Consider the following 115,343-nt stretch of genomic DNA (forward strand, 5'->3'; position numbering starts at 1 on the left):
GTAAAGAGTGCATTAGAACAAAAAAAATTATTTATGGAAATTGGTAAAAGGTATGATTTTGTATGGAATAATATTTCGAGTGCAAGTGATATTTTAATTTATTCACTTGCAAAAAAGTACACTGATGCAAAAATAATTAGTCATAGTCATGGTGTAAATTTCGAATCGAATAATAATTTAAAAAGGATAATTCATCTTATTTTACACAAATTTAATACTAAAAGTTTAATAGCTAATACAGATTATTATTTTGCCTGTTCAAAATTGGCAGGAAAATGGTTGTTTCCAACTTGTTCTGAAGATCAAATTGTTGAAATTAAAAATGGTATATGTGTAGATAATTTTAAATTTGATGTTTCTACTAGGAGTTTGGTACGTAAGAATCTAGGGATCAGTGATAAATTTGTTTTAGGGAATATAGGAAGATTAAGCAAGGTGAAAAACCAGGTTTTTTTAATTGAACTTATGGAGCAGTTAGTCAAGGAAAATAAGGATGTAATGTTATTGCTTATTGGTAGTGGAGAAGATTATCGATTACTAAATAGTATGGTTATTAAAAAAAATTTGGAACAATATGTACGATTTTTAGGCTTGAGAAATGATGTAAATGAAATTTTGCAAGCGGTTGATGTTTTTTTATTACCCTCATTATTTGAAGGATTCCCTCTATCGTTAGTTGAAGCACAAGCTACAGGTTTAAACTGTATAATATCTGATACTATAACTTTAGATGTAGACTTAACAAATTTAGTTGAATTTAAAAAAGTTGAATCTAATCTAAACGAATGGAAACACTGTATTACTACTTTAAAAATGGATCAGTACAGAAGTAAATATGCAAATAAAGTAAAGTACTGTGGATATGATATAAAGGATACTGTTACTTTTATAGAACGATATTTAACGGAAAAGTAATATAAGGATTTACGAATATCATTCAATTAAAGAAATTTTAACGTTAAAAATAATCGGAAAATTAATAATATTGTGATTTATTAATAAAAATGAAAAGGTATAGGTTTAGGTGTAATTAATAACAATTTAATCAATAGGGAGAATCAAATAAATGGAGAACATTTTAGTCAGTATTAGCTGTATTACGTATAATCATGAAAAATATATAGCAGATGCAATTGACAGTTTTTTAATGCAAGTAACAAATTTTAATTATGAAATTTTAATTCATGATGATGCTTCTACTGATAGGACGGCAGAAATAATTAAAGAATATGAGAAGAAGTATCCCGATATAATTAAGCCAATTTATCAGATCGAAAATCTATATTCAAAAGGGATCTCAGTTATTCCATTTAATATAAATAGGGCAAAAGGGAAATATTATGCACTCTGTGAAGGTGACGATTTTTGGACAGATCCATATAAACTACAAAAGCAAGTAGACTATATGGAAAATCATCCTGAATGTAGCCTATGTGTTCATGGTGGTTATGTTGTTTCTGCATCAGATAAAAAGGTCCAATATACTAACCGCCCTAATAAAGGAAATAAAATTTTTAATGTTGATGAAATAATTGCAGGTGGCGGTGGGCTTTTTCCAACGAATTCTATGTTTTATCCAACGGATTTTGCACGAAATAGGCCTTCATTTTTATTAAATGCACCTGTCGGTGACTATCCTTTGGCTATAAATTTATCATTGTTGGGTACTGTATTCTACAACGATGAATTAATGTCAGCCTATCGAGTTGGAGATGAAGATTCTTGGACTGCTAGAAATTTATCAACTCCTGAAAAAGAGAAAAAGCACATCGATGAAATTGCAAATACGTTAGATGAAATAAACCAATATACAGATTATAAATATGAAGAAACTATTAATTGGACTAAGAATTATAATCGGTTCTATCTTTTATTAAAGCATCGAAAGTTTAAAGAAGCTAAAAAGGGAGAATTTAAAGACATATACTTAGAATTAGGATTTCGAAGAAAGATAATTGTTTTTTTTGATCAATATTTCCCTAACATATTAAAATCACTTAAATCAGCAAAAAGGCAGTTGATTAGATGAATGTTGAAATAACAAAAACTAAAGTAATTTCTTCACTCTTGTGGAAACTGTTGGAGCGTGGAGGAACACAAGGTATTCAATTCATTGTTACGCTAATTTTAGCTCGTCTTTTATTGCCAGAAGATTTTGGGTTAATAGTGCTTATAACTATTTTTATTTCAATAGCAGGAATTTTTGTGCAAAGTGGATTTAACACCGCACTAATTCAAAAGAAAGACGCAGATGAAGTTGATTTTTCATCTATCTTTTATTTGAGCTTAATTGTTGCATGCGTTCTATATTTAATTCTTTTTATTACAGCTCCTTTCATCGCTTCTTTCTTTGAAAAGCCAGATTTTTCATCTGTACTTAGAGTTTTATCATTCTCTTTATTTTTAGGGGCATTCAACTCAATCCAGGTAGCAATTATCGAACGAAATTTGCAATTTAAAAAACTATTCTTTAGTAGCTTTGGTGCTATTGTTGCTTCTGGAATAGTTGGGATTGTCATGGCATACGCTCATTTGGGAGTATGGGCTTTGGTTGGGCAACAATTAACGAATCAGTTGATCGTTTTGATTATTTTATGGTTTACATTAAAATGGAGACCCAGATTAGTATTTTCAATTAAAAGAATTAAAAATTTATTCGCTTTTAGCTGGAAGTTGTTAGCAGCGGCTTTATTAGATTCATTATATTTTAACTTATGTAATCTTATAGTTGGAAAGTTGTTTAGCCCCACTATGCTTGGTTTTTACAATAGAGGAGAACAATTTCCAAATCTTATTGTTACTAACATAGATGGATCAATCCATTCGGTTATGTTTCCTACTTTATCATCATACCAAGATAATGTGCAGAGGATTAAAGAAATTATACGCAGATCAATTATGACAAGTTCATTCTTAATATTTCCTACTATGGTTGGACTTGCTATTATTGCAGATCCATTAGTAAGGCTTTTATTAACTGAAAAGTGGTTACCTGCAGTCCCATTTTTGCAAATATATTGTGCTATTTATGCATTATGGCCTATCCACACTACCAATTTACAAGTAATAAATGCTTTAGGGCGAAGTGATTTATTTTTTAAAATCGAAATTGTAAAGAAAGTACTTAGCCTAATTATTTTAGCGATAAGTATCCCATTTGGTATATTTGGAATAGTTTGGGGAGGAGTTGTAAGTGGAATATTTTCAACTTTTATTAACACCTATCCTAATATAAAGCTTATTAACTATGGCTATAAAGAACAATGGAGAGATATAATGCCATCGCTTTTTTTATCACTTGTGATGGGAACGGTTATATACACTATTAATTGGTTTGAAATTCCAGCTTTATTAAAGATTATTATTCAAGTAATTGTAGGAATTATATTGTATCTATTATTAGCCAAGGTACTAAAAATGGAATGTTTTACTTATCTATTATCTACTTTGAATGAAATGTTAAGAAGTAAAAAGAAAACAAAAATAATAAATAAAGAGGTGCAAAAAATGAAAAGACTGTTAGTATTGAATGGAAACTATACCCAAATTCCAGCTATTAAAAAATCAAGAGAAATGGGGCATTATGTAATCACTTGTGACAATTTAGAAGAAAACCCAGGTCATAAATATGCACATGAATACCACAATGTTAGCTATACCGATAGAGAAGGTGTATTAGATTTAGCAAAATCTTTAAAAATAGATGGTATCGTTTGTTTTGCAACTGATGCAGCAGCTCCGACAGTTGCTTATGTTGCCGAAAAACTAGGTCTTCCATCAAATCCATTTAAATCTGTTGATATTATTACGAATAAGGATAAATTTCGATTGTTTTTGGAAGAAAATAATTTTAGCGTTCCGAAAGCTGGAGGGTATAACACTTTTGAAGAAGCTAAAAATGATTTTCATAACTTTAAAATGCCAGTAATGATAAAACCTGTTGATTCTTCAGCAAGTAGAGGAGTTTCAAAAATAGATTCAATTGACCTTCTTCAAGAAAAGGTGGAAAATGCTTTAAGCTTTTCATTAGTCAAACGTTTTATTATTGAAGAATATATAGAAAAGCAGGGTTATCAGGTAGAAGGAGATGTATTTTCTGTGAATGGTAAATTAGTATTTCACTGTTTTGCTAATGGACATTTCATAGCAAAATATTTAAATCCAGTTAATTCATTTGCAGCGACTGGACCGAGTTGGCCTTCGACCATGCCTGAACATATTCAGAATAAAATTCATGAAGAAATTCAAAGACTGTTAAATTTATTAGATATGAAAACGGGGCCCTGTAACTTTGATATTCAAATCGACGCTCATGAAAATGTTTATTTTTTAGATATGGGCGCACGAAATGGTGGGCACTTAATTCCATACGTTACAAAATATGCAACAGATGTTGACATGATTGAGTATACAATAAAGGCAGCATTGGGCGAAGAGTGTAGTGATTTAACTATGGTTGAACCAAATGGATATTGGTCTGCCTACTTAATTAATAGTCAGAAAAGTGGGGAATTTAAAGAGGTTAAAATTGATGATCAATTTATAAAAAGTAATATTGTTGAATATGACTTAAAAGTAAAAGCGGGTGATTCAATTTCTGCGTATATTGGTTCTAATGCAATACTTGGGACAATGATATTAAAATTTTCATCAATGGATGAGATGTTAGATAAGATGGATAACATAACTAATTGGGTAAAAGTGATAGTTGAAGATTCATTAGTGACAAACAGTTGAAGATTTTATATTGAGAAGATATTTAATGAATTTATTAGATGAAATTTGTAGTTATATTTAAATTAGCATACAAAATAAAGAGCTACATCGTTCAAAAAAATGTAATAAGGGGAAATTACCATGAAAAAACTTTTAATGTTAGGCGGCTCACACTTCCAAGTCCCTTCAATAAAAACAGCAAAAGAAATGGGACATTATGTTATCACTTGTGATTATTTAGAAGATAACCCTGGACATAAATATGCCCACGAATACTACAATGTTAGTACTACTGATAAAGAATCTGTCTTAACTTTGGCGAAATCATTAAAAGTGGATGGAATTGTTTGCTATGCATCCGATCCCGCTGCTCCTACAGCAGCTTATGTTGCTGAGAAGTTAGGATTACCCACAAACCCGTATGAGTCTGTTGAAATACTAAATAATAAAGATTTATATAGAGATTTTTTAGCTAAAAATGGGTTTAATGTTCCAAAAGCAAAAGGATATCAATCAATTGAAGAAGCAAAAGTTGACTTTCATCAATTTAAAATGCCAGTTATGATAAAACCGGTTGATTCATCAGGAAGTAAAGGTGTTTCTAAAATAGATTCTATCAATTTACTTCAGGAAAAAGTTGAATATGCATTGAGCTTTTCAAGATCAAAGAGATTTATTATAGAAGAATTTGTCGAGAAATTCGGTTATCAAATTGCAGGTGATGGTTTTTCTGTAAATGGTAGACTTGTATTTAGATGTTTTGCAAATCAACACTTTGATACGGATTCAAAACATCCATTTGTTCCTATCGGAAATAGTTGGCCATATTTTATGCCTGAACATGTTCACGAAAAAATTCAAAATGAAATTCAAAGAGCCCTTCAATTGTTAAATATGAAAACGGGAGCATATAATTTTGATATTCGAATTGATGATAAAGAAAAAGTCTATTTGATGGAGATTGCTCCACGGAACGGTGGGAATTTGATTCCTCAGGTAACAAAATACGCAACTGATGTTGATATGGTTGAATATACAATTAAAGCAGCCTTAGGAGAAGATTGTAGTGATTTGAAATTAATCAAACCTGATGGATATTGGGCTTGTTACGTAATTCATAGTCAAAAAAGCGGCATATTTAAAGAAATTATTATCGACAATGATATTCAAGAAAATAATATAGTAGAGTACGAACTTTTTATAAAATCAGGAGAAAAAATTACTGGATTTACAGGCTCTAATGAGACGCTGGGAATGATGATTTTAAAATTTTCTTCATTGAATGAAATGCTAGAAAAAATGGACAATATGGCAAATTGGGTCAATCTTGTTGTTGATAACAATGAATTGTTGAATACTAATTAATCTAAATTATCTATCATTGATATCATGATGTTTAATGAACCAGAGAAAATTAAAGAAATGCTGAATCAATATGAGTTACTTGAAAATAAAATATTAAAAGAAGAGTTCTCATAATCAACCTCAAATCATACTATATTGATAAATCAATAAATCTATCAAAAGTACTATCAATATAGAATGTGAGGTAAAAACTATAATGCCCAAACCAATCCAAGTAACAAAATCCTCAATCCCTCCATACGAACAATTTATTGAAGAAATTAAAGATCTATGGGAGAGCCATTGGCTAACGAATATGGGAATCAAACACCAAAAGTTAGAACATGAACTAGCATACTATTTAGATACGCCAAATATCTCCCTTTTTTCAAATGGACATCTTGCTTTAGAGAGTTCACTTTCCGCATTCAATTTAAGCGGAGAAGTGATAACCACACCTTTCACCTTTGCCTCGACAACTCAGGCTATTGTTCGAAATGGCCTAGAGCCCGTTTTTTGTGATATTACCCCCGACGACTACACTATCCAAATTGATCAACTTGAAAGTTTGATTACAGATAAAACCACTGCAATTGTCCCAGTTCATGTATATGGGAATATTTGTGATGTGAAAGAAATTGAAAGAATCGCAAAAAAGTATAATCTAAAAGTCATCTATGATGCAGCACATGCTTTCGGGATTACAGTTAATGGAGAGAGTATTGCAAATTTTGGTGATGCCTCTATGTTTAGCTTTCATGCGACGAAAGTGTTTAACACCATTGAAGGCGGCGCATTGACTTTTAAAGACCCACAACTTAAATCAGTATTAAATGCATATAAAAACTTTGGAATGACAGGACCAGAGTCTGTCGAGTATGTTGGTGGAAATGCGAAAATGAATGAATTCCAAGCTGCGATGGGACTTTGCAATCTTCGAAATGTTGATGAAGAGATTGAAAAAAGACAATTAGTTTTTGAAAGATATATTGAGCAGTTGAGTGAAATCAAGGGTATTAAACTGCCATTTATTCAACAAGGAGTAAAAAGTAATTATGCTTATTTCCCAGTTGTTTTTGATCAACATAAATTTACTAGAGATGAAGTGTGTGAACTGTTAAAGGAACAAAATATATTTGCTAGAAAATATTTTTATCCACTAACAAATAGTTTTAAATGTTTTGGAGATAGATTTAATCCGGATGATACACCGATGGCGAAATATATCGCTGACCGAGTACTAACCTTACCTCTTTATGCAGATCTAGCATTAGAAGATGTTGATCAAATTTGTAGAATCATAAAAGGGGGAAGTATTCGATGAAAGGGATTATTTTAGCTGGGGGATCAGGAACAAGGCTTTATCCATTGACCAAAGCGGTATCGAAACAAATGCTGCCCGTGTATGATAAACCGATGATTTATTACCCATTATCTGTCTTAATGCTTGCAGGTATTAAGGAGATTCTTATTATCTCTACGCCAAGAGATATTATTAGTTTTCAGGAGCTGCTAGGGGATGGTAGCAACCTTGGAATCAAACTTGAGTATGCAATTCAAGCGGAACCAAATGGATTATCTGAAGCATTTATTATTGGGGAAGAGTTTATTGGAAATTCATCAGTAGCCTTAGTATTGGGGGATAATATTTTTTACGGCTCTAATTTTGGTCAGAGATTACAAGAAGCGGCTGCCTTAACAAGTGGTGGCATTATTTTTGGCTGTTATGTAAAAGATCCACGTGCATACGGAGTAATTGAAGTAGATGAAAATCGAAATGCTATTTCAATAGAAGAAAAGCCTGAGTTTCCAAAGTCTTCATATGCTGTACCAGGATTATACTTCTTTGATAACGATGTAATAGAAATCGCCAAAAATGTTCAACCTTCTGAACGTGGCGAAAAAGAAATCACCTCAATTATCGAATATTACATGAAAAGACAAAAGCTAAAAGTAGAAATTATGGGAAGAGGCTTAGCGTGGTTGGACACTGGCACTCATGATTCATTGCAACAGGCTTCGAATTTCGTTGAGGCTATCCAAAAACGGCAAGGCATGTACATTGCATGTATTGAAGAAATTGCTTTTAGAAGAGGGTATATTACGCAAGCACAATTATTAAGTCTCGCTGAACCTCTCATGAAAACGGAATACGGTCAATATTTAGTAGATATTGCACATCAGCCATTAGAAAAAATATTAATATAGAGAATTGTTGGGATGAGGTGAGATTGTATGAATCGAATAAAAGTACTTGTTACAGGCGGGGCAGGGTTTATTGGCGGGAATTTTGTGCAATATATGGTAAATAAATACCCTCAATATGATATCTACAATTTAGATGTATTGACTTATGCAGGTGATTTAACGAAACATCGTTTTATTGAAAAAATGAATAATTATCATTTTGTGAAAGCAGATATTGCCGATAGAGATACAATCATCCCTTTATTTGAAAAAGAAAACTTTGATTATGTAATTCATTTTGCTGCGGAAAGTCATGTGGATCGTTCGATTACAGATCCGGGTATCTTCGTTCGTACGAATGTAGTGGGAACACAAGTATTACTAGATGCCGCGAAGCTAATTGGCGTATCAAAATTTGTTCACGTTTCAACTGACGAAGTGTATGGTGAGTTAGATATTGACCCAACTACATTTTTTACAGAAGAAACTCCTCTTCAACCTAATAGTCCTTATAGTGCAAGTAAAGCATCATCAGATCTGTTAGTCCGTGCTTACCATGAAACATTTGGTTTACCAATTAATATTACCCGTTGTTCTAATAACTATGGCCCTTATCATTTTCCAGAGAAGTTAATTCCTTTAACAATTTCTCGTGTTTTAAACAATCAAAATATTCCTATATATGGAAGTGGTAATAATATCCGTGATTGGTTGCATGTGTTTGATCACTGTGCGGCAATTGATTTAGTATTACACGAAGGTGTAGATGGTGAAGTTTATAACGTAGGTGGTCACAATGAACGGACAAATCTTGAAGTGGTGAAAACGATTATACATGCACTAGGAAAATCAGAAGACCTTATTGAATTTGTACCAGATCGTTTAGGGCACGATCAACGCTATGCGATTGACCCTTCAAAATTAAAAGACCTGGGATGGACCCCAACTTACACGTTTGAAACAGGAATTACACAAACGATTCAATGGTATCTTGACCATAAAGAATGGTGGACCCAACTTTTGAATGGAAATCATCAAAATAATGATGCTAAACAGTACAATACACAACTATCTTGGGAATTATAGATGCTGCTATCTTTGATTTTACAGTAGGGAGCATGAATTGCCCTCTTTTTTATTGATTACGAACTAATGTTCCTATATAATATATTGTATATTACAAATGATTTTTTGAAAGGCGAAGTGTAATGTAAGGAACACATTCATATTAGTAGAAATAGGAGATTTATAAGCATGACAGGAAATACTCACATCATAGGCGGCATTGCAGCAGGTCTTGCTTTAGTACAGGTTTCAAATTACGATTCATTAGTTGTAGTCGGTGCAAGTATTGCTGGCTCATTACTTCCGGATATTTGCCACGGTGGTAGTAAAATTGGCAGGACATTTCCCTTTATATCAAAGATCGTTAACACGTTATTTGGACATCGATCATTTACACATAGTTTGCTATTTTTGTTCCTCATGGCAATGTTTATGAATAAATATATTTCAAATGAATCGATTACAGCTGGTTTATTAACAGGAATGGTGAGCCATTACATCCTCGATATGGCCACAAAAAAAGGGATTAAATTATTGTTTCCACTAGATATCAATGTGCGTTTTCCAATTACCACGCGAACAGGTAGTAAAGTAGAAAATGTTGTAACTGCTGTATTAACAGTTCTTTGCATATATTTAGGTTTCGAAACGATTAGTCATTCGTTCATTTTGAAATAGGATCAATTCCCTTATGTCACATTCGACGTAAGGGAATTTTTTTATTCGATTTAATATTTAAAAGGATGCAAATTTAAAAATACCACCATTTCTTGTATGATAAAAATGAGGAGTGAAAATTATGCAATTTCATACAACAAAATCATTTATATTAGCATCTGCATCACCACGTCGAAAAGAAATTTTTGCACGACTAAACATACCCTTTGATATCGTTACATCTGATGTAGAAGAAACAAGTGTACAAGCTACTGAAGTATCAGAATATGTCAAAGGAGTGGCGTTACTAAAAGCTCGCGATGTTGCAAAAAAAACGTCAGGTAAAGTAGTGATTGGGGCAGATACAATCGTTGCAAAAGACGATCAATTGCTACACAAGCCAACAAGTCATGAAGAAGCAATGTCTCATCTTCGAACATTAAGTGACTCAGCACACGACGTATTAACAGCAGTTGCGATTATTAAAGAAAACGGAGAGGAAACAACTTTTGTAGAAAATACGAAGGTCTTCTTTAAAAATGTATCTGATGAACTTTTAGAATCCTATGTTGCAACTGGGGACCCATTTGATAAAGCGGGTGGCTACGGTATTCAAACAGATGGAGTCTTCTTAGTAGAACGAATTGAAGGGGATTATTTAAATGTTGTTGGGCTACCCTTAGCTACTTTATGTGAGCAACTTGTTTCATTGAAACTTATATCTCTTTAGGGGATTATAATCAGTAGATGGATTTTATAAATTATAGATTTTATTAAAGCTTATTCAAGAAAGGGAGCTATTCAATTTGTTATAAGCTCCCTATTCATTGGTTTATGATTTTTAGTAACAATTGAAGATTGAAAATTGAAATTATTTCTCGGGAAATCATTTAATTCCTATGAAACGCAAAATGTTGCTAAAAATGTCGAAGACGATAATAAGTTGTCACGGAATATTTAAAAACTAATAGAAATCTCAAAATTTTATTGATTTTTCATGCTCTTTTCTTGGAAGAAAATTTAAAATAAATAATGTATTTTACATTATTTTTCGATTTTACCGGCTTTTTTTCCATACCAAAACCTTTTCGGTCGCTCTAACGGTGTAATATTAATAATGAAATAGCTGATGATTAGTAAGAGGATGACAAAAGCATAAAGTAGCATGCTCTTTGCATCAGTATGATCAATGATCACAAGGCGAATCATCGCGGTAATGCCGATATAGATGAAATATCGAAGTGGGAAATGATAATCCTCTTTGAAGTACTTGACAATCATTGTAATGAATTCGAAGTAGAGGAAGAAGATTAAAATATTCGCTAAGAAAACTTCATGTTCTCGAGCCGTCTGATGTTGACTAAATAGTATATCAAAGAAAACGATGAGTTCCTTAACCATGAGAAAAGATAAAAAAAGAGCAAGGGTTATTAAACAAATATTGAGAAACCATTGCAGTATTCTCGGAACTATATGCTGCAATTCAATTAAAATTTGCTTGCTTCTTACCATCCGCATCCCCCAATTCAATTTTTCTATATATAAATTATACAAGTTTCCTATTTAGGAAATACAAATTTAATATATTTTTTATAAAAATTTGTAAATTGAATCAATTTCATTTTGCAAAATACTCGACTACTATTTAAGAAGAGAACAATTGCGATTGTTAAATAGGATAATTCAAGTTCAAAGCCAACAGTACTTTCGTTACCAATAAATCAAACAGCTAATTTTACCTTTACAATAGCAACTGTCATATCATTGAAAAACAAACATGATAATAGATGTGTAGCCAACCCAGCAACTAAAGCAATACCACCCATTACTTCAAGCAAACACACAACGTATGCGAAAATTTCAGGATGGCCAATACTTGAAAACCAACTTGCAAGCGATTCAATCCCATTGTTTAATTTATCAAATCCGTGAATTGAAAAACTAAAGGTATTATCAATAGTATGGATACATCACTAAAAAGCCCATCTGAGACGATTGTCACAGATGGGCTAATGTTTACAAAATTCAATGATAATATCTTAGAACTTATAATTGTCTTTCCCAGAATCGTCCTTTTGCAATTCCTTCAATAAATGGGGCGATAATTGAGCTTGTTAAGTCGTACACACCAGCTGCATTTAATTTGACACGGCTGTATTCTATTGGTTTAGGATGGCTTACGGCTAATGCAATCGGTTTGTAATGCTTAAATTCAGTTTCTATAAATTCTAGAATAGGTGTTGAAATTTCTGTTTCACTACTTATTAATAATACCGCATCAAAAAGGCTAGAATCTGTAGTTTCAAAAGTATCTGTAACTTTTCCGACAGAATTTAACTCATGAATTTTTTTATCGATGATACTATAGTTTACTTTATGTTCTAATAATTTCATTATCCATTTTCTTAGTTGGTTCTCATCAGGTTTACCGTTCAATAAAATAGCCACTTTCTTTGTATCTGCTTTGAAAATTGTATTGCCCATGCTTAGTGCTGGAGATTTTTTAGTTGATGTCACTTCATGATTTTCATCAGGTAATGGGACGCCAATTTTGTCAACTACTTCTTGCGTAATTTGTCGATCAATATGATTCAAAATTGCAACGGCATTGATTTTCACCATTTCTGATTTGCATTTTCCAATTTCAAAGCTCAGTGCGTTTTTTAGATGTTGTTGTTCATAAATAGCAAAAGAATTATAAAATAATTTCGCTTGCGAGAAGAAATCACGGAAACTGTCACTACGCCCTCTAATTTTACGCCCATCTACTTTCTCTTGATAATGCTCATATCCACCTTGATCAGCTGAAACTGGAGCTGGCTGATTGTAATTTAGAGCATTTCGATGATAACTTGTTTGACCTTTATGAATGACCATTTGGTGTATCCCATCACGTTGATTGTTGGTGAAGGGGCAGACAGGTCGGTTGATTGGAATCTGGTGGAAATTGGGACCTCCAAGACGTGAAAGTTGAGTATCTGTATAAGAAAATAAGCGCCCTTGTAAAAGCGGGTCATTTGAGAAATCAATTCCTGGAACTACATGACCTGGATGAAAAGCGACTTGCTCCGTTTCTGCGAAGAAATTATCAACATTTCGATTTAAAGTCAATTTCCCAACTATTTTTACAGGAACATCTTCTTCTGGCCATATTTTCGTTGGATCTAAAATATCAAAGTCAAATTGATGTTCATTTTCTTCCGGGATGATTTGTAAACCCAACTCCCATTCTGGATATTCACCTTGGTCAATGGCATCATACAAATCTTGACGATGGAAATCGGGATTTTTCCCTGATATTCTTTGTGCCTCATCCCAAACTAAAGAATGTAACCCCAGTTTAGGCTTCCAGTGGAATTTCACGAAATGTGCTTTACCTTCAGCGTTTATAAGACGGAAAGAATGTACACCAAAACCTTCCATCATTCGGAAGCTTCGAGGAATAGCACGATCGCTCATGAGCCACATTACCATATGGGCAGTTTCAGGGTTTTGTCCAACGAAGTCCCAAAAAGTATCGTGAGCACTTGCACCCTGAGGTATATCGGTATCTGGTTCTGGTTTAACCGCATGAACAAAATCAGGGAATTTTATTGCATCTTGAATAAAGAATATGGGTATATTATTTCCGACTAAATCAAAATTGCCTTCATCTGTATAAAATTTTGTTGCAAACCCACGTACATCTCGAACTGTATCAGCTGATCCTTTCGATCCTTGAACGGTAGAGAAACGTACAAATACAGGTGTAATTTTTGATGTATCTGTTAGAAAATCGGCTTTGGTATATTCTATTAAGGATTCATAAAGCTGAAATATACCATGAGCGCCAACACCGCGAGCGTGAACAATTCGTTCTGGGATACGCTCATGATCAAAATGGGTCATTTTTTCACGAAAATGAAAATCCTCCATTAGAGTTGGTCCACGAAAACCAGCTTTTAAAGAAAACTCATCCTCCGTTATTTTTAAACCTTGATTTGTAGTTAAATCAGCCTCATTTTCGTTATTGATTGTAAACTTTTTTAATTGTTCATCCTTTTTATTAGCCATATGGTTACCTCCAAATTGATTGACATAGTTTATTGTTTGCTTTTTTACATGTAATAAAACATTTTGGTATTTGTAAATTATGTGTCAAAAAAGAGTCCACACAGATTCAATTGGATTTGAATAGAATGTCTAAGTGAAAATATTTAATGGATAGGTGTGAAATAAGTTTGTGATGAAAAAATGGATTGTTGTCATATTTTTAATATGTTCAATAGGATTGTCAGGTTGTCTTGAAACATCGGTACATGAGGAACAGGGAGATAAGAAGGTATCAGAGATTGATCAACAAATTGAAGCTAATGCAAAAGATCGCAAAAATAAGAAGACTGTAGAAACAAAACCAACTGTAATTAATATTGTTGATCCAAATACTTCCGAAGTTATTAAAACTTTTTCTCCAAAAGAGCTATGGTTCGAAACAAATTATGAAGAATATGAAAATAAAGTAAAGGAAATTGCAAAAGAATTAGCAAGTGGGACGGAAACGACTCCTGGTTATGACCAAAGGATGAAGCTTGATAAAATAGGGGAAAATGGAGATATTTTGAAAGGTAATCCCTTAGTTGTTCTAAAAGAAAGTGAACTTGTAGATAAAATATTGAAGACTTCCATTATTGGTGGAGTCGTTGAATTACCATTATATATTACCAATAGTAATTATAATGCTGATGAAATATCAACATTTGGAGAAATGACGGTTGCTTCCTATACCACCTATTTTGATTCATCTAAAGAAAATAGAAATAAAAATATAGAACTATCTGCAAAAGCTTTAAATAATGTCATTGTTGGGATAGGAGATTATTTTTCATTTAATACGATTGTTGGACCGAGGGAGAAAGAGAATGGATACCAACCTGCCCCTGAAATCATCAATAAGAAGCTTGTGATGGGAATTGGCGGAGGCGTTTGTCAAACATCTTCAACACTTTTTAATGCAGTTGACCAAATACAGGTAAAATATTTAGAAAAACATCATCATTCAATCAATGTAGGCTACGTACCAAAAGGAAGGGATGCCACTGTTTCATATGGTACATTAGATTTTAGATTTCAAAATATGAGCGATGCTCCATTATTAATCAAAACATTTTATGGTAAGAGTTCGTTAACGGTTGAAGTAAGAACTTCAAAAACGAATGCAGAGAAATTATTATTGAATAAATAAATTGATTTACTTTAGGTAGCGAAACCCATCCAAGAAGATACATGGATGGGTTTTCTTTATTTGAAACAATTTTCTATACCTTTGCATTCCCTAAAGCTTGATCTAAATAGGCGATAATTTCTTCTTTACAACCAGCAACTGATTGGGCACGTACTTCATCTTTTTCGATCTTCCTTTGTGCTTTTTGGACAACTTCGTTTAATTGAGAGTGTGGAATGACGACAACACCATCAGCATCCCCAATAATAAAATCATCAGGTTGGACACTGATACCACCTACAGCGATAGGGACTTGAATGACACCGCCACCAAATTTATTACCAGCAGCTACTGTGGTACCTAAACTAAAAACAGGGAAGTCAAGGTCGCGAATCGCCTGAATATCTCGGATCACTCCATCAACGACAAGCCCTTGTATTTCCATTCCTTTCATCAAAGAAACAATGAAATCTCCAGCTACTGCACGATTAGTATCTCCTTTTGCGTCTACCACTAATATAGCACCAGGCTTAGCAATACGAATTGCTTCAAAAAGAGCAGCATTCTCGCCGATTGGTAAACGCACTGTAACAGCTCGACCTGCTATATGATAGTGATCTTTTATAGGTTTAATCGCTGCATTTATATTAGTTGTACCAGCAAGTGCATCAGAAACAGCTGTTGTAGGTAAAGTATGTAGTAATTCCTCAATATTGGACATGTCAAAACCTCCTATGAAATATTGTATTTATTTTATATGAGGAGAGCAATTGATGACAATACCTTCCAGATGGAAGTAGGGATTTTAAAGATGGAAAGCGCTTTTTACTGGATGAATATAGTGACCCCAAAAGGGAAAAAACAATAAAGAGCAACAAAACAAGACATGGAAAAAAACGCCGTCAAAGAGGCAATAAATGAATCCAAAACAAATCAATTTACATCGTATGCGATATAGATTAAACTAAGTATATCGTATACGATGTAATTGAAGGGGATAATCGATGAGAAAAGGATTTAATTTAGAAAATCAACTTTGTTTTGAGGTATACAAAGCATCGAACCAATTTACTAAATTGTACCGTCAAGTATTAGACGAATTTGAATTAACTTATCCGCAATACTTAGTGCTATTAGCATTATGGGAACAAGATCAACTTTTAGTGAAAGAACTTAGTGAGAAAGTAACTTTAGGTATTGGAACGTTGAATCCTATAGTAAACAAGCTAGTAAATAAAGGCTGGATTACAAAGGAAAGTTCTACTGAAGATAAGCGAGCTGTGATTGTGTCATTGACTGAAAAAGCGAAAAAAGACGAGCAAGTTATCACGAATAAGATTCTCCAAAAAGTATCTCAATGTGATTCATTAGTAGAACTTGATAGTGAGCTGAAATCAAGATTACACGAGTTAAATAAGTTGTTAGAACAATTAAATGAGATGGAGTGATTCAGATGAGTATTTATGATATCAATGTGAAACTAGAAGACGGAACAGAATATAGTCTAGATTGTTATAAAGGAAAAGTCTTGCTAATTGTTAATACAGCAACAAAATGTGGTTTTACACCACAATTCGAAGACCTTGAAGGATTATATAAAAAATATAAACAAGATGATTTTGTTGTGTTAGGTTTTCCATCTAATCAATTCCATCAAGAAGTGGATTCCGCTACAGCAGCTGCTGAACAATGTCGATTAACATATGGTGTTACTTTCCCCATGCATGAAATTGTTAATGTAAATGGAAAGGATGCACATCAATTATTCAAATACTTAACATCACAATCAAAAGGCTTTTTAGGAAATAGTATCAAATGGAACTTCACTAAATTTTTGGTGGACCAAAATGGAGAAGTAGTTAAACGTTTCGGTTCAAAAGATAAACCAAGTAGTTTTGAAGGAGAAATTCAAAAGCTACTAAAATAGAAAGAAAGTTTACAATTGAATAAATTTCATAATGCAAAATTCACATAAAATCTACGAATATTGAAAGGTATAAAATTTTTGTTTATTGTATCCCTGTAGGTACGTAGTAGAGGCCACTGAAAAAGTCAACGCATAAATTATAATAATAAAATTTTGTGATGCAAATTTTTTAAAGTGGAATCTAAGAATATTCCTGCGGGAAAGTGAGGCAGGCGAGACACAGCACGAAGTGAAGCTAGAACACTGAAAAAGTAAAAATCCCTTGATTTTTATGATGGAAATCTAGTGTAACCATCTTAGTTGAAGTGGAATTAGCGGTGAGTCCTCGAAAATAACATTCGCATTTTCTTCGTGCGATGTTCATTCAGTGAAGTTCATTCAATGTCCTGTGGGAAAACGAGCTAGACGAGACCCCACAGCGAAAATTCTTTTTTGCGTTGAAGCAAAAAGAATTTTCTGCGACGAAGCTAGCGAAGCGATGCAGGAGCACAATGTTTTCACAAGAGAGGAGGCTCGTCAGTTCGCCCACGGAAAGCGGAGCTAATTCCACTTCATGTTATAGTAGATTTGTACTATGAAATTTAATGTGTTGAAAAGTTCGTATTTTACAACCAAAAATGGACTTATGAAATTGGCTCAGATAAGTTTTCAAAATGATTTATAGGGTACACTTTCTAAAAGTTATAGTTGTAGTGGCTTACGAATTGTAATTTTTTTCAGTACATAAAATTTCTCGAACCACTTTTCGTTCAATTCCATATGTATATATGGAGGAGGGATAAGGAATGGTTTCTACAGAGACATTAATTATTCAAGGGCATTCGTTCACAGCGGTTTCTGTTTTTTTGCCTAAGACGACATTGCTAACAATCTCAAATGACAAGGGCTATATAATGTGCGGGGCGTTAGATGTGAGACTTTTGAACACTCGATTAGTAGATCGCAAAATCATTGCTGGCCGGGCAGTTGGTGTAAAAACAATTGATGATTTGTTACATGCACCGTTAGAATCAGTAACGTATGAAGCAGAAGAACTTGGAATTACAGAGGGAATGATTGGCGAAGAAGCTTTGTTGAAAATGATTTAAACAATACTTAAGCTAAGTGGAAGTAAGGAAATGAGTATTAAACATAAAAGATTCAATATAGAAGAGGTGCATTCGATTAAGAAAGCACCTCTTCTTTTTTAGGGTAGTAAATGTCCAGACAGCTGGATGTATTCTATAAACTTTTTAACTAAGCCATGTTGGGGGTTTTTTTCTGTGAAGATACACCCAAATGAAAGGTCTGGAACAAAATGAGTGTCTGCCAATGAGATGGGAATAATTCGTCCAGTTTCAACGTAGGGATCATCATCTAAAAGGTAGCTAGATAACAAGCCAATAGCTAATCCTTCAGCAATAGTTTTCTTAATGACTTCTGAATTAGAAGTATGGAAAAGTACGTTTATCGTTTCGTTATTTTCTGATAAAGAGTATATAAAATCTTCCCAAAATTGACTTGTATACAAAACGATTGGATAGTCATATAGATCCTGCAATGATAATAGTTGTTTGAATGCTAGGGGAGAATCTTTCGGCACAATTACTTTAAAATCTGCAGTGTATTCAAGTTTTTTAAATAATAACTGCTCAGAAAGTGTCTTCTCAAAAGATTTTTTTATGGATGTAAATCCCAAATCCAAAGTATGCTGTTTAATGTTTTCAAGAATCCTTTTGCTCTCCATCTCAATAACAGTGACTTTTATTTGAGGAAAGTCTTTTTTAAATAGAGAAAGTATTTTAGGTAAATAGTTCATTAAACTTGGTATTGCTGCAATTTTGAGCTCGCCTTTAAAAGAAGAGGTGATGGTTTGTGCATCTTCTTTAATTTTTTCAATGTTTTCAGCGATTTTTAGAGCTTTATGAATAATGTTTTTTGCTTCTTCAGTAGGTGTTGTTCCAAAGCGAGATCTTTTGAATAATCGAATACCTAATTCTTTTTCTAACAATGCAATAGACTGGCTTATGGCAGACTGAGAGACATGAAGATTCTGTGCAGCTATTGAAATTGATTTTGTATGGATGATTTCTTTAATGTACTCCATTTGTTCTAGGTTCATAAGGAATCCTCCTTTTTACCATTAACAATACTTATATTAACATTAAAAATTATAATTTTACATTATTATTAATTATATTCATACTGAGATATATGTTATTAATGAGGTGATGAAATTGAATAGCGTAAAAAAAGAAAGAGATACATATCTTTTTATTATATTAGCCATATTTTTGGGGAATTTTTTAGCCTTTATTAATTCAGGTACTGTCAATGTGGCGATACCATCTATTATGAGGGAGCTACATTCGAATTTAAATTCAGTCCAATGGATTGTGACTGGGTTTATGCTTGCGATTGGCACCATTGCTCCAGTTGTTGGGTATTTGGGTAATAAATTTGGATATAAACAGTTATATGTATTTGCTCTTATCGGTTTAACCGTATCTTCTGCGTTATGTGGTTTAGCAGAGAATATTGTCACATTAATTATTTTTCGGATTTTACAAGGGATTTGTTCTGGTTTGATTCAAATATCGACAATGACGATTATTTATCAGTCTGTAAAAAAAGAAAAACAAGCGATGGCAATAAGTTTATGGACGATCTCGATCATGGTTGCTCCTGCAATTGGTCCAACTTTAGGGGGATTATTGACAAATGCATTCGGGTGGAAGGCGTTATTTTTCTCGTGTGTACCAGTAGGGATCATTGCAACACTTTGTGCAATTTTCTTTATTCCTTCAAGTAAAAAAGGAAGTACAGTATCACTAGATATTGTAGGGTTAATAACAGTTGTGATAGGAAATGTTTCATTATTAATGTATTTCACAAAGGGATCAGAATTAGGCTGGTTTTCTGTTTCTGCGATAGCATTATTACTCGTAGGCATAATGGGCATCGTTATTTTCATATGGAGAGAATTAACGGCGAAAGAACCTTTGCTGAATATAAGTGTTTTAAAATATCCCAAATTTATGATAGGAACTCTTTTAAATTGCCTTATTTCTATTGGGCTTTACTCAAGTGTCTATCTCATTCCATTGTTTATGGAAGAAGCACTAGGAGCTTCTTCATTTATGAGTGGGTTAGTCATGCTACCAGGGGCACTGAGTATGATAGTGGTAACCATGATTATAGGAAAATTAAATAATAAATTTGACCTTGCGTGGTTTGTCATTGTAGGAGCAATCTTATTAAGTATTGCAACTTGGGAATTTAGCCAGTTGAATATGAATTCGTCAGTACTTTCTATCATTTTAATTATGATTGTACGGTATGTAGGGGTAGGGTTTGCAACCTCTCCTATCACAAATATATCAATGAGTGTTATTCCGCCTGAACAAATAGGGCACGCTACATCCATTGCAAATTGGCTTCGTCAAGCGGTGGCAGCATTATCAATTGCTGTTTTTAGTAGTATTTTGGCTGTTAGAACGCAAACACATATTTCTGAATTGAAAGGTGAAAAAATAGGGGAAGCATTGAAGCAAGGGGCTTTTCTTCTTGCATCTAATGACACATTTTTTGTAGCATTCGTTATTCTTGTGTTATCTATTCCACTTTCATTTTTAATGTTGAATCGGAAGCAATCAATAGAACATAAGACGAATCCCTAGAAATAGTTGTTAGTTTCAAAATTAAAAAGTGCAGACTTTATGTACTGTTAATGTACAAAGTCTTGCACTTTTTTGATGCCTGTAACCACAGATGGTTGCCAGGAATATATTCAGTTCCAGTCATTTTTTTCGCTTTCAATTTGATCTAACTTTTTATTAAAAGTTAAACATAACCATTTCAAATTAGAAATTACTTAAAATGAACCGGTGACAGTCACTTCTTTCAATTTTTCATTTAACAATTTGGCTTGAGCTATTGCTTGTTTATCTTGAGAAATATCTCCTGGGCGATGGCCTTCTCCAATAATATATGCAGGAAAATTCATATTTAAGAAATCAAATGTATATTTGAACTGCTGTATGAGTGGAAGTCCTTTGATATAGGGATCATCACCACCAACTGTTACGACGATGGCGTTTTTCGCTTTCAATTGCTCTCTTAATTGTGGATACCGTTCATCTCGAATTGCTTGGCTTATTCTGTCAACCATATTTTTCATTAAACCAGACATTGTATACCAGTACACAGGTGTTGAAAAAATGAGCAAATCACTTTCCAATAGGGCTTCAATGATTTGATCATAATCATCACCAACAGGTCGGAAACCATTTACATCATGTCGTAGATCGTGAATCGGTTTAATGTTTAAATCTCTTAAATAAATTTTATTGTGCTGTATATCCTTTGTGACAATATCCGTTAAAATTTCAGTATTTCCACTTTCTCTCGAACTACCTATAAACGTTGTGATTTTCATTTAGTACATCTCCTCCTATATCTCAGTATATAAAAAGTGTGAATGAATATTCGTTGACAAGAAAGTTGAATTTTTAAAAACTGTAATTAACCGAATCAATTTCATAATTCAATGCTTAACCTAAAAACGCGAACATATACTTTTGACTGAACTTTGTTTTACTTTATATTCTATCGAGTATTTTAATGTAGTGAAAGGCGGCGACTCCAGCGGAAAAGCAAGCCAATCAAGACCCCGCACGAACGTAGTGCTACTAAGTCGAAGTGTGCTACGCGATGCAGACTTCACAGGAGGAGGCTTGCATCTGCCTTTACAATTTCGATGCAGGAAAACATCTGATGCTTGCCCGCGGAAAGCGTCCGTCTGTAGCGGGAATGAAGAGCTTATCATTTATTCAAATCATGCAAATAAGTATCGCATATTTTAGAAAGTTGAATCAATTTTAGATAATCAGTAAATTGATTTTCCTTTTTGTTCTGATTAAATGTGCGCAAATTTGCACATTCTGACATAAAGGAGTGTTGTCAGATGAAAAAAATCATTTTAATAGTAGCGACATTATGTTTAGTAGCTGGTTGCTCGTCATCAAAAGAGAAAGAAGTAATGGCGCCAGTAAATGGTGAAAAGAGTACAAGTGCTACTGCTAAATTTATAAATTCTGATGGAAAAGATATAGGTACAGCTAATATGTCCGAAGATGAGAATGGGGTGAAAATTAGTTTGAAATTACACGACTTATCCCCTGGTGAGCATGGTATTCATATTCATGAAGTAGGAATATGTGAAAAACCAAAATTTGAAACAGCAGGTGCTCATTATAATCCAACACATAAGGAGCATGGCTACTATAATCCTAAGGGCTATCATTTAGGTGATTTGCCGAATTTACAAGTGGAAAAGGATGGCACGGTAGATGTGGAATTTACAACGAAAGCTTTTTCTTTAAAAACGGGAGTAGCTAATTCACTTTTTGATTCAAATGGAAGTGCCTTTATCGTTCATGCAGACAAAGATGATTATAAAACAGATCCAAGTGGAAATTCAGGAGGAAGAATTGCTTGTGGTGTGATTGAAAAATAATCACGTGATAGAAAATATCGAGATCAATAAGGTGTAATGCAGATTTAAACTGTATTACACCTTATTTTTTTATTTGTGAGGGGGATGCAGCAGGCACATGTTGAAACAATCTTTTTCGTATTATAGCTTTTCTAATTCGCTTCCAAGAAGTTTAGCTAGCTCAAGCATACCAAATTGTTGCGTCTTTGCTTCAGCATCACTATTGTAGTTCGTATTTGTATTCACGTCATACGTATAAGCTGTTCCATTTTCATCTACGATAAATTCAATACCTGCAACGTCAATACTGCTTGCAGCTAGGAATTTTACATATTTATCGATAAGATCTTTACGAGAATTTTCAACGATTTCAAATTTTGCTCTCATTTGTGGTTGTTCACCTGCAGGGCAGAATAGGTCACCAATTTGACAAGCATCTGCGGGGCATAGTTCAAAGCCTTCAGAAGTATCAACGCGTACAGAATAAATATTTTTACCACCGACAAACTCAACACGTGTGATAAAAGATTCAGGAGATTTAACATATTGTTGAATTAAAGTAATGCCATCAACTGGTTCTTCATAGTTTGGACCGTTTACATATTCCGCTAATGCTTCAAGTGAGTAAAATAATTGCACCCCAAGACCTTTACCAGCACGATTATGCTTAGTGATAAATGGTGTCATATTCAATGATTTAGCAGCTTCCAAAATGTTTTCTTTACCAACGGCTGCAACCGTTTTTGGTGTTTGAATGCCAAATCGTTCTAGTTGTGTATATTGTTTTACTTTGCTTAATTCTAAGCGCAGCGCATTACTACCGTTTATCACTTTACGTCCGTGAAATTCCAACCAATCAATAACTGCGCCAGTAAGCTCAGGAGCATAACGATGATCACGTGTATGAGATGAAGCACTCATTCGATTGTAGAAAATACCTTCTGGTGGTACTTCTGTAAGGTTAACTATACCCTTATCTAAATGCCAGCTCTCGTAGGGTAAATTAAGTTCTTCAAGACGTTTCACAAGGTGATTTGTCCATTCATTATTTTCATGTAAAATATAGATTTTCTTCGCCATCTGAATACTTCCTTTAACATGTTTTTTATTATTATAACAGGTTTGAGAATTAAAACACTAAAAACCTATTGATTAACTAAGAATATTTTTTGTATATAATCATATTTGCTTTTTACATATTTTTTCAAGTAGGATGGAATGAGAGTGGTAAAGAAGTTGGAGGGATAATCTGATGGGTAAATTGAAATTTGAAATTAAGGAAGAAATTAAAGCTCGGCCAGAAAAAGTTTGGACCGAATTAACAAATAATGATGAAATCAAAAAATGGTTTCCTGAAATGAGCTATCATGAGGATGGGTCCTTTGGCTATTACCGATGGTTCGATGGAAATATGGACATGAAGTTAAATGTTTTTCGAAAGGAAAACAATAAATTGATCGGTTTTGAATGGGCGGGGAATACCGTCGATTTTCAATTGATTGAGAAGGATGATTTTACGGAACTAGTGTTCTTTGAAACGCTAAATGAAATTGTCAAACATACACCAAAGGATTTAGCTGGCTGGTATGTTTGTATTGAAAAAATTCGCCATCTTGCTGAAGAAACAGGTGAAATAGTAGATGAAGAACTGTGGAAAAATAAATATGAAGAGTATAGAAAAGTATTTGAGATGCAATAGGTGGGAAATGGAAAATATTAATAAATAGCAGAAACGATTCCCTAAATAGGAATCGTTTTAATTTGCATTGACCAACACAGACTCAATTATATGAAGGGAATCCCAATCGCCAGAAGAAAACGTAGTAATCGGATATTTTCTTGGAAAGAGTTGCTGTTGAATTTCTTTATTCGAATAGCCCTCACTATGAAGTTTTAATACCTGATGCTGAATATCCTCTAAATATTCCTTCTTTTGAATGAGCATTTTACGACCATTTTGTACTAAACCTGCATGCTGGCAAAAGACATCTTCAAAATCATAGGTTAATACACGTTCCAATGAACGGATAATTGTAGGAATACTTTCATCTTGCATAATAACTTTTGTTTTAGGAGTGACATACAAATCACCTGTGAAAAGTTGACCAGTTTGACGATTTAAAAAGGCAAGATGATCTTTAGAATGTCCTGGAGTTGCAATAATATCCCACGTAGCACTTCTTGATTTCATAGTATCTGAAAAAGGTAGGGCTTTAAATGCTTTTCGTCTACCCCAAAAAAGCTGACGATATAAAGGATAGTCGGGTTTACCTTTGGCTTCCTCTATAGATATTTTATTGATAAAAACGGGAACGTTGCGAGTTTCCATTATAAAAGCTGCACCGCCAGTATGATCTTCATGATGATGGGTAATCCATGCTTGATCATAATCTTGTTCGAGTAAAAAGGATGCAAATTGTTTATGTAAACTTTTCCCACCCGTATCAATAAGTACCCCATCAGTTACATAGCAAAACACATTCAAAGTTACCCCTTGAAATGACAAAGTACCATTAATACTTTGAACACCATTTAGCTCTTCTGTAACTACTGTTTTCTTTAAAATCATCATCATCTTCTCCTTTATGTTATTAAGATTTTACAAAAATTTACGTGGTAAGTAAATTATTTCAAACGTAAATATTTTTGAATATGAGCTTCAAATTTGACATATATACAATATAAGTAATTCTATTGCCGGAAAAATGGAAGTCTTCAGCTATTTATTGTTATAGTTTCGGTTATATGATAATTTGAAAATGTAAATGATACCACAAATTGGAAACTAAGTGAAGGAAGATGGAAAATGGTATTTCATCAAGGAACGAAAACAAGTGATTGCTAGAGACGGCTTTATGACTGGGGAGTCGTGTTGTATGAAGATCTATATCAATCAATTAGAGTTAACCTAGATCACCTTCAAAATATTTTCTATGAAAGGAAAAATAGAATGAACGAACTTTATTCACAAATTATTGAATGTCTCAAAAGTGCACTAGCGAGCTCTTGGTCATCAGCATCAAGTTCAAAATGGTATAGTGATAATCCTTCAAAAGGACAATGTGGAGTTACTGCATTAGTAGTGAATGATTTTTTAGGTGGAGAAATTTTTAAAACTAGGTTATCCGAAGGTTGGCACTTTTACAATATGATTGAACATAAACGGTATGATATTACCATGTCACAATTTAGAGAATCCATTCTATATGAAGATATTGCTTCCAACCGAAGAGAAGCACTTATGGACTGTAATGAGAAACAGTATATGTACTTAAAGAAAAAAGTGTTGGAAAATTATCGCAATTACTAAAAAGCTTTAATTTCTTGCTCTTAAAATCTGATAAAGGAAGATAAAGGATGAACTATAATATAGAAGTTTCTTTGAAAAAGAATAATGAATTTTCATCTTATCTAGAAAAGATGATAAGAGAGTTTAATAATAAACATTCAATTCATCATAAAGAGGTAAGAAAAAAAGAATCCGTACAACCAATAAATATCATTGTTTCAGATGAACGAAAAGAGTGGGTTGGTGGGGTAAATGCCGATGTATATTGGGACTGGGTGGAAATCAACAATTTTTGGTTTCAAGAAGAATTTAGGGGAAAGGGTCTAGGCGGACTAATACTTGAAAAAACGGAACAAATCGCTAAAGAGAAAGGTGCAAAAAAGGCGTTATTAACTACATTTGAGTTTCAAGCGCGTTCTTTTTATGAATTAAAAGGATATAAAGTAGTTGGTGAAATCAAAGATTATCCACCAGGAAGCAGTTATTATACAATGGTTAAAAACTTAGTTTGAGAAAGCTTTTGTTCAAATTCTAAAATAAAATAACAAAAAGGGGCTGAACCATTTAATGGCCAGCCCCTTCGTTATATAATTATTTAGAGGGAACATAGTTAATAATTTTATAGGTAGAAACTCAAAAAATATTAAAAGCTTCTTACAATGAATCAATATTCTTAATGCTATTCACTAGAGTAGTCACAACTTTATCAATATCTTCCTGAGAAATATTTAAAGGTGGAGAAAGTGCCAAAACATTGTTAAATCCAGCTACTGTTGCACCATTTTTTCCAATTATGACGCCATTTTTTTTGCACTCTGCAATAACGGCATTTACTTTCTCTGCAGCGAGTGGCTGTTTCGTTGCTTTGTCTGCTACAAGTTCAATGCCGATTAATAGCCCTTTGCCTCGAATATTTCCTACATTTGGATGTTCGTCAAGCTTTTCGTGGAGTGTTGCAAGCACTTCGGCACCTTTTATTGCAGAGCGTTCAAATAGACCCTCACGTTCGAAAATTTCAATGTTTTTAAGTGCTACTGCACACGAAACAGGGGAACCACCGAAAGTATTGACATGACGGAAATAGTCATATGCTTCGGTACCTGTAAATGCTTCGAAAATTTCACGTTTTACAGCAGTTGCAGAAAGCGGTAAATAAGCACTTGTTAGGCCTTTAGCCATCGTTACTATATCAGGTTGAACATCATAATTCATATATCCGAATGGTTTTCCTGTACGTCCAAATCCACAAATCACTTCATCAACAATCATTAATGCACCGTGTTTTTTACATACAGCTTGAATCCCTTTTAAATAATTATCTGGTGGCATAATAACACCACCACCTGTAATAATAGGTTCCAAAATCATTGCAGCAATTGTACCACTGTACTCCCATGTCATGGTTTGATCCACAGCCTGAACACTTGCTAATTGTTCCGGTGGAAGTGAAGCATCTTCTGGTTGACGATACATATCAGGTGGAGCAACATGGATAAAGCCAGGTGCAAGAGGTTCGTATTTATATTTGCGTTCTGCTTGACCTGTAGCAGATAATGAACCTAATGAGCTGCCATGGTAGGCACGATAGCGCGAAATAATTTTATAGCGCGAACTTTCACCTTTTTGTTGGTGATATTGACGTGCGATTTTAAATGCAGTTTCATTTGCTTCAGAACCACTATTTGAGAAGAATACGACATAGCCACCTCCAAGCATATCGTTGATTTTCTCTGCTAGTTCTACTGCAGGGACATGCCCTTGTGAAAGAGGGGAATATGGATTTCTTACCATTTGATCATAAGCAGCTTTAGCGATTTCTTCACGGCCATATCCAGCATTGACACACCATAAACCTGCCATAGCATCAATATATTGATTGCCATCAGTATCGACAACAGTTGCACCGAACGAATCTTTGACAACATAGGTTGCTTGAGGGTTGTATGGCTTCATAGAATGCCATACATATTGCTCATCTTTTTCTAAAATATCGTTATTCGTATTTGTTTTTACCACAAGACTTCACTCCTTTAGTTATTGAATTCAACTTACTTATTTGTTTTCAGTTCATCATTACTAGGGAAGGCAAATGAAGTAGTCGTGTCTTCTGATTCATCTGGCCATCTTTCTGAAATGGTTTTTGCTTTTGTAAAGAAACGAGCTTGATCTGGACCAAACATATGACCTTCACCAAATTTGGAACGTTTCCAGCCACCAAAATTGTGATAGCCAACTGGAATTGGAATTGGTACATTGATACCAACCATCCCAACTTCGATTTCTTCTTGGAATTTACGAGCTGCAGGGCCACTGTTTGTGAAAATTGTTACACCGTTACCTAGTTCGTGATCATTAATAAGGTCAATTGCTTGTTGCAATGTTTCAACTCCGACAACGATACGAGCAGGTCCAAACACTTCTTCTTTATAAATCGTCATTTCTGGTTTTACATCATGAAGTAAAGTTGGTCCTAAGTAGAAACCGTTGGATGTTTCGCAAATACTTGGTGTACGGCCATCAACCGCTATACAAGCACCTTCTTCTAGAGCCAGGTCGATATGTTTGATAATGTTATCTTTCGATTGTTTTGTTATGACTGGTCCAAAGTCAACTGCAGGATCTGTATAAGGTCCAACTTTTAAGTTCGCGATTTTTTCTTTTAAGATTTCGATGAATTTTTTTTCAGTTTCAGCACCTACTGCAATTGCTCCTGAAATCGCCATACAGCGTTGAGAAGCTGCACCATAAGCGGCTCCAAGGAACGCATTAGCCGTTTGTTCAAGGTTGGCATCTGGCATAACGATCATGAAGTTTTTACCGCCGCCAAATGCAGCTACACGTTTATTGTTTTTTGTACCTGTTTGGTAAATATATTCGGCAACAGGGGTAGAGCCAACAAATGAAATGGCTTGAATCGTTTTGTTTTCTAAAAGCTCATTTACTGCATCTTTATCGCCGTTAATAACAGTCCAAATACCAGCTGGTAGTCCTGCTTCTTTCCATAAATTACTTATAAATAGAGCAGAGATTGGTACACGTTCAGAAGGTTTTAATATCACTGCATTTCCAACTGCCACTGCCATACTTGTAATTGCAAGTGGTACCATAACAGGGAAGTTAAATGGTGCAATACAAGCTACAACGCCTAGTGGTGATTTTGTAGAAAAGGCGTTAATATTCCCACCAACGTTTACGGAATACTCTCCTTTTAACATTTGAGGAGCAGCAATTGCCATATCGACTGATTCGATGCCACGGACAATCTCACCTTTTGCATCTTCTATTGTTTTTCCGCTCTCTTCACAAATCACATCAATTAGCTCCTCTTGACGTTCAACTAATAACTGACGGAAACGGTGTACGATTTCAACACGTTTGCCGATAGAAGTGTTTTTCCAACCAGGAAAAGCTTTCTTTGCAAGTTCGATCGCATTTTGAACTTCTGCTTTTGAAGCTAGTGGAACTTGGGCAATGATTTCACCTGTTGATGGATTATAGACATCTGAATAACGAGCACTTGTGCCAATTACCTCTTCACCATTAATAAAATGAGCTAATGTTTTTACTTTTTGTTCAACTGTCATAATAAAAGCACCTCTTCCTATTAGTTTGATTCATTTATCTAGGTTTTCATTTTTGAAATATTGTTCGATTTAAGTCTAACAATTTTCCTATGATATACGAATAGACAAAACGTTAAATAAAAGTTTATGAAGTTTTACTAATCGTAAAAAGTGCTAAGATGATATAAACTAGAAAAAAATGCATTTAATAAGAATAATAGCGAATTAACTAGATGGGTAGTGAAGAATACGTTTTAAGGGCGATTGGGGGATTACAAGTGATTCAATATACATTGCAAGTAAAAGATGCGATGGAAAGTCAACAATTTAAAAGTGCAGAAGTGGTTGCAGGGGAAAATGGACTACAAAAGATGTTCAAATGGGTTCATGTAGTCGAGATTGTCCAAATTGAAAACTTATTAGCTGGTCATGAACTGATCTTAACGACTGGGATTAGCTTAAAAGAAAGTAATCAGCAATTTTTAGTTTTTGTAAAATCATTAATTGATTCCAATTGTGCTGGCCTATGTATTGAATACGGAAGTTACATTCGATCAATCCCTAAAGAAGTTATTGCGTTAGCAAATACACATGACTTTCCAATTATTGTTTTTCATGAAGTCGTATCATTCGTCAGTATCACACAAGATTTACATAGTGTAATCATGAATCAACAGTATTTAATGATTTCTACGCTTGAAGCTTATTCTCAACAACTGAATAAAGGTGCTTTAAGCGATCAAAACATCGATGGAATTTTAAAAAATATGCACAATCATTTAAACAGTCAAATTATGCTCGATATTCAGGGAAGAGAGACGATTTTTTATCCTAATATGACACATAAAAAACGTCAAGATTTTCTAAAACGGCTTGAAAATGAGGATGAAAAAAATCTAAAGAAAAGACAACCAATTTTTATTCTTGATCAGCATTATGCAGATATGACGATCTTTAAAGAAAATGGTGTATTTACAGAATTTGAGATGTTAATTTTTGATCGTACTGCAACAGCACTTGCACAAATTTTGATGCGTGCGTTCTATATTGAGGAAAAACGTGATATTGAAGATGCACAGACATTATCGTATTGGATTGACGATAAGCTTAAAAAAGAAGAAATATATAAATATGTCCTTTCACACCATTCTAATTATGAGAATAATGGTGGGACAGTGTTTATATTATCTTCACCTCAAGGAATCCATAAATCACATGAAGATATCGTGTATAGCAAACTTTACTATCGAAATTTATTTGAACGAAATGGATTTGTGCCATTCTTATTTGAACGTAAAAGCTACATTGTTTTTATTTTATTAAATAAGCAGGGCTCACAAACAACGAGAGTTTATTTAAATAAAATTATCAAGGCATTAAAGGATTCTGAATTTTACGTAAAGCAACAGAAAAAGGGCTATCAATTTGCAGTTGGCAAAATTGTTTCTTGCATATCAGAAATCTCAAAGAGCTATCAAACCGCATTAGATACACTTTATATTTGTCGTAAAGTAAAGACGAACTCTTATTTTTATGATGATTTACACCTTTTTCATTTAATTTACAAATTGCAAATGCAAGTGAATTTAAAAGAGGTCGTCAATGATTATTTACAGCCAATTATCGATTACGACAAACAACATAACGGACGATTAATGGAAACATTAGAAGTTTATCTACAAACAAATGGTTCCAAGCAAGAAACAGCAAATCAGCTCTTCATCGTTCGCCAAACACTGTATCACCGCTTGAAAAAGCTTGAAACATTACTAGGTAAAGAGTTTATGTCCGGTCATAATCGTATTACACTTGAATTTATGCTTCTAGCAAATACATTAATTGAAGGTTCAGATGAAAAAAATAGATAAAGTGAGACTTCACTTCAGAGAAAGGCGCTGAAAACAACCGGTTTTAAAAGGGGGAGGTTTTTTAAAATCAAAATCCGGCATTATTAGTTCAATGTTGAACAAATAATGCCGAATTTCTTAGTTTATTTTTCCTCTTTTTCAAACAGCAATTTTCAAAATTCGTTTAAGATTGACGGCAAATATCGTTATGCGCCTTGAATTTCCATGCTGTGTAATCTCATTGAGGCCATAATCTAGACAGTATGTTGTTTTAAGTTCTTCTAGGATAAGTGAAAAGTCGAAGAAGTTCATTGATTTGGTGAAGCATGTTGTCTTTCGGCACAATTATAGCGTTCTTTGCCTAAAAGGGCTTAAGTTTAGGGATTCTTGATTTGAAATTGTAGTTAGTTCCTTTTATTACAAAGGAAATGCATCCTGTTTTTAGAGCTTTTTCAAGATTTTTCAATTTGTCACGTGAGTTGATTGGAGTGGAGAGCGGCGACTCCAATGGGAAAAGCGAGAAAGTCGAGCCCCCAGGAGCAGAGCGATAGGGCGCTGAAAAAGTAAAAATAGATGTAAATTTATAATAAAAATCTTGTAAAGCTATTTTCGTTGAAGTGGAATTAGCGGAGACTCCTGTGGGAAAACGAGCTAGACGAGACCCCGGAACGCAGCGAGGAGGCTCGTCAGTTCGCCCACGGAAAGCGGAGCTAATTCCACTTCATTCAATAGCAGATATATACTATAAATATTTGTATTACTACACTTTTTCAGTGGCCTCGCCCGCGGAAAGCGTTCGCTCGGAACGGAAATCAACGGATTCTTAGGAAGAAGCAAGTTCTTGCTAATACATGCTAATCAGACTTTTTCAGTACATTCCTTCAGTGGTGGTCATAATACAAGTTACTATTGGAAAATCATATATTCATAAATTGCCTCATACTATTTTAATGCTCGAATAGATTGACATATTATAAGTTACCAAATTATACTTAATCTAAATTTTCTAAAAATTCTTTCATCTTTGTGATTTAAAGCTTATTAGGGAATAAACCAATTGAGGGGGATATCTCATGTATACGTGTAACAAGAGTAGACTTGAAGAAACGCTTAATGAGTTTAGTTCGTTTGGTAAGACACCAAATAATGGTGTAACACGGCTTTGTTTCTCACAAGAAGATGTACAGGCAAGAAACTATTTTCGCAAGTGCTGTGAAGAATTAGGGTTAGATGTTGCTTGGGACGATATGGGGAATATGTATGCAAAACTTGAGGGTAAAAAGGACATGCCTCCAATCGTTATTGGTTCACATCTAGACTCAGTAGAAAAAGGCGGACGGTTTGATGGAGTTTTAGGTGTTTTAACAGGACTTGAAGTCGTTAAAACATTAATTGATCACAAACAAGAGCTGGATGCACCAATTGTTGTCATGAACTTTACGAATGAAGAAGGGGCAAGATTCGACCCTGCGATGATGAGTTCAGGCGTTTTAGCAAATAAGTTTGAAAAGGAAAAAATGCTACGCTCAACGGACAAAAATGGTGTGATATTCAAAGATGCACTCAAAGCGAGTGGCTATGTTGGCGATGAGTCGAATAGATTAAAGAAAGCGCTTGCATATTTAGAGTTGCATATCGAACAAGGTCCAGTGCTTGAAAGTGAAGAGCTTGAAATCGGTGTTGTTGAAGGCGTTCTAGGTATGGTGTGTTATGAAATAACAATCACTGGTGAGTCAAATCATGCAGGTACTACACCAATGAAATTACGAAAAGACCCATTCTTATTAGCGACAGATTTGATCACAGAAATGCGTAAACAATTAAGTGATATTGATGATGAACTAGTCTTTACAATAGGGCGAGTCAACGTAACGCCAAATATTCATACAGTCATTCCAAATAAAGTTGTTTTTACTTTAGAAGCGCGTCATCAAGATCCTAGAAAGATAAAGGAAGTTGAAGAGGTTATTTTCGGATTACCAGAAGAAGAAAATGGCTGTCGAGTTTCCTTTGAGAAATTATGGAGTCGAGATACTGTAGAATTTGATGAATCCATTTGTGCCCATGTTCAAAATGCATGTGAGGAATATAGCTACTCGTTCAAACGTATGTATAGTGGAGCAGGACATGATGCGCAATTTATGGCAAGTTATATTCCTTCTGCTATGATTTTCGTACCAAGTGTGAATGGGAAAAGTCACTGTGAGGAAGAGTTAACAAGCTTCGAAGATTGTGCTAAAGGAGCAAATGTTTTACTGCGTACGGTACTTGCTTTACAACAAAAAATTTCAAAACAAGAATTGAAAACATTGTAAGGGAGCTAACAGTATGAAAAAAATTATTACAGGTGGAACAATTGTAACAGCAGCAGATCAGTATGTAGCAGATTTATTAATCGAGGACGGCAAAATTACAGAAATTGGACAAGGTATTAAATCAGAAGGTGCAGAAATCATCAATGCGACTGGAAAATACGTTTTCCCAGGTGGAATTGATCCGCATACACACTTAGACATGCCTTTTAATAACACTGTAACTGATGATGATTGGGAATCTGGTACTATTGCGGCTGCATTCGGTGGAACTACTACAATACTAGATTTTTGCCTAACTACTGGTGAAGCTAGATTACTAGATGCAGTCGATAAGTGGCATAGCAAAGCGAAGGATAAGGCTGTCATTGACTATGGTTTCCATTTAATGATTGCTGATCTAACAGAAGATACATTAAATCAGCTTCCAGAGGCATTAGAGGTTGCTGGTATTAATTCTGTAAAAGTATTTTTGGCTTATGCAAAGGAATTCCAAGCTACTGACCGTACATTATTCCAAGCGTTTAAAGTAGGGAAAGAAAAAGATGCCATTGTGATGGTGCACTGTGAAAATGGTTCTGTCATCGACGAATTAGTGGAAGAAGCAAAATCATTGGGACACACAGAACCAATTTATCATGCACTTACTCGTCCGCCTCAATTGGAAGGCGAAGCCACAAAACGTGCGATTGAATTAGCGAATCTTGCGGGTGCTAAGTTATATGTTGTACATGTAACCTGTAAAGAAGCAGTAGATGAAATCATTCGTGCACGTGAGAAGGGCTACCAAGTATATGGCGAGACATGCCCTCCTTATTTAGTGCTTGATCAAACAGCATTAGAAAAACCAAACTTTGAGGGAGCAAAATATGTTTGGTCACCACCACTACGTCCAAAAGAACACCAAGAAGTTCTTTGGAATGCATTAAAGGCAAAACAATTACAAACAATTGGATCTGATCAATGCTCATTCAGCTTTAACGGTAAAAAGCAACTCGGCAAGGATGATTTCTCTAAAATTCCAAACGGTGGTCCGTTCATCGAAGATCGCTTAAGTGTTCTTTATTCTGAGGGGGTTGCGAAGGGACGAATTACATTAAATGAATTTGTTGATTTAGTATCAACAAGTGCAGCAAAAACATTCGGTTTGTTCCCGCAAAAAGGAACAATTGCAATTGGTTCAGATGCAGATATCGTCTTATTTGATCCAGATGTAGAACGAGTGATTTCTGCAGAAACACATCATATGAGTGTGGATTACAATGCGTTTGAAGGTCTTGAAGTAAAAGGTGAGCCGGTAAGTGTATTAAGTCGTGGTGAATTTGTCATTAAGGACAAAGAGTTTGTCGGTAAACTTGGAAGTGGCCAATATATTCGACGTGAAGTGAAAAAAGAAGAAGAAAAACCAGTAATTACAAAATAAAACACAACAAAATAACAGGGGGCAATAGCTATGAAAGAGTTGAGCTCATTGGAAAAGAATTTTGATGAAGCCCATGGTGGTTTAACGCAATACGCTGCTCTTGAAGAAGCGAACCGATGTTTATTTTGCTATGATGCACCATGTATAAAAGCATGTCCAACAAGTATTAATGTACCTAGCTTTATTAAAAAGATTGCATCGGGTAATTTAAAAGGCTCTGCACAAGTGATTTTGGATTCTAATCCAGTTGGTGCTAGCTGTGCACGTGTTTGTCCAACAGAAGAACTTTGTGAAGGTGCATGTGTACTTAACCATGCTGAAAAGCCAATTAAAATTGGTGATTTACAGCGTCATGCAACTGATTGGGCTCGAGAAAATGAAGTCACATTGTTTGAAGCTGCACCAAGTAATGGTAAGAAAGTTGCCATTATAGGAAGTGGTCCTGCAGGGCTATCGGCAGCACGTGAACTGTGTCGATTAGGCTACGCTGTCACAATTTACGAAGCAGAGGCAGAGGCTGGTGGCTTAAATCAATATGGCATTGTTTCATTCCGCCTACCACAGCATATTGTTCAATGGGAAGTTGAGCAAGTAAAGAAACTTGGAGTAGAAATTAAAACAAATCATCGTGTTGGAGACAATATTTCAGTAGACGAACTGGTCAATAATTACGATCGCATACTGATTGCAGTTGGTATGAATACAGTACCTAATCTCGAAATTGAAGGTGAAACGTTAAATGGTGTATACGATGCCATCGACTTTGTAAAAAGTACAAAGAATGTAATCACAAGAAACTTTGTCGGTAAAAGTATAGCTGTCATAGGCGCAGGTAATACAGCGATTGATGCAGCGACATGCTCGATTCGATTGGGAGCTACACAAGTACAAATTATCTATCGTCGAACTGCAAATGAAATGACTGCATATCCGTTTGAATATGATTTTGCCAAGCAAGAAGGTGTTGAATTCCGTTGGCTATCTTTACCGAAACGTATTATTGGTGATGATGAAGGCAATGTTATTGGATTAGAGTGCGTAAGAATGGAGCTAGGTGAGGAAGTTGAGGGAAAAGCGAAACTCCATGAAATCAAAGAGTCAAATTTCATCATTCAAGTAGATGCAGTTATTCGAGCAATCGGACAGACAAGGCATATAGAATTAATCGAACAGTTTGGTCTTGAACATAAACGAGGAATTGTAGAAGTTGATCAAGAAACGTTACAAACATCTAACCCAAAAGTTTTCGCATGTGGCGATGTAATCTATGGAAATGGTTATGGTGATGCAACTGTTGTATCAGCTGCACAACAAGGAAAAGATTGTGCGTATGCAATTCATCGACAATTTGAAAGTATATCCGAAATCGCGTAATTCCTTGAGGGGGGACTATTATGGCAGATTTACGAATTAACTTAGCCGGTATTGAATCACCAAACCCATTTTGGCTTGCATCTGCACCACCGACAAACTCAGGATATCAGGTGCAGCGTGCATTTGAAGCAGGTTGGGGAGGTGCTGTTTGGAAAACATTAGGGGATCCTATTTTAAATGTTTCATCTCGTTTTGCTGCAGTAAGCTTTAATGGTCAACGTGTTGCAGGGTTTAATAATATCGAATTGATTACAGATCGTCCTCTAGATGTAAACTTAAAAGAAATCTATGAAACAAAAAAGAGATTTCCGAATCATACCATTATTGCATCACTTATGGTAGAGCCAAAACAGGAAAAATGGCATGAAATTGTAAAACGTGTAGAAGCTGTGGGAGTAGATGGGTTCGAATTAAATTTTGGATGTCCACATGGAATGGCTGAACGTGGCATGGGATCTGCATCTGGGCAAGTACCAGCACTCGTTGAAAAGCAAACCGCATGGGCGAAAGAAGCAGCGACTAAACCTGTGATTGTCAAATTGACACCAAATATTACAGACATTACTGTTACAGCAGAAGCTGCTGTTCAGGGTGGAGCTGATGCAATTAGTATGATCAATACAATAAATAGTTTAGCAGGAGTCGATTTGAATACGTGGAATACAATCCCACATGTTGCGGGAAAAGGTGCTCACGGTGGTTACTGTGGTCCAGCTGTTAAACCAATCGCACTAAACATGGTCGGGGAGTGTGCAAGAAATTCCCATATAAACGTACCGATTTCTGGTATCGGAGGTATTTCAAATTGGCAAGATGCAGCAGAGTTCTTATTGATGGGTGCAACAGGTGTGCAAGTATGTACTGCAGCTATGCATCATGGATTTGGCATTGTTGAAGATATGATTGATGGATTAAATAATTATTTAGATGAAAAAGGACTTGCTTCTGTAATGGACTTAGTCGGTCGTTCGGTACCAAAATATTCTGATTGGGGCGACCTTGATCTAAATTATAAAATTGTCGCGAATATTAATAATGATGTGTGCATTAATTGTAACAAGTGTCATATTGCATGTGAAGACACCTCGCATCAATGTATTGATCGCTACATGGATGAGGATACAGGCAAGCCGATGCTTAAAGTACGTGAAGAAGATTGTGTTGGTTGTAATTTATGCTCCATTGTTTGCCCAGTTGATGGTGCAATTACAATGAAAGAATTGCCTCATACTGTACCTGCAATGACATGGAACGAGCGCCAAGCGATTCTTAAATCATTTGCAAGTAACTAGTTGTTTTTGTAAAAATGCAAGGTTGCCAATTTCTAAAGCCAATTGAATATTCGAATATGGAGGTTATAAAAATGAGCAATAACAATGATTATTTAAAGTCTCCAGATTTGTTGCCAATTACTCATGATCAACGAAAGATTAGTGCATTTGGATTTTCAGTAATTTGGATTGGAATGGCCATCGTACTTGCAGCATTCGCAATTGGTGCAGCAGGCATTATTCATTTATCTATGCCTATGCTAATTGTAGCCACACTAGTTGGATCGCTTCTTATAGGGATTTTCATGGTGCTCATTGGTGATATTGGAATCGAGCATGGTTTGTCTTTCCCTGTATATATGCGTGCACCATTTGGTACATTTGGGACACATTTGCCATCATTCATGCGTGGTTTTACAGCTTCATGCTGGTTTGGAATCAACACGTACTTTGGTGCACTGGCTATTAACGGAATATTAAATATTCTATTTGGTTTCGATAACTGGTTAATATGTTTCTTTTTATTTGCGGTAGTACAACTCTTTAATACGTCACTCGGGATTAAATCCATTGAACGATTTGCCGATTTAGCAGCTCCAATCATAATATTAATATCCTGTTGGATGTATATTACTTTAGCAGATAAAGCTGAAGCCACAGGGAAAAGTGTATGGTCGTGGGTAGAATCACCAACTACAGGAATGGCAGCATTTACAGCGTTTATGATTGTCGTGATGGCAAATATGGGATTCTGGGCAACCCTTGCAGCGGATATGCCTACCTTATCCCGCTTTTTCAAAGCACCTGCTAATGAGCGCAATTGGTTTAAACGTAACCGGACACAACTTGTTGGCTCTCTAATAATCATGCCAATTGTCAATACATTCATGATTGTCATCGGTGCCGTGTGCTATATGGCAGTGGCGTCGGCTGATCCGATTAACGCGTTACAGCAATCAGCAAGTGGCTTTATCTTAGCAATTTTGTTATTAATGATTGTCCTAGCACAATGGTCAACAAATACATCTGCAAATGTGATCCCTGCAGCGACGATTTTCTCAAATATCGGTGGTCCTCGAGTACCTTTCTGGGTTGGTGTAGTGATCGCGGGCATTATCGGAACGTTATCACAGCCATGGAGTTTATTTGAAATGTTAAATTCTGTCCTACTCATTATTGGTGGAATCTTAACATCGATTGTTGGGATATTGTTTGCTGATTATTATCTGTTACGCAAACGCCGTATAAATGTACAAGGTCTATATGAGTCAAATGGTCAATTTAGATATTTGGGAGGTTTTAATTTAGCTGGGTTAATCTCTTGGATCATTGGTGGAATTATAGCAAATATTTTCCCAACGTATTCATCATTAATTGGCTTTTTCGTAGGAGCAGTATTGTATTATATTCTTGCGAAATATTGGTGGTTTAAAAAGTATCCACAACAAGAAATATTGGATCCGGATGATGAGAAATATTTAGGTATTACAGTTGGAAATAGTTGGACGATAGATTCGTATGAAGAACCAGCCTTTGTACCTGAAGTAGCACAAAATATAACTACAGATGTAAAACACCAATAGAGGAGGGAGCATATGTCAGAATATGTGCAAGTAGCTGCTGAAATTGCGCAACTTGATGCACTCTTAAATCAGCAATATCTGATTGAATTGATAACTGAAAACTTAGATGGTGCTCAAGTAGTTCTTGGATTTGAAAATCATCAGACAGAAATGAACATTACAACTGCTGAAGCTCGTAAATACCTGACAGTAAAGTTACAAGAGCAACTAAATAAGCAACCACAAAAGTAAACTTCAAATGTAATTCAAAGACTAAAAGCAACACCGAATAAAATCGGTGTTGCGTTTGGTCTTTTTTAATTACAAATAAATGTAAAGATAAATGAAAAATACTAATGTTATATGAGTAAATATGTTAAATTAATGCCGCAATTTATGAATCCGTCAGCTAATGTCAATATGCTGCTTATTTTTTATTAGCATTTTTTCTAGTCGTATTATCTATTGTCTGGCTTACTATTGTTATTTCGATTATTAATGTTATTCGCAAATGGTTTATGAAATCAAGTGTCCAAATCACTTTTAACAAAACTACATGGATAGTACTTGTTTTAATCGACGTTCGAATTGCAACTGAAAAAGCATAACGAATACAACTTTAGAGAAAGCTTTTTCTGTTTTACGACAATTTGTCCCAAGTTCTGCCAAAGATTATCCAAACATACTATTGAAGGAAGAACAATTTTGTTTGGAGGTCAAAGTATGAGAAAAAAACTATTTATTCTTCTAGGTATTATATTTTCAAGTGCAATAATTATTTGGTTTACTTCAATCAAAATTAATCATGATGAACAAACGTTAGTTCAAAGTATGGCTGTATCTATGGATGAACATTATAGAGTAGAGGAACTATTAGAAACACTTTATAAAGAATTAGAAAAAAATTACGGAGAATTAGTATTAAGTTTTTCTCCTGATGAACGGATACTTACAGTAAAAGTTAAGGATCAAGAATTTATCGTAAAAAACCAAGTGGAAATAAAAAAACAAATTAATGAAATTGCGAAAAAAATGAATATGGAAGATATAAAAGTAGAAATTAAAACAGGATTATAAATGAGTCAATTTCATTGTTCGTTATTTAACCTAAAAAAAACGAACATATTACTTTTGATTAGAATTTGTTTACTCTATATCTTATGGAATGTAATGATGGAGCGAACGACGGCGACTCCTGCGGGATAAGCAAGCCAATCAAGACCCCGCACGAACGTAGTGAGGAGGAGGCTTGATGCTTGCCCGCGGAAAGCGTCCGTCTGTAGCGAAAATGAAAAATTTATCATTTATTCAATTCAATCGTATAATATTCGTATTTTGTAAATAGAAAAGTATTTATGAAATTGATTCAAATAAGAAATTAATTAAAAAAGCTGATCAGTCCTAGGACAAATCAGCTTTTTCTTATGTAAACTTTTTTGGAAATGCAACTTAGTATACAAAAACAACCACTTAATCCAAAATTTTATCCTCTTAATAAAAAATAAGAAAATACAGAATTTTATATGTTATATTCAAAGTGAAGAAAGGGGAGCGGCTGATGAAGGTTAATGTCACATTGGATGACAAATATCAAGAAATTGAAGTTCACATAAATGCACACAGCTTTGACGAAGAAGTTGAACAGTTAATGAAACAACTAAAAACACCGGTGACAAATGTTATCGATGGATATGTTGATCAAGAAATTCGAATGTTAAAAGTTGCAGAGATTTACACTGTCTATGTCGAAGCTGGGAAAGTGTATTTTCAAACAGATGAAGAAGAGTATCAGTCTAAAAAGAAGTTATTTGAGATTGAAAGAATGTTTGATAAACAATTTTCACGTGTCAATAAATCGATGCTTGTGAATGTAGACCATATTCGATCATTTCAGCTGGATTTGCTTGGCACGACAGAATTAATTTTGCATAATGGAACAACTGTCCATGTTAGTCGCAAATATCTAAAAGATTTAAAGAATAAATTGGGGATAGGGAGGGAGTAATATGTGGGGATTTGGAATGTTGCAATCAGGTTTAATCGGCTTCCTTATCAGCCTGAGTACCTCTTACTTTATGGTTACACTAGATGTATTAAATACAAATGCAACAGTAACCGGGCAAGAACTATTAGAGCAATTTATCGTAGCCGCAATCCTTGGCATTGCTATTGGCATTTGTACAATGATTTACCAGATCGATCAACTATCGTATTTTGTTCAAATCATCATTCACTTTATTTTGGTCACAATTTGCGTTTGCGTTGCAGGGTATTTTGGTCATTGGTTTGATTTTAATAATATTTGGTCTTTTGTCAATATTTTTAAAAGCGAATTGATTATTTATACGATTGTTTGGTTCTTCTTTTATACAAAAGCAAAACATGATATTCGAGAGATGAATGAATTACTTCAAAAAAGGCAGGAGATGTAAAATGACGAATGCTATAGAAGTACAAAACTTGAAAAAGAACTTTCGAGATGTTGAAGCTGTTAAGGATATTTCTTTTGAAGTTAAACAAGGTTCACTGTTTGCTTTTTTAGGAACGAATGGTGCGGGCAAATCAACGACAATTGATATTTTATGTACTTTAACTAATAAAACAGCAGGCACGGTGAAAATTGCGGGTCATACAATTGGCTCAAATCATGCAAATGATCAGATTCGAAATGAAATCGGGGTTGTATTCCAGGATAGCATATTAGATGAGCGATTGACCGTTTACGAAAATATTTGGCATAGAGGGGTTTCCTATGGCTTAAAGCATGAAGAGTTGAAAACAAATTATAAATTTGTCGCAACTCATTTACATTTAGATGATATTGCAAAGAAAAAATACGGTAAACTTTCTGGTGGTCAAAGACGTCGTGCGGATATAGCACGTGCACTTATTCATCGCCCATCCATACTATTTTTGGATGAACCAACAACGGGTCTTGATCCAAAGACTAGACAATTTGTTTGGCAAGCAATTAAACAACTACAAGAAGAAACGAACATGACAGTATTTTTGACAACTCATTATATGGAGGAAGCAGCAGTAGCGGATGAGATTGTCGTTATTAAAAAGGGAACTATTGTTGCCCAAGGAACACCAAATGAGCTCAAAGAACAGTATGCATATGATCAATTGATCATTTTGTTTCAAGAGGATGTTAAGGGAGAGAATTATTTATCTTCCTATAAATATAAACAACATCAAGATACATTTGTGATACCTCTAAAAACTACGAAGGATGCACTTTCTATATTGAAGGAAGTAGAACCAGTAATCCAATCTTTTGAAGTCATAAAGGGTTCAATGGATGATGTGTTCATCAGAATTAATGAGGAAGGGGAAATGGTTCATGACAACAGTAATGAGCTTAGTAAGCAGACACTCGAAAGTATTTAGGAGAGAGCGAACAACAGTCTTTTTCTCACTATTATCTGTCATCATCGTGATTTTACTTTACGCTTTGTTTCTGCAGAAGACACAACTAGATTCCATCTCCCAAATGGTGAAAGTCACTACTGATATAAAAGCAATGGTTAATGAGTGGATGGTAGCGGGGCTACTCTCAATTTTAGCCATTACAACAACACTCGGTGCTTTTGGAATTTATGTTCGTGATTTAGAAACGAAGAGAGCTGCAGATTTCTTGACAATGCCCATTTCTAGAGGTACGTTGCTTGTAAGTTATGTCATCAACGCATTTTTCATCGGTAGTGTATTTTCAATTATCGCTTTTATAGGTTGTGAAATTTTCCTCGTATCTTCTGGTGGAGAATGGGTCGACTTTTCAACTTTCCTTCAAATCATTGGTGTGTTACTACTAGCTGTCACTTTAGCGAGTACTTTTAATTTACTTTGTACGCTTCTAGTAGAATCACAAACTGCGTTTTCAACATTAAGTACAATTATTGGTACTGTTATTGGTTTCTTATGTGGTGTTTATGTTCCAATGGGCGCACTTCCTGATTATGTTCAAAAGTTTATGCTATATTTCCCTTTAAGCCATCCAACTGTCATGTTAAGAGAGCTATTTATGAGTGATTCATTAGACAAAGTCTTTAAGGGAGCACCACAAGCGAAGGAAGAATATATGTCCGTATACGGAGTTACCTATGAATGGCAAAATCATATCATGACACAAACTGCTCATTTGTCCGTTATTGTAGTAGCTGCTATCGTATTCTGTGGTTTATCGATTTTGATTTTTCGATTAAAGAATAAATAGAAATAATGTAAATACGTTATTCCAAAGAAAATTAATGCCACAAAGCCAAATTTAGCTATGTGGCATTTACTATGGAGATATTTTATAGGTTATAACATATTAATATCTAAAAATCCCATGAAATTATTGATTATAAAGACCATACATATAGATTTGAGTTAAATTTTTTGCAATCGACTCTTCAGTAAAAGAAACTCGATTATGAATGATATCCCAGAGGAAATGCTCAAGGTTATAAAATAATATACGTGCTGCTATCTCAGGATCAGTTTCCTCATTTGCTAGGTTTAAAGACTGTGAATAAGTGATATCACTGCAAATTCTTTTTATAAAATTTTCATTAATGTATCCCCATTTCTCTTTTAGTAACTGACTTACTTGAATTCCTTCATAAAAAAGTAAAAGCTCTGTTTTATATTTTTTAGCTAATGATAAAAATTGAAAAATTTGGGATCTGATTATTTCGTAAGCTTCCTCAGTAGTTTTAGGTTCGAATTCTATATCTGCAACTGAGTAAAATTCATCCATTAAACCTGTCATAAAGTGGGCCAATATTTCATCTTTACCTTCCGGAAAATGAATATAAACTGTACCATGTGCTGCACCAGCCGCCATTGCAATCTTATTTACTGTAGTGTTTTTGTAACCTAAATCTTTGAAAATATTTTGTGCTGCCATTAAAATTTTTGCTTTTGTTTTTAAGGATCTATTTATTCGGCCATCTATTTTCATATTACACCCCAAAAAAATTTATTGACGATACGTCATATTTAATAGCAATATACGCATACAATTTTAGTAATATGACTGAACGTCATAAATATAGAGAAGAAGGGGTTACTTGCTGCCATCCCAATGTAAATCGGATTTTTTGAATTATTAGGTCCTTTAGCAGAACAAATAGGTCTTTCTCTTATGCTCTCTATTCTTAATAGGAACATTTCCTGCATTTTGGTAGCGTTTCCAACATGCGATAAGGATCTATTTTTTCTCAAAATGGAGGAGGATATGTTTAAAAAATTGTATTTGCATTATTAGATCAACAACTTTCTAAAAAACAGACAGAATTATACAGATTGCACAATCAAAAATATTCGTTGCGACAAGCAGCATCAGAGATTGTCTATCAATTAATGTAAAGGGGGCATGTTGAATGAGTTATCCTTTAAAATTTGCCGATATCGGGGAAGGAATTCATGAGGCTGAAATTATTAAATGGTATATCAATGTAGGGGATATTATAGAAGAAGATCAACTAGTGTTGGAAGTTCAAACAGATAAAGCTACGGTGGAAATTACATCACCAAAAGCTGGAAAGGTGGTATATAGAAGTGGAAATGAGGGTGAGCTATTATATGTAGGCGATACGATTATAGATATTGAAAATAATAACGAATCGAATATTTTAGAACCTACAAGTAAAGTAATAGAACAAGATGATGCTTTAAAAAGCATATCAAAAACTATCAATAGAGTAATTGCAGCACCAAGTGTTCGGAAATTTGCACGCAGTTTAGGAGTCAACTTATCTGATGTTAAAGGTTCTAAAGAGAATGGGAGAATAACCAAACAAGATGTACAAGAATACTTTTCAGAAGCTAATAAAAATCCCAAACAAAATGACGAGAAAAATCCTGTATTAAATGAGGATGCTCGAATTCCAATAAAGGGTCTAAGAAAGCAAATTTATAAGAATATGGAGAAATCCGCATTTACAATTCCTCATACTACTGCTATGGATGAAGTCCAAGTTGATGCACTAATCCATTTCCGAAAAACACTAGATACTATTACTGACGTAAAATTAACATATATGCCTATTATTATAAAATTTATTACTGAAGTATTAAAGAAAAATCCTATATTCAATGCATTATTAGATGAAGAAAACAAGGAAATTATCTTGAAAAAACAATATAATATTGGCTTTGCCGTTTCTACAAATGAGGGGATAATTGTACCTGTCATTCATCAAGCTGACCAAAAGTCTATAGAAGAAATTGCAAATGAAATGATTGATTTACAGGAAAAAGCCCGTTCAGGATCAATAACTTTGAAAGAAATTAGCGGAGGTACTTTTACGATTTCAAGCACTGGTCGACAAGGTGGAACATTTGCAACACCTATGATTAGCTGTCCTCAAGTTGCTATACTTGGAATCCATGCAATGAAAGAAAAACCCGTAATATTACAAACAAGGGAAATTGGAATTGGGACTATAATGGGAATTAGCTTATCATTTGACCATCGAATTATTGACGGTGAACCTGTTGGGAAATTTATGAAGGATTTAAAAGATTATATAGAAAAACCAGAAAGTCTATTGTTACACACTAGATAGGGGTGATTCTTTTTATGAATGAAACAGCACATAAAGTAGAACAATATAGCGTTTTAAATCCAGATGGTGAAATAATTAACGGCAGATCAATTAAAGTTAATGATCGTGAATTACTAGAAATGTATCGTTTGATGAAGCGAGCACGTCTACTTGATGAAAAACTATTAAGGCTGCAAAGACAAGGGAGGATCTGCACATATCCTCCTTTTAGTGGGCAAGAAGCAGCACAAATTGGAAGTGCAATGGCCTTAAACGAAAAAGATTGGATTTGCCCAAGTTATCGTGATTTAGCAGCTTGCCTAGTTCGTGGTATGTCAATCGAAAGAATTCTAATGTATGTTAAAGGATATGCATCAGGATGGAAAATGCCAGAAAATACGCGAATCTTACCTATACAAGTAATAATAGCAGCACAATTACTTCATGCAGCTGGAATTGCACATGCAGCAAAGATTAAGGGAGAAGATAGTGTCACTGTAAGTTATTTCGGGGATGGTGCAACATCACAAGGTGATTTTCATGAAGCACTAAACTTTGCATCCGTTTTCAAATCTCCTGTTATATTTTTCTGTCAAAATAATCAATATGCAATTAGTATTCCAGTATATCAACAGATGGCCAGTGCAACAATTGCACAAAAAGCAATCGCGTACGATATTCCAGGAATCCAAGTAGATGGTAATGATGTAATTGCTGTTTATCAAGTGATGAAAGAAGCTATTAAACGGGCACAGGAAGGTCGAGGGCCAACATTAATTGAAGCTGTCACATACCGACATGGACCGCACACGACTTCAGATGAACCAAAAAAGTATAGAACAGAAGAAGAAACAAAAAAATGGTTAGCAAAAGATCCTCTTCTTCGCTTACAAAAATATTTAAAGAAACAATTATTGTTGACAGATGAAATGGATAATCAGATTCTACAACAAACAAAGAAAGAAATTGAAAATGCGATTCATATCGTTGATAATACAGTACCGGATTCATTAGATACTGTCTTAGGCAATGCCTATAAAAATCCTCATTTATTATTACAAGAACAAATTGAATGTTGTTCGAAAAAAAGGGGGATTACAAAATGACTGAAATGACAATGGTTCAAGCTATTAATCAAACAATTGAATTAGCCCTCGAGAAAGATCCAAGTGTAGTTTTATTGGGTGAAGATGTTGGAACAAATGGAGGGGTTTTTAGAGTTACAGATGGTCTTATTAATAAATTTGGTAAGGACAGAATAATTGATACACCACTTGCAGAATCAGCAATAATTGGAACAGCTTTTGGGATGAGTATTAATGGATTAAAACCAATAGCAGAGATACAATTTATGGGGTTTATCTATGAAGCAATGGACCAAATTGCTAGTCAAGTGGCTAGGATACGATTCAAATCAGCAGGTAGATTTAATGCACCGCTTGTAATTCGTAGTCCATATGGAGGGGGAGTTAGAGCTCCTGAACTCCATTCAGATAGTTTAGAAGCATTATTTAGTCATACCCCCGGCTTGAAAGTAGTAATGCCTTCCAATGCTTATGATGCAAAAGGGCTTTTACTTGCTGCTATAGAGGATGAGGATCCTGTACTGTTTTTAGAACCAATGAAACTTTATCGTGCATTTAAAGAAGAGGTACCGGATCATCCATATACTATTCCCATTGGAAAAGCAGCAACATTAGAAGAGGGAAATGATATTACAATTGTTTCTTGGGGTCCTCCAATTATTTTACTAAAGAAAATCGTCCAAATTTATAAACAAAAAGGTATTTCAATTGAGCTAATTGATTTAAGAACTATTGCGCCATTAGATATAGAAACAATTGTTAAGTCAGTAACAAAAACAGAGAGGCTAGTAATTGTTCATGAAGCTGTCAAAACAAATGGTGTCGGTGCTGAGATTGCAGCATTAATAAGTGAAAGAGCGATTTTTTCTCTAGTAGCTCCTATTATTAGAGTAACGGGATTTGATTCGCCTTATCCAGTAACAACCGTTGAAGAAGAATGGCTACCTAACTTGGAGAGAATCTCGGACGCTATTGATCAAATTATCACGTATGATTAATATAAAAGATGCCTTAAAAGTAAATGATCAAACACTAGGGAATGAAAAAATTGTCACAGAATCCAATTGTAAATAAATCATTAATTTTTTGAGAACGATGAATTTCAGTTTCATCGTTCTTTTTTTTGTCTTTTTCAAAAAATTGTTATCTATTAAAATGTTATGCTAAACTAGGAAATTCTTTTTAAATTGATTTACTTTTTTTATCAAAAATGAAACTTTTTATAACAGTGCGTTGTCTAACACGTACCAAGGAGGTAGGGCTGATGGAAAAGGAAGAACGCAATAGGCTATTACAACTGGCGATGGATTTGCATGGGAAGTATCTTGTTCGACTTGCGTATACCTATGTGAAGGATGAGGCAAAAGCTGAAGACCTTGTACAAGAAGCATTTATACAATATTACATACACCTTGAAAATTTTGAAGCAAGATCGAGTGTTAAAACATATCTATATCGTATAACGGTCAATCTTTGTCACAATCATTTAAAAAGTTGGTCACATCGTAAGCTTGAATGGACTGAAACGATTTCGAATTGGTTTGTATCCAAAGATAATCCTGAACAAGTGGCTATTAACAATGAAACAAGTGATGAAGTAAATACATTACTTGCAGCATTATCACCTAAATATAGAGAGGTACTCTGGCTCTATTATATGGAAGATTTTTCGATACAAGAAATTAGCGAAATATTAGAATGCTCTGTGAACACAGTAAAAACGAGACTTGCAAGAGGAAGACATTCAGCAAAAACGACATTTGAGGAGGGCATGCTTGATGAAAACTAATTGGAAAAGTATATTAGATCATTTAGTCCCAAAACATATAACATTAAGTCAAGAAAAAAAGCAGACAATCCTTGAAGAAGCAGAAGCACGCCTTGCTGGGCAAAAGAAGCCTAACCGCAAATGGCAACCCGCTGTTGTTGGTGTCGTACTTGCTGCAATGAGTTGTCTACTTATGGTTATGTTTTTAAGTCAAAAGTCAATGCAAAATGAGAAACAAGCAGATGAAAAGTTTGAAAGAATAATCATGCCATATGAATATTCGGACCTTATGCACGCACAATATGACTATATAAACCATTCTTTTATAATGCTAAGCTCAGATCGTAAGAGTATATTAAACTATAAATTGGATTGGATACAAGAAGAGCAACTAATTAAGCCGATTAAAGATACTATTAATGATGTTGCAGTTAACGAAGAATGGTTAGTATATGCGACTGATCAAAAGATTTACGTACAAAGTCGTCTTACTGACAAAAAATATTCATTGAATGAGAAAGTTGCCCATGATATTCAAATTTTTGGAGACAAAATTGCTTATTCATCATTTTCTTCAGATAAGCGGAGTTACCGAATTGTTAATCTTGAGTACAAAAAGATCACAGAAATTCCAATTGATTTTAAAGAAACTAGTAGTCATATAGTGTTAACTGCTCATTATCTACTAGTTTCGAATAAAGAAGAAAATCAATCAGCGATAAATATTTATAATTTATCGACTCATGAAATGAAAAAATTTAACGTATCAGCTGATAGTATAACCAATCTATCCTATGCAAACGATGCAATCTATTATCTGGCAGATGATAAACTACAACGTATGAATCCAAAAACAGGTAAAGTCACGACTATAAAAACAGAAAAATGTAATTCCTTTGCTGTTTATCAAAATTACATTGCAATAGGGACAGAGAGTACTGTAAAACTCTATACTATTTCAGATACAAAATTAAAGGACACACATGTATTCGATAAAATTTCTGCTAGACTTGTACATCCTAGGTTCGCAGAGGAGGGCGTACTCGTAGTTAACTCAGAGGATGCGGATCATTCTATCTACACATTCGATACCAATGCAAAGAAATCACATTTTGCCGGTGAAAGTAAAAATTGGAAAGCAACATACGAATATACAGGATCAGAGATTTGGAATGAGAATTATGGAAGTCTAAAATATCACAGTAAAGATAAAGGACAACTAATTATTAGTTATAAAGGTGATTTAAAGGATTTAGCTGCATCAGGCGAATTGCGCATTTCTTATGAAGCTGGTTCATCTAAATTTAAAATGAATGAAGATTTAAATGCATCTACCGTTCGAAGAGAATATAAAATGAATGATAACTCTATAGGTGGTGCACTAATGAAAAATCAAGAAATTCTTAAAGTAAGGGTAAATTGGGGAAAACATGAAGAAGAAATTCAACTGGAATTAAAGTAAAGAATAAAGATCGTTCTATAAAGTGGAGCGATCTTTTTGTTATGTAAATTAATTTCATAATGCAAAATTCATATAAATTATACGAACATTTAATGTTATCCAATATTGCAACGCTTTCGACGGTGAGGCCTTGAAAATGCATTAGTATTTCCTTCGTACGATGTTCATTCAGTGAGGTGTAATCATAGTCCTAAGGGAAAAACTTGAGCTGAAATCCCCGTGGTAACGTAGTGAAGGAACTGAAAAAGTTAAAAAAGTTGGAAATTTATAATAACAATCTTTATTTAGCTATCTTTGTTGATGTGGAATTAGCGAAGACTCCTGCGGGAAAGCGAGACAGGTTAGCCCCCGCAGCGAAGCACGGTACGAGCTTCCGAGGAGGCTAAACGCTCGCCCGCGGAAAGCGAAGCTAATTCCACATCATGCAGAAAACAGATTAATACTATTAATATTTGTATAAAATCACTTAATTAGTTCCCTCTACGTAGTGACGAGGAGATTGAAGCAAAGCCCGTGGAAAGCGCCGTCTGTAGAGGATCATCCAAATCTGTATAGTGAAAAGTAAATGTGTTAAAATGCTCGTATTTAAAAACCAAAAGTGGATATATGTATATAAATTTGTTGAAATTTCAAGAATCAAAAGGGATTTTAAAAGCAATACAGAACATATTGTATAAGATATTGAAAATAATATAATTTTTGAAATAAAAATTTATAAGGGAGTGAAGAAGTTTGGTTAAAATGGATCCATCTTTAGAAAATTCTTTAATTGAAATAAGACGTCATTTACACAGAAATCCTGAATTGTCTTTTCAGGAATTTGAAACTTCAGCTTTTATAAAACAAACATTAACGAATTGGGGTATTCCATATAAAGAAATTGCAAACACCGGGTTATTCGTAGATATCGTCGGTGACACTGAAGGAGAAACCATTGCTTTAAGAGCGGATATAGATGCTTTGCCAATCAATGAGGAGTTTGTTAGCGATTACCAATCTCAAAACAAAGGTGTTATGCATGCATGTGGTCATGACGGTCATACAGCTATTTTACTAGGAGCGGTTAAAACTTTACATAATAATCGATCACTTATCAAAGGAACGGTTCGTTGTATATTTCAACCTGGTGAAGAGGCTGACGGGGCTGCATTGAGACTAGTAAATGAAGGTGTATTACAAAATCCCAATGTAATATCAATTATTGGACTTCACTTATGGCCACATCTTCCTTTTGGTCATATTGGGATTAAAAAAGGGAATGCAACAGCTGCTTGTGATACGTTTACCATTCAAATTAAAGGAAAGGGTGGCCATAGTGCTCGTCCTCATCAAGCGCTTGACGCCATTGTAATTGGAACTGAATTGATTCAGCATCTGAATCACATAAATATTAAGAAAATCAATCCGTTAGATCCACATGTAATTCATATTGGTTCCATACACGCAGGGGAAGCTGCAAATGTTGTAGCAGATGAACTAGTAATGACAGGGACCTCGAGATGCTATTCGAAAGAGCTAAGACAAAAAATAGATGCAGAAATAAAAAATATTTGCGAAAGCTTAGCTAAAATGTGGAATGTGCAAATTGATTATCAAATGAAATTTGGTGCACCACATATATTCAACGATCATTTCTTAGCAGAACAATTAGAGAATAGTGCAAGAAGGTTTATGTCAGAGAATGAAATTGAATTATTAAATGAACCATCAATGGGAGGGGATGACTTTGGCTATTACGCAGACCAAATCCCAGCTCTATATTTCCGTTTAGGTATAGCTAAAGTAGATTCAGGAAATCTAGATTTGCATCATCCAGAATTCAACTTCGATGACCGAGTATTGGTGAGAGGCGCTGAGGTGTTCAGCCGATTTGCAGTGGATATGTTGAATGTTTATCAGCTATCAGAAAATGTAATGAATGAATCAATTTTATAATGCAAAATCCATATGAAATATACAAATAATGATTACCAATTTTGTTCATTGTGGAGCAAAAGACGGCGACATCTACGGGAAAGCTTGAGCTGAAAGCCCCGTATGAACGGAGTGACAAGGAGATTAAAGCCAAGCACGTGGAAAGCGCCAACTGTAGCGGAACATCCAAAACTGAATAGTAAAAAGCTAATGTGTTGAAATGTTCGTATTTTATAAACAAAAATGGATTTATGAAATTTATTCGAATAAAAGGATAATACGAAATAAGAAGAGTTTATATAAAAGGTGAGATAAAAATGCCAGTTTACAATAAATTAGTCCGTGATTTAATTCCCGAAGTGATTGAGAAAAATGGAAAGAAATTTTCAACAAGAATATTAGCACCAGAACAACATTTAGGAGCAATTAAATTAAAGATGCAAGAAGAAGCTCTTGAATTTAAAGAAGCAACAGTACAAAAAGATGCCATAGAAGAGTTAGCAGATGTTTTAGAGCTCGTTCATACAGCACTGGATGTTTACAATGTATCTTTCCAAGAATTAGAACAAATACGACTGGCTAAAAAAGAAAAACGTGGGGGCTTTTCAGAGGGAATCTATCTTTTAGAGGTAGAGGATGATTAAGCTTACATTTATATCAAATTTAAAAAGTTGAGATGGTTGAAGTTTTAATAAGTTTGAATTCTTAAATATTTATCAATTTAATAAATCGAAAAAAATCCGAATTGTATCTTTAGTACAATCCGGATTTCTTTTTCTAGAATTTCGAGTTATCTTCATTTTTAAGCGCTTGTATTAATGTATTCGATACAAGTTCGATGGCATCAGCACCTTCGTCCAAGAATCCAGCCATCCAGAAGAAACCATGTATTGTGCCATCATATCTTTTAAGCTGTACTGGAACATTGGCTTCTTTTAATCGTATTGCATAAGCCTCGCCTTCATCTCTTAATGGGTCGTATTCCGCTGTGATGATTAAAGCTGGAGGTAGATCTTTTAAACTTTTAGCCTGTAAAGGTGATGCATTAGGATTTTTTCCATCCACGTCACTGTATAAATAGTGATTCCAAAACCACTTCATATCGGCTTTTGTTAGGAAATAGCCTTCGCTGAAATTTTCATAAGATTCTGTATCTAAATTATAATCTGTCACTGGATATAACAAAATTTGCTGAACGATTGCATCAACATGATTATCTCTTGCTATTTGTGAAACCACTGCTGCAATATTACCACCCGCACTGTCGCCACCAACAGCAATCTTAGATACGTCAATATTTAATTCTGCACCGTTTTCGATAACCCATTCAACCACCGCATAGCTATCTTCAATTGCTGCAGGGAATTTATGCTCAGGTGCTAGTCTATAATCAACGGAAATAACTACACAGCCAGACTTGCTTGCAACTTGACGACATGGAATATCTACTGCATCTAAATCGCCAATTACCCATCCTCCACCGTGATAATAAATAAATACGGGCAAGGCAGCTTTACTTTTTACAGGAGTATATATTCTAACTGGAACTTTCCCGACTTTGGTATCTAAGTTTTGATTAACAACACTTTCAAGTTCGACTGATTCACCAGCTAATTCTTTAATTGCTAAAGCGGTTCTCGCGTCAACGGGGCTTAATTGATGTGTAGATGGTGTGCCTTCTAATTGTTGAAGTATCAATTCTACTTTTGGGTTCAATGTCATTCTAAAAACTCCTTTCTATAAATAGAGATATAGAAAAATATGAAATATATTAAGAAACTATTCATCAAATAATTGATATCAATTGATTCTTAAATAAAAAATATCTTTTCTTGACTAACTTTAAATTGTTAAGTATCATATTTATGAAATTAAGATAAGAGGTTCATAGCGCAAACCCTCTTTAAAAAACTATGGAACATGCGAATAATGCCATGTCCACTTTTTGCGGATATGGCTTTTTTATTTTGCCTCAGATGCTTGCTGCTTGAGAGTTATCAATTTGGATTGATTGCAGAAGTAATAGAGTTTTTCATATAAGTTTTGGGGAGTTTTAGTTATGTGCTTTTTTATAGGAGGCAACATGATGTCAGGAAGAACAAATGAAGAGGGATTAAAAGATTTAACGCTACTAGGTAATCAAAATACAAAATATTCATATGAATACAATCCAGATGTACTTGAAGCAGTTGATAATTTACACACGGAGAACGATTTCTTTGTGAAATTCAATTGCCCAGAATTTACAAGTCTATGCCCAATGACAGGTCAACCAGACTTTGCAACGATGTATATTTCTTTCATTCCTGATAAAAAATTAGTTGAAAGTAAGTCGTTAAAATTGTATTTATTTAGTTTCCGAAATCATGGGGATTTCCATGAGGACTGCGTTAATATTATTATGAAAGACTTGATAAAACTGCTAGAACCTCGTTATATCGAAGTATGGGGTAAATTCACACCACGAGGCGGTTTGTCAATTGATCCATGGTGCAATTATGGACGTCCAGGTACAAAATACGAAAAAATGGCGGAGCATCGTTTGATGAATCATGATCTTTATCCAGAAAAAGTAGATAATCGATAAAACTCCATATACTTGGATAAGGTTGTTAGGAACAAAGTGAAGATATTGCTAGCTATAGTGATAGGGCAAGTACTTATATTAATGTGATGTTAAAAAAATAGCGTTGAGACAAGAAGCCAAGAATGTGGATATACCGATATTCTTGGCTTCCTTTTAATTAAAGCAAAAAATCGAGTCTTCAAATTTCAAAAGTGATGTCTTAATGATGATGCCGAATAAGGATTCTGACTCTGTTTCCATAGAGACCGTGATGATAAATACCTTCTTTATGAAAGGCAAGCAAGTTGAAATAGTAGCTGAGATTCCACAAAACACCAATATGAAAGTTACCAAAAACACGCTACATTAAAGGTAGAGTTTGACTATATTAACATAACGAAAAGGATAGTTGATATGGTATAATTAGGTACCATTAATAGTTGGAAATATTGATTAAATTTGTTACAAAAGGAGGCATAACAGTTGGAAGTGCATAACAAAGTGAATATTGTGAATTTTTCAACAGGTTTACCTAAGGAAATGAGATACGGAAAAGATCAGGTAATGGATACGGGGATTTGTAAACAATCAATTGATGAAGCATATCTGACGAAAGATGGATTTCATGGGGATGGTGTGGCAGACTTAAAACATCATGGCGGCTTTGATAGAGCTGTATGTATTTATCCATTTGAACATTATGCTAAATGGGAAAAAGAATTTGGAAAACCATTGGATGCAGCTGCATTTGGCGAGAATTTAACTGTTTCCAATATGTTAGAGGAAAATGTTTGTATTGGAGATATTTTTCAAGTTGGAGATGCTGTCATTCAGATCACACAAGGGAGAATTCCATGTAGCACCATTTCTAGGAGGGCTGATAATCCACTTATTTTAAAGAGACTTGTAGAGACTGGATTTGTAGGTTATTTATGTAGAGTAATTAAAGAAGGCACTGTAAGAAGTGATTCAGATATTTCTTTAGTGAAAAGACATCCTCATGAAGTCTCTGTTCTATATTGTATGGATACTTACTTTAACCGTACAGAAGATGTCGAAGCCATGAAAAAAATTCTAAATGTACCAGAATTAGCTGATGTGTGGAGAGAAAAATTGGACGCACGTGTAGAGAAGTTTTCAAAATAAGTAGGGTTCGATTTTACTACATATCAATATTAAATTTCTAAGTGAATCATTTTCATAATTCAAAGATTTAATAAAAAACACTAATATTAAATGGCCATTGTTATATGCCATCAATTAGAATATTATCTATGAAGTGGAAGATGGCGAGTCCTCGAAAATGCATTCGCATTTCCTTCGTGCGATGTTATTTCAGAGAGGTCCATTCATAGTCCTGCGGGAAAGCGAGACAGATGAGACCCCGCAGTGAAGCACGGTACGGGCTTCCGAGGAGGCTCAACGCTCGCCCGCGGAAAGCGCCATCTGGAGCGGCGTACTAACTCTAATAAACTATGGAACATCCGAATAATGCCATGTCCAGTTTTGCGGTCATGGCTTTTTTCATTTGTAAAAAAAGACCGAAGAAAAAATCGCAATACTTTGAGTCTATCATCTACTATAGTGCTTATATAAAATCCCAAGATTAAAGTATCATTTTAGCTAAAAATCTAAAATTGTAATATGATAGAGAAGAAAAATTATGAAGTAATTAGGTGATATAATGCCAGCGCTAACAATGGATCAAATATTAATGCTTGATTCGTATAATGTATATACGACAATACCAGAGCGCTCTCTTTTTACACTTGAGCGTGTGCGCAAAGAATTTTTCCAAGAAGATGAGTTTGCGGATTTAATGCTAGGTATTACAAATGCGACATCGAAAACAGCAGCAATTTCGCATTTTTCAAAACGCTACGGACAATTTATCGCAATGCAATTTTATATGTTAACAGCTTACGATGAAATATGGGATGGCAATGATCGTGATTTGCAATTTGATGTAACAAAAGAAAACGGACTCTATACGGTTTGTATGTTTGCTAATCCAAATGACTGGAACTACGTTGACGATACAGAACGTAAAAATGTGATGTCGACGATTTTATACAAACAGTGCTATCAGATCGTACAAGATTTGCGTAATACAACATCAATTTCTCTACGCGTTATTTGGGATAACTTCTTCGTGCATATCATAGGCGTTTATGCGAAAATGCTTGATAACCCATTACTTGCAGACCGTGCTATGGATGATTTAGAAATGTTGGAATCAAAAGAAGTATGGGCGCGTTTTAGTGATAAGTCATTATTTTATGAGTATACAAAAGGGTTAGCACCCGCTTCACTCATAAATCAGCCCATTCGAAAATCATGTTGTTTATCAAAAGACATTCCAGGACTCGGTGCGTGTGGTTATTGTCCACTTGAACGCGAGTAAAGAAAAGGGAAGCACATGAAAAAATGTGCTCCCTTTTTTGCATAAAAAGTCAAGTCATTTCAAATGTATAATCATTATAGTTACATAAACTAATTTTTATATTTTAAGGAAAATAGATATCAGTTGTTAATTGAAGGGAGAGAATCATTTTGAACTTTTGTCTGAATATGCCACGTTTTGGGCAACACTTTGAAGAAGGAGAATGGCCAGAAAATGCATTAATTGAAGGAAAAGGTGCAGATTATTGGGGAGAGAGTGTTTGCGGTTTAGCATGTATTCGTATGATAATGGGACATTACCAAATACCAGTAGCTACAGCTTATGACTTACTTACTGATGGAATTCATTTAAATGCATATTGTGAAAAAGGATGGATTCATCAGGGCTTAGCAAATATTGCAGCAAAATTCGACTTACATGCAAAACCAATGGCTATTAAAGATGGCGATGAACTTGAATTGTTACTAACAAATAATGGACCTGTAATTGTATCTGTCACTGGTCAACTTCCGGAAGATGGTCGAAAGGGAGGTCATCTTAACGTTGTATGCGGAAGACATAAAGAAAACGGTGAATTTATGATTTCATTCCGTGATCCATCGAAATGGGGTAAGTCTAATAGCATTGTGTCAGAAAAAAGATTCTTAGCTAGCTTTACAGGTCGAGGTATTGTGTTCATGTGAAAATTATAGATGTTATTTTAGATAACATGAAGAGAATCGGTCTTCACACTGAATCATAGACTGTGGATAAACGTTTAGTTTGTATTTAGTCTTTGTTTAAAATAAATAATATAAATCAATTTCATAATGCAGATTTTCAATGAAATTTATCAATGTTTAATAATACCTAACTTTGTTATTGTGGAGCGAAAGACGGCGACTCCTACAGGAAAAGCTTGAGCTGAAAGCCCCGCAGGAACGATTTTAAGGAACAAAGCCTAAGAGCGCCACGTCCTGTGGCAACGGCTTCGTGACCAACATCGTGTTGGCCCGAGGAGATTGAAGCCAAGCCCGTGGAAAGCGCCGTCTGTAGCGGAACATCCAAATCTAATTATTGAAATTTAATGTGTTGAATTGTTCGAATTTAAAAACCAAAAATAGATTTACGAAATTGAATCATGAGCAAAAAATTTCAGTCTTTATTGTCAATCAGCAAATTTTATATATAAACCAATTAATTTTGAGAAGGAATTAAATTTCATTTATTTTTCTAAAAAAAATTAAGTCAAATCTATTGACTAATATATAGTAATCTTATAGGATTTAATTGACTAATGGATCAGTCGAGGTGAATAGAATGGTTCAAGCAGATGTTCGTAGACAAGAAAGAGAGCAACAATTGATTAAAATAGCACTTGAATTATTCGCAACTGTTGGTTATGAGAATACGAAAATTTCGGATATTGTAGCACACGCGAATGTTTCGCAAGGCACATTTTACTGGTATTTCAAAAGTAAAGAAGCCATTGCTTTGAAGGTGCTTGAAACTGGGCGGGAAAGTATACTAGAGGCAATCGCGATAGGATATAGAGAATCTAAAGCTTCGATTCAAGAATCCGTCGTATCCTCAAATCATTTATTTGTACATATTTTTCGTTTTGCCGAGGATAATTCCTATTTAATGCACATACTGATAAAAGGAATCCACTCTCAGCCTTTGTTGCAACAAAAAGTTGATGAAATTAAAGCTGATATGGAAGCAGCCTTTGCCAATAATATTGGACGAGCAAAAGAATTAGGAATGCTTAGTCGGCCAATTGAACCTAAAATGCAAGCAGTGTTTATCATGAGTTTGTTGGAAGGTGTACTATCTAGGTGGCTGTTTGCAGAACGAAGCGAAAATCACGCATTCGCTGACAAATCATTACAAGAAATAATTGAGGAAACCGTACACTTCGAATTTTTCGGTATTTTCGGTGTATAAAATAGGAGGAAAAAAACGTGAAAAAAGCAAAATGGTTATTAGCTTTTGTAGCCATAGCAGTTCTAGTTCTTAGTGCATGTGGAAATAAAGGCGCTCAAAAAGATGTCAACCATGGCAACAACTATACAGATCAATTACAAAATATCCAAGATCATGGAGAAATGACAGTCGGTATAATGGGAACGTATGCACCATACAACTTTATGGGCAAAGATAAACAATATACTGGTTTCGATGTAGATATTGCAAAAGAAATTGCAAAACGTATGAATGTAAAAGCAAAATTTGTTGCACAAGATTTCTCAGGTTTAATCCCAGGCTTACAACAAGGTAAGTTTGATGTACTTGTCAGCCAAGTAACGATTACAGATGAACGTAAAAAAGCGATCGACTTTTCAGACCCATATATTACAAACGAAGTGAAAGCAATTGTTAAAGCAGATAACAACAGCATCAAATCAACTGCAGACTTCAAAGGTAAAACAATTGGTGTAGGTCTTGGTACGAATGATGAAGCTTATTTACGTAACGATTTAATGCCAAAAGTCGGCAACTTCAAAATCAACACGTATGATGATGTCATCACTACATTAAAAGACTTGGATGCAGGCCGTATCGATGCAACAATTAATAATGTTTATGCATTAAAACCAATCGTTGAAAAAAATGGCTTTAAAATTAAAGCTGTCGGAGATCCAATTAAAGCAGATAAAGCTGCAGTAGCTGTGAAAAAGGGAAATCCAAAATTAGTTAAAGCGATTAACAAAGCAATTGAAGATATGAAAAATGATGGTACTTATAAGAAAATCTTCGTTAAATGGTTTGGTGAAGAACCACCAGCAGAATAAAGAAAGTAGGAAACACACATGGATTTAGTTATTGAAAATATACCCTTTCTATTAAAAGGGGCATATTACACATTACTGATTACAGTGGTATCCATGTTCTTTGGCTTAATAATAGGCTTACTTGCTGCGATTGCCCGAATTAAGGGCAATCGCTTTCTGCGTAATATCGCAAGAGTCTATGTTTCAATTATTCGAGGAACACCACCACTTGTACAACTTGTCATCGTTTATTATGGTTTAGTTGATTATGGTATCGAACTTGGCCCATTAACTGCAGCTTATATTGCATTAAGTATTAATATTGGTGCATATGTGTCAGAAGCGTTCCGTGGCGCCATTCAATCAGTTCCAAAAGGTCAATTAGAAGCGGCACTTGCAACAGGGATGACAGAAAAACAAGCGATGCGACGTATAATTATTCCACAAGCTATTCGCTATGCAATCCCACCTTTGGGTAATACATTTGTCGGTATGTTAAAAGAAACATCTTTAGTTTCTGTTATAGCAGTAACAGAGTTAATGCGTTCAGCACAGCTTTTAGTTGCTCAATATTATGTATATATGCCGTTTTATCTTTCAATTGGGATCATGTATTGGGTAATGAGTACAATCTTTACCTTTATATTAAATAAAATTGAAAAACGCTTATCGGTTTACTAGGAGGTGCAGAAAATGATAGAAATTCAACAACTATACAAAAACTATGGTAGTAACGAAGTATTAAAGAATCTGACTTTATCCATTCCTGCACATCAAGTAGTAGCCGTCATTGGACCAAGTGGTTCAGGGAAGAGTACATTCTTAAGATGTATTAATGGATTAGAAACAATTACAGCAGGCAAGATTACGGTTAATGGACATGAAATCAATGCGAAAGCATCAAAAAAAGTACTACAAAATGCCATTTATGCCATTCGACAAGAAACAGGCATGGTGTTTCAGCAATTTAATTTATATCCACATAAAACCGTTGTAGAAAATGTCATGGAAGCACTATTAGTTGTGAAGAAAATGCGAAAAGACCAAGCTCATCAGATTGCATCTAATTTATTGAAAAGAGTTGGATTGTCAGAAAAAGAAGATAGCTATCCTTCGCAACTCTCAGGTGGTCAACAACAACGTGTAGCAATTGCAAGAGCTTTAGCTATGGAACCGCAACTGATGCTATTTGACGAACCCACTTCAGCGCTTGATCCAGAACTAGTCGGTGAAGTACTAAAAGTAATGAAAAGTTTAGCAGAAGAAGGCATGACAATGATGATTGTCACACATGAGATGAACTTCGCGAAGAATGTCGCAGATCGTGTTCTATTTATGGCAGATGGCGTCATTGTAGAAGATGCTGAACCAAAAGCATTTTTTGAACACCCACAAACCGCAAGAGCACAACAATTCTTGCAACAGGTAAATGAATTCTAAGGAGGAAATATATATGCAAATCACAGCAAAATGGCAAGGTGGCCGTGCATTTGAAGCAATAGGTGCATCCGGATATAAAATGGCTATGGATGCAACTGCAAATTATGGTGGGGAAGGACAAGCACCAACACCTACTGAAATGCTTCTCAGCTCATTAGCAGGTTGTATCGGAATCGATGTAACGATGATTTTGAAACCCCATTTAGATAAAATCACAAATCTAGAGATCGTAGTAGATGGTACTCGCCGTGAAGAAATGCCAACAGCTTTTACTGCAGCAAATCTTACTTTTATAGTAGACGGCAATATCGACGCACATAAAGTATGGAGAGCCATTAAATTAGGCGAAGAAAAATATTGTGCAGTATCCGCATCGCTAAAAGCGGAAATCACACATTCACTAATTCTAAATGGTGAAAATGTACCGTTCGAATAAAAATTTCATATGAGGAGCAAGGAGATGAATTTTCTCTTTGCTCTTTTTTTATGGGAATCACCATAAACCGATTCAAATTGTATCTTGATAATGCGGTGAATAATAAGAAAATTTGATGAAAATACAGAAAATATTGTCAATTATTGTTGAGAATATTTTATAATAAGTTTAATAGATTTCAGAAAGAGGACAATTCATGAAAAACAAATTTTCGATTGGGCAGATGTCGAGGCTAAATAATGTTTCGATTAAAACACTTCGTTATTATGATGAGATTGGGTTGTTTCGACCTTATGAAGTGGACTTAGCTTCAGGTTGTCGATATTATTTAATAGAGCAATTTAAAGAATTAGAAATTATTTTATATTTGAAAATGATGGGCGTTCCTCTTAAAGATATAAAAAAACAACTGGAAAATCGCAGTTTAGATGATTTTATTTCTATTTTAGAGAATGTAAGAAGAATCACTCGTGAGAAAATTGAGATTTTAAAACGAATTGAACAAGGATTGCTAACGCGCGTCACAGAACTAGAAAGTACCAAAAACGATACCAGTATCGGGAAACCATATATTGAACATCTGGATTCGTACAACATTATTCAAGTCAACAAGAAAGTTGGTTCTTTAAAAGAATTTGAAACTGAACTTCGTCAATTGAAGACCCATAATGAGCATATCGCACCAATTGTCATTGGGAATATTGGATATTTAGTGAATATTGAAGAACGAAGAAATAAAGAATCTTCTTATGACGGTATTTTCTTATTAGTGGATCAAAAAATGCATATGCAAATGGATAGTATGACCCCTATCGATGGAGGAGATTTTGCAATAATACGATGGAGAGAAAAAAAGGATGAAGATCGTAAATACATAGAAAAACTCTTACGTTTTATTAAAGTACACAATTATCAAACAGAAGGTCCTATATATATTCGTAAAATTGTTGATGGTATTATTTCCAATCATTCAGAAGAATGGTTAAAAGAAATTCGTATAAAAGTAAATCAATTGACTCCCTACTAAGGGGAAGGCTTACGATAGATTTAGCGAATTTCAATTGAAAGTAGGACTTGACTTTTGATACAGTCATCCAAATATTTGGATGAAAGAAGAGCATAGAGGTTATTATGGCATCCTTTTGGGGATGTCTTTTTTGTTGAGGAAGGTTGAGGAATGATGAAAATAAGACTTTAATTATCAAGAACGCAAATACAATTTGAAATGTCGCAATTAATGGAGCAATTTCGCAAGTAAATCATCGAAAGTCGCAAGTAAAAGGATGGAATACGCAAGTAATTTTTTTCGAGAAATAATAAAATTTATGAAAATAAATACTTATTTTTCAATCAATCCATATTCATATTCCCACCCCTTCATCGAGACATTTCCGTAAAGCTTTTAGAACTCCCACTTATCACGTACATTCTGTTAATAAGAACATCAGGTCGTCACTCATTATGCTATTAGCTCATTTTAAATATGAACGAATTTTTTCTTCCTGAATGATTTCAATTGCATAGCCCATTGATTGTAGGTGTTCAGCTTTATTGAACTTCGAACTTTTCTGACCAGCCTCAGCTTTAGCCCAGCTACTATTACTAACAATCAGTATATCTGTTTGTTTTGTTACAGTATTGCTAAATATCCCTCCAATTGTACGAATTTTTTTTGCAGCCATCGATCTTGTTAAACCTTCAAGTCCACCAGTAAAGACGATATGTTTTCCTTGGAAGTACGAAGGCGATGAAATGGTTGTACCTTTTGTTGAAATATTTTTTGCAGGATTGGTTAGTTCTTGAAGAGAAAATCCTTCAAAATTTTTTTCGAAGATCAAAACAAGTTTCGCAATGATTTCAGCACGTTCAAATTCTAGTGGGATACCAAATAGATGTGCAAGAGTGGGTAATGAAAAATGACGTTCGTCTGTCATTTTGTTTTTGGCAAATTGAAGGGTACAACCAAATTTGCAGTACGGAATAAGTTGATCAATGGACATACAGGATTCTTCTAAAACTGATTTGTCAAAATCACTATAGTATCCAATGACAATTTGACTTGTCAGCCAATCATTTAATACTGGATAAAATTCTTCAAATGTTGGTGAAAGTTGGACCATATCTTCGGTAATTCCGTGTTGTGATATATGAAATTCATCAAACGATTGCTTGGGGTTAATGTATGTGAAAAGTGAATCGACAATCTCATTTTCAATGACTTTGACAAGTCCAATAGAACAAATACTATCTCTCCACTGATTTGCTGTTTCAATCTCTAATGCAATAAAATCCAAATGTCTTCCTCCTGAAATCTATACTATTTTTATTATATCAATATATTCGATTCATTGGAGGTACATTTTTCCTTAAAATATCGCATATATAGAAATGACTAGGTACATTATTAAAATAGAGATAAAATGAAAGAAGTTAGGCAAAAAAACATGTTTTTTACAAGTAGACATTGATTAATTAAACTATTAAATATTGAAATAAACCGAAGAGGTGTTAGCATGACTTACCAAAATACTTTTGAAAAGTGGCAGAATACAAAGGAGCTACCAGAAGATTTACGATTAGATATAGATAACATGGCTATGGATGAAGCGAAAAAAGAAGACGCATTCGATAAAACTTTATCATTTGGAACTGGTGGGATGCGCGGTGAAATGGGTGCAGGAACAAATCGCCTAAACCTTTTTACCATTCGAAAAGCAACAAAGGGTGTTGCTGATTATATTCAGACTTTTGGTCAAGAAAAGGCGAATCAAGGAGTAGTTATTTCCTTTGATGGTCGTCGAATGTCTAAAGAATTTGCAATCGAAACTGCTACTACACTTGCAAGGAATGGCGTAAAAGCTTATTTATATGAAGATTCTCGTACAACGCCTCAGTTATCTTATTCAGTAAGAATATTTAATACGTTTATGGGTGTGATGATTACTGCTAGCCATAATCCACCTGAATACAACGGCTATAAAGTATATGGAGAAGATGGGGCCCAATTGAATTTACAAGCTGCTGAAGAAGTTATCTCTTATATAGATAAAGTGGGGGACGAGCTGCAATTGTCGGCTGGCAATTTTGATGAATACGTAAAAAGCGGTGAAATTCAAATCATCACAACAGAAGTTGATGAGGACTATTTTCATGAGCTTTCAACGATTCCATTTGACGCCTCACTTTTCAATACAACAGATTTACAAGTTGTATTTTCACCACTACATGGTATTTCTGGATATACTGTTCAACAAATTTTCGAGCGTTTTCAATTCAATGGAATGCATTTTGTTCAGGAGCAATTCAAGCCAAATGGCGAATTTCCAACTGTCGTTTCTGCAAATCCTGAAGAGAAGTCTGCTTTCGAATACGCAATAAGAGATGGTCTAAATATTCAAGCAGATTTACTTCTTGCAATTGATCCGGATGGTGACCGATTGGGCGTTGCAGTAAAAGATGAGAATTCTTATCAGCTATTAACGGGAAATCAAACTGGTGCAATCATTCTCTATTATTTGCTCTCACATATGGGGGAATATGGTGTACTACCAGAAAACGGACGGATCATTAAAACAATCGTTACTTCCGATTTTGGAGAATCTATCGCCAATCATTTTGGTATCAGTACAGAAAATGTCCTTACAGGATTTAAATTCATCGGCGAAAAAATCGATCAGTACAACAAATCAGGTGAATACAAGTTCCTTTTTGGATACGAAGAAAGTTACGGCTATTTAATCAAAGACTTTGCAAGAGACAAAGATGCTAATCAAGCGATTCTTATATTAATCGAAGCAGCTGCCTATTACAAAAAACAAGGTAAATCACTTCTAGACGTCTTACAAGTACTGTATAAAGAGCATGGTTATTATAAAGAAGCACTTGTATCTATTACGAAAAAAGGAATTGAAGGCGCGAAGTCAATCAAAAATGCTTTATCAGAACTTCGTGATAATCCGTTAGAAAAAATTGGCGAATTACATGTAACCAATATTCAAGATTATTTAAAACAAACGACTTCATATACTGACGGTCATCCAAGTGATAAAATTTCGTTGCCAAAATCTAATGTTTTAAAATATACGCTTGAAGACGGTTCATGGGTTTGCGTTCGTCCTAGTGGCACAGAACCGAAAATTAAGTATTATATCGGTGTGAAAAGTGAAACAGAAGAAGCAGCAAACGAGCAACTTGAAAAATTGAAAAATGCAATGATTGAGTTGATGGAGAGAAAATTAAAATAGTATAGTTAATTTAGCAAAAAGGGCTGTTCTTTAAAGTAGATTCAATGACTCTAAAGATAGTCCTTTTTACTTTATCAATCATATCAAATTAAAATACACCAAAAGATACAAGCTATTTACAAATATGTAAGTTACATCTGATAATATAGAAAAGTAAATATCAAAAGAAACAATTTCCTAGTAGTTATATAAGAGATTATTCATTAAAAAATGAGGTGGCACAATGATCCATATTCTATACATAGAAGATGAAAATGAAATTGGTAGTTGGGTAACAAAAGATTTAAAAGAAAGGGGCTATGATGTGACATGGCTAAAATCTGGCGAGAATGCTGAGGAATATCTAGCAACAGTGGATATTGCTATTTTAGATATAATGCTTCCAGGGCTAGATGGTTTTTCTATTGGTAAACGTATGAAGAGGGAAATACAGAATTTCCCCATTTTGATGCTTTCTGCACGTACAGCAGTAGAGGATAAAATAGAGGGCCTAAGTTTTGCAGATGATTATTTAACAAAGCCATTTCATCCAGATGAACTTGCTGCACGAATCGATGTACTGTTACGAAGATTCCAAAAGAATGATGATATTTTAGAAATTCAACATCTAAAAATCTATACAAAAGATTTAAGAATCATTGATAAAAATAAAGAGGAAGAAATTCAATTAACAGGAAAACAATATTATTTGTTTCAATATTTTATCCGCCATTTAAATCAGATCTTAACTAAAGAACAACTTTATGAAGGGGTATGGGGAGAATCCTATATAGAAGGCGATAAAACATTAATGGTACATATTCGATATTTACGAGAAAAAATTGAAGAAAATCCAGGTAAGCCAATTATCATTGAAACAATTCGGGGAATTGGATACCGGGTAAAACAATGAAACAATTCTTTCGATCTTTATTAGCAAAATATATGTTGATTATATTGACGGCTATTTTTATTGTTCAAATTGCCTATCTAGTTATCGCCTTATTTATGGTCAAGATAGATCATCATATCGAAAATAGTAATAAAAATAGCCCAGAAGTGGTTGAAGCAAATTGGCATAAAGCTGCAAATAATATTGAAAAAGATATAAATAAAAATATTCTCAGTCTTTTTGATAATTGGAAAGAGAAATATCCAGAAGCAACAATGTTTTGGATTAATCAGAACGGTGTTTTATCAGAACAAGTAAATGTGAAAGGTCGATTTCCAAATAAATGGGATTCAACTTATACAGCAAAATTTATGAAAGAAAGTTATGCTAATGATCCATTTACAGTTATTGCGTTTGTAGGAAAAGACAATTCCCATGGTTTTGTCGTTTTACAAATCCCAAGAAAAACCTTTAATCCACCTATGGTAAAGGCAAATGAAAAATATGGCACGATGTTAAGTATTGTTATGTTGGCTATTATTATTCTCTTTATCGCTATTTCCTTCATCTTTTTCAGAGGTATTCGAAAGAGATTGTTACATTTGCAAGATGCAATGACAATTCGGGATGTCGATCAACTCCCAATCGAGATTGATCTGATAAAGAAAGATGAAATTGGTCAGCTAGAACAAACGTTTAATCAAATGGTAATTGAGTTAAGAGAAAGTAAACAGCGTGAAAAGAAAGAAGAGCAATTAAGAAGAGAATTAATCGCAAACCTTTCACATGATTTACGAACACCTTTAACGAAAATACGCGCACAAACTTATACAATTAGTAAGGAAAAGTTATCCCAAGAAGGAAAAAATGCAGTAAAAGGATTAGAGAAATCTGTATTGAATATAGATCATTTAATTGAAAACTTAATGTCATATACACTATTAATGGCAAGTAAATATAATTTTGATCCTATAGAAGTAGATGTGGTTCGGCAGGTGCGTGAGTGTATAGCTAGTTGGTATCCAGTATTTGAAAAAGAAGGATTTACTATTGACGTGGAATTACAATCTTTTGACAATCATGAATGGCATGTTGATCCAATTTGGTTAGAAAGAATATTAGATAATTTATTTCAAAATGTCCTTCGCCACGCCAATGAAGGATTATTTGTCAAAGTGAAAACCGTATCGACGACACAATATGATGCGATAATCATTGCTGACCATGGAAAAGGAATGAACAACCAATCCAATGAAAAAGGAGCTGGAATTGGATTATCGATAGTAGATTTAATGATCAAAAATATGGATCTTGAATGGGATATTCAATCAACCAATGATGGTACAACAATTACTATTATGAAAAACTACTAGAATAGGATATAGTTTGAAATTGTTGGAGTTATTTGGAATATGGTTGTTTCTCAAAACGACAAGAAGGAAGCTTTATATAAAGTCACAGAAGTATGTGAGTAAAATACAGTATTTAATACCAATAGGAGGCGAAAATAATGAAAAATGAAATTCATATAGAGTTAATTGAGGCCAATTCCGAAAATAAGAATATATTAGAAAATTTATTTCAGTATTACTTACATGATTTGTCCGAGTACACGGAGAATCTTAGTTTAGAAAGTGATGGTAAGTTTGATAGTGGTGATGTTGAACTTTTTTTTTACACAAGACAATTTACTTCCAATAAAAATATTATTGAACGACGAAGTAATTGGATTCATTTTCTTAATAAAAGGGAAAACAGTGGATTATGTTATCAATGATATGTTCATTTTAAGAAAGTTCCGTGGTAAAGGATTGGGTAAAGTAGTAACTAAAATTATTTTTGATCAATATAAAGGGTCATACGCGGTTATGCAATTAGTCAACAATAAACCAGCAATTACATTTTGGCATGCTATATATCACAATTGTCAGAATGAATATGTAGAAAATGAAATAGTTTCAGGTGAAGATCTATGTCTAATACAAAAGTTTAAGGTATAACAACTAAGAAAATAAGAATTCTAAACTTTTCTATTGTTCATTAATTCCTGCAACATAAAGCGACAAACGCTGCTATAACAAAGTTTGTCGCTTTTATTTTTATGAGAGGTCGGGATTTTATTCATGCGTCCACAAACCTTGATATGACAGTGTTTTCGGCATCTTTTACGGAAATAGCGTCAACTGCATATTTTGCATAAATTTATGTATATATATTTTACAATTAATTGCATATTACTCATAATATAGATATATAGTTAAATGTCTATATGTTGAAGGAGGGATTCTTTTTGAAAGATGTTTATAAAGCAATCTCTGATCCTATAAGAAGAGAAATTTTAGATTTGCTAAAAGAAGATGATTTAACTGTAAATGAAATTGCTAGCCATTTTAATATTAGTTAACCTAGTATCTCTAACCACCTGTCTATTTTAAAAAATGCTGACTTAATAACTTCTGATAAATCTGGAAGGTATGTGTATTATTCATTAAATACAACTGTGTTTGTTGAAAGTTTTAAATGGTTTATTGCTTTATTAAATAAAGAAAAGGAGTAAATACAATGAAAAGCTTAACTTTAGTGTTATCTACATTTTTCTTTTCATTAATTTTATGGATTGGAACGTATAATTTTTTACCTGAAAAAGTAGCAATGCATTTTGATGGAAATAATGTAAATCAATATGCCAGTAAGAGTTTCATGTTCATGATGTTTATGCTAATCACCATCATCTTACTACTATTACTCTTTATATTTTTAAATATCGATAACAAGAATCCAAATAAGCTAAAAATTAACAAACCTTTCTCAATTATAGGTATCATATTTGTATTAAGTTTAAACATCATTTATTTAATGAATGTTCAAAATGAATCGTTAAAAACAGAATTCTTAATAGTACTTTTCATTGGATTTATGCTATTCGTTGTTGGAAATTATTTACCTCAAATTAAGTATAATTCAAAGTATGGAGTTAAAAATTGGGCAACAGTTCAGAATCCTCAAAACTGGAATAAAGTACAAAGGTTTAGTGGTAATACATTTGTTATAGGTGGACTATTAATTTGTATTTTTTCATTTTCAATTCCATTTTTAATTGCTTTATTACTTACATTTTTCGTAATCGGAGTAATGTTATTTGTAATTCATATGTATTCAAATAGATTAGCAAATTAAGCTTGAAGTTCTCATAAACGGGCGTTAATGGAAGATAAAAAGGTCGAGTTTTATACTCGTTCCCTTAGTTGTTTACCTGAAATGCATTTAGGGTGTTCAATATCTTAGTTATTTGAAAGATGATTTCTGTCTTGTGCAGAAATCATTTTTTTATTTAATAAATTTTTAAATGGGATATTTAGGTTATATGAAAGAGATAATTTAAACAAAATTTAAACTTCCTACTTACCTAGTTTTAACCTTCAGATTCTAAGATAGAACATGAGGTGAGAAACATGGAATATATAGTACATACAGAGAACTTATCAAAAACGTTTGGAAAAGAAGTAGCAGTTAATGGAGTGGAATTGAAAATACCTAAAAAAGAAATATATGGATTTTTGGGACCGAACGGAGCAGGAAAGACGACAACAATTCGTATGCTTTTAGGTTTAATGAAGCCAACTTCTGGAGACATCCACATTTTTGGAAAAGATTTAAAAAAAGACAGAATAGAGATTTTACGAAAAGTTGGATCATTAGTTGAAAATCCATCCTACTACCCACATTTGACTGCACATGAAAATTTGGAAGCTATTCGAAAGATTTTAGATGTACCACCTTCAAGAATTAAAGAAGTATTAGAAATTGTACGTTTAACAAATGTAAGTAATAAGAAAGTTAAGGGATTTTCTCTAGGGATGAAGCAACGATTAGGGATTGCAGCCGCATTGTTGCATAATCCTGAGTTGCTAATCTTAGATGAACCAACGAATGGATTAGATCCATCAGGAATAATTGAAATGCGAGAACTAATCAAAAGCCTTCCAACCAAATTTGGTATAACAGTCCTTATATCAAGTCATTTATTATCTGAGATTGATCAAATGGCAACAACTGTAGGAATCGTAAATAAGGGAAAGCTAATCTTCCAAGATTCTATCGATGCAATGCGTTTATATGCACAGCAAAACGTATCATTAACTGTAAGTAATGGTGAGAAAGCTTGGAGATCACTACTAGCTAAAGGAATAAAAGCTACATATATGAATAACCATATTGAACTGGAAGATTGTTCAAATGAAAAAATAGCACAAACTGTAGAAACTCTTGTTCATGACGGATTTTCTATTTATCGAGTTGAAGAAGAAAAAAGATCATTAGAAGAAATCTTCCTTCAAATGACGAGGGGAGAGAAATGGGCATGATTCGAAATCTAATCGTGACAGATTTTCTTAAAATAAAGCGGAAAGGTTTTTGGTTTTTAACATTTCTAGGGCCATTTGGTATTGTTGCAATGCAAATGGTCAATTATGGTGTGCGAAAAGATTATCTGTTGAAGCAAAGTGAAGATGATTGGGGCTATTATTTAGACAATGTCAGTTCATTTACGCCTTTGGCTATTGTATTAGGTATTGCCATTTTAACATCTTTAATGGCAAGTCTTGAAGATGAAACAAATGCATGGAAGCAGTTGATTGCATTACCTGTTACAAAAATAAATGTCTATTTATCCAAATTTACAGTTGTTATTAGTTTGTTATTTTTAACATCTTTCTTATTAATGATCTTTACACTTGGATTTGGTGTTTTTCTTGATTTAGGAGAGCTGATTCCATATATAGATGTACTTAAATATAGTTTTTATCCTATCTTGGCTGCATTGCCAGTATTGGCGTTGCAACTATGGATTGCAGTTGTTAGCCAAAATCAAGCAATTCCGATTACTACAGGAATAATAGGTACTATATTAGCCTTTGCAGGTTCTGCTTTACCTGATTGGATGATTTGGAAGTGGCCATCTTTAATGAATGAATGGGAGAAACCCATCATAAATGTTGTTCTTGGAATTAGTGTTGGAATTGTCTTATATATTATTGGAATGGTTGATTTTAATAGAAGGGACGTGAAATAAATGCTAGCCATTTTACAATCAGAATGGTTTAAATTACGCAAATCTAAAATAACATACATCTTAATAATAGGACCATTAATCGGGCTAATGACTGGTATTAATTCACCTCTTGAATTAAAAGTAAGTGAATGGGAACAGGCATTGTTATATATGAATTTAACATATGCGTTATTATTTTTACCGCTTATTACGGGTGTACTGGCTAGCATGATTTGTAGATATGAACACCAAGCGGGGGGATGGAAACAACTTTTGGCGCTGCCTGTTTCAAAGGGGGCAAGTTTTTGTGGCTAAATATATTATTATAATGCTAATTGTTTTGGTCATTCAAATATTATATTTTTGCGCATTATTTGCGGTAGGTGTCATAAAAGGTTTTAGTGATCCTTTTCCTATAGAAATTATCTGGAAATGTATTATAGGGGGATGGATTGCGACATTCCCATTAGTTGCTTTGCAGTTATGGATGTCCATCTTATTTAATAGTTTTGCAGTACCATTTGCTGTTAATGTGGTCTTCACATTACCTTCAATATTGGCTATCAACTCAGAACATGTCGGTCCCTACTATTTATGGGCACAACCCTTTATGATGATGTATATTGGTGGAACAGGCGATGTATTTTACATTCCTTGGGAACAACTGATATCCGTTGTCGGGGGAGGATTTATATTATTATTTCTTTGTGGATACTTATATTTTCAAAGAAAAGCTGTTTAGAAAACATATAACAATATCAGAATATTATGTATAATTAATGGTGTATAAATCATGTTTTTAATAACGGCGGGGGTGTATTGTTTGAAAACACGTGTAACAGAATTATTAGGGATTAAGTATCCAATCATTCAAGGAGGACTTGCTTATTTAGCTTATGCAGAACTTGCTGCGGCTGTTTCAAATGCAGGCGGTCTAGGTCAAATTACTGCTGCAACTTTAGGGACTCCAGAAAAACTTCGTGAAGAGATTCATAAGGTTCGCACATTAACCAAAAATCCATTTGGTGTGAATTTTGCAATTTCAAGACATGATCGAAAATACGAAGATTTGTTGGAAGTGGCAATTGAGGAAAAGGTGTCAGCTATTTCGATTACTGGTGGTAACCCAAAACCTGTGCTGGAAAGAGTGAAGGATGAAGGTATCAAAACAATGGTTCTTGTTTCTGGTGTTAGACAAGCACAAAAAGCAGAACAACTTGGGGCTGATATTGTAATGGCAGTTGGACAAGAAGGCGGTGGCCATTTAGGGAGAGAAGATTTAGGAACAATTGTACTTGTACCAAGGGTAGCCGAATCTGTGTCAATACCAGTATTAGCTAGTGGAGGAATTGGCGATGGAAGAGGATTACTTGCTGCATTTGCACTTGGTGCTGAAGGTATAGAAATGGGGACACGTTTTATAGCGACAAAAGAATGCGTTCATGCCAATGATGCATATAAAGAAGCACTTATTAATTCAAAGGAAACCGATACAATTGTAATCGAAAGATCTTTAGGTGCTCCCGGGCGAGCATTAAAAACAGAATTTACTGAAGAAATTGTAAATCTTGAACAAAAAGAAGCTACTTACGAAGATTTAAAAGATATGATTAGTGGTCGAGCGAATCGTAAATATATTTACGAAGGTAATATAAAAGAAGGTTTTGGATGGGCTGGTCAGGTTATGGGGCTAATCAATGATATCCCTACTGTACAGGAATTGTTTGATGAGATCATTCATAATGCAAATGAAGGAAGAAAACGCATAAATAATATTTTATAAGTGAATCAATTTTGCCTCTTCCATAGGAAGGGGCTTTTGTCTATTAAAATTAGTATCTAATAAATAGTTTTAAAATGTACATAATTATGGTAATATTCTAATTATTATGTAAGGAGGAATAATTATGAAAAACTTAATCGATATCAAAGAGAACAAAATTTTAAAGGGAAAACTTAGCGAATAATAATTAGTGCTCAATTATTCGCTTGAATAATAGGAGGAGCATAAATGTTAAATAAACAAGGTTTTAATTTATGGGCAAATGATTATGATAAAACAGTACAATTAAGTGAAGAAAATAATCACTATCCATTTGCAGGATATAAAACGATTTTAAATACCATTTTCAATGAAATTATGCAAAAGAAACAATCCAAAGTTTTGGATATAGGATTTGGTACAGCTGTGCTAACGAGTAAGCTCTTTGAAGAGGGACACAGTATAGATGGTCTAGATTTTTCTTCAGAGATGATTAAAATTGCACAAGCTAAAATGCCGACTGCACGATTAATGGAATGGGATGTTTCGAAGGGATTCCCCAATTCTTTAAAAAACACTAAGTATGACTTTATCATCAGCACATATACATTACACCACTTATCAGATGAAGAAAAAATTTCTTTTATTAGGAACTTATTGTCTCTGTTAGAAGAGGGTGGGGAAATAATAATTGGTGATATTGCCTTCAAGACAAGGGAACAACTCGGAACTTGTAGAGAAGAAAGTATTAATTATTGGGACGAAGATGAATTTTATTTTGTTGAAGAAGAAATACATCCATTATTGAAAGAATTCTGCCAATGTGAGTTTCATCCGATATCACATTGCGGTGGTGTATTTATAATTACAAGACGGTAAAACTGAAAAAACTGTAGGTAAACTTAAAGGTAAAAGTTTATTTACAGTTTTTTGATTTTGGCTTTGTTATATGAAATATTGGATGGTGGAAATTACAGTAGAAAGAGATCGCCTGTAGCAAACGGTTGAAAAATAACGGTTTTTTTAAACAAACAAAGCCTTAACTTTAACAACTACTTCGAATCTTTTTCATATTTATTGACGACAATGGAGAAAATAAAAAGAAATTAAATCAAATTAGCATTTTATTGATGTAGGAGGGCCTGTGATGAATATTACGATTGAATGGGTATACAGGACACCAAAAGGAACCGAAACCTTATTTCGTTCAGACGAAATACCAGCAGAACAAGGACTGAAGATTGCTCAAGATTTGGAAAAAACGGGCCGTGCGAAGAGAATTACTTTTATCGATCAATTTGATAGTACTTGGACCATCAAAGAGATGAAAAGGTATTTAAAAGAAGTCGAAGGAGAACCTCATAATATTACGGTATATTTTGATGGTGGATTTGATATAGGGACAGGTATCTCAGGTTTAGGATGTGTTATTTACTTTGAAAAGAATGGAAAGCCATATCGTGTTCGAAAAAATGCGCAAACAGTTGGACTAGATTCAAATAACGAATCAGAATATGCTGCACTTCATTTAAGTATTATTGAACTCGAACTTTTAAATGTAAAAACGATGCCAATCAGGTTTATCGGAGACTCTCAAGTAGTAATTAGTCAGATGAATGGTGATTGGGCAGTGCTCGAACCTGAGTTAGCAAAGTGGGCTGACCGTATTGATGATAAGCTGAAAAAATTAGGTATTCAACCAGAGTACGAACATGTGTCAAGAAAAATGAACACAGAAGCGGACCGTCTTGCTACACAAGCAATACATGGAATTGAAATTATTGCACAGGTAGAATTGATCCTTGAAAATGATTGACTTCTACCAACTATTTTATACAAAGCACATGCTAATTACTCTTAAATATGCCTTTAAAATTTTTCATTTGACTTAATTGACCTATGTTTAATTTTCGAGTGAATGGGAATAATTTTAGTGTAAGGTTACAAAAAGCTGAATGTATGGAGGAATAGCATGAAAAAGAATGTATTAATGGTAATCCTATCTTTTGTTGCAGTCTTGGGTTTATCTGCTTGTGGCACCACTCCCACAGGTAAGAACGAAGCAAATAAGAATGTAAACGTAGCCCCTGATGATAATTTGACTACGCACGACAATACAACACCAGCGCCAACCACACCAGCGCCAACTACACCAGATCATAATCTTACAAATGATCATACCGATATGAATCAATCGACTACAGGTATTGTTCCGAATGGCGTGAAAAAAGCGGTGAATCCTAAGTATCCTGATGGTAGTCAAGTAACCATCAATGCAAACTTTGTGGAGGGTATGAAGGGGGCAAAGGCTACTATTGTTGGCGCATATGACACAGTTGCTTATGCAGTAACATACACACCGGCAACAGGTACAACAACAGGTACAACAACAGGTACATCAACAACAGGTACATCAACAACAGGTACACCAACAACAGGTGGTGCAGTGGTAAAAAATCACAAATGGGTAATTCAGGAAGAGATTCGAAGTGCTGATAATAAAACACTTCAACCAGGAGCTAAAGTAACGCTTGAAGCTGACCATTTACCAGGTATGAAGGGAGCCATGGCTACTATCGATTCAAGTAAGAAAACAACAGTGTATATGGTGAACTATACGCCAACAAATGGTGGAACTGAAGTGAAAAATTACCAATGGCTTATCGAAAGTGAACTATCACCGGTAAAGTAAAAGCATCTTAATTTTCATTAGGGAAAATTCAATAATAAAAAACCTACATTTTGATGTAAAAGTCGAATGTAGGTTTTTTATAATTTTACCCATATATTGAGACGTAACGGAACATCCAAATGTGTGGATACTAATTATTTAAAAACCGAAAATGGATTAATGAAATTGATCCACTAATTTTCCTCTTTCATTTTTCTGAGAAGTAACCATTCGAAAAGTACAAAGAGAGCAATGGGCATAATACTGCCAAGAACGACAAAAGTTTGGCTTTTACCATCTTGGAAAAATTCCTTCGTTTGAGGGATCCTTAATAATAAACCAAAAATTCCTAAAGTAATAACAAAAACAAGTCCTCCATAAAATTCTTGTTTCTTTTTGAATATTACATAAACAACTACCATGACTAAAATAGCAAGAATGGCAATCCAATCAAATGGGGCAGTAATTTTTACAATTCCTTGTTTCGGTGTATAAAGTTGAATGAGGACAAATAATCCAAATGGAATCGTTGCTAAAATCCATATAACGAAAAATTTTAATAATTTGGGTAACTGTATTTTTATATAAACACTCAGATGTAACAATTTAAAGATACCATAAACCAATGCAACTGAAAAAATCCCATTCAACAATATAACAAATACATTTACCTGTAATGTTGGTGCTGTAAAACTACCGACAATGGTGTAAAACGTACTGATTAAAAAAATCCAACCACTTATTTTAAAAATCGATTTCCATGAAGGTTTATCAAATTGCTTTGTCAGTTGATCGACAACTTCTTTCGGATTTTTACCGAAATACTCTTCTGCCGATTCATCATGCTTTTGTGCTTCTAAAATATCTTGTAATATCGTCATTAATTGTCGTTCTGTTTCTAATTCATCATAGAAAATTCCAAATGTTCGCATATATAGTAGAATATCTTCATAATATACTTTATTTTCTGGGGATAGCTGTTCTCTATACTTATTATTTTGCTTCACTAATTGTTTGGCTGCATCATTTTTCAACCCATTCACTCTCCGTTCTTTTCTAAAATTCGATTCACTTTTACAATCAACGAACTCCATTGTTCTCTAAAGCCTTCTAATTGTTGTTCTCCATCAGGCGTAATAAAGAAGTATTTTCGATTCGGTCCATCTGGTGAAGCGAGCTCCTTAGTTTTAATTAGCCCTTGTTTTTCTAACTTTTGCATTAGAGGATAAATCGTTCCACCTACTATGGTTGTAAACCCATAATTACGCATCATTTGTACAAGTTCATATCCGTATACTGGTTGTTGTTTAATAATTGATAAAACACATCCTTCAAGTACACCTTTTAATAATTGCGTCTCCTTCATTTACTCACCTCACTACGTAGTAATACATACTAGTTGAAAATACTGTATCATACATTCACTAGTTTGTAAAACATACTAGTTAGATGATAGCTATATACTGGCTCAAGATAAAGTAAAACAAAAGGCGAAGTAATTAAACTTTGTTCTCCTCAGTTAAAAAACACAAACATTTATGAAATTGATTCAAAACAAATAAAAAATAAATTCTGTAAAAACAAACTTATTCATATTGAGATTCGTTTAAAATACAAAGAAAGGAGTAGATGGAAAATTTGATAAATATTGTGGAATTAGAAAAAATTATGAATCAACATACAGAATCTTTATTACGATTATCTTATTATTACGTAAAAGACTTACATATTGCAGAAGATATTGTTCAAGAATCTTTTATTAAATTTTATCAAGATAGAAACAGATATGAAGAGCGTGGTGAGTTAAATGCATATCTCTCAAAGATAGTTGTTAATAAAAGTAAAGATTATTTAAAAAGCTGGTCATACCGGAAAATCCAATTACAAAACAGGTTATTTAGCAAACACAGTCAAAAGAAATTGGACAATCTAATCAGAAAAGATGAAGAATCAATATTAGGAGAAGCTATTCTGAAGCTCCCCTTGAAGCAGAGAGAACCGCTTATTTATTTTTATTTTGAAGAAATGTCTATTAAAGATATTTCTAAATTATTAGAAATTCCTGAGAGTACAGTGAAAACTAGACTTAGAAGAAGCAAACAACTTTTGAAAACACAACTGCAAAAATATGAATGGGAGGTGCTGTTAAATGAATAAAATTGATTTTGAAGACTTGAATAATCTTATTAAGAGTAAAGAAAAAGTTGTGACGAATGTTTTGAGGCATATTGAAAATCAAACTACAAAAAAAGATAAAAGTAAATGGGGATACGGTATTTTAACTCTATTTGTAACTGGTTGTATGTTTTTATTTATTTTCACCCAAATAATTGATTCCCAAAATCATACTGCAAATGAAGTTCCAATCCTTGAAAAAAATATCTTTGATATCAACATAAAATCTCAGTTGCATCAGAATACATTATCAGTTGAGGAGGCCGAATATAAAGCATTCTATGATTCTTTACAGCATGATGCAAACTATGCTTATGCATTAAATAAAGGAATTGTTTTAACTGAAAATGAGATAAATAATAAAGAAAAGGAGTTTTTAGGGAATCTTGAAGAACTAAAGCAAGACCCTAAAAAGAAAGAAGAATTTAAAGAATTACTTGGGTTTTTAAGATTAACTGAACAGCAAATGATCGATCAATATATAAAACCACAAGCTATAAAAACTGCAGCTTTTGATCAACTTGTTTCTGATTATTATAAAAAACATAAAGATGCTTACGAATTACACGTAATAACTTCCTTAGAACAAGATGCAATGAACTACCTAAGTGAAAAATATCCTAAAAAGATAGCAAATCTTCAAGGAGAATATGATATCCCTAAAAAATCAAAAGAAATGGGGAATTTCTTGAAAATTGGTCTGGTTGTAGCAATTGAAGATGATAAATTTTTGGTTGTAAATAATGCTTCTGATGAAGATTTGTCACAATTATCTTCAAATGGGATAGTGAAGAAACATAAAAATGGAACATGGTTTCCATTGCATCATGTCAAACAAAAAATAAGGATTGGTGACAAAGTACAAGTCTCTTCTAATCGAATTCAAGACACTTTTCCGGAAGTAGCTAATCTTGTAAGCATTAAATTATTAAACAACAAATAAATTTGAAGTAAAGTAGTAATTTTATTTTTCGAAAATTTCTACTTATTAAAATATGGAATATCATTATTTATAATCACTTTTTTAAAAATAATAAATCGCCTGAAATTCTCCAAAAGTTGATATTGACCACTATAGAAATCTTTCATATATTCAAATTATACTTTTTCCTTTTTATGGTCTTTTTATTGCGATTAATGGAGAAGAAAAGTCTAATTAGAGGGATGGTGGGGGAAATGAGATGGAATTCTCCAGAAAAATTACGTATGTTGCTTAGTGAGCTCGTTAGTTGGGAAAGTCAAACTTTAACGCAAGGAGAACAACAATTTTCCACGAAATTACAAGCAAAACTTCAACAATTAACATACTTTGAAAAATATCCAGAGTATTTAAATCTATGTGATGTGGATCATGGCAGACAAGTTGTTTCTGCTTTGTACAAACAAGAAAATGTGCAAGAAACGGTTGTACTTATCAGTCATTTTGATACTGTTCAAATTGAAGAGTATGGATCTTTGATGCCATTAGCAACAATGCCAGAAGAACTAACAAATGCATTTTTGTCTAATCCAGATATGTTAAACGAATCTGCTAAAAAGGACTTAGAATCTGGAGATTACTTGTTTGGCCGAGGTGTAATGGATATGAAGATGGGCCTTGCACTTCATATGCAAATGATAGAACGCGCGATTGAAGAACAATGGCCTATCAATCTATTACTTGTAACGGTACCTGATGAAGAAGTAAACTCTGCAGGTATGCGTCAAGCAGTAAAGCATATTAATGAATTACAAAATGATCTAGATTTAAATATCGTATTATTTTTGAACAGCGAACCTTCTTTTTCACAAGATCCTACCGATTTACAGGAATATATTTATTCAGGAACAATTGGTAAAATCATGCCTGCAGCATTATTTTATGGAAAGGAAACACATGTAGGAGAGCCGTTGAAAGGGATGACGGCACCATTTATGAGTGCTTTTCTTACAACAGAAATGGAGTGGAATGATAAGTTTATTGAGAGTGAATATGGAGAGGTCACACCACTCCCTGTTTCTTTACAACTAAAAGATTTAAAAGACCAATACTCCACTCAAACTCCTTATAGAGCAGTTGCGTTGTACAATGTTTTCTTGATGAAACGAAGTGCTGAAGAGATTATGTCTATTTTTGAAGATGTAGCAAATGAAGCCATGAAAAAATGTCAATCACGTTATGATGATGTTTGTACAAAACAGGGGATAAAAGGTGTAGGTAAAATCCGGGTGCTACGCTTTGAAGAATTACATGAACATGCAGTGACAAAATTGGGGAGAGAAAAGGTATCTGAGTTGACAGCAAATGTAATTGCAAACAAAGCTTTAGATGATCGTGAAATGTCGTTACGAATAGCGGATCAGTTAATGATACATTGCCAAGAATTAGCTCCTGCAGTAGTACTGTTGTTTGCACCGCCATATTATCCAGCTGCAAATTCATCAGACAATCCATTAATACAAGGTGCCATCTCTTTACTACTTGAAGAATCTAAAAAATATAATATACCACTACAACAAATTCATTATTTTAATGGGATTTGCGATCTAAGTTATTGCCAATTCCATGCTGATAAGGACTGGCAAACATATGAAAAAAACACACCAGTATGGGGCAAAACATATGATATTCCATTACAGGAAATGGCGCAGTTTTCAGCACCAGTATTAAATGTGGGACCATTTGGCAAAGATGCACATCAAATTTCAGAGCGGTTACATGTAAAAAGTGCATTTGAGGAAATGCCAGAATTACTTTATGCATTGTTGAAATTTGTTAGCGGAAAATCAAAAGTTACGGAATAATAGTTGAATACTCAATAATAAAATGGTAATGAAAACTTTCTTCAAATCCATCTTTAATTTGTTAATTGAGCAAAAAATGATGGGAAACATTATTGAATTCAGTTGCAATGATTAATGGCAGATTTTTTAAAAGAAATACTAATTTAATGTAGAAAAGGAGTTGTGTATGGGATTATTCGATGGTTTAATGGGAAATGCATCAGAAGTGAATTTAAGTGCCATTGAATCTGAGATAAAAGATTTATTAGCAAAGAATGAAAGAGTAGAGCAAGCCTATAAATTGATTCGAGATCTGTTTGTATTTACAGATAAACGTTTACTTTTGATTGATAAACAAGGCGTGACTGGCAAGAAAGCCGAATATCATTCGATTCCATACAAAAGTGTAGTACACTTCTCAATTGAAACAGCAGGAACCTTTGATTTCGAAGCGGAATTAAAAATTTGGCTATCCAATGGTGCACAACCAATCGAAAAGAAATTTAATAAAACATTGAACATCTATAAAATTCAAAGTGTCTTAGCTGATTATGTTTTAAAATAGATTATAAAACATCCAATTGAATTTGATTGGATGTTTTTATTTTAATAACTGTACACGCTAATATTGGAGAAAGAAGCTAAGGATAGAGACATCTCACCTATTAGGGGATAGCTTTGTTGGTAATGAGTAAGAGTCGAGCAAACAAATAGGCGAGTGAATCAAATATAAAATTCAAACATTTAAAATACACAACTTAAAAACATGTAATAACTTTCTAAAGTGGATCCAAAATCACCTAATAACCTTTAAATGCTCAAAACATTTCACAAAAAACAACTGAAAATAACCATTAAAGCCTCGAATATTTTACACAATTCCTTTAATCACAACAAAAAAAGCGAGAAATCAATTCGATTTCTCACTCTTACGTTTATATGATATATACTTACATGGTTTACCTATGTGTTGTAATCATAACAGATGTGTACTCTAGAAAGCAATATAAACTTAGCATCACTCCAGTAATATTCTCATTCCTCAAACAGATCATCTGCCATAGCGTCAATTTCTTCTCTTAATTTCTTTGTTCCCTCAGTATCCAATGCAATGTGGTCCCCATCTATGATAATTTGATCACCAACATTTACTTCTTTAGGTAGTTTTTCTTTTGGGAAATTAATTGTACTATTTTCAATTTCGATGACGACCAAATCACCTTCGAAACGGTCAATGATCCCTTTTATCAATTATTTCTCCACCTTTACAGAAATTGTTGAGCCATTTGATGTAAAGACAATACTTCCATGTTGATCGGTTCGGTAGATTTTCGCATGAACTGCATTTAAACGACTTAAGGCTTCGTCTGTTGGATGATGATAGCGATTGCCTTCACCTACACTGATTGCTGCATAAGTAGGTTTTGCAACTGCTAAAAAATCAGCATTCGAAGCTTCTTTTGCACCATGGTGACTCACTTTCAGAACATCAACTTTTGGAATTAGACCAGCTGCAAGCATATCTTCTTCAGCCGGAGTTTCTGCATCCCCAGTGAATAAGAATTTTTTATCACCATGTTGCATTAATAATACGCCACTCCAGTCATTTAGATCACTTTTTGAGTAATCCTTTACTGGACCTATAAAGTGTAGGTCTAATGATTGTTCGTCAACTGGAATTTCGACACCTTCTTTTGCTACTTTAATTTTTAGACTCTGTGCTTTTACTGATTGTAGAAAATTACGATAGGCGATTGTTGTGTGTGTAATTCGTGGTGCGTATACAGATTTAACAGGGAAAGCATCTATAATATCAGCTAAACCACCAATATGATCCGCATCAGGGTGTGTGGAAATGACAGCATCTAGTTGTTTCACACCATGTTGTTTTAAATATTCGATAACTGTTTCACCTTTACCTTTATTTCCTCCATCAATCACTATGTTTTCTTTTGGGGTTTGGATAAAAATGGAATCACCTTGTCCGACATCAATTATATGTACACTCACTTGATCAGTTGAAGTTGTAACCGGTTTTGTATTAGAAAGATCTGTTGAAGTTCCATCATCCAATGCATTTGTACAACCAGTTAGCAATAAAATGCTAATAAGGGTAAAAAGTATAGCTCGAAATTTGTTTTTCATATATATTCCTCCTAAACATACTTTAGCATGAAAAAGAAGGTTAGAACGGATGTTTGGATTAAAATATATTATAAGATTGAAATTACTTTGAAAAATATGTGATATAAAATAGGGGTGTTTATATGTGAAAATAATCGATATTTTGTCAATACTCACAAAACACAAGAAGACTTTGCTTTGCTACGAATAGGAAGCCACCCGAATAACGAACCGTTGGAGACAAAAGAGGTGTGCTGAGGTTAGTGCGAATAGGTGATTTGGAACTTTGAATGAATATAGCCTGAAAAATTAGCATGGTTTACTTTTTCGCGCTCAATTAAATCAATCGTATAAAAATATCAATTTTCAGAAAAAATGGATTGTTGAAAAGATATCAAAACAAAAGAAATGGCTCTAAACATATAAAGGACTGTTCCATAAGTATTAAAACCTTATGAGACGGTCCTTTGTCCTAACTTGTGTTCCGTTAATAAATGTTAAACTGAATTACTTAGTTAAAAAATGTCCAAAGCATCAATTGGTCACTTCTAGTATTATTCGATTGAAATTTTGTAGTCATTCGATTCAATCATTTTATATTTATGTTCAAATAAACGGAGTAATACCGTATTTAAAACGATTGGAAGTACGAAGAACATAGAAATCATAATGGTAATATTTGATGTCGTCCAACCATCGGAAGTCAGATTAATATAATTTAATGGTCCGATTAATCCGGATAACCCGAATCCAGCACTCATTGGTGTACCTTGAATGTTGAATACACCTGCAAATGCACCTAAAATGGCTGCCGTAATAATCATAGGGAATGCAATTTTTGGTTTCATAAAGAAATTACGCATTTGAATTTTGGGCGACCCAAGTACATGTGCAAGAGCTGTACCAAGTGAGTTCGCTCTGTAACTTGCAATACAAAGGCCTACCCCAGCAGAAACGACGCCAAGGTTAGCTGCTCCTGACCCGATTCCTGAAAGCATAATTACCGTCGCTACGCCTACAGTTGAAAGAGGGGATAAGATCAATACACAGAAAATAACAGCAATAATTGCGCCCATTAAAATCGGTTGTAGGTTTGTAACATATTGAATACCCGTACCTATTAATCCGGTTCCACTTTTAACAAAAGGTAAAATAGAATATCCAATAAGACCAGGAATGAAAATAGATAATGTTGGCATTAAGAGGATAGTGTAGTCTTTAAGTTTTGAACCGACAAATTGAACAAATAGAACTGCTAAAGCAGCAGTGATTCCCGTGTTTAACACAACTCCAATACCTGCTAATGTCATAATGCCATCTTTCATTGTAATAACCCCGCTACCTACAACAGCGGCAAGTCCGATACTTGCTGTTTGAATTGGTGTTAATTTGAATGTCACCCCAACCATCACCCCAATCATAGCGGGGAGCATGCTCATAGCTATAACAGTTAAATTCAAAATGGACTGTAAGAATGGAGCATGTGGAATTAAAAGCTTAAAAATTTCCCCTACTAATGCATTTGGGATTAAAGAAACGACAATCCCAATACTCATACCGGTTAATAATTTATTGAAAAAATCTTTCATGGAAATTCTCCTTTCGGTCTTTTTAATTTATATAGTTAACAAGTTTAACGCTTTAAAGCGACAAAGTAAATAGGGAGTTTTAATATTCTTAATAATCATTATATTCTATTGATAAAAATGAACTGAAAAGGGAATAAATGAATTATAAATATGAAATGGAGGAATGATGAATGCAATGAACTGGTTGAAATGGATTTGCTTTTCTATACTTCTTTTGGTATTAACTGGTTGTATGGAGACTATTCACTCGGTACAAATAGGAACAGTTGATCAAGAAGGTGCAATTCAATTATTAAAATCAGAAAGTGAAGAAGATATTTATCAAAAAGCACTAGATACTTTTAATAATGGTCGTAATATTAAATTAGCTCCCTCAGAAGTTGAAAACTTAAAAACGCATTATATTCAATTCAAAGATGATAACCAAAATCTAGTAATAAGTAATTATAATGTTTGGTTTGATCATGATAAAAATCGCATCATTTTTACGGATCATGTTCAACCGTATTCATATTATCGAATTGTAGATAACGATAAGGATTTTCTAAGAAATTTATTACTTAATGATGAAGGCAGTAAATGATGGTTGTATACTGAAAGAAAAGAATATGGAGCGTGTTAGCCTCATGTGGTTTTGGTATGTAGTAAGTTTTTTTATTAGTTTAGTTGCAACCTTCATTATTTATAAAGTCACTCATGTTATTTTATTTGTCTTTCCACCTTTAGCTGTAATGCTTGTTCATTTCTATTTCAAACGGAAGCCAAATTAGATTCTTACTAATTTGTGAACTCTCTATATGTGTAGGATTTTATATCATACAATAGATAGGAATATATGTAGAGGGGGAGAAACTGTGACTGTATTAGATCAGATCTTGTCTATAACAGAGCCTGTCAAATTACGTAAGTTGTTAATTCAGTATGTAGTTGAGCATCCTAATGATAAAGAAAATATTATTAATGTTATCGATAAATATCCTCAAAGTGTAGCTTTTTGGGAAAGGAATATGGGAGAACCATTTGAAACTAATCCCAATAAATGGACAGATATTTACTATCACAATTTACAAATCCGATTAATGAATAATTTTTCCAAAGAGAAATTCTTACATACACTTGATGTAGCAGAATATATAGAAAAACATCAAAGTTCTTTATTAAGTGAAAATAGTAATGAAAAGATTAAATTATATGGGAAAACTATGGGTTTTATTATGGTAGGTGGGGTTAGCGTATTTATCGTGATTGTAGTGTTGATGGTATTTTATTTTAAAAACAAATATACATAACAGTTTGAATATGTTTTATTAGAAGAAAAGAGAGGCAAATTGCAATAATGCAATTTGCCTCTTTTATAGAGATTTTGATATTTCGAAAGAATAGTTATTGTGTAAGGCGTCTAGTATTTTTGGGAAAATTAGCACTATAAATTTACATAGCCTAATAAAAAGGATTTTTACAATTCGTCAGCATCAGCAACGCCCAGAACAATAATACCAATCATAACGACTGCAATGACAAAATAGTGCTTTGGCGTTAACTTCTCTTTTAAGAAAATTCGAGAAAGAATAACGGAGAAGATACTATAGGATGCAATTAGTGGAGCAGCAATAATTGCATATGCACTCATTGCATAAACGTAGAAGAATTGACCTGTTGTTTCAAGAATCGCTGCACAGGCTTTGTTAGGTTCTTTGAAAACATTGAATTGAACCTTCTTTACGCCTTTTAAATAAATAAATGCAACAACCGCACAGATAAAGAATGTATACTCATAAGCTAAAAGCGCAGTATCTTCACTCATTAACTTTAATTCATCTAGATAAATTCCATCTGCGAAAGTACCTGCACCATCTAATAATGCATAGATGATTGGGAACATCACAGCCATAAAGCCAAGTTGATATTTTTTGTCTAATTGAACATTATTTAAGCGCATGACTTTACTTTCTTCTTGTTTTTCAACTATAGCAATTCCAATGACTCCTACTGTAATAATTACAACACCTAAGATATGAACCCAGTCTAAATCTTGTTTGAAGAAGATAAATAGTAAAATCGCTGTAATAGCACCTGAAGAATTTTGAACTGGTGAAGAAATAGATAATTCCAAATAACGTAGCCCTACATAACCGATTGTCATTGAGGCAATGTAGAAGAAAGAAACTGGTAAGTATTTCACCATATCAAATGGGTGAAAATAGATGCCTTTATAAAGCATATAGCCAGTAGCATGAATCCCCATTACAAGTCCGACGATTACAACAATTTTCAAATGACTGTACTTGTCATTACTGTCAGACCCCTTTTTATAGAATAAATCTGCACCGCCCCATGCCAAAGCAGTCAGTATCGAAAAGAAAAACCACATAACAGTGTACTCCTTTATATAATTTTACAGCTAATCTATTATAAGGTTATTTAAATCAACTGAAAAGAGTTTATTAGAAGTAAAAAAGATGAATTTACTTTCAACCGAAATTTATTTATAGATATATTTTTTCAAAAAAATAAAGTACGCTTAAAAAATAACCCACAAAATTCTAGGAATTAAGCTCGAATGTTTATGGATAATACTGTAATTCTGAAGGCAAAAAGAGAGCTGAAATGGTACAATAATGTAAGGATAACAAACGAAAGGTGATCGATTCTATGATTGAAAAAGCACAGCATTATTTACAGCAATTTTTTGGTTACAAACAATTTCGTTTGGGACAAGAAAAAATAATTGAGCAAGTTCTAGTTGGTGAATCAAGTTTATGTGTGATGCCAACTGGCGGAGGAAAATCGGTTTGCTATCAAATTCCAGCGCTCATGCTAGAAGGTACTACGATTGTTGTTTCTCCATTAATCTCACTTATGCAAGATCAAGTAGATACATTACTAGAGATGGGTATTGAAGCCGCTTATATTAACTCGTCTTTAAGTCAAAATGAATTACAAGAAACTATGCGAAATGCACAAGAGGGTCACTACAAACTATTATATATTGCTCCTGAACGTTTGGAATCGGAATCTTTTACAAACTTACTCGCTTCACTAAGAGTTCCATTAATCGCAGTTGACGAAGCACATTGTATTTCACAATGGGGCCATGATTTTAGACCAAGCTATCGAGCAATCGGTAGATTGACAAAACGTTTTACACATAGACCTACAGTTGTTGCACTAACAGCAACTGCAACACCAGCAGTTCGTGAAGACATTTGTCATCAATTAGTTATTCAGGAAGAAAATACAGTTATGACAGGATTTGCACGTGATAATTTAAGTTTTTCAGTAGTTATAGGACAAAATAAAGAACGATATGTAAAAGAATTGGTAAAGAAAAACAAGCATGAAGTAGGGATCATATATGCTGCTACTAGAAAAACAGTCGATCATCTTTATGGAGTACTAAAAAAAGCAGGCATCTCAGTTGCAAGATATCATGCTGGTTTATCTGAGGGTTTACGTCAATCAGAGCAAAATCGATTTTTACATGATGAAGCTTCTGTAATGGTAGCAACAAATGCATTTGGAATGGGGATCGATAAGTCCAATGTGAGATTTGTTGTTCATTATCAATTACCGAAGAATATGGAAAGTTATTATCAAGAGGCGGGAAGAGCTGGCCGGGATGGCTTAGCAAGTGAGTGTATTTTGTTATATTCTCCACAAGACGTTCAAACACAGCGCTTTTTAATCGACCAAACAGATGATCGAGAAAGGATACCAACAGAATTGCAAAAGCTGCAAAGTATGGTGGATTACTGTCATACAGAAAATTGCTTGCAACAGTATATTGTCAATTATTTTGGAGATGAAGCTGAAGAAAAATGTGGAAAATGTAGTAATTGCATGGATGATCGTGAAGTTTTCGATGTTACGCTTGAATGCCAAAAAGTTTTATCGTGTACTATTCGAATGGGACAAAAATTTGGTAAAACGATGGTCGCACAAGTTTTAGTGGGTTCAAAAAATCAAAAGATTCGTAGTTTTGGATTTGAAAGTCTATCAACATATGGTTTATTAAAAGAAATGACTATTAAAGAAGTGACGAATTTCATGGAATTTATGATTGCTGAGGATTTATTAGCTGTGAATCAAGGAACGATGCCTACCATTTATGTGACACCAAAGGGTAAAGAAGTTCTTGTCGCAAATCGGAAAGTAGAAAGAAGAGGAGTTATTGTCACAAAACAAATAGCGGACACAGATCCGTTATTTGAAGAACTAAGAATTGTTCGAAAACAATTAGCAGACGAAGCCAATGTACCGCCGTTTGTTATTTTCTCAGATAAATCTTTGAGAGATATGTGTGCAAAAAAACCAACAAATGATCAAGAATTTTTAGACGTTAATGGTGTAGGGGAAAATAAACTTGAAAAATATGGAGAAATATTCTTAAATGCAATTGCAGATTTTCAAACAAATGAATAGCGAGTGATGGGAGATGACTTTTCAAAAATTAGTTTCGCAATGTCATGAAATAATTTCAACATATCCAAATGCACAAATAGGAATTGCCATTATAGATGGAGTGCAATCTTTTTATCATCAAGAAAAGGCAGTCTTTCGAGCAGCTAGCACGATTAAAATACCGATTCTCCTTGCAAGTTACTTGTACTTGTATTCCAAAATAGATGACATCGCAGTAATTCATGATCGGTTAATTGTTGAAGGGGCTGGGGTTATTCCATTTTTAACTGGAAAGTTGCCGTTTACATACCGGAATTTAATGGAGTTAATGATTATCGTTTCGGATAATACTGCTTCGAATGCTTTGTTATATGCAAACACAATGGAAAAAGTAAACCAGTTGATGAAATATATTGGTTGTGAGGAAAGTAAGATTGAACGTTATTTTATGGATGAAAATGCTGTATTAAAAGGATTAGACAATTCAACAACTGCAAAAGATATGATATTGATGCTTCAACAAATAGGGGAATCAAACAGTATACTAAATGACGAGCAACGAAAAGATGCACGTAGAATTTTAGGTAACCAACAATTTGAAGACATGTTACCAGCCTATACATTTGATGAGGAAATTCATTACTATCACAAAACGGGTGGTTTAACAGGTGTAGATCACGATGTAGCAATTATCGAATACCAAGATAAAAAATTATATGTTGCCGTTTTAACTCAAGGCTGGGAAGATGGCTTTACAGGAAAGAAATGTATTGCTGAGATTGGAAAAGTAATCGCTGATTATTTAAAGAGTTGAACTAATATGAAAGACCGACATCTCAGTGATGTCGGTCTTTCATATTGTTAAATGCGCATGTTCTTCATCTAACAACACAATCCCAGTGATGCCATTGACGGTTTCGGAATGAATAATTTTGTCCTTTAATACAGGCAGTAATTTTGGCGAGAGTGCAACATGAAGTCCCTCTACTTCCATAATGATATCGGTATGAATCGGGGTATCAATATCAGCAGCGAACTGCATCCCGTTTCGATCTGCTACTGCATAAAAACGGAGCAGGTGGTACTTATTATCAGCTGTTAAATTAGTGATAAATTTCTTCCCCTGAATGGTTAGTCTCATAGTGAAATCATCCTTTACGCAAGATCAGAAATCGTTTCTGCTGTAAGTATTCCACACCATTCATTGATTTAAACAAGAAGAAACTGAAGATGAAAAAAATCTTTATTTTCTTGTTATCCATTCTGCAACAATAAAAAATATGATAAAAAAAGCAAATGCTAAAATGAAAAACCATATAGGTACACCGCCAAATGCCAACTAAGCCACCTCCTGAAAATTCTTTTCATAATCGTAACATAAATTTTACATAGTTCCTTTTAATAGCTATTAAAAATTTCGTTTACCAAAGTTTTTCTGAAAAAATCCTCTTATTTATAGGACAAACGTAGTGAAATCGTTTAAAATATAACTTAGATATGTATTTAGTTAAGAGAGGTTGTTTTAAAGAATGATTCATTTAAATTGGAAAGAAGCTCCAACAGTCAAAACAGTTACTTGTAAGCATACTGATGCAAAAAAATATTTGGTTTCAAATGTATTAACAGTTGGAAAAGAATATGAAGTGAAAAACGAAACAGAAGAATTCTATTTCGTCATCGATAATACTGGTCATGTTGGTGGCTATTACAAAGATTACTTCGAATAAATCGAAGCAATGAATGAGCTTTTCGCTTACCTAACGGATGCGGAAAGCTTTTTTAATTTGGCAATTTTAAAGGAAGAATGCCTCGACGTACTAAGTTAGAGGTTTTCCGGAACGTATAAAGTAGGAACAGTTGGTTCAAATGAAAGGAGAAGGTAGTATGCAACAAATTATTCAGCAGGAACAATCAACACGAAAAAATCGAAATCATGCTAGAGAAGATTTACTTTTAATAGGAGAGGGTGGCTATATTTCTCCTAATAATTATTTGTGGGATGATGTGCTATTAAGTGTAACACTAAAAAAACCTGTTTTATTAAAAGGCCCTGCGGGTTCTGGTAAAACAAAAATGGCAGAATCAATATCTCACTTTTTTAATCAACCTATGCACAGTGTTAACTGTTCAGTGGATTTAGATGCTGAAAGTTTACTTGGTTTTAAAACAATGGTACAAAAAGATGGACAAACAATCATTGAATTTGTCGAAGGTCCCGTTGTAAAGGCGATGAAACAAGGTCATCTTCTATATATTGATGAAATTAATATGGCCAAAGCTGAAACTTTACCAATTTTACATAGTGTATTGGATTACCGTCGCATGCTGACAAATCCATTTACAGGTGAAGTAATTCAAGCACATCCTGATTTTAGCGTGGTAGCAGCAATCAATGAGGGGTATATTGGTACAGCACCAATGAATGAAGCATTAAAAAATCGCTTCGTTTCTTTTAGCACTCCTTATTTAAATGGGGAACAGTTAAAAGAATTATGGCAAAAGAGATTTCCAAGCTTATCAAATGATTTGCATACACTGATGTTAAATATAGCAGAAGATTTAAAACAACAAGTAATCAATGGCTTATTAAGTGAAGAAGCTGCATCTATTCGAAGTTTGCTTGATGCCACAGAATTAGCTCAGTTTATGGATCCGCTTAGAGCCATTCGTTATGCAGTTGCTGAAAAATTAGATGATCAAAGTGAAAAAGATTTAGTGATTGAGTTAGCAAAAACGTGGATGAAGTGAGGTTTTTAAAATGGCCGATCTAAGTCGATTTATACAATTTAATAACGAGCAATTGGATCCTCGATTAATGCTTCATTATGAACAACTCGCTAAAGCGCTTGCGAATGCTCCATTTCTGTCTATAACTGAACGTCAATTAATCGAGATGAAACCACAAGAGCAGCAAATTGCAATGAGTGTATTTTGGCGTCATCGTGATGAGGAGACTACGAATTTAGGTAGGCTTTCGGATATTTATTTACTTACAGTTGGATTTTGGCAAGAGTTTTCAGTTAACGACTGGCTAACTTTTGAGGAAGAAATCCAAGATCATCCATTGAATAAGTTATTCAAACAGTTGGTTCTACTTGTTGAAGAATTTCGATTTATGGATATGGTTGTAAAAAAACGGCCAGGAACAAAAAAGGCTTTCCAAATAAGAAGAAGTGCGTATATTGATTCGCATAAACATCGATTTGAAGTCAATTGTCAAAAGGGATTTGTTGCAGATGCTTTCGTAAATTATCTATATTTGGCAGCCCATGAAGGAATGATGAAACTACCTCAAAATGAAGTAGCTGAAAAATTGGAAGCTGCACTTAGTCCCTTTCAACAAATTTATGATGTGAAATCGACGCAAGATAGTATTAATTTGATTTATCGAGTGATGCCTTATGTAGAGCAAAGTATTACAAAAGATCTAATGCTTAATTATTACGCATTAATGGATTCTATTCCTGAAGCGGCTAAATTTCATGAACATAAAGGTGTCAATGGCCAAGAATGTGGCAATCGACAAGATAAAAAAGATACGATTGAACAGCTATTCCGAACTTGGCATAGAGAGACGAAAGAAGAGACAGGAGTTCATTTACGTTATGAATTAGAACGTGGCAATGCGGGTAAAGCGTTAAGCTTAGAAGCAGAAGAAGGTAAAGACAGCAATGAAATATCAGAGGAGGGGACAGGTGGAGCTCCGAATACGGATGCAAAACCACAGAAGTCTTTAATGAACGAAGTAAAAAAACTTCCTCGAGGCAAACGACAGGCAGGAAAAGAATATGGAGAACAAAATGTTAATGTTGTTTTTGAAGAAAAAAGAATAGATAAGACAAAAGAATTACAGGAACTAACTACATTGGCAACATGGCGTGCAGAACAAGCATCAAGTGTGAAAGCATTGACGACTGAGTTTCGTAAACGAATTACACAAAAAGAAATAGCTAAAAGAGAGCATTTATCAAAAGGTAGACTAGATTCTTCAAAATTAGTCAACTTTCTTTTCGAGGATCGACCAAAACCATTTTATCAAAAAAATGCGCCAGCAAAGCCATTAAATGCCGTTTTTGGATTACTAATTGATGGCTCAGCATCCATGATGGACAAAATGGATGAAACGAAAAAAGCAGTATTGTTATTCCACGATGTATTACGACAATTGAACATCCCTCACGAAATGGTTTCTTTTTACGAGGATGCTTATGAAGCAACACCTGAAATTCAGCCAAATACTTTTGAATGGTTGCATAAATTAGAGGATGGACAGGCAGATAGTGGTACAGCTATTATGTCTTTATCTTCGCATGAGGATAATCGTGATGGATTTGCGATTCGTTGGATGACTAGACGCTTAAAACACCGTGATGAAAAACATCGCTTCTTACTCGTATTTTCTGATGGGGAACCATCGGCATTTGATTATGCACAAAATGGTGTAAAAGATACAGCAGAGGCAGTTCTAGAAGCTGAAAAGCAGAATATTCAAGTGCTTCATTTATTTTTAAATACAGAGATGCCAGGTGAGGAGCAATTACAGCTGTTCCATATGATCTATGGTACGCATACAGTCGCAGCAGATAATGTTGAAAAATTTACAGAAATTACAGTAAGACTGTTGCGAAAGCTGATTACACTTGTCATTCAAAGTCAATAATTATTCCAAACAAAAAGGGAGAGGACAAATAGTTGTCCTCTCCCTTTTAAAAGTTAAAGCTAATATGGTGATCTATCTTGTTGTTTTGTATGAATAGCTAATAGACGTTGTTTTAGATCTTCTTCCATACGTGCAATTTCAATTTCAGCGGCTTTTCGTTTTTGACGGCCATCTGCTTGAATTTGTAATGTTTCTTCGATTGTAGAAATCAGATTTTCTTGTGTTTTCTTCAATGTTTCAATTTCAACTAATCCACGTTCATTTTCCTTAGCGGTTTCGATTGTATTCACTTTTAACATTTCAGAGTTTTTCAGAAGTAAGTCATTGGTAGTCTTCGTAACTTGTTTTTGAGCTTCTACAGCTCTTCGTTGATTATTTAATGTTAATGCAATAGCAATTTGATTCTTCCATAAAGGGATAGCAGTCATAATGGAAGATTGGATTTTTTCTGCTAATGTTTGATTTGTTTGTTGAATCATTCGAATTTGTGGTGCTGTTTGAATGGTGATTTGTCGTGATAATTGTAAGTCGTAAATTCGTTTTTCAAGACGATCCACAAATTGTGCTAGGTCATTAAATTCTTGTACATCCATTTGATCTTGAGACGTCTCTGCTTTTTGTTTTAATTTAGGTAACATTTCTGAGACGATTTCCTCTTTTTTCAGTTCAGCGGCAGCGATATAGACATTTAAAGCTTGAAAATAGGTTTTGTTTTGTTCGTATAGTTGATCTAACATATGAACATCTTCTACAAGCCCTGCTTTAGAATGTTCTAATTGAATACCAATTCGATCTATTTGTGTGCTTAATTTTTGATATTTTGTCATAAGTTCTTGCAATGAACGAGATACTCGACTGAAAAATTTGCGAATACCACTTTTTTTATCTTGTTGGAGTTCCTCTGGATCAAGTTCATTTAATTTTTCCATCAAATCTTTCAGAACATCACCTACTGGACCTATGTCTTTTCTTTGTACATGGTCAAGCATTTGGTGAGAAAAACGAGATAGTTCATTTTGTGCATTTGCTCCATAGGTTAAAATCGTTTCATAATTGCCGACGGGAATTTGATCAGCTAGTTGTTTTGCTTTAATCTGATCTTCTTCTGGTAAACGTTCAAGTACGGTAGCTGTTTTTTTTTCAGCGGGTTTAACACTAGATGGAATCGGTTCGGGTTGTAGTTCAAATGGATTATTAAGTAAATCATCTATCGATTTTTCTGAATTGGAAGATGAATTAGTCATTTAGAGTCTCCTCTCAAAGTAGCGGAAGTTTGTTTTTGGGATGTTGATAATTGTGCGAAATCTAACTCCATTTTAAGTTCTTCTATATCTGTAGCAAGTACTGAATGAAGGTCCTCTTGCATAATATTATTTAAATCTTCTAAAGTTTCACGTGTTTCTTGTAAAGCTAAGTGAACATCTGAACTCTTAATGGGTTGAGATGATAGAAGTGCGTATTTTTCAGTAAGTTCACTAGCAGAATGAAGATGAGCGTAGAAAAATTGCTCGGCATGATAAAATTTTTTAGGGTTTTTGTTTACAATGTTTACTATTCTTTTTGCAAGGCGATTCATCTCAAGCATTTGTTTAAATGTTGAAATCGAACGGACCTTAGTATAATAGCGGTTTAAATTTCTTAGCTCACTTTGTGCTTCATCTAATTGCGATTGAATATGTTTGAATTCTGAACGACTTAGTCCAACTTTTTTTAAGTATCGGAATTGTTGAATGTTCTTAATAATATAGTTTGATGGGAAATAGCTGCATATTGCTAATAAAGAGCTAATCCAAAAATTTACATCAAAATACCACTCACTTATGGTCCATGTAGATAGTAATACGATTATATTGAGAAAACTTCTTAAGATAAATTGTCCAAATTTGAGCAATGATTTTGCCTCCTTCTAACGCTCTTATTTTAAGTACGAATAAAGCGTGAGAAAGTTTCACCTTTTTACAAATAAGAGAGATTAAATTCAGTACATGTGATTTAGTTTATTAAAGATCATTAATGTTATTTTAATATATTTTATAAGTTTTTGCGAAAGAAAAAGCCGACGAAGAATTCTTCCGTGACGGCTCAATTACTTCTTACTATTTAATTTATAGTATTGATCGTTCTTTTTCAATTTTTTCGACTAGATGGTTAATATTAATTAGTACCTTAGATGAAGAAATTTCAATTTGCTTTAATGCATTCTCTGCCTTTTGTATTTGACCGTTATTATATAATTGAACAGCTATTTTTGCTTGATCATGAACTTCTTGATGATAAATGTCAAGTTCCTTAAATGCATTTTCTTTTCCAAATCGATCTAGTGCCTTTTGTGATCCGTACCACTTTCCTAAACGGCACTCTTTATGGGAGGAAACTTCGCTTTCGGATATTTTCTCTAAACCTAAGAACATATTATATATACGCCATTTCCACAGAATATGGTCTGCCTTTGATAATTGTAATAGGGCAAGGCTGGATAGCTGAACATTATTATGATCGACTAGGCTTAGTCTGTAATGATTGATCTGATTACCTAATTGATGAATGCCTGAAGAAGTAGAATGAGCTAGCTCTCTAATATTTTCTTGCAAATCAGTAATTTGAACCATTCGATTTGAAACTTCATCTGCGGCTGCTGCTTGTTCTTCTGAAATAGCAGCTGTATTGGTTACATCTGTATTAATGTCTTCTATCGTTTCAACAATTTGGCTTAATAAAGGTAGAGAATTTTTTGCTTCTCCAGTTGCCTCCTTTATTATATAAGTTGTTTCCGTGATTGAGGTAGCAACGCTTTCAGAGTAATCTTTTAAATGTTGGACATTAGATGAGACTTCACTTAGTGCTGACACTGTATTTTCCGCAAGCTTGCGGACTTCTTGTGCAACAACAGCAAAACCTTTACCGTGTTCACCAGCTCTTGCAGCTTCAATTGATGCATTAAGGGCAAGTAGATTTGTTTGATCTGCTATTCCTTTAATTAAAGTAACAACATTTTCGATATCATTTACACGTTTTTGCAATTCATCAAAAGAATGAACGATAGAAGTAAATGTTTCACCAGTTTTAAATATCTCATTTAAAGCAGAGGAGATTGTATTTTTTGAATTAGTAGCATTTTTTACAGATTCAGATGTCTTTTCAGAGATACGATTAGAGTTTTTGGCAACTTCGCTAATTGATGCTGTTATTTGTTCGGTAGCAGCTGTAGAAGATTGTATTTCTTCAGATTGGCGATCTAAGTTAAGGACTAAATCTTTCATATACATGATTTGAGATGCTGTGTCCATTAAAGAAGAAACTTCAGTTACAGAATGCTCAATCATTCGTTCGGTTACAACTTCAAATAGTAATTCTTGATCGATATTGACAGCAGCTTGAAAAGAACGCATGAAGTCAAATGCTTTTGCAGGTTTAAAGCCAAAGTTATACAATATATGCGTAGTCACATAAAATGCGAATTGGTTAAATAAAACAATTGTTTTTCCAGGTTCATATTTATAATTTCTAAATAAATAGAAGAAACTAACTATTTCATCTACGTAATTTTCGTCTCGTGGAGCATTAAAAAATATATGTAAATAGCGTTCGATATATTTCTCATCAATAAGGTTTTGCTTATTTGGAGAAATCTCTTTTAAATAGGAAATGAAAATTTCTTTCATTGAAGGCGTACAATCTAAAAGCTTCTTATATAATTCAATTAACATCTGTTCGTCTTTACGTTCGAAGTGATTAAATGCTAAGGTTTCTTTAAACCTTCCTTCTATTGATATATCAGTGCCCCTTTCTAATAGCTGGTTCATTTCTAATTTAGGTCTAATTGACGTGAACATAGAGCTCCCCCTCTAATACGTTTGGAATGGTATATATAGTTATTTTAGCATATGTATTACTTATAAAATAGAGATTTAAATGTAATTTGTAAACGTTTCATAAAAAAATTAGAAGGATTGACATAAATGTATAAGATTATCTATATGAAAGCAGATTATGAGCCTTGGTGGCAGTTTGAAGGATGGGAAGAGAGTATTGTTGAAGAGAAAGTTTTTGAAAGTAAAGAAGAAGCAAAAAACTTTTTAAATGCAACTTTAAAAACATTTGAAAAAAAATATATGTATCAAGGGCAAAAGAAAGAACGCTTTTGGGCATTTTGGTCAGATGATGAAATACAATTTTGTGAAGCCTGTGATGATGATATTCAAACCTATCATGGAATTATATGGGAAGAGACAAATTAGACCAAGTTGAAAGTAATAAATTTTTTGAAAAATCTTCAATTTTGTTGACATAGATTTTTAGCGTGTTATACTATTATTAACAAATGAAATTGATTTACCGCAAACTTCCATTCACATATTACAAAAAGTGATCGGCTTGTCATCGGTACTTTATGTAATATGTGAATTTTTGTTTTGGGTATTAATTCTTATTTGTTCACTTTTATTTTTGGAGGTTTTCTCACATGAAACAAGGTACAGTAAAATGGTTTAACTCAGAAAAAGGCTTCGGCTTCATCGAAGTAGAAGGCGAAAACGATGTATTCGTACACTTCAGCGCAATCCAAGGCGAAGGCTTCAAAACTCTTGACGAAGGTCAAAAAGTAGAATTTGAAGTAGTTGAAGGTAACCGCGGACCACAAGCAGCAAACGTTACAAAACTTTAATTTACTGCTAAATAGGGGTAACTCGTTTACCCCTTTTTCTTAAATACCTAGTTTGAAACAAAAGATATTTATGTATTACAAAGAGTAGCTGGCGAATAGATGCTTTTTGTAATATGTAAATCTTTGATCTCGGTTAAAAATTTCGTATTGATTTAAAATATTTTATTTTTTGGAGGTTTCAAACATGAAACAAGGTACAGTAAAATGGTTCAACGCAGAAAAAGGTTTCGGTTTCATCGAAGTTCAAGGTGAAGATGACGTATTCGTACACTTCTCAGCAATCGGTGGCGAAGGCTTCAAAACTCTTGAAGAAGGCCAAAAAGTGGAATTCGAAGTTGTTGAAGGTAACCGCGGACCACAAGCAGCAAACGTTACTAAATTCTAATATCGCTTAATAAAAGGAGCATCCTTAAAGGGTGCTCTTTTTTTATTTATTATTTTTAAATAATGGTTCGAACTAATTATATTTTGAATATTATTTAATAGCCTTTTGTAATATTTATAGCCTATCATCCGTAGGAAAGTATTATTATTATGGATAGTAAAAGTGTAATATATACAATTTTATTTTTATAAAAAAATATTATTTTATAATGCATCAATTTCAATAGTCATTTAGCTTGAACTATTCACTCAATACGTCTTTTTACTATGCTTACTCAAGAGAATTATTTCTATTGAATCATTATCATAATGCAAAATCCATATAAAATTATACAAACATTTAATGATATCCAATTTTGTTCATTGTGAGCGAAAGAAGGTGACTCCTCGAAAATGCATTCGTATTTCAATCGTGCAAGGCTAATTCAGTGAGGCTCATTCAGAGTCCTACGGGAGCAGTTTGAGCTGAAAGCCCCGCAGGAAGAAATTCTTTTGTTAAAAGAATTTCTTGCGACGAAGCTAGAGAAGCGATGCAGGAGTAAGGGACAAAGCCTAAGAACGCCACGTCCTGTGGAAATGGCTTCGTGACCAACATCGTGTTGGCCCGAGGAGATTGAAGCCAAGCCCGTGGAAAGCGCCGTCTGTAGCGTAACATTCCAATCTGAATAGTGAAAAGTTAATGTGTTAAAATGTCCGTTTATAAAAGTCTAAAATGGATCATTTTATTAATAATTATGCAAGAAATCTTAAAGAAGATATAATAGCATGAAAAAAGAGGGGATTAGCAGTCAATTTCTGACAGCTAATCTCCTCTTTTCAATAGGAAGCAACTAATCTAGATAAATTAGTCTAATTTATTTTGCTCTTTCCATTCTAGGTATTCATCATAAGTAAGTTGTTTATCTAAAATAGAACCATCTTCACGAATTTCAATTACACGGTTTGCGATTGTTTGGATAAATTGATGGTCATGAGATGTGAAGAGCATTGCACCCTTAAAGCTAATAAGACCTTCGTTTATTGCTTGAATAGATTCAAGGTCAAGGTGGTTGGTCGGTTCATCTAATAGTAATACATTTGAGTGAGATAGCATCATACGAGATAACATACAACGTACTTTTTCGCCCCCTGAAAGAACCTCAGGAGATTTCTTAACTTCTTCACCACTGAATAGCATTCGACCTAAGAAGCCACGTAGGAATGTTTCTGTTTCATCCTCTGGGGAGAATTGACGTAACCATTCTACTAATGTTTTTTCAGAACCTCTGAAGAACTCATCATTATCAAGAGGGAAGTAGCTTTGAGAAGTCGTTACACCCCATTTGTATGAGCCTTCGAAATCTTCATCTTCACCAGCAACAATTTTAAGGAATGCCGTCTTCGCAATCGGGTTACCAAGAAGAATAATTTTATCTTCCTTGTTCATTGTGAAGCGAATATCTTTAAATTGTGATTCATCTTCGATTGATTTTGATAAACCATCAATAGCCAATACATCATTACCGATTTCACGTTCCATTGAAAAGTTGATGAATGGATATTTGCGGCTTGAAGGTCTGATATCATCTAATTCGATTTTATCGAGCATTTTTTTACGAGATGTTGCTTGTTTTGATTTTGATGCGTTTGCAGAGAAACGAGCAACGAAAGCTTGTAACTCTTTAATTTTTTCTTCTTTTTTCTTGTTTTGGTCATTTAACATTCTTTGTGCTAATTGACTAGATTCATACCAGAAGTCATAGTTACCTACATAAATTTGAATTTTAGAGTAGTCAAGGTCCGCGATATGAGTACATACCTTGTTTAAGAAGTGACGGTCATGGGATACAACAATCACTGTGTTTTCAAAGTTAATAAGGAATTCTTCTAACCACTGAATTGCTTTTAAATCTAAGTGGTTGGTAGGTTCATCGAGTAATAGCACATCTGGTTTGCCGAATAGGGCTTGAGAAAGTAAAACTTTTACTTTTTCAGAACCAGTAAGCTCTGCCATTTTCATGTAGTGCATTGATTCGGGAATTCCTAATCCTTGTAGCAAGATCGCTGCATCAGACTCAGCTTCCCAACCATTCATATCAGCGAAATCGCCTTCAAGCTCTGCAGCGCGGATACCATCTTCGTCAGTGAAAGGGTCTTTCATATAGATGGCATTCTTTTCTTGCATCACGTCATATAATCGTTTGTGACCCATCATAACTGTTTCTAGAACAGAATATTCTTCGTATTCGAAGTGGTTTTGTTTTAAAACAGTAAGACGTTCACCAGGATTCATACTAACATGACCATCTTGGGGTTCGATTTCTCCAGATAAAATTTTCAAAAATGTAGATTTCCCCGCACCATTGGCACCGATTAAACCGTAACAGTTACCAGGTGTAAATTTAATATTAACATCTTCAAATAGCTTACGGTCGCCATAGCGAAGACCTACGTTACTTACTTGAATCATGTAAGTACCTCCTTTTTCACAATGTTACTATTATATCATGGATAATTGGAAAGCTCTATAACATTATGTTATCAAGAGAAATTTACTTCAAAAAATTTTTGAAATAAAAGATTGATCATACATCTGGATGCTGATTAATTAGTTTTGTATTTATAGAAAATTAATTAATATTGTGTGGTCGGTGAGAAGTAGGGGATTAAAGCAAATATAAAAGCGAAGAGAATGGGTATTCCCTTCGCATAAATAAGAAATTATTACTTTTTCATAGAACCAGTTTTTTCAAGTAGGTCATACATTTCAAATGCACGGTTTAAAATATGTGGTGTTTGTGCATTGCCTGTAGCTTCTACTGCAGAATTGTAGTATTCCCAAAGTTGTTCTTTAAAATCAGGGTGCGCACAGTTGTTAATGATTAATGGCACACGTTCTTTTGGTGCTAAACCACGAAGGTCAGCAACACCTTGTTCTGTAACGATAACATCAACATCATGTTCTGTATGGTCTACGTGAGGTACCATTGGAACGATTGAAGAGATTGAGCCGCCTTTAGCGTATGATTTAGTTACAAAGATTCCTAATCGAGCGTTACGTGCGAAATCACCTGAACCACCGATACCATTCATCATTTTACTTCCTGAAACGTGAGTAGAGTTTACGTTTCCGTAAATGTCTGCTTCAAGAGCTGTATTGATTGAGATTAAACCTAAACGACGGATTACTTCAGGGTGGTTTGAAATTTCTTGTGGACGTAATACTAATTTATCCGCATACTGATCAAGATTTTCATATACACGTTTGCCTAATTCTTCTGATAGGGTAATCGAAGTTGCTGAAGCAAAATCAACTTTCCCAGCATCAATCAAGTTGAATACAGCATCTTGTAGAACTTCTGAAAATACTTGTAAATGTTCAAATTCTGAGTCAGCAAAACCATCTAATACAGCGTTTGCAACTGAACCTACACCAGATTGAATAGGTGCTAAAGTTTTTGTTAAACGTCCAGCTTTAATCTCTGAGCTGAAGAAATCTAATAAGTAATTAGCCATTGTTTGTGTTTCTTCATCTGGTGGCACGATAAGAGAAGGTGCATCAGGTTCTTGAGAGATAACAATCGCTTTAATTTTTGAAGGATCAATTTTAATACCTTTTTCACCAATACGATCAGATGCATTTGTTAAAGGTATAGCTTGACGTTCACCTTGTTTTTCTGGGACATAGATATCATGGATACCAATAAGAGATTCAGGATGTGAAATATTTAATTCAATGATGATGTTTTCAGCGACATCAGCAATGATCGGGTTATTACCTACAGAAGTTGTTGGGATTAAATAACCATCAGCTGTGATTGCTGCAGCTTCAAGAATCGCATATTTCATTGGTCCAAAGATTTCTTGGCGGAATTGTTCTGCACCATGAGATAAATGCATATCTGCAAATAGAATTTCACCATTGTTAATCAATGTACGAATTCCTTTATCACCTTGGAATGGTCCACGTTTACGAATAACGCCAGCTTGTGCTAAGAATTGGTCAACTTCTGGACCTAGTGATGCGCCTGTGTACACATCAATTTTAAATTTCTCTGTTTTGGCGCGTTCAACTAGTGCCATTGGAACGACTTTCGCATCACCAGCACGAGTAAAACCACTCATACCTACTACATCACCATTAGAAATAAGTGCAGCTGCTTGATCTGCTGATACTACTTTGTCTGCTAATTCTTTTAATCCAATACGACTTTCGATTGTTGCTTCCATAAATAAATACCCCCTATAATGAAATGTTTCCTCAATCTCATCTAACAAATGAAATATGACATTGTTCAATGTATATGAATTCAATTTCATGATAACTTTTATTTAAAAATAATAGGTAGAATGAGTTGAGAGCTTTTGAAACACTCTGAACATTAAATGTAATCGGTTTCTAACTATATTTATACATAAAATCACTAGAATAATCTACTATTTTCTATAAAATTTATAAAAAAATTTTTTTGAGGAAGAGGATTTATGAAATGGTCAATAGGGAATTTGGCGTTTTTTCAAGAACAAAATTTATTGGATGAAGTAACTGAAAATAGATTTAACTAACTAAAAAGCAGCCTCACTTAGATGGCTGCTTTAGTATATAAACTTTACATTTAGTGTGAATTATTATTTGTTTTTGCCTGCTTCAAGTACAGCAAGTAGAAATTCTGGACCTAGTTCAGATAAATCACAACCAGATGCATTTGGATGTCCGCCACCATTGTAAGCTTTCGCAATTTCAGATAAATTGACTGTATCACCGATTGAGCGAAGAGAAACGCGGTTTTTTACAAGACTTATGATAAATACAGCATCAATTTCTTCGGTGTATTTTTCTGCTAAATGGTTTCCTAATTCACTATAGTAGGAATCGGTTTCAACTACACCGATATTGATTGGTGTCTCATGTCCTTTTAGTTGGAAGTTAGGGACAATTACCATTTGTTTTGATTTTTTCTTTAACACTTTACGTAACTCTTCTTTAGAAAATTCTAGGTAAGCAGTATCTTCGGGCGTAAACAATTGACCATTTAAAATATAATCCATTCGTGCATGGATAAAATCATGTCTTCTTCTTGCATAGAAAATAGTGTTTAGATCAGTTGCTTCTTGAATAGAAAGCACATTCCAATCCCATGTGTCATATAAACGGATATCTTCCACTAGATGTGCTAAACGATCAAAGAACAATTCCTTTTCAATAACTGAATACTCAGTTGTTTTTTCGATATCTTCTATTTCTTCATCTGTTACGTGAATAATAGGGGATACTTCATAGCCTGCATCTTTTAATTCTTTGAAGATCAATGTGGTAGCAGACATTTTAATATCATTTACTGTTGGAAGGACTGTAGCCCAAGTGTATTCATTAAGAGAAACTGCGGAAGCGTGGTGGTCGATTAAAACAACAAAACGACCATCAGGTTTACGATTGATTTTTTCAATCATTTCGGCTGTTTCATCATTAACACTTAAATCAGTAATGATTAATAATTCATGATCATTTAACTCAGCTAAACGAGCTTGTACAGCTTCATCCACTTTACGTGTTTCAACATAATAAGGTGAGTGAGAAATCCCATATGCACGTAAGACTATTGATGGGCCAACACCATCTAAATCAGTGTGTGTAATTAAATGGATATGCTCATAATTTTGTAACCTTTTTGGCAAATTTTTTAAATTCAAGTCTTTCAACGCCTTTCATTTCAAACATAGATATACATTATAACATTTTTTTGCTCGAAATAATCGTTGTGTTATGAAACAAAGTGTACTAAGGATAAAAAGAAGTTAGTCAACAACTTGCTTTGACTAACTTCTTTTTCATGTAATTTTGTAGTAATCCCCTTAAGACTCAAATAATAGGCATGAGGGAGAGATTTTACGTAAAGCTCGATTAGTTCAACTAACACTCAAAACGGAAGAAGGAGAGCCCTCCTGGAGTATTAGTTGAACATTATATGAAGGGGTGTCAAACAGTTTCTTGAGATACATATTTGACACGCCACGAAGTATTAATGGATTGCTGAGAGTTCATTTAAAGTCTTACCGTTATATGTTTGTTTGATCAAACCAACTTTGGGAGCATAGTATGAATAGTTTTTGCCATTACCCTCTTTGACGACAACGACGTTATTGAATGTACCCGCTTTTGTTTTGACCATTTTATTTGTATCAACTATTTTTAAAGTTTGACCATCAAGGCCTTTCCAAGAACTGTTTAGTTTTACGGGATATTTAATTGCTAAAGATGCGATTCCAATATCCTTATATCCAGAGTAAAGGCCTTTTGAAGTTTCGTACTCCATTCTTCCATTTGCATCAGGTTCAGAATTGAAATACCAAAAATTAGTTAATGTTTTATTAGCAGAATAAAGCTTTTTGAATGTTGCTTTGGAATAAGATTTAAAGCCAGAGCCATTATTTTCTGGGGAATAATATGAATATGTTTTTTTTGTGTTCATTGCATAGTGATTTTTTGTATTAGCTTTTGCACTATATAAATATTTTGATTGGATATAACCGGTATCAAATTGTAATGAAACCTTTGACCAGCCATTGTTATAATTTTTTAAGACAACTACACCTTGGTCATTTTTTATAGAATCCATCACATTACTTTTTGTAGAAGCTTTTTCATATATTTTAATTGTTTTATTAGTACGAATTAATTTGAATGATTTAATAGATGCTGTTTTATATGTAGAAGTAGATTCACTTTTAGATGCTTTAGTAATATTTGTAACATTCGATACAGCTGCTGATTCTGTTGGCAATAGTAAAGAAGAAACTGTCCCAAAAGTTAGAGTAGCGATCAAAGTTATTGAAATAATGGATTTATTTTTCATCAGTAATTCCTCCTTGAATAAAATATATATTACAATTGTTACAAAAGGCAAGTAATAATTGTAATAATTTAAAAATGATTATTTAGAAGTATCCTTGTATAGCACATAGGTTTTAATAGAAAAATATTAACTAAGTTAAAAGTATCAAATTAGGGATTTGATTCATTTTTAGTCATATTAATAGACTAGAAAGCATAGGTGGGGGAGATAAAGGAAGTCGTAGAAAATTCTACGACTGTATAAATAAAGATGTTATTTTTTAATATGCTTCAATAATTTTACGGCTTGTCCAATATACTCCTACCACAACGAAAAGTCCGATAATTACTTGTGAAGAGATTATTTTTTCACCGATGAAAATAACAGCGAAAACAGATGCGAATACTGGGATGAAGTTTAAGTATATGCCTGCACGGTTGGCACCCCATCGAACTACACCTGTATTCCAAGCAATAAATGCAACAATAGAAGCTAATATACCTGTATAAAGAATGGCAAATATTGAAGTAACTGACCAATGAATCAGCATAGAAGTTGAGAATGATTCATGGACATAAAACGGTAGTAGCATGATTATTCCTACGGCAATCGAAACAAGAAATGTTGATTGTCCAGGAAGTTCTTTTGCATATTGCTTAATTAATAGTGAATAGATACTCCATAGAACAACTGCAAAGATGACAATCAAGTCACCTTTATTAAAAGTAAAATGCTGCAATGTTTTAAGCGATCCATTTGAAATAATGGTCATTACTCCAATAAATGAAATAGCTGTACCAATCATTTGATTGCGGTTTAATTTTTCCTTAAGAAATATGAATGACAAGATGTAAATAATGACGGGTGTCACCATATTCATCAATGATGCATTAATAGAAGTAGTGTAATGTAAAGCTATGTAAACAAGCGTATTAAAGCTGGCTACTCCAGTAAACCCTAATATTAAAACAATTATCCAATGTTTCTTAATTTGTGGCCAATCTCGTTTAAGTGCAGTATATGTAATCGGAAGAAGTACGATAAATGCAACACACCATCTAAGAAATGCTAATGTAAATGGCGGTAATTCATTTGCGACAGCACGCCCAATAACGAAATTTCCACCCCATAAAATTGTTGCTATTAATAACAGCACAACTGGAGGAATATTATTCATCGAAAGACCTCACTTTATAAAATAAATTATATCCATCTGAATAACCTAGGTATCATTATATTAATTGAAAAAAAGAAACTACTAATTTTTCATATATTTGAATCAATCTAATAATGCAAAGTTTATATAAAATATACGCACATTTAATGATATTCAATTTAGTTCATTGTGAAGCGAAAGACGGAGAGTCAAAGCTTGAGCTGAAAGTCATGCAGGAACGTAGAAAAGGTACTGAAAAAGTAAAATAGATTATAAATTATTATAAAAATCCTCTATTGCTATATTTATTGATGTGGAATTAGCGAAGACTCCTGCGGGAAAGCGAGACAGGTGAGACCCCGCAGTGAACTTAAGGAACGGAGTCTAAGAACGCCACGTCCTGTGGCAACGACTCCGTGACCAACATCCTGTTGCCCCGAGGAGGCTCAACGCTCGCCCGCGGAAAGCGAAGCTAATTCCACATCATGCAGAAAGCAGATTAATACTATTATTTTTGTATTAATTCACTTTTAAGTACATTAAACTAAGTCGACGCAGACCTCACTAATGAGATTGAAGCCTAGCCCATGGATAGGGCCGTCTGTAGCGGAACATCCAATTCTGAATATGGACAACCTAATGCGTTGAGATGTTCGTATTTAAAAACCGAAAATGGATTTATGATATTGATTCTTTCAGATAATTTTCACTAAATCCCTAAAAAATACATCACAACAGGGATACTGAAAATACTGATAATCGTTGTGATAAATGTTGTAAATGATACTAAATCTGGTTCTGTATCAAATTGCAAGGCTAGCATTGTCGTATTTGCTGCTGCTGGCATTGCTGCTTGAATAATTAAAACGGATTTTATCAAATCACTTACAGGCATAAACCACAAAATTGCGGTTGCAACAAGTGGAGATACAATGATACGAAGAAAGCTAACTGATGTAACAAAACGGTATTTAACACGTGTTTTCTTAATGGAAGCGAGTTGCATACCTAATACAAGCATGACAACAGGAATAGAGGCATCAGCAATTAAATCCACGCCATTCATTACTGACTTTGAAATATTTACATGAAACAGTTGTAGCAAAATCCCGATTATACAAGCATATAAAACAGGCATTCTATAAACGTTACGAAGTGCTTGTTTGATAGAAGCTTGTCCTTTCCCGCCAATTGCTGCAAAGAAAATGCCAAGAGAATTCATTAATAATGAATGTAAAACCATGATAATAACAGCTATATGAAATCCTGGAGAACCTAATGCGAACATTACGACAGGTGCACCGTAATTTCCGCTATTCATAAAGACAGCACCAAGCATCATAGCTGAAATTTCAGATCGTTCTGCTTTAAGAAAATAAGCCCAAATCCATGTGAGTATGAACAATACAATGACTAACAAAATTGCAAATATACATATGTATAAATAATCCATTGTCAATGCAGTTGTATAAAATGTACGAAAAGCTAAAAAAGGCGACATTAAATACAACGAAACGGTAGATATGGTTTTAATATCAAAACCGATGATCTTTTGCCCGATATAACCAATAAGGAAAACAATTAATACCGGTAAAATAATTAAAAATAAATCCACTGATTTCACCTCTTACTAGTTTTACCTCTCTTATTATTTCGTGCTCCCAAAGAATGGCAAGATTTATTGTAAGAAAAATGTATAATTATTAGCCAACTTGAGAATTTTTATACTAGAATTAAAATTGGGGTACATAACAAAAAGATATGTACCCTGAGATGAATCCTATTTAAAACTAGAGCGTCTTTACATAAGAATGTGATTACCAATTATCTTGTAGAAACTCATCGCGACCAGATGCAGCACGATCCTTTTTATAATGTTCAGAATTCTTTTTGTAAAAATCTTGATGATAATCTTCCGCTTGATAAAAGGTTTCAGCAGCTCTAATCTCAGTTACGATAGGTTTCTTGAACCGACCGCTATTCGCTAAATATAGTTTGGATTGTTCTGCTGATAATTTTTGTTGTTCTGAATGATAAAATATGGCAGCGCGATAATTGCTTCCGCGATCTTGGAATTGACCTCCATCATCAGTAGGATCAATTTGTTGCCAGTAGACTTCTAATAATTTTTTATATGGGAAGATTTCTTCGTTAAAAATAATCTGGACGACCTCTAGATGCCCAGAGGAACCTTTTTTAACATCTTCATATGTAGGATTTTCTAAGTTGCCACCCATATAACCTGAAGTTACACTATGTATGCCATCCCATTCGACAAATGGTTTGACCATACACCAAAAGCATCCACCGGCAAAAGTAGCAGTTGAAAGAGTTGTTACTGTCATTTATATGACCTCCTCAAGTCAAATTTGGTGTAAATATACTTGCGTAGAATAGTTTCTACATCTATTATGTAGTGTACATGATAACTTCCTAGAAAAAAAGAAGTAATGAAAGGGGAATGTCATATGGACGAAAAGCGTCAAACACATGTCCGTAAGAAAAAAAGAAAATTAAGAAAAGGTCGTACTTTTTTAATCATAGTTATTCTACTAGCTGTTGTTGCTGGTATTTACTCATATACACAATATAAAGCTGGCCTAAAACTAGCATCTAGTACTGGTATAGCAAAAAAAACAGAACAATTTAAAGGAGATACAAAAACGAAATCGAATGTTGAAAATATCCTATTATTAGGCGTTGATTCTCGTGGTGAAGCAAGATCTCGTACTGATTCCATGATATTAGTAAATTGGAACAAAGATACTAATGATGTCAAAATGGTTTCCTTTATGCGTGACATCTATGCAAATATTCCTGGATATCAATCATATAAACTGAATACTGCTTATTACTTAGGCGGTGTACAATTATTAAAAAATACTTTACAAAATACTTTTGATGTAGAAATTAATCATTATGCATTAATCGATTTTAAAAGCTTTGAATCATTAGTGGATATCATTGCACCAAATGGTGTCAAAGTATATGTGGATCATGATATGTCTGAAAACATTGGCGTTAGTTTGAAAAAAGGTGAACAACGATTAAACGGGAAAGAGCTTTTAGGATTTTCACGTTTCCGTCACGATAACCTGGGTGACTTTGGTCGTGTTGATCGACAACAAAAAGCATTAGAAGCTCTAAAAAAAGAAGCTCTTTCACCAGGCAATTTTAAAAACTACCCCAAATTATTAGGTGCTGTTAAAGGTTTTGTAGAAACGGATATTACAAACCAACAAGAATTATCTTTTATACTTCCTATTATTAAAGGTAATATTAAAATGGAACGATTAACGATACCTGTAGAACATAGTTATAGCTATGGCTATTATCCACAAGCGGGTTCAGTACTTGAAATTAATGTTCAACAAAATCAACAAGCTTTAGATAAATTTCTTGGTTCCAATAAGTAATATAAGAGTATAATGGTAAAAAGAAGATAGAGAGAAATAATTTTTTTTGAAAGTGTAATAAAAGAGGGGGAAATTCATTGCAACCAGAAAAACGATCATTTTTTGCAACGAGGTTTATCCAGTTTCTGGGTGGCAAAAATCTGTTGTATGGGTTAATTACATTACTATTATTAGGGGTCATCATTTTAATATATGATAAAATTTCCTTCATCTTTTATCCAATTGTCGTTTTTTTAAGAACTGTTGTTTTACCAGTAATATTAGCGATGATCCTGTATTATTTACTAAGACCGGTTTTACATTTATTGATGAAATTGAAAATCCCGAAAATCTGGGCGATCCTCATTATATATGTCGTAGGTATAGGTCTTATCTCTTTGTTTGTTACACTTGTATTTCCATTTTTAAAAGGTCAATTTATGAATTTGATACAAGAGTTTCCGACTTACTTTATGCAAGTTGTTCATTCAGTTCAAGACGTGATTGAGAGTTCAAGTTTTAGTGAAACATTAGCAAAATACAATTTTGATTTGAATGAAGTGTTAAATAATATTTCAAATCAATTAAATGACACTGTAAAAGATGCAGCAAAAGAATTAGGATCTGGTTTAGCAACCGGTGTTACGGGCTTTATCTCAACTTTGACTGGGATTGTTTTGGCAATCGTTACAGTTCCATTTATCTTGTTTTATTTACTAAAGGATGGAGAAAAGTTACCAAAATATATACTGAAACTTCTTCCACCACGTATGCGTGAAGATACTGCACATGTATTTCATGAGGCAGATCACCAAATTAGTAGTTATATTCAAGGTCAAATATTAGTTGCATTTTGTATTGGAGTCATGGTGACAATTGGTTTTTTAATCATCGGTTTAGATTATGCAGTTGTTTTAGGGGTCTTAGCGATGTTAACAAGTGTTGTGCCATATTTGGGTCCGATTATTGCGATAACACCAGCAGCTATTATTGCAGTTGTAAATGCTCCAATTATGTTGCTAAAATTAGCTGTAGTTTGGACGGTTGTCCAATTAGTAGAAGGTAAATTTATCTCACCACAAATCATGGGGAAATCACTCCACGTACATCCGATTACGATTATATTCGTATTACTTACAGCAGGCTCTCTCTTTGGTGTACCTGGTGTTGTTCTTGGAATCCCAGGATATGCAGTTTTAAAAGTATTTATAACACATCTATTTTATTTATTTAAAAAACGTTATAACAAATACACCGATAATCCAGAATTAGAATATGAAATAAAAGATTGGAAAAAATAAATCATAATGAAAACAAAGACATTCTGTTGACGTTCAATCGTCTGCAGGGTGTCTTTTTTTATGCTTGAATAATGAATAAGAATCCTATTTTGATAAAAAATTCAATAAATAATAAAAATACAATTGACTTTATAAATATTCAGAAATATAATAGTTACATCATAAACAAGAGGTGAGAGCAATGCAGGTTGGTATAATTGGAGCTACAGGGTATGGAGGTTTAGAATTATTAAGGTTTTTGTATAATCATTCAGAAGTTGAAAACATCCATCTATTTTCTTCTTCAGAAGATGGGGTGAAATTTTCGAATAAATATACACATCTACGAAAAATTATAGACCAACCATTACAAAAAATTATACCTGAAGCATTGCAAAAACTAGATGTTATCTTTACAAGTACACCATCTGGCGTATCAAGCAAACTAATTCCAGAAATTTTGACGGAGAAAGTAAAAGTGATTGATCTTTCTGGTGACTTCCGCATTAAAGATGCAGAAGATTATGAAAACTGGTATGAATTATTACCAGCACCACAAAAATTACTGGATCAAAGTGTATATGGATTAACAGAATGGAATGGAAAAGAAATTCGAAAAGCCAATCTGATCGCAAATCCTGGTTGTTATCCAACAGCTGTTTTATTGTCGCTTCTTCCGCTATTGCATGATCAACTAGTAGATTCAGAGAATTTAATTATCGATGCGAAAAGTGGAATTAGCGGAGCGGGTAATAAACCGAATGCAAATAATCAATTTTGTGAAACAAATGATAATACATCAATTTATAAAATTAATAAACATCAACATATTCCAGAAATTGAGCAGGCAATCTCAATGTTCGCACATTCAGATCATCCGATAACCTTCTCAACACATTTGGTTCCAATGAATCGAGGAATTATGGCTACTAGTTATGCAAAATTACAACAAGGTGTAACAAAAAGCGATCTACTAAATAGTCTTCATAGTAAGTATGATCATCATCAATTTATTCGAATTATTGGCGATGCAACAAAAGTTAGTACGACTCAAGTTCGTGGAACAAATTATTGTGATATTCATATAAATGTAGACGAACGAACAGGTCGTGCCACAATTATTTCGGTGATTGATAATTTAGTTAAAGGTGCAGCTGGCCAAGCAATTCAAAATATGAATTTAATGTTTGGACTAGAAGAATCACAAGGATTAACACAAATCCCAATTTGGATTTAAGGAGCGAAGAATATGACTTTAATGACAGAAAACCTAAAGAGAAGTGCAAGCCTTAATATCATTTCACCAAAAGGATTTAAAGCAGCGGGAATCCATTGTGGTGTAAAACATAAAAAGAAAGACTTAGCGATTTTAGTGAGCGATGTGCCAGCAAATGTAGCAGGTGTGTTCACTACAAACGTGATCAAAGCAGCGCCATTATTATTATCCAAAGAAGTGGTGCACAACACGGGTAAAATGCAAGCGATCATCGTCAACTCAGGAAATGCCAATGCATGTACAGGGAAACAAGGTGTAGAAGATGCTTATACAATGCAGAAATTAACTGCAGAAAAATTGGGGATTTCTTCAAACTTGGTAGGTGTTTGTTCAACTGGTGTTATCGGTGAATTAATGCCAATGGATACAGTTAAAGCAGGAATAGCTAATATCGAAGCAGGCTCTCAATTAGAAGATGCTCTAGATTTTTCACAGGCCATTCTTACTACAGATACAGCAACAAAGCACACAGCTTATTCGATAAAAATTGATGGCAAAGAAGTGATCTTAGGTGGAGTTGCAAAAGGGTCTGGCATGATTAAACCGAATATGGCAACTATGCTAGCATACGTTACAACAGATGCGAATATCAGTCATGAAACATTACAAGGATTACTTTTAGACACGACAGAAAAAACATTTAATGCGATTACAGTTGATGGTGATACGTCTACTAATGATACTGTACTTGTTCTTGCAAACGGTTTGGCTGGAAACAATGAGTTAACACCTGCTCATCCTGAATGGAATGTTTTCACTGAAGCATTTAATGCAGTTTGTGAAGATTTGTCTAAAATGATTGCAAAAGATGGGGAAGGTGCTACAAAACTAATCGAAGTCACTGTTACAGGCGGAAAAACAGATTTAGAAGCATTGCAAATTGCAAAAACGGTGGTCGGGTCATCCTTAGTAAAAACAGCAGTGTTTGGCTGTGATGCGAACTGGGGAAGAGTCATTTGTGCTGTAGGATACAGTGGTATGATAGTTAATCCTGAAACTATCACCATCCAAATCGGTTCAACTACTGTTGTAGAATTCGGTGAACCAATTCAGTTTTCAGAGGTAGAGTTAAAGGAATATCTAAAACAAAATGAAGTGAAAATTGCTGTAGATATGGGAATTGGTGAAGGAAAAGGAACAGCATGGGGGTGCGATTTAACATATGACTATGTACAAATCAATGCCACATATAGATCCTAAGATAATTGTCATCAAACTAGGTGGTAGTATGTTAGAAGGCCTTGAATCATGTTTTTTTGAAGCTCTTAAAAAGTATCGAATGGAAGGCTTTCAGATTGTCATTGTCCATGGTGGCGGACCAATGATTAATGCAGAATTGGAAGAGAATAACATTGCCTATAAAACGGTTAATGGTATTCGCTATACTTCAAAAGAAGCGGTTGGAATTGTACAAAATGCATTAGTTGAAAAAGTGAATCCTTTTTTAACAAAACAACTCAATTCAACGAGTATTCAAGCTATAGGACTAAACGGTATAGATAGTAGCATTTTTGAAAGTGACTTTCTTGATCAAAATGTATACGGATATGTAGGTAAAATAAAAAAAGTTCATCATGAAAAAATACAAAGCTATTTACTATCTGGTCAATTACCTGTTATTGCTTGTTTTGGCGCAACAAACAGTGGAATCCCTCTTAACATCAATGGGGATACAGTGGCCAGTGACATTGCGTTAGCTATAGGGGCTGAAGCCTTGGTTCTTGTTACTGATACAAACGGTATTAAGATACATGGTGAGGTACAACAAGAAGTTCATCCAGAAAAAATTGATCAATGGATCGAATCAGAAGATATATATGGTGGTATGATTCCGAAAGTAACAGCAGCGATTGAATGTTTAGAAGCAGGAATTCCGGAAATTCATATTGTAAACCAATATTTTGAAGGAACAAAAATTGCAAAAGAGGGTGTCCGTATATGAGCGCATTATTCGGAAATTATACAAGAAGACCAATTCAACTTGTTAAAGGGGTAGGTACCAAAGTATGGGATGAAAAAGGAAAGACTTATTTAGATTTCACTAGTGGCATTGCAGTACTAAGTCTTGGTCATGCAAATCCTATTTTAGTTGATACCATTAAACATCAAAGTGAACTATTATGGCATACTTCTAATTTATTTGAAAGTAAGTACCAAGAACTATTAGCTGAAAAATTAGTAAAGGATACACAATTATCACATGCATTTTTCTGTAATAGTGGTACTGAAGCAAATGAAGCAGCTATAAAATTGGCAAGAAAACATACAGGTAAACACAAAATCATTACCTTTTTACACTCTTTTCACGGTCGAACTTTCGGTGCAATGTCAGCAACAGGACAAGATAAAGTACATAGTGGTTTTGGACCGATTGTTGAAAAATTTGAATATATTCCTTATAACGATGTAGAAGCTATACTTGCTACAGTTGATGACGAAACAGCAGCGATTATGTTAGAAGTGGTTCAAGGCGAAGGTGGGGTTCAT

The 115,343-nt window shown here is 34.0% G+C and carries 110 protein-coding genes and 2 pseudogenes (2 of these 112 cut by a window edge); 81 read left to right on the forward strand and 31 right to left on the reverse strand.

Going from position 1 to position 115,343, the window contains the following annotated elements:
* From ACIQ4I_RS00525 to ACIQ4I_RS00565, 9 genes are all read left to right on the forward strand, one after another.
* Window positions 1–915, forward strand: the 3' portion of a protein-coding gene (locus ACIQ4I_RS00525; protein ID WP_403091831.1) for a glycosyltransferase. It extends 201 nt beyond the left edge of the window; the window shows 915 of its 1,116 coding nt (coding positions 202–1,116); its start codon lies beyond the left edge, outside the window; its stop codon occupies window positions 913–915.
* A 151-nt stretch (window positions 916–1,066) separates the two neighbouring features.
* Window positions 1,067–2,029, forward strand: coding sequence for a glycosyltransferase family 2 protein (locus ACIQ4I_RS00530; protein WP_403091833.1), 963 nt, complete (start codon window positions 1,067–1,069; stop codon window positions 2,027–2,029).
* Window positions 2,026–4,737 carry an oligosaccharide flippase family protein gene (locus tag ACIQ4I_RS00535; protein WP_403091835.1) on the forward strand — a complete coding sequence of 904 codons (2,712 nt, stop codon included), beginning with the start codon at window positions 2,026–2,028 and terminating at the stop codon, window positions 4,735–4,737. Before ACIQ4I_RS00530 ends, ACIQ4I_RS00535 begins: the two co-directional genes overlap by 4 nt.
* 120 nt (window positions 4,738–4,857) lie before the next feature.
* Window positions 4,858–6,081 carry an ATP-grasp domain-containing protein gene (locus ACIQ4I_RS00540; protein WP_403091836.1) on the forward strand — a complete coding sequence of 408 codons (1,224 nt, stop codon included), beginning with the start codon at window positions 4,858–4,860 and terminating at the stop codon, window positions 6,079–6,081.
* 196 nt (window positions 6,082–6,277) lie between these two features.
* The gene (locus tag ACIQ4I_RS00545) at window positions 6,278–7,384 is read left to right on the forward strand and encodes a DegT/DnrJ/EryC1/StrS family aminotransferase (protein ID WP_403091838.1); all 1,107 of its coding nucleotides are present in this window, start codon (window positions 6,278–6,280) and stop codon (window positions 7,382–7,384) included.
* Window positions 7,381–8,268 (forward strand): glucose-1-phosphate thymidylyltransferase RfbA, encoded by an 888-nt coding sequence (gene rfbA, locus ACIQ4I_RS00550; RefSeq protein WP_403091840.1) that lies wholly within the window; start codon window positions 7,381–7,383, stop codon window positions 8,266–8,268. Before ACIQ4I_RS00545 ends, rfbA begins: the two co-directional genes overlap by 4 nt.
* A 27-nt stretch (window positions 8,269–8,295) precedes the next feature.
* Window positions 8,296–9,333, forward strand: coding sequence for a dTDP-glucose 4,6-dehydratase (rfbB, locus tag ACIQ4I_RS00555; protein ID WP_403091842.1), 1,038 nt, complete (start codon window positions 8,296–8,298; stop codon window positions 9,331–9,333).
* Window positions 9,334–9,501: 168 nt separating this feature from the next.
* Window positions 9,502–9,990: a metal-dependent hydrolase gene (locus tag ACIQ4I_RS00560; RefSeq protein WP_403091844.1), complete on the forward strand. Its 489-nt coding sequence runs from the start codon at window positions 9,502–9,504 to the stop codon at window positions 9,988–9,990.
* A gap of 121 nt (window positions 9,991–10,111) precedes the next feature.
* A complete protein-coding gene (locus ACIQ4I_RS00565) occupies window positions 10,112–10,699 on the forward strand; it encodes a Maf family protein (RefSeq protein WP_403091845.1) in 588 nt (195 codons plus the stop codon).
* A 314-nt stretch (window positions 10,700–11,013) separates the two neighbouring features.
* Here ACIQ4I_RS00565 and psiE read toward each other — a convergent pair whose 3' ends face one another.
* The 3 genes from psiE to ACIQ4I_RS00580 all read right to left on the reverse strand — a co-directional run bounded on the left by psiE (window position 11,014) and on the right by ACIQ4I_RS00580 (window position 14,022).
* Window positions 11,014–11,481, reverse strand: a complete 468-nt coding sequence (psiE, locus tag ACIQ4I_RS00570; RefSeq protein ID WP_403091847.1) for a phosphate-starvation-inducible protein PsiE — start codon at window positions 11,479–11,481, stop codon at window positions 11,014–11,016.
* A gap of 209 nt (window positions 11,482–11,690) precedes the next feature.
* Complete coding sequence (locus ACIQ4I_RS00575) at window positions 11,691–11,936, reverse strand: DoxX family protein (RefSeq protein WP_403093313.1); 246 nt, start codon at window positions 11,934–11,936, stop codon at window positions 11,691–11,693.
* A 79-nt stretch (window positions 11,937–12,015) separates the two neighbouring features.
* The gene (locus ACIQ4I_RS00580; protein ID WP_403091848.1) at window positions 12,016–14,022 is read right to left on the reverse strand and encodes a catalase; all 2,007 of its coding nucleotides are present in this window, start codon (window positions 14,020–14,022) and stop codon (window positions 12,016–12,018) included.
* A gap of 172 nt (window positions 14,023–14,194) precedes the next feature.
* Between ACIQ4I_RS00580 and ACIQ4I_RS00585 the strand changes: the two genes are divergently transcribed.
* Entirely contained in the window at window positions 14,195–15,190 is a 996-nt protein-coding gene (locus ACIQ4I_RS00585) for a VanW family protein (protein WP_403093315.1), read from the forward strand.
* 73 nt (window positions 15,191–15,263) lie between these two features.
* Here ACIQ4I_RS00585 and ACIQ4I_RS00590 read toward each other — a convergent pair whose 3' ends face one another.
* Window positions 15,264–15,890 carry an RraA family protein gene (locus ACIQ4I_RS00590; protein WP_403091850.1) on the reverse strand — a complete coding sequence of 209 codons (627 nt, stop codon included), beginning with the start codon at window positions 15,888–15,890 and terminating at the stop codon, window positions 15,264–15,266.
* Window positions 15,891–16,173: 283 nt separating this feature from the next.
* Here ACIQ4I_RS00590 and ACIQ4I_RS00595 point away from each other — a divergent pair, with 283 nt between their 5' ends.
* The 3 genes from ACIQ4I_RS00595 (at window position 16,174) to ACIQ4I_RS00605 (ending at window position 18,184) form a co-directional block, all read left to right on the forward strand.
* Window positions 16,174–16,617, forward strand: coding sequence for a MarR family winged helix-turn-helix transcriptional regulator (locus ACIQ4I_RS00595; protein ID WP_403091852.1), 444 nt, complete (start codon window positions 16,174–16,176; stop codon window positions 16,615–16,617).
* A 5-nt stretch (window positions 16,618–16,622) separates the two neighbouring features.
* Window positions 16,623–17,096 (forward strand): glutathione peroxidase, encoded by a 474-nt coding sequence (locus ACIQ4I_RS00600; RefSeq protein ID WP_403091853.1) that lies wholly within the window; start codon window positions 16,623–16,625, stop codon window positions 17,094–17,096.
* Window positions 17,097–17,881: 785 nt separating this feature from the next.
* Complete coding sequence (locus ACIQ4I_RS00605; protein WP_403091855.1) at window positions 17,882–18,184, forward strand: YunC family protein; 303 nt, start codon at window positions 17,882–17,884, stop codon at window positions 18,182–18,184.
* Window positions 18,185–18,282: 98 nt separating this feature from the next.
* Here the strand turns inward: ACIQ4I_RS00605 and ACIQ4I_RS00610 are convergent, their stop codons facing one another.
* Window positions 18,283–19,197, reverse strand: coding sequence for a LysR family transcriptional regulator (locus tag ACIQ4I_RS00610; protein WP_403091857.1), 915 nt, complete (start codon window positions 19,195–19,197; stop codon window positions 18,283–18,285).
* A 115-nt stretch (window positions 19,198–19,312) separates the two neighbouring features.
* Between ACIQ4I_RS00610 and ACIQ4I_RS00615 the strand changes: the two genes are divergently transcribed.
* Entirely contained in the window at window positions 19,313–20,755 is a 1,443-nt protein-coding gene (locus ACIQ4I_RS00615; RefSeq protein WP_403091859.1) for a DHA2 family efflux MFS transporter permease subunit, read from the forward strand.
* Between the two features lie 194 nt (window positions 20,756–20,949).
* Here ACIQ4I_RS00615 and ACIQ4I_RS00620 read toward each other — a convergent pair whose 3' ends face one another.
* On the reverse strand, window positions 20,950–21,513 hold the full coding sequence (locus tag ACIQ4I_RS00620; RefSeq protein ID WP_403091861.1) for a flavodoxin family protein: 564 nt from the start codon (window positions 21,511–21,513) through the stop codon (window positions 20,950–20,952).
* A gap of 528 nt (window positions 21,514–22,041) precedes the next feature.
* Here ACIQ4I_RS00620 and ACIQ4I_RS00625 point away from each other — a divergent pair.
* A complete protein-coding gene (locus tag ACIQ4I_RS00625; protein WP_403091862.1) occupies window positions 22,042–22,593 on the forward strand; it encodes a superoxide dismutase family protein in 552 nt (183 codons plus the stop codon).
* A gap of 120 nt (window positions 22,594–22,713) precedes the next feature.
* Here the strand turns inward: ACIQ4I_RS00625 and ACIQ4I_RS00630 are convergent, their stop codons facing one another.
* Complete coding sequence (locus ACIQ4I_RS00630) at window positions 22,714–23,652, reverse strand: ATP-grasp domain-containing protein (RefSeq protein WP_403091864.1); 939 nt, start codon at window positions 23,650–23,652, stop codon at window positions 22,714–22,716.
* Between the two features lie 172 nt (window positions 23,653–23,824).
* On the opposite strand from ACIQ4I_RS00630, the gene ACIQ4I_RS00635 reads away from it, so the two are divergent.
* Window positions 23,825–24,271 carry an SRPBCC domain-containing protein gene (locus ACIQ4I_RS00635; protein WP_403091866.1) on the forward strand — a complete coding sequence of 149 codons (447 nt, stop codon included), beginning with the start codon at window positions 23,825–23,827 and terminating at the stop codon, window positions 24,269–24,271.
* Between the two features lie 57 nt (window positions 24,272–24,328).
* Here the strand turns inward: ACIQ4I_RS00635 and ACIQ4I_RS00640 are convergent, their stop codons facing one another.
* Window positions 24,329–25,141, reverse strand: coding sequence for an MBL fold metallo-hydrolase (locus ACIQ4I_RS00640; RefSeq protein ID WP_403091867.1), 813 nt, complete (start codon window positions 25,139–25,141; stop codon window positions 24,329–24,331).
* A 381-nt stretch (window positions 25,142–25,522) separates the two neighbouring features.
* On the opposite strand from ACIQ4I_RS00640, the gene ACIQ4I_RS00645 reads away from it, so the two are divergent.
* Together ACIQ4I_RS00645 and ACIQ4I_RS00650 are read left to right on the forward strand one after the other, a co-directional pair.
* Entirely contained in the window at window positions 25,523–25,882 is a 360-nt protein-coding gene (locus ACIQ4I_RS00645) for a YunG family protein (RefSeq protein WP_403091869.1), read from the forward strand.
* A 47-nt stretch (window positions 25,883–25,929) separates the two neighbouring features.
* Window positions 25,930–26,373: a GNAT family N-acetyltransferase gene (locus ACIQ4I_RS00650; protein ID WP_403091870.1), complete on the forward strand. Its 444-nt coding sequence runs from the start codon at window positions 25,930–25,932 to the stop codon at window positions 26,371–26,373.
* Between the two features lie 142 nt (window positions 26,374–26,515).
* Here the strand turns inward: ACIQ4I_RS00650 and ACIQ4I_RS00655 are convergent, their stop codons facing one another.
* Entirely contained in the window at window positions 26,516–27,877 is a 1,362-nt protein-coding gene (locus ACIQ4I_RS00655; RefSeq protein ID WP_403091872.1) for an aspartate aminotransferase family protein, read from the reverse strand.
* Between the two features lie 32 nt (window positions 27,878–27,909).
* A complete protein-coding gene (locus ACIQ4I_RS00660) occupies window positions 27,910–29,445 on the reverse strand; it encodes a CoA-acylating methylmalonate-semialdehyde dehydrogenase (protein ID WP_403091874.1) in 1,536 nt (511 codons plus the stop codon).
* Window positions 29,446–29,702: 257 nt separating this feature from the next.
* Here ACIQ4I_RS00660 and ACIQ4I_RS00665 point away from each other — a divergent pair, with 257 nt between their 5' ends.
* The gene (locus ACIQ4I_RS00665) at window positions 29,703–31,292 is read left to right on the forward strand and encodes a PucR family transcriptional regulator (RefSeq protein ID WP_403091875.1); all 1,590 of its coding nucleotides are present in this window, start codon (window positions 29,703–29,705) and stop codon (window positions 31,290–31,292) included.
* A 210-nt stretch (window positions 31,293–31,502) separates the two neighbouring features.
* On the opposite strand, the pseudogene ACIQ4I_RS20700 reads toward ACIQ4I_RS00665, so the two are convergent.
* A pseudogene (locus ACIQ4I_RS20700) lies at window positions 31,503–31,670 on the reverse strand (IS5/IS1182 family transposase); the annotation flags it as partial.
* Window positions 31,671–32,344: 674 nt separating this feature from the next.
* Between ACIQ4I_RS20700 and ACIQ4I_RS00670 the strand changes: the two are divergent.
* The 11 genes from ACIQ4I_RS00670 to ACIQ4I_RS00720 all read left to right on the forward strand — a co-directional run bounded on the left by ACIQ4I_RS00670 (window position 32,345) and on the right by ACIQ4I_RS00720 (window position 43,432).
* Window positions 32,345–33,586: a Zn-dependent hydrolase gene (locus tag ACIQ4I_RS00670; RefSeq protein ID WP_403091877.1), complete on the forward strand. Its 1,242-nt coding sequence runs from the start codon at window positions 32,345–32,347 to the stop codon at window positions 33,584–33,586.
* 13 nt (window positions 33,587–33,599) lie between these two features.
* Window positions 33,600–35,006 carry a dihydropyrimidinase gene (hydA, locus tag ACIQ4I_RS00675; protein WP_403091879.1) on the forward strand — a complete coding sequence of 469 codons (1,407 nt, stop codon included), beginning with the start codon at window positions 33,600–33,602 and terminating at the stop codon, window positions 35,004–35,006.
* A 30-nt stretch (window positions 35,007–35,036) separates the two neighbouring features.
* Window positions 35,037–36,380: an NAD(P)-dependent oxidoreductase gene (locus ACIQ4I_RS00680; RefSeq protein WP_403091881.1), complete on the forward strand. Its 1,344-nt coding sequence runs from the start codon at window positions 35,037–35,039 to the stop codon at window positions 36,378–36,380.
* A 20-nt stretch (window positions 36,381–36,400) separates the two neighbouring features.
* Window positions 36,401–37,672, forward strand: coding sequence for an NAD-dependent dihydropyrimidine dehydrogenase subunit PreA (preA, locus tag ACIQ4I_RS00685; RefSeq protein WP_403091883.1), 1,272 nt, complete (start codon window positions 36,401–36,403; stop codon window positions 37,670–37,672).
* 71 nt (window positions 37,673–37,743) lie between these two features.
* A complete protein-coding gene (locus ACIQ4I_RS00690) occupies window positions 37,744–39,234 on the forward strand; it encodes an NCS1 family transporter (RefSeq protein ID WP_403091885.1) in 1,491 nt (496 codons plus the stop codon).
* 12 nt (window positions 39,235–39,246) lie between these two features.
* Window positions 39,247–39,465, forward strand: a complete 219-nt coding sequence (locus ACIQ4I_RS00695; RefSeq protein WP_403091887.1) for a hypothetical protein — start codon at window positions 39,247–39,249, stop codon at window positions 39,463–39,465.
* A 471-nt stretch (window positions 39,466–39,936) separates the two neighbouring features.
* On the forward strand, window positions 39,937–40,290 hold the full coding sequence (locus tag ACIQ4I_RS00700) for a hypothetical protein (protein WP_403091889.1): 354 nt from the start codon (window positions 39,937–39,939) through the stop codon (window positions 40,288–40,290).
* Window positions 40,291–40,771: 481 nt separating this feature from the next.
* The gene (locus ACIQ4I_RS00705; protein WP_403091890.1) at window positions 40,772–41,218 is read left to right on the forward strand and encodes a LytTR family DNA-binding domain-containing protein; all 447 of its coding nucleotides are present in this window, start codon (window positions 40,772–40,774) and stop codon (window positions 41,216–41,218) included.
* Between the two features lies 1 nt (window position 41,219).
* Complete coding sequence (locus ACIQ4I_RS00710; protein WP_403091892.1) at window positions 41,220–41,645, forward strand: DUF3021 domain-containing protein; 426 nt, start codon at window positions 41,220–41,222, stop codon at window positions 41,643–41,645.
* Window position 41,646: 1 nt separating this feature from the next.
* Window positions 41,647–42,606 carry an ABC transporter ATP-binding protein gene (locus tag ACIQ4I_RS00715; protein WP_403091894.1) on the forward strand — a complete coding sequence of 320 codons (960 nt, stop codon included), beginning with the start codon at window positions 41,647–41,649 and terminating at the stop codon, window positions 42,604–42,606.
* On the forward strand, window positions 42,560–43,432 hold the full coding sequence (locus ACIQ4I_RS00720; protein ID WP_403091896.1) for an ABC transporter permease: 873 nt from the start codon (window positions 42,560–42,562) through the stop codon (window positions 43,430–43,432). Before ACIQ4I_RS00715 ends, ACIQ4I_RS00720 begins: the two co-directional genes overlap by 47 nt.
* Window positions 43,433–43,555: 123 nt before the next feature.
* On the opposite strand, the gene ACIQ4I_RS00725 is transcribed toward ACIQ4I_RS00720, so the two are convergent.
* The gene (locus ACIQ4I_RS00725) at window positions 43,556–44,164 is read right to left on the reverse strand and encodes a TetR/AcrR family transcriptional regulator (RefSeq protein ID WP_403091898.1); all 609 of its coding nucleotides are present in this window, start codon (window positions 44,162–44,164) and stop codon (window positions 43,556–43,558) included.
* A 421-nt stretch (window positions 44,165–44,585) separates the two neighbouring features.
* Here ACIQ4I_RS00725 and ACIQ4I_RS00730 point away from each other — a divergent pair, with 421 nt between their 5' ends.
* The 7 genes from ACIQ4I_RS00730 to ACIQ4I_RS00760 all read left to right on the forward strand — a co-directional run bounded on the left by ACIQ4I_RS00730 (window position 44,586) and on the right by ACIQ4I_RS00760 (window position 52,625).
* Window positions 44,586–45,773: a dihydrolipoamide acetyltransferase family protein gene (locus ACIQ4I_RS00730; protein WP_403091900.1), complete on the forward strand. Its 1,188-nt coding sequence runs from the start codon at window positions 44,586–44,588 to the stop codon at window positions 45,771–45,773.
* Window positions 45,774–45,787: 14 nt separating this feature from the next.
* Window positions 45,788–46,858, forward strand: coding sequence for a pyruvate dehydrogenase (acetyl-transferring) E1 component subunit alpha (gene pdhA, locus ACIQ4I_RS00735; RefSeq protein ID WP_403091901.1), 1,071 nt, complete (start codon window positions 45,788–45,790; stop codon window positions 46,856–46,858).
* Entirely contained in the window at window positions 46,855–47,835 is a 981-nt protein-coding gene (locus ACIQ4I_RS00740) for an alpha-ketoacid dehydrogenase subunit beta (protein WP_403091903.1), read from the forward strand. The genes pdhA and ACIQ4I_RS00740 overlap by 4 nt, the downstream gene beginning before the upstream one ends.
* A gap of 266 nt (window positions 47,836–48,101) precedes the next feature.
* Window positions 48,102–48,626, forward strand: coding sequence for a sigma-70 family RNA polymerase sigma factor (locus ACIQ4I_RS00745; protein WP_403091905.1), 525 nt, complete (start codon window positions 48,102–48,104; stop codon window positions 48,624–48,626).
* Complete coding sequence (locus tag ACIQ4I_RS00750) at window positions 48,616–50,067, forward strand: DUF5050 domain-containing protein (RefSeq protein ID WP_403091907.1); 1,452 nt, start codon at window positions 48,616–48,618, stop codon at window positions 50,065–50,067. The genes ACIQ4I_RS00745 and ACIQ4I_RS00750 overlap by 11 nt, the downstream gene beginning before the upstream one ends.
* 741 nt (window positions 50,068–50,808) lie before the next feature.
* Window positions 50,809–52,002 carry a M20 metallopeptidase family protein gene (locus ACIQ4I_RS00755; RefSeq protein WP_403093318.1) on the forward strand — a complete coding sequence of 398 codons (1,194 nt, stop codon included), beginning with the start codon at window positions 50,809–50,811 and terminating at the stop codon, window positions 52,000–52,002.
* A 296-nt stretch (window positions 52,003–52,298) separates the two neighbouring features.
* Complete coding sequence (locus tag ACIQ4I_RS00760) at window positions 52,299–52,625, forward strand: pyrophosphohydrolase domain-containing protein (protein ID WP_403091909.1); 327 nt, start codon at window positions 52,299–52,301, stop codon at window positions 52,623–52,625.
* A gap of 133 nt (window positions 52,626–52,758) precedes the next feature.
* On the opposite strand, the gene ACIQ4I_RS00765 is transcribed toward ACIQ4I_RS00760, so the two are convergent.
* A complete protein-coding gene (locus ACIQ4I_RS00765; RefSeq protein ID WP_403091910.1) occupies window positions 52,759–53,703 on the reverse strand; it encodes an alpha/beta hydrolase in 945 nt (314 codons plus the stop codon).
* Window positions 53,704–54,067: 364 nt separating this feature from the next.
* Between ACIQ4I_RS00765 and queF the strand changes: the two genes are divergently transcribed.
* The 10 genes from queF to ACIQ4I_RS00815 all read left to right on the forward strand — a co-directional run bounded on the left by queF (window position 54,068) and on the right by ACIQ4I_RS00815 (window position 62,607).
* Window positions 54,068–54,568 (forward strand): preQ(1) synthase, encoded by a 501-nt coding sequence (gene queF, locus ACIQ4I_RS00770; RefSeq protein WP_403091912.1) that lies wholly within the window; start codon window positions 54,068–54,070, stop codon window positions 54,566–54,568.
* 519 nt (window positions 54,569–55,087) lie between these two features.
* Window positions 55,088–55,693 (forward strand): MOSC domain-containing protein, encoded by a 606-nt coding sequence (locus ACIQ4I_RS00775; protein WP_403093321.1) that lies wholly within the window; start codon window positions 55,088–55,090, stop codon window positions 55,691–55,693.
* A 538-nt stretch (window positions 55,694–56,231) separates the two neighbouring features.
* Window positions 56,232–56,951 carry a Fe-S oxidoreductase gene (locus tag ACIQ4I_RS00780; RefSeq protein ID WP_403091913.1) on the forward strand — a complete coding sequence of 240 codons (720 nt, stop codon included), beginning with the start codon at window positions 56,232–56,234 and terminating at the stop codon, window positions 56,949–56,951.
* 149 nt (window positions 56,952–57,100) lie between these two features.
* Window positions 57,101–57,634, forward strand: a complete 534-nt coding sequence (locus tag ACIQ4I_RS00785; protein ID WP_403091915.1) for a C39 family peptidase — start codon at window positions 57,101–57,103, stop codon at window positions 57,632–57,634.
* 616 nt (window positions 57,635–58,250) lie between these two features.
* A complete protein-coding gene (locus ACIQ4I_RS00790; protein ID WP_403091917.1) occupies window positions 58,251–58,877 on the forward strand; it encodes a TetR/AcrR family transcriptional regulator in 627 nt (208 codons plus the stop codon).
* A gap of 17 nt (window positions 58,878–58,894) precedes the next feature.
* Window positions 58,895–59,725 carry a transporter substrate-binding domain-containing protein gene (locus ACIQ4I_RS00795; protein ID WP_403091919.1) on the forward strand — a complete coding sequence of 277 codons (831 nt, stop codon included), beginning with the start codon at window positions 58,895–58,897 and terminating at the stop codon, window positions 59,723–59,725.
* An 18-nt stretch (window positions 59,726–59,743) separates the two neighbouring features.
* Complete coding sequence (locus ACIQ4I_RS00800) at window positions 59,744–60,385, forward strand: amino acid ABC transporter permease (protein ID WP_403091921.1); 642 nt, start codon at window positions 59,744–59,746, stop codon at window positions 60,383–60,385.
* Window positions 60,386–60,397: 12 nt separating this feature from the next.
* The gene (locus ACIQ4I_RS00805) at window positions 60,398–61,144 is read left to right on the forward strand and encodes an amino acid ABC transporter ATP-binding protein (protein ID WP_403091923.1); all 747 of its coding nucleotides are present in this window, start codon (window positions 60,398–60,400) and stop codon (window positions 61,142–61,144) included.
* Window positions 61,145–61,157: 13 nt separating this feature from the next.
* Complete coding sequence (locus tag ACIQ4I_RS00810; protein ID WP_403091924.1) at window positions 61,158–61,580, forward strand: OsmC family protein; 423 nt, start codon at window positions 61,158–61,160, stop codon at window positions 61,578–61,580.
* 196 nt (window positions 61,581–61,776) lie between these two features.
* Window positions 61,777–62,607, forward strand: a complete 831-nt coding sequence (locus ACIQ4I_RS00815) for a MerR family transcriptional regulator (protein ID WP_403091926.1) — start codon at window positions 61,777–61,779, stop codon at window positions 62,605–62,607.
* A 445-nt stretch (window positions 62,608–63,052) separates the two neighbouring features.
* On the opposite strand, the gene ACIQ4I_RS00820 is transcribed toward ACIQ4I_RS00815, so the two are convergent.
* Window positions 63,053–63,874, reverse strand: a complete 822-nt coding sequence (locus tag ACIQ4I_RS00820) for an exonuclease domain-containing protein (RefSeq protein WP_403091928.1) — start codon at window positions 63,872–63,874, stop codon at window positions 63,053–63,055.
* A 219-nt stretch (window positions 63,875–64,093) separates the two neighbouring features.
* On the opposite strand from ACIQ4I_RS00820, the gene ACIQ4I_RS00825 reads away from it, so the two are divergent.
* The 14 genes and pseudogenes from ACIQ4I_RS00825 to ACIQ4I_RS00890 all read left to right on the forward strand — a co-directional run bounded on the left by ACIQ4I_RS00825 (window position 64,094) and on the right by ACIQ4I_RS00890 (window position 76,199).
* The gene (locus ACIQ4I_RS00825) at window positions 64,094–65,824 is read left to right on the forward strand and encodes a phospho-sugar mutase (protein ID WP_403091930.1); all 1,731 of its coding nucleotides are present in this window, start codon (window positions 64,094–64,096) and stop codon (window positions 65,822–65,824) included.
* 223 nt (window positions 65,825–66,047) lie between these two features.
* Window positions 66,048–66,716 carry a response regulator transcription factor gene (locus ACIQ4I_RS00830; RefSeq protein WP_403091931.1) on the forward strand — a complete coding sequence of 223 codons (669 nt, stop codon included), beginning with the start codon at window positions 66,048–66,050 and terminating at the stop codon, window positions 66,714–66,716.
* Window positions 66,713–68,068, forward strand: coding sequence for a HAMP domain-containing sensor histidine kinase (locus ACIQ4I_RS00835; protein ID WP_403091933.1), 1,356 nt, complete (start codon window positions 66,713–66,715; stop codon window positions 68,066–68,068). The genes ACIQ4I_RS00830 and ACIQ4I_RS00835 overlap by 4 nt, the downstream gene beginning before the upstream one ends.
* A 137-nt stretch (window positions 68,069–68,205) precedes the next feature.
* Complete coding sequence (locus ACIQ4I_RS00840) at window positions 68,206–68,472, forward strand: hypothetical protein (RefSeq protein ID WP_403093399.1); 267 nt, start codon at window positions 68,206–68,208, stop codon at window positions 68,470–68,472.
* Window positions 68,354–68,695 (forward strand): GNAT family N-acetyltransferase, encoded by a 342-nt coding sequence (locus ACIQ4I_RS00845; RefSeq protein ID WP_403091935.1) that lies wholly within the window; start codon window positions 68,354–68,356, stop codon window positions 68,693–68,695. The genes ACIQ4I_RS00840 and ACIQ4I_RS00845 overlap by 119 nt, the downstream gene beginning before the upstream one ends.
* Before the next feature lie 290 nt (window positions 68,696–68,985).
* Window positions 68,986–69,099: an ArsR family transcriptional regulator gene (locus ACIQ4I_RS00850; RefSeq protein WP_403091937.1), complete on the forward strand. Its 114-nt coding sequence runs from the start codon at window positions 68,986–68,988 to the stop codon at window positions 69,097–69,099.
* Between the two features lie 158 nt (window positions 69,100–69,257).
* The gene (locus tag ACIQ4I_RS00855) at window positions 69,258–69,872 is read left to right on the forward strand and encodes an SdpI family protein (RefSeq protein WP_403091939.1); all 615 of its coding nucleotides are present in this window, start codon (window positions 69,258–69,260) and stop codon (window positions 69,870–69,872) included.
* A 275-nt stretch (window positions 69,873–70,147) separates the two neighbouring features.
* Entirely contained in the window at window positions 70,148–71,059 is a 912-nt protein-coding gene (locus tag ACIQ4I_RS00860; RefSeq protein WP_403091941.1) for an ABC transporter ATP-binding protein, read from the forward strand.
* Entirely contained in the window at window positions 71,056–71,766 is a 711-nt protein-coding gene (locus ACIQ4I_RS00865) for an ABC transporter permease (RefSeq protein WP_403093323.1), read from the forward strand. The genes ACIQ4I_RS00860 and ACIQ4I_RS00865 overlap by 4 nt, the downstream gene beginning before the upstream one ends.
* Window positions 71,767–72,487: pseudogene (locus tag ACIQ4I_RS00870) on the forward strand (ABC transporter permease). It begins immediately after the preceding gene.
* An 81-nt stretch (window positions 72,488–72,568) separates the two neighbouring features.
* Window positions 72,569–73,528, forward strand: coding sequence for an NAD(P)H-dependent flavin oxidoreductase (locus tag ACIQ4I_RS00875; RefSeq protein WP_403091942.1), 960 nt, complete (start codon window positions 72,569–72,571; stop codon window positions 73,526–73,528).
* 228 nt (window positions 73,529–73,756) lie between these two features.
* Window positions 73,757–74,386: a class I SAM-dependent methyltransferase gene (locus tag ACIQ4I_RS00880; protein WP_403091943.1), complete on the forward strand. Its 630-nt coding sequence runs from the start codon at window positions 73,757–73,759 to the stop codon at window positions 74,384–74,386.
* A 268-nt stretch (window positions 74,387–74,654) separates the two neighbouring features.
* The gene (locus tag ACIQ4I_RS00885) at window positions 74,655–75,323 is read left to right on the forward strand and encodes a reverse transcriptase-like protein (RefSeq protein WP_403091944.1); all 669 of its coding nucleotides are present in this window, start codon (window positions 74,655–74,657) and stop codon (window positions 75,321–75,323) included.
* 156 nt (window positions 75,324–75,479) lie between these two features.
* The gene (locus tag ACIQ4I_RS00890) at window positions 75,480–76,199 is read left to right on the forward strand and encodes a YdhK family protein (protein ID WP_403091945.1); all 720 of its coding nucleotides are present in this window, start codon (window positions 75,480–75,482) and stop codon (window positions 76,197–76,199) included.
* A 173-nt stretch (window positions 76,200–76,372) separates the two neighbouring features.
* Here ACIQ4I_RS00890 and ACIQ4I_RS00895 read toward each other — a convergent pair whose 3' ends face one another.
* A complete protein-coding gene (locus tag ACIQ4I_RS00895) occupies window positions 76,373–77,212 on the reverse strand; it encodes a DUF1129 domain-containing protein (protein WP_403091946.1) in 840 nt (279 codons plus the stop codon).
* Window positions 77,213–77,217: 5 nt separating this feature from the next.
* Window positions 77,218–77,544 (reverse strand): PadR family transcriptional regulator, encoded by a 327-nt coding sequence (locus ACIQ4I_RS00900; protein WP_403091948.1) that lies wholly within the window; start codon window positions 77,542–77,544, stop codon window positions 77,218–77,220.
* Between the two features lie 263 nt (window positions 77,545–77,807).
* Between ACIQ4I_RS00900 and ACIQ4I_RS00905 the strand changes: the two genes are divergently transcribed.
* The 4 genes from ACIQ4I_RS00905 to ACIQ4I_RS00920 all read left to right on the forward strand — a co-directional run bounded on the left by ACIQ4I_RS00905 (window position 77,808) and on the right by ACIQ4I_RS00920 (window position 81,681).
* Window positions 77,808–78,335, forward strand: coding sequence for a sigma-70 family RNA polymerase sigma factor (locus tag ACIQ4I_RS00905; RefSeq protein WP_403091950.1), 528 nt, complete (start codon window positions 77,808–77,810; stop codon window positions 78,333–78,335).
* Window positions 78,328–79,296 (forward strand): DUF3221 domain-containing protein, encoded by a 969-nt coding sequence (locus ACIQ4I_RS00910; RefSeq protein ID WP_403091952.1) that lies wholly within the window; start codon window positions 78,328–78,330, stop codon window positions 79,294–79,296. The genes ACIQ4I_RS00905 and ACIQ4I_RS00910 overlap by 8 nt, the downstream gene beginning before the upstream one ends.
* 233 nt (window positions 79,297–79,529) lie before the next feature.
* Complete coding sequence (locus tag ACIQ4I_RS00915; RefSeq protein WP_403091953.1) at window positions 79,530–81,137, forward strand: M20/M25/M40 family metallo-hydrolase; 1,608 nt, start codon at window positions 79,530–79,532, stop codon at window positions 81,135–81,137.
* Between the two features lie 166 nt (window positions 81,138–81,303).
* Window positions 81,304–81,681 carry a PH domain-containing protein gene (locus ACIQ4I_RS00920; protein ID WP_403091955.1) on the forward strand — a complete coding sequence of 126 codons (378 nt, stop codon included), beginning with the start codon at window positions 81,304–81,306 and terminating at the stop codon, window positions 81,679–81,681.
* A 470-nt stretch (window positions 81,682–82,151) separates the two neighbouring features.
* On the opposite strand, the gene ACIQ4I_RS00925 is transcribed toward ACIQ4I_RS00920, so the two are convergent.
* The 3 genes from ACIQ4I_RS00925 to ACIQ4I_RS00935 all read right to left on the reverse strand — a co-directional run bounded on the left by ACIQ4I_RS00925 (window position 82,152) and on the right by ACIQ4I_RS00935 (window position 84,829).
* Window positions 82,152–82,367, reverse strand: a complete 216-nt coding sequence (locus tag ACIQ4I_RS00925) for a DUF3006 domain-containing protein (protein WP_403091957.1) — start codon at window positions 82,365–82,367, stop codon at window positions 82,152–82,154.
* A complete protein-coding gene (locus ACIQ4I_RS00930; RefSeq protein ID WP_403091959.1) occupies window positions 82,368–83,261 on the reverse strand; it encodes a ComEC/Rec2 family competence protein in 894 nt (297 codons plus the stop codon).
* A gap of 533 nt (window positions 83,262–83,794) precedes the next feature.
* Entirely contained in the window at window positions 83,795–84,829 is a 1,035-nt protein-coding gene (locus ACIQ4I_RS00935) for a PTS sugar transporter subunit IIC (RefSeq protein ID WP_403091961.1), read from the reverse strand.
* A 166-nt stretch (window positions 84,830–84,995) separates the two neighbouring features.
* On the opposite strand from ACIQ4I_RS00935, the gene ACIQ4I_RS00940 reads away from it, so the two are divergent.
* Together ACIQ4I_RS00940 and ACIQ4I_RS00945 are read left to right on the forward strand one after the other, a co-directional pair.
* Window positions 84,996–85,412 carry a hypothetical protein gene (locus ACIQ4I_RS00940; RefSeq protein ID WP_403091962.1) on the forward strand — a complete coding sequence of 139 codons (417 nt, stop codon included), beginning with the start codon at window positions 84,996–84,998 and terminating at the stop codon, window positions 85,410–85,412.
* Window positions 85,413–85,683: 271 nt separating this feature from the next.
* Complete coding sequence (locus tag ACIQ4I_RS00945) at window positions 85,684–86,118, forward strand: hypothetical protein (RefSeq protein ID WP_403091964.1); 435 nt, start codon at window positions 85,684–85,686, stop codon at window positions 86,116–86,118.
* A 167-nt stretch (window positions 86,119–86,285) separates the two neighbouring features.
* Here ACIQ4I_RS00945 and ACIQ4I_RS00950 read toward each other — a convergent pair whose 3' ends face one another.
* Entirely contained in the window at window positions 86,286–87,200 is a 915-nt protein-coding gene (locus ACIQ4I_RS00950) for an EamA family transporter (RefSeq protein ID WP_403091965.1), read from the reverse strand.
* A 281-nt stretch (window positions 87,201–87,481) separates the two neighbouring features.
* Here ACIQ4I_RS00950 and recQ point away from each other — a divergent pair, with 281 nt between their 5' ends.
* Together recQ and ACIQ4I_RS00960 are read left to right on the forward strand one after the other, a co-directional pair.
* Window positions 87,482–89,251, forward strand: coding sequence for a DNA helicase RecQ (gene recQ / locus ACIQ4I_RS00955; RefSeq protein WP_403091967.1), 1,770 nt, complete (start codon window positions 87,482–87,484; stop codon window positions 89,249–89,251).
* A 13-nt stretch (window positions 89,252–89,264) separates the two neighbouring features.
* Window positions 89,265–90,044 carry a serine hydrolase gene (locus tag ACIQ4I_RS00960; protein ID WP_403091969.1) on the forward strand — a complete coding sequence of 260 codons (780 nt, stop codon included), beginning with the start codon at window positions 89,265–89,267 and terminating at the stop codon, window positions 90,042–90,044.
* A 39-nt stretch (window positions 90,045–90,083) separates the two neighbouring features.
* On the opposite strand, the gene ACIQ4I_RS00965 is transcribed toward ACIQ4I_RS00960, so the two are convergent.
* Entirely contained in the window at window positions 90,084–90,371 is a 288-nt protein-coding gene (locus ACIQ4I_RS00965; protein WP_397538399.1) for a hypothetical protein, read from the reverse strand.
* A gap of 388 nt (window positions 90,372–90,759) precedes the next feature.
* Between ACIQ4I_RS00965 and ACIQ4I_RS00970 the strand changes: the two genes are divergently transcribed.
* The 3 genes from ACIQ4I_RS00970 to ACIQ4I_RS00980 all read left to right on the forward strand — a co-directional run bounded on the left by ACIQ4I_RS00970 (window position 90,760) and on the right by ACIQ4I_RS00980 (window position 93,890).
* Window positions 90,760–90,957, forward strand: a complete 198-nt coding sequence (locus ACIQ4I_RS00970; protein ID WP_403091971.1) for a DUF6501 family protein — start codon at window positions 90,760–90,762, stop codon at window positions 90,955–90,957.
* Between the two features lie 157 nt (window positions 90,958–91,114).
* Window positions 91,115–91,978, forward strand: coding sequence for an AAA family ATPase (locus ACIQ4I_RS00975; RefSeq protein ID WP_403091973.1), 864 nt, complete (start codon window positions 91,115–91,117; stop codon window positions 91,976–91,978).
* 10 nt (window positions 91,979–91,988) lie between these two features.
* A complete protein-coding gene (locus ACIQ4I_RS00980) occupies window positions 91,989–93,890 on the forward strand; it encodes a vWA domain-containing protein (RefSeq protein WP_403091975.1) in 1,902 nt (633 codons plus the stop codon).
* A 59-nt stretch (window positions 93,891–93,949) separates the two neighbouring features.
* Here the strand turns inward: ACIQ4I_RS00980 and ACIQ4I_RS00985 are convergent, their stop codons facing one another.
* The 3 genes from ACIQ4I_RS00985 to ACIQ4I_RS00995 all read right to left on the reverse strand — a co-directional run bounded on the left by ACIQ4I_RS00985 (window position 93,950) and on the right by ACIQ4I_RS00995 (window position 97,723).
* Window positions 93,950–95,134 (reverse strand): toxic anion resistance protein, encoded by a 1,185-nt coding sequence (locus ACIQ4I_RS00985; RefSeq protein ID WP_403091977.1) that lies wholly within the window; start codon window positions 95,132–95,134, stop codon window positions 93,950–93,952.
* On the reverse strand, window positions 95,131–95,781 hold the full coding sequence (locus tag ACIQ4I_RS00990; protein WP_403091979.1) for a 5-bromo-4-chloroindolyl phosphate hydrolysis family protein: 651 nt from the start codon (window positions 95,779–95,781) through the stop codon (window positions 95,131–95,133). The genes ACIQ4I_RS00985 and ACIQ4I_RS00990 overlap by 4 nt, the downstream gene beginning before the upstream one ends.
* Window positions 95,782–95,995: 214 nt before the next feature.
* Window positions 95,996–97,723: a methyl-accepting chemotaxis protein gene (locus tag ACIQ4I_RS00995; RefSeq protein ID WP_403091981.1), complete on the reverse strand. Its 1,728-nt coding sequence runs from the start codon at window positions 97,721–97,723 to the stop codon at window positions 95,996–95,998.
* Between the two features lie 126 nt (window positions 97,724–97,849).
* Between ACIQ4I_RS00995 and ACIQ4I_RS01000 the strand changes: the two genes are divergently transcribed.
* The 3 genes from ACIQ4I_RS01000 (at window position 97,850) to ACIQ4I_RS01010 (ending at window position 98,938) form a co-directional block, all read left to right on the forward strand.
* A complete protein-coding gene (locus ACIQ4I_RS01000) occupies window positions 97,850–98,128 on the forward strand; it encodes a DUF1033 family protein (protein WP_403091983.1) in 279 nt (92 codons plus the stop codon).
* 224 nt (window positions 98,129–98,352) lie between these two features.
* Complete coding sequence (locus ACIQ4I_RS01005; RefSeq protein WP_102692015.1) at window positions 98,353–98,553, forward strand: cold-shock protein; 201 nt, start codon at window positions 98,353–98,355, stop codon at window positions 98,551–98,553.
* A gap of 184 nt (window positions 98,554–98,737) precedes the next feature.
* Complete coding sequence (locus ACIQ4I_RS01010) at window positions 98,738–98,938, forward strand: cold-shock protein (protein WP_397538407.1); 201 nt, start codon at window positions 98,738–98,740, stop codon at window positions 98,936–98,938.
* A gap of 843 nt (window positions 98,939–99,781) precedes the next feature.
* Here the strand turns inward: ACIQ4I_RS01010 and ACIQ4I_RS01015 are convergent.
* From ACIQ4I_RS01015 to msrA, 7 genes are all read right to left on the reverse strand, one after another.
* Complete coding sequence (locus ACIQ4I_RS01015) at window positions 99,782–101,386, reverse strand: ABC-F family ATP-binding cassette domain-containing protein (protein WP_403091986.1); 1,605 nt, start codon at window positions 101,384–101,386, stop codon at window positions 99,782–99,784.
* A gap of 254 nt (window positions 101,387–101,640) precedes the next feature.
* Window positions 101,641–103,146, reverse strand: a complete 1,506-nt coding sequence (gene scpC / locus ACIQ4I_RS01020) for a succinyl-CoA:acetate CoA-transferase ScpC (protein ID WP_403091988.1) — start codon at window positions 103,144–103,146, stop codon at window positions 101,641–101,643.
* Window positions 103,147–103,545: 399 nt separating this feature from the next.
* Window positions 103,546–104,607, reverse strand: coding sequence for a DHH family phosphoesterase (locus ACIQ4I_RS01025; RefSeq protein WP_403091990.1), 1,062 nt, complete (start codon window positions 104,605–104,607; stop codon window positions 103,546–103,548).
* Between the two features lie 329 nt (window positions 104,608–104,936).
* Window positions 104,937–105,770 carry an SH3 domain-containing protein gene (locus ACIQ4I_RS01030; RefSeq protein WP_403091992.1) on the reverse strand — a complete coding sequence of 278 codons (834 nt, stop codon included), beginning with the start codon at window positions 105,768–105,770 and terminating at the stop codon, window positions 104,937–104,939.
* Window positions 105,771–106,029: 259 nt separating this feature from the next.
* Window positions 106,030–106,926: a DMT family transporter gene (locus ACIQ4I_RS01035; protein ID WP_403091994.1), complete on the reverse strand. Its 897-nt coding sequence runs from the start codon at window positions 106,924–106,926 to the stop codon at window positions 106,030–106,032.
* Between the two features lie 688 nt (window positions 106,927–107,614).
* Window positions 107,615–108,520: an AEC family transporter gene (locus ACIQ4I_RS01040; RefSeq protein WP_403091996.1), complete on the reverse strand. Its 906-nt coding sequence runs from the start codon at window positions 108,518–108,520 to the stop codon at window positions 107,615–107,617.
* Between the two features lie 202 nt (window positions 108,521–108,722).
* Window positions 108,723–109,250: a peptide-methionine (S)-S-oxide reductase MsrA gene (gene msrA, locus ACIQ4I_RS01045; RefSeq protein WP_403091998.1), complete on the reverse strand. Its 528-nt coding sequence runs from the start codon at window positions 109,248–109,250 to the stop codon at window positions 108,723–108,725.
* Window positions 109,251–109,373: 123 nt separating this feature from the next.
* On the opposite strand from msrA, the gene ACIQ4I_RS01050 reads away from it, so the two are divergent.
* The 6 genes from ACIQ4I_RS01050 to ACIQ4I_RS01075 all read left to right on the forward strand — a co-directional run.
* Complete coding sequence (locus ACIQ4I_RS01050) at window positions 109,374–110,321, forward strand: LCP family protein (protein ID WP_403092000.1); 948 nt, start codon at window positions 109,374–109,376, stop codon at window positions 110,319–110,321.
* Window positions 110,322–110,398: 77 nt separating this feature from the next.
* The gene (locus ACIQ4I_RS01055) at window positions 110,399–111,601 is read left to right on the forward strand and encodes an AI-2E family transporter (RefSeq protein ID WP_403092002.1); all 1,203 of its coding nucleotides are present in this window, start codon (window positions 110,399–110,401) and stop codon (window positions 111,599–111,601) included.
* 181 nt (window positions 111,602–111,782) lie between these two features.
* On the forward strand, window positions 111,783–112,817 hold the full coding sequence (gene argC, locus ACIQ4I_RS01060; protein ID WP_403092003.1) for an N-acetyl-gamma-glutamyl-phosphate reductase: 1,035 nt from the start codon (window positions 111,783–111,785) through the stop codon (window positions 112,815–112,817).
* 12 nt (window positions 112,818–112,829) lie between these two features.
* Complete coding sequence (gene argJ, locus ACIQ4I_RS01065; protein WP_403092005.1) at window positions 112,830–114,056, forward strand: bifunctional glutamate N-acetyltransferase/amino-acid acetyltransferase ArgJ; 1,227 nt, start codon at window positions 112,830–112,832, stop codon at window positions 114,054–114,056.
* Complete coding sequence (gene argB, locus ACIQ4I_RS01070) at window positions 114,019–114,798, forward strand: acetylglutamate kinase (RefSeq protein WP_403092007.1); 780 nt, start codon at window positions 114,019–114,021, stop codon at window positions 114,796–114,798. The genes argJ and argB overlap by 38 nt, the downstream gene beginning before the upstream one ends.
* Window positions 114,795–115,343, forward strand: the 5' portion of a protein-coding gene (locus tag ACIQ4I_RS01075) for an acetylornithine transaminase (RefSeq protein WP_403092008.1). It continues 594 nt past the right edge of the window; 549 of the gene's 1,143 nt are visible here — the first part of the coding sequence; it begins with the start codon at window positions 114,795–114,797; its stop codon lies beyond the right edge, outside the window. The genes argB and ACIQ4I_RS01075 overlap by 4 nt, the downstream gene beginning before the upstream one ends.

Source organism: Rummeliibacillus sp. NPDC094406 (assembly GCF_044763875.1).
In the GTDB taxonomy this organism is placed as follows: Bacteria; Bacillota; Bacilli; order Bacillales_A; family Planococcaceae; genus Rummeliibacillus.

Coding starts and splice junctions, on each gene's coding strand:
- ACIQ4I_RS00530 (WP_403091833.1), top strand. CDS start 1,067: ATGGAGAACATTTTAGTCAGTATTAGCTGTATTACGTATAATCATGAA.
- ACIQ4I_RS00535 (WP_403091835.1), top strand. CDS start 2,026: ATGAATGTTGAAATAACAAAAACTAAAGTAATTTCTTCACTCTTGTGG.
- ACIQ4I_RS00540 (WP_403091836.1), top strand. CDS start 4,858: ATGAAAAAACTTTTAATGTTAGGCGGCTCACACTTCCAAGTCCCTTCA.
- ACIQ4I_RS00545 (WP_403091838.1), top strand. CDS start 6,278: ATGCCCAAACCAATCCAAGTAACAAAATCCTCAATCCCTCCATACGAA.
- rfbA (WP_403091840.1), top strand. CDS start 7,381: ATGAAAGGGATTATTTTAGCTGGGGGATCAGGAACAAGGCTTTATCCA.
- rfbB (WP_403091842.1), top strand. CDS start 8,296: ATGAATCGAATAAAAGTACTTGTTACAGGCGGGGCAGGGTTTATTGGC.
- ACIQ4I_RS00560 (WP_403091844.1), top strand. CDS start 9,502: ATGACAGGAAATACTCACATCATAGGCGGCATTGCAGCAGGTCTTGCT.
- ACIQ4I_RS00565 (WP_403091845.1), top strand. CDS start 10,112: ATGCAATTTCATACAACAAAATCATTTATATTAGCATCTGCATCACCA.
- psiE (WP_403091847.1), bottom strand. CDS start 11,481: ATGGTAAGAAGCAAGCAAATTTTAATTGAATTGCAGCATATAGTTCCG.
- ACIQ4I_RS00580 (WP_403091848.1), bottom strand. CDS start 14,022: ATGGCTAATAAAAAGGATGAACAATTAAAAAAGTTTACAATCAATAAC.
- ACIQ4I_RS00585 (WP_403093315.1), top strand. CDS start 14,195: ATGAAAAAATGGATTGTTGTCATATTTTTAATATGTTCAATAGGATTG.
- ACIQ4I_RS00590 (WP_403091850.1), bottom strand. CDS start 15,890: ATGTCCAATATTGAGGAATTACTACATACTTTACCTACAACAGCTGTT.
- ACIQ4I_RS00595 (WP_403091852.1), top strand. CDS start 16,174: ATGAGAAAAGGATTTAATTTAGAAAATCAACTTTGTTTTGAGGTATAC.
- ACIQ4I_RS00600 (WP_403091853.1), top strand. CDS start 16,623: ATGAGTATTTATGATATCAATGTGAAACTAGAAGACGGAACAGAATAT.
- ACIQ4I_RS00605 (WP_403091855.1), top strand. CDS start 17,882: ATGGTTTCTACAGAGACATTAATTATTCAAGGGCATTCGTTCACAGCG.
- ACIQ4I_RS00610 (WP_403091857.1), bottom strand. CDS start 19,197: ATGAACCTAGAACAAATGGAGTACATTAAAGAAATCATCCATACAAAA.
- ACIQ4I_RS00620 (WP_403091861.1), bottom strand. CDS start 21,513: ATGAAAATCACAACGTTTATAGGTAGTTCGAGAGAAAGTGGAAATACT.
- ACIQ4I_RS00625 (WP_403091862.1), top strand. CDS start 22,042: ATGAAAAAAATCATTTTAATAGTAGCGACATTATGTTTAGTAGCTGGT.
- ACIQ4I_RS00630 (WP_403091864.1), bottom strand. CDS start 23,652: ATGGCGAAGAAAATCTATATTTTACATGAAAATAATGAATGGACAAAT.
- ACIQ4I_RS00635 (WP_403091866.1), top strand. CDS start 23,825: ATGGGTAAATTGAAATTTGAAATTAAGGAAGAAATTAAAGCTCGGCCA.
- ACIQ4I_RS00640 (WP_403091867.1), bottom strand. CDS start 25,141: ATGATTTTAAAGAAAACAGTAGTTACAGAAGAGCTAAATGGTGTTCAA.
- ACIQ4I_RS00645 (WP_403091869.1), top strand. CDS start 25,523: ATGAACGAACTTTATTCACAAATTATTGAATGTCTCAAAAGTGCACTA.
- ACIQ4I_RS00650 (WP_403091870.1), top strand. CDS start 25,930: ATGAACTATAATATAGAAGTTTCTTTGAAAAAGAATAATGAATTTTCA.
- ACIQ4I_RS00660 (WP_403091874.1), bottom strand. CDS start 29,445: ATGACAGTTGAACAAAAAGTAAAAACATTAGCTCATTTTATTAATGGT.
- ACIQ4I_RS00670 (WP_403091877.1), top strand. CDS start 32,345: ATGTATACGTGTAACAAGAGTAGACTTGAAGAAACGCTTAATGAGTTT.
- hydA (WP_403091879.1), top strand. CDS start 33,600: ATGAAAAAAATTATTACAGGTGGAACAATTGTAACAGCAGCAGATCAG.
- ACIQ4I_RS00680 (WP_403091881.1), top strand. CDS start 35,037: ATGAAAGAGTTGAGCTCATTGGAAAAGAATTTTGATGAAGCCCATGGT.
- preA (WP_403091883.1), top strand. CDS start 36,401: ATGGCAGATTTACGAATTAACTTAGCCGGTATTGAATCACCAAACCCA.
- ACIQ4I_RS00690 (WP_403091885.1), top strand. CDS start 37,744: ATGAGCAATAACAATGATTATTTAAAGTCTCCAGATTTGTTGCCAATT.
- ACIQ4I_RS00695 (WP_403091887.1), top strand. CDS start 39,247: ATGTCAGAATATGTGCAAGTAGCTGCTGAAATTGCGCAACTTGATGCA.
- ACIQ4I_RS00700 (WP_403091889.1), top strand. CDS start 39,937: ATGAGAAAAAAACTATTTATTCTTCTAGGTATTATATTTTCAAGTGCA.
- ACIQ4I_RS00705 (WP_403091890.1), top strand. CDS start 40,772: ATGAAGGTTAATGTCACATTGGATGACAAATATCAAGAAATTGAAGTT.
- ACIQ4I_RS00710 (WP_403091892.1), top strand. CDS start 41,220: ATGTGGGGATTTGGAATGTTGCAATCAGGTTTAATCGGCTTCCTTATC.
- ACIQ4I_RS00715 (WP_403091894.1), top strand. CDS start 41,647: ATGACGAATGCTATAGAAGTACAAAACTTGAAAAAGAACTTTCGAGAT.
- ACIQ4I_RS00720 (WP_403091896.1), top strand. CDS start 42,560: ATGACAACAGTAATGAGCTTAGTAAGCAGACACTCGAAAGTATTTAGG.
- ACIQ4I_RS00725 (WP_403091898.1), bottom strand. CDS start 44,164: ATGAAAATAGATGGCCGAATAAATAGATCCTTAAAAACAAAAGCAAAA.
- ACIQ4I_RS00730 (WP_403091900.1), top strand. CDS start 44,586: ATGAGTTATCCTTTAAAATTTGCCGATATCGGGGAAGGAATTCATGAG.
- pdhA (WP_403091901.1), top strand. CDS start 45,788: ATGAATGAAACAGCACATAAAGTAGAACAATATAGCGTTTTAAATCCA.
- ACIQ4I_RS00740 (WP_403091903.1), top strand. CDS start 46,855: ATGACTGAAATGACAATGGTTCAAGCTATTAATCAAACAATTGAATTA.
- ACIQ4I_RS00745 (WP_403091905.1), top strand. CDS start 48,102: ATGGAAAAGGAAGAACGCAATAGGCTATTACAACTGGCGATGGATTTG.
- ACIQ4I_RS00750 (WP_403091907.1), top strand. CDS start 48,616: ATGAAAACTAATTGGAAAAGTATATTAGATCATTTAGTCCCAAAACAT.
- ACIQ4I_RS00755 (WP_403093318.1), top strand. CDS start 50,809: ATGGATCCATCTTTAGAAAATTCTTTAATTGAAATAAGACGTCATTTA.
- ACIQ4I_RS00760 (WP_403091909.1), top strand. CDS start 52,299: ATGCCAGTTTACAATAAATTAGTCCGTGATTTAATTCCCGAAGTGATT.
- ACIQ4I_RS00765 (WP_403091910.1), bottom strand. CDS start 53,703: ATGACATTGAACCCAAAAGTAGAATTGATACTTCAACAATTAGAAGGC.
- queF (WP_403091912.1), top strand. CDS start 54,068: ATGTCAGGAAGAACAAATGAAGAGGGATTAAAAGATTTAACGCTACTA.
- ACIQ4I_RS00775 (WP_403093321.1), top strand. CDS start 55,088: ATGAGATACGGAAAAGATCAGGTAATGGATACGGGGATTTGTAAACAA.
- ACIQ4I_RS00780 (WP_403091913.1), top strand. CDS start 56,232: ATGCCAGCGCTAACAATGGATCAAATATTAATGCTTGATTCGTATAAT.
- ACIQ4I_RS00790 (WP_403091917.1), top strand. CDS start 58,251: ATGGTTCAAGCAGATGTTCGTAGACAAGAAAGAGAGCAACAATTGATT.
- ACIQ4I_RS00800 (WP_403091921.1), top strand. CDS start 59,744: ATGGATTTAGTTATTGAAAATATACCCTTTCTATTAAAAGGGGCATAT.
- ACIQ4I_RS00805 (WP_403091923.1), top strand. CDS start 60,398: ATGATAGAAATTCAACAACTATACAAAAACTATGGTAGTAACGAAGTA.
- ACIQ4I_RS00810 (WP_403091924.1), top strand. CDS start 61,158: ATGCAAATCACAGCAAAATGGCAAGGTGGCCGTGCATTTGAAGCAATA.
- ACIQ4I_RS00815 (WP_403091926.1), top strand. CDS start 61,777: ATGAAAAACAAATTTTCGATTGGGCAGATGTCGAGGCTAAATAATGTT.
- ACIQ4I_RS00825 (WP_403091930.1), top strand. CDS start 64,094: ATGACTTACCAAAATACTTTTGAAAAGTGGCAGAATACAAAGGAGCTA.
- ACIQ4I_RS00830 (WP_403091931.1), top strand. CDS start 66,048: ATGATCCATATTCTATACATAGAAGATGAAAATGAAATTGGTAGTTGG.
- ACIQ4I_RS00835 (WP_403091933.1), top strand. CDS start 66,713: ATGAAACAATTCTTTCGATCTTTATTAGCAAAATATATGTTGATTATA.
- ACIQ4I_RS00840 (WP_403093399.1), top strand. CDS start 68,206: ATGAAAAATGAAATTCATATAGAGTTAATTGAGGCCAATTCCGAAAAT.
- ACIQ4I_RS00845 (WP_403091935.1), top strand. CDS start 68,354: ATGTTGAACTTTTTTTTTACACAAGACAATTTACTTCCAATAAAAATA.
- ACIQ4I_RS00855 (WP_403091939.1), top strand. CDS start 69,258: ATGAAAAGCTTAACTTTAGTGTTATCTACATTTTTCTTTTCATTAATT.
- ACIQ4I_RS00860 (WP_403091941.1), top strand. CDS start 70,148: ATGGAATATATAGTACATACAGAGAACTTATCAAAAACGTTTGGAAAA.
- ACIQ4I_RS00865 (WP_403093323.1), top strand. CDS start 71,056: ATGATTCGAAATCTAATCGTGACAGATTTTCTTAAAATAAAGCGGAAA.
- ACIQ4I_RS00880 (WP_403091943.1), top strand. CDS start 73,757: ATGTTAAATAAACAAGGTTTTAATTTATGGGCAAATGATTATGATAAA.
- ACIQ4I_RS00885 (WP_403091944.1), top strand. CDS start 74,655: ATGAATATTACGATTGAATGGGTATACAGGACACCAAAAGGAACCGAA.
- ACIQ4I_RS00890 (WP_403091945.1), top strand. CDS start 75,480: ATGAAAAAGAATGTATTAATGGTAATCCTATCTTTTGTTGCAGTCTTG.
- ACIQ4I_RS00900 (WP_403091948.1), bottom strand. CDS start 77,544: ATGAAGGAGACGCAATTATTAAAAGGTGTACTTGAAGGATGTGTTTTA.
- ACIQ4I_RS00905 (WP_403091950.1), top strand. CDS start 77,808: ATGGAAAATTTGATAAATATTGTGGAATTAGAAAAAATTATGAATCAA.
- ACIQ4I_RS00910 (WP_403091952.1), top strand. CDS start 78,328: ATGAATAAAATTGATTTTGAAGACTTGAATAATCTTATTAAGAGTAAA.
- ACIQ4I_RS00915 (WP_403091953.1), top strand. CDS start 79,530: ATGAGATGGAATTCTCCAGAAAAATTACGTATGTTGCTTAGTGAGCTC.
- ACIQ4I_RS00920 (WP_403091955.1), top strand. CDS start 81,304: ATGGGATTATTCGATGGTTTAATGGGAAATGCATCAGAAGTGAATTTA.
- ACIQ4I_RS00930 (WP_403091959.1), bottom strand. CDS start 83,261: ATGAAAAACAAATTTCGAGCTATACTTTTTACCCTTATTAGCATTTTA.
- ACIQ4I_RS00935 (WP_403091961.1), bottom strand. CDS start 84,829: ATGAAAGATTTTTTCAATAAATTATTAACCGGTATGAGTATTGGGATT.
- ACIQ4I_RS00940 (WP_403091962.1), top strand. CDS start 84,996: ATGAATGCAATGAACTGGTTGAAATGGATTTGCTTTTCTATACTTCTT.
- ACIQ4I_RS00950 (WP_403091965.1), bottom strand. CDS start 87,200: ATGTGGTTTTTCTTTTCGATACTGACTGCTTTGGCATGGGGCGGTGCA.
- recQ (WP_403091967.1), top strand. CDS start 87,482: ATGATTGAAAAAGCACAGCATTATTTACAGCAATTTTTTGGTTACAAA.
- ACIQ4I_RS00960 (WP_403091969.1), top strand. CDS start 89,265: ATGACTTTTCAAAAATTAGTTTCGCAATGTCATGAAATAATTTCAACA.
- ACIQ4I_RS00965 (WP_397538399.1), bottom strand. CDS start 90,371: ATGAGACTAACCATTCAGGGGAAGAAATTTATCACTAATTTAACAGCT.
- ACIQ4I_RS00970 (WP_403091971.1), top strand. CDS start 90,760: ATGATTCATTTAAATTGGAAAGAAGCTCCAACAGTCAAAACAGTTACT.
- ACIQ4I_RS00975 (WP_403091973.1), top strand. CDS start 91,115: ATGCAACAAATTATTCAGCAGGAACAATCAACACGAAAAAATCGAAAT.
- ACIQ4I_RS00980 (WP_403091975.1), top strand. CDS start 91,989: ATGGCCGATCTAAGTCGATTTATACAATTTAATAACGAGCAATTGGAT.
- ACIQ4I_RS00985 (WP_403091977.1), bottom strand. CDS start 95,134: ATGACTAATTCATCTTCCAATTCAGAAAAATCGATAGATGATTTACTT.
- ACIQ4I_RS00995 (WP_403091981.1), bottom strand. CDS start 97,723: ATGTTCACGTCAATTAGACCTAAATTAGAAATGAACCAGCTATTAGAA.
- ACIQ4I_RS01000 (WP_403091983.1), top strand. CDS start 97,850: ATGTATAAGATTATCTATATGAAAGCAGATTATGAGCCTTGGTGGCAG.
- ACIQ4I_RS01005 (WP_102692015.1), top strand. CDS start 98,353: ATGAAACAAGGTACAGTAAAATGGTTTAACTCAGAAAAAGGCTTCGGC.
- ACIQ4I_RS01010 (WP_397538407.1), top strand. CDS start 98,738: ATGAAACAAGGTACAGTAAAATGGTTCAACGCAGAAAAAGGTTTCGGT.
- ACIQ4I_RS01015 (WP_403091986.1), bottom strand. CDS start 101,386: ATGATTCAAGTAAGTAACGTAGGTCTTCGCTATGGCGACCGTAAGCTA.
- scpC (WP_403091988.1), bottom strand. CDS start 103,146: ATGGAAGCAACAATCGAAAGTCGTATTGGATTAAAAGAATTAGCAGAC.
- ACIQ4I_RS01030 (WP_403091992.1), bottom strand. CDS start 105,770: ATGAAAAATAAATCCATTATTTCAATAACTTTGATCGCTACTCTAACT.
- ACIQ4I_RS01035 (WP_403091994.1), bottom strand. CDS start 106,926: ATGAATAATATTCCTCCAGTTGTGCTGTTATTAATAGCAACAATTTTA.
- msrA (WP_403091998.1), bottom strand. CDS start 109,250: ATGACAGTAACAACTCTTTCAACTGCTACTTTTGCCGGTGGATGCTTT.
- ACIQ4I_RS01050 (WP_403092000.1), top strand. CDS start 109,374: ATGGACGAAAAGCGTCAAACACATGTCCGTAAGAAAAAAAGAAAATTA.
- argC (WP_403092003.1), top strand. CDS start 111,783: ATGCAGGTTGGTATAATTGGAGCTACAGGGTATGGAGGTTTAGAATTA.
- argJ (WP_403092005.1), top strand. CDS start 112,830: ATGACTTTAATGACAGAAAACCTAAAGAGAAGTGCAAGCCTTAATATC.
- argB (WP_403092007.1), top strand. CDS start 114,019: ATGACTATGTACAAATCAATGCCACATATAGATCCTAAGATAATTGTC.